Source organism: Halegenticoccus tardaugens (genome assembly GCF_004116405.1).
Classification (GTDB): Archaea; Halobacteriota; Halobacteria; order Halobacteriales; family Haloferacaceae; genus Halegenticoccus; species Halegenticoccus tardaugens.
Genome location: NZ_SDIC01000005.1, coordinates 1 through 115,343, shown reverse-complemented (window position 1 = coordinate 115,343; position 115,343 = coordinate 1). Strand labels below are relative to the sequence as shown.

Here is a 115,343-nt window from a genome sequence, read left to right as displayed (position 1 = left end):
GGTGCTCGCGGACCTTGCGGCGCTGTACGAGTCGATCGTCGACGCCGGCGTCTACCGCGCGCCGAACATCGAGACGGCGGAGGCGGCAAAGGTGACGGAGAACGTCCAGCGCGACATCAACATCGCGCTGATGAACGAACTGTCGATTATCTGCGACCGCCTCGACCTCGACACGAAGGAGATCATCGAGGCCGCGGGTACGAAGTGGAACTTCCACACGTACCACCCTGGTCTCGTCGGCGGCCACTGCATCCCCGTCGACCCGCTGTACCTCGCCCACGGGGCGGAGCGGGCGGGGTACCAGCCGAAGCTCATCCTCCAGAGCCGCGAGATCAATGAGTACATGCCCAAGCACGCCGCGGAGCTGACGCTGAAGGCGCTCAATCGACAGGGGAAAGTCCTCAGGAACTCCCGGCTGCTCGTGCTCGGGCTCGCCTACAAGCCGAACGTCGGCGACATCCGAACCTCCGAGGTGAAGGGTGTCGTCAACGCGCTCGCGGAGTACGACGTGGAGGTCGTCGGCCACGACCCCCACGCGGACGATGACGCGATGCGCGAGTATTTCGGTATCGAGGTGCAAGCGGAGCTGTCGCTGTCCGGCTTCGACGGCGTGGTACTGGCGACGCCGCACGACGAGTTCGCCGACCTCGACGTCGAGATGATGGCGGCGGCGCTGAACGACGATCCGGTGTTGGTCGACGTGCTGGGCGCGCTGAATGAAGACGAGGCCGTCTCGGCGGGCTTCGCCTACGAGCGACTGTGAGCGGACGACCTCGAAACGCCGTGAGCGGACGGCCCTCGAAGCCCTTCGAGCGTATGAAACTGGGACACCCAACATGGACTACGTAATCACGATTCAGCATCCGGCGCACGTCCACTTCTTCAAACACGCGATCGCCGAACTGGAGGACGATGGTCACGACGTGCACGTGTTCGCCCGCGACAAGGAGGTCGCGGTCGACCTCCTCCGCGCGTACGATATCGATCACGAAGTGCTCGTCGGCGGGCAGGGCGGTGGCATTGCCGGGATGGCCCGCTCGCAGCTCCTGTACGAGGCGCGCCTTCTTCGCCATGCTCGGCGGATCGGACCGGACGTGGTGGCCGCCATCGGCGGGACGGCGGTCGCCCACGTCGCGGCGCTGGTCGGTGCGCGCAGCGTCGTCTTCACCGACACAGAGCACGCCCCGGCGAATCGGATCACGTTCCCCTTCGCGGACGAGGTGTGGACGCCGGAGTGTTACGCCGACGACGTCGGTCCGAAGCAGGTTCGGTACCCCGGCTACCACGAGCTCGCGTACCTCCACCCGAACCGGTTCGAACCGGATCCGTCCGCCCTGACGGACCGCGGCATCGACCCCGACGAGCGGTTCGTCGTGCTCCGGCTAGTCTCGTGGGAAGCGTCCCATGACGTCGGGCAGGGCGGGTTCGACGACATCAGCGACGTGGTTGAGCGGCTGGAAGCGACGGGCGCGCGGGTGCTCATCACCTCCGAGGCTCCGCTCCCGGACGATCTGGAGGACCGGCGCGTCACGGTCGAACCGCATCGCATCCACGACGTGCTCGCCTTCGCCGACCTGTTCGTCGGCGAGGGGGCGACGATGGCCGTCGAGAGCGCCGTCCTCGGCACGCCGGCGCTGTACGTGAACTCCCTCCGGATGGGATACACCGACGAGATCGAGGCGAAGTACGGCCTGCTGTACAACTTCCAGGGGGCCTACCGCCACGGGAACGCACTAGAGCGCGCGCTCGCCATCCTCGACGGTGATTCGACTTCCGACGGCGACGCGGGCGACGACGGTAGCGACGGTGGCAACGATGACGACGGCGACGAGTGGGAGTCCCGACGCCGACTGCTGCTCGCCGACAAGGGGGACACGACGAAGGTCGTCCTCGCGGCGCTGCGCGGCGAGGGCTGGCCGCCGAAACTGAAGGAACCGGAACCGGTACCGACGTCGGACTCGAAGCCGGAGCACCCGTCGACCGCGGACCCGTCGGACGCCGCACCCGAACCGACGACGCCCGAGAGCGATGACTGAGTTCCGCGTCCTTCAGCTCGCGACATCGCCGCGCTCGTTTTTCACCCAGCAGGTCACGGCGCTCGAAGCCCGCGGCGTCGAGTGTACGACCGTGACCGTGCCGCGACCGACCGGAGAGGGTGAGAGCGGCCGCTCGCCTCGCGAGTACGCGCGCTTCTACGCCGACGTGCTGCACGAGGGGTTCGGATCGTACGACCTCGTCCACGCGAACTACGGGCTGGTTGGCCCGGTGGCGCTCGCCCAGCCGACGCGGCCGGTCGTGCTCACCCTCTGGGGGTCGGACGTGATGGGTCCGGCGTGGTTGCGGCGGGTGACCGTGGCCGCCGCCCGCCGAAGCGACGCGGTGATCGCCCCGTCGCGGCCGCTCGCGCGTGAACTTCCGGTGCCGCACCACTACATCCCCTTCGGCGTCGACACGGACCTGTTCCGCCCGATCGACCGCGCGGCGTCGCGCGAACGGGTCGGCTGGGACCCCGACGCACGGATCGTGCTGTTCCCGTACGAGACGGACCGCGCGGTGAAGAACTACGACCTCGCGGCGCGCGTCGTCGAGGGCGTCCGCGCTGGGAGCAATGCTGAGGTAGGGGGCAACCGTGGCAATGGTGAGAGTGACCGCGGCGACGGTGGTGACGGTAGTGACGGCGGCGGCGTCGACGTCGAACTCAAGGCCGTCTCCGGCGTCGCCTACGAGGAGATGCCCTACTACATGAACGCGAGCGACGCGCTGCTCGTCACCTCGACGCGCGAGAGCGGGCCGATGGTCGTCCGCGAGGCGGCCGCGTGCAACGTTCCGGTGGTTTCGACGTCGGTTGGGTTCGTCCCCGACGTGCTCGCCGGAGTGGAGAACTCGGTCGTCGCCGACTCGGAGGCCGACCTCGTCGCGGGGCTAGAGTCGGTGCTCGCGTCCGACGGGCGGTCGAACGGCCGCGCCGTCGTGACCGGCCTCGGCGTCGACGAGATGGCCGACCGGTTACTTGCGGTGTATCGCGGCGTGTGTTGAGTCCGAATTGACGGTACTGGTCGTTGAGGGGAAGACGCACCAATATGAGCGGCTGTTCGGCCTCGTCGAGTCGGATCTGCCGGTGGAGTTTGACTCGGTCGCCTCGTGGGGCGATCTGCTGCCGACACTGGAGCAAGAATCCGCCGCGGACGACCTCGTCACCGTTCGCTTGCCGCGCGAGGGCGAGGCCGGTTGGCGCGAGGAACTCGGCCGACTCTCGGCTCGGTTGGCGGGGCTTTCGCCGCACTCGTTGGTCGTCGTCCAGCCACGCGAAGGCGACCCAGAGTACGACCGGAACTTCCCCAGAACCGACTAACGAATCTGCTTTCCCTCAGTTTGATACGGTCGGCTTCGGCGGCCGAAGCGCGAACGCGGCGACACCCGCAGCGGTGGCGAGCACGCCTCCGGCGACGAACGTCGTCGTCCACCCAGAGGAGAGCACGACATACCCCGCGCCGATTCCGCCGATAATCCCGCCGCACATCTTCGCCGAGTACAGGAGCGCGTAGTTCGATGAGGAGTGCTCGAGCCCGAAGTAGTCGCTCAGAATGCTGGGAAACAACACGTAGAGGGGCGAAGAGAAGAACATGGCGAGGATCACCGACGCGACAAACAGCAGTTCGGTTCCCACGACGCCCACGTAGACCATGAGTATCCGAAATACTCCCGCCAGGAGGAACGACGCGGCCATGACGTGTTTTCTGTTGAACCGGTCCGAGACATCGCCGACGACGATCCACGAGACGCCGCTTGCGATAGGGAGTCTGGTCGCGGTGACGGTCGCGACGATCGTGGTGAAGCCGACGCTCTCCGCAAACCCGACGATCTGTGCGATGATGAGGAGATCCGCCCCGCTGACAGCGACGAACATCGCGTAGAGGAGCCAGAACTGCCACGTTCGGATCACCTCACGCCACGTAAATGAACGCCGGCCGACCGATTCCCAGGCTCCTCCGTCCGATCCCCGATCCCCTCGATTTCCTCGATCCAACTCTCGGGCCCCTCCGTCCGATTCTCGGGTCGCTCTGCCATCAGTCTGCTCGATCCAGCGACTCGGGGGGTCGCGGAGAACGACGGCACCGAGCACGAGAACGCCGAGGATGAGGATGCCGACGTTTCGAAGAACGGCCGGATATCCTTCGACGGTTGCGTTCGCCTGCACATACGGGATGAACACGGCGCTCCCCGCAGCGAAGGCCATCGTCCCGATGCCCGTAGTGAGTCCCGCGCGATCCGGGAACCACTTCAAGGCGGTGTTGACGGCGACGGTGTAGATGATCCCGACGCCAACCGCGCCCACGGAGTAGAGGACATACAGCTGCCAGAGATCCGTCGCGTACGCGAGACCGACGTAGCCGCCGCCCGCGAGAGCAGCGGCCAGAAACGTCACCCGCCGCGGTCCGTTTCGGTCGCGCCACCATCCGGCTGGAAACTGCGAGAGCGACTGGAAGACGACGTGCAGCGAGAACACTAGCCCGAGCGCCGCGAGCGAGACGTCGAACGCGGCGGCCAGCGGCTCCTGAATGGACGACCAGACGTACTGGTAGGGGCTGACGGCGGCCATCATCGCGGCTGCCGCCGCGATCTGCCACCAGCGGGAAAATCCGAGCGCGTCGCGCGCCCTTTGGGTATAGTTAATCTCCGAATCCTCGCCTGTCATCGATGCTCGAACCTTGCTCGCTCCGTCAAATAAACCGTCGGACACCGGTGGTTTCGGAATCGCTCGAACGCGGGTTCGATCGGATCTACTGATAAGCAAGGCGAGTGCCTCGGGGCTTGACCCCGAGGGTGAAGCCGACACAGAGTTTTTATAACCACTTGGTTCGACGCAGTTGATACAGTCAGAGAACCTCAAAGACGGGGTAAAGACCTTAATCCAATGCTGACTGAGCAAACTATGGAAATGTGGTGTCTCTCAAACCCCGCGTCAGAGACGTGGTGAGACGGACACTATCGGGTCGTGGTGGAGCGACCGACCCTCACGGACGCACCGAGCGTTCGGGTGTTGATTCCAGCCGACCCCATTCGGGGAAGGCCGAGGGGAATTGAATTCGCCTGCGGGTGCGGTGCATACCATAAACGGTGAAGCCTCGAGGCTTATCCCCGAGGTACTTCACTCCGTCGGTCCGTCCCCGCTCGATCCGGTTCGCCCTGATCGCGCCGTGACCCCGCAGGGCTACCTGTGGCGTCGATCGTCGCCGTGCGCCGATTCCGTCGGTGAGGGCGACGATCGAGTGCGTGGTCCGTGTCGTTCGTCTCATACGAACGTTCGAGATGACACACGTTTTTTGAACTATACGCGCGGACGTCTCATCCGGGTCAGCCAGGGCGTTCGAACGACGCGAAGCGACCAGCGATCCCCCATTCGAGCGAAGCGTACCTCTCGCACGATCTGCGTGTGTCGTATCTCACGAATAGACTGTAGGATCTGAATATTGCGTATCAAGCGTATCATGCGATTTGTTCGGTAGGTTCGTATAGAACGGATCATTCGGATGGCCCGTGTCGACTGAATGATCCGTCCACCGCTTCTATGCCTCTATCCTCGTGCGCTCTTCGCCTTTTCCGCACAATTCGTGCGTTCCGTGTAACACGTCCTATTCGTCTCATTCGCATCATACGATATCCGAACGATTCGAAACATCCTACACCTGGAAACGGGGAGACTTCTGTCCGCTCGGTTGCCTCGATCGAGACGATCGTCGTGTTCCGGCCGTCGACGTCTGTGCTTGCTCGTTTCGGACGCGGCGTACTGTCTGTCCGTGTCGTTGCTCACTATTGCGCGTATTCTCCGTATGATACAGACCGCAAGAGCATACCCCGTCCTCAGGCGGGGGTTGCGCGATAGGAATAGTGCGTCCGGTCTACTTGCTACAACAGGCCGGATTTCCCACCCTCTTCGGTAGTTTCAAGGTTCGCGCTACCCATAGTGTGGATACGGATGAAGACCACACGGCACGCGACTTACAACCTCAACTACCACATAGTGTGGTTACCGAAGTACTGCAACTCGGTACTGGTTAACGAGGTCGCTGACCGTGTGCGTCGAATTCTCCACGAAATCGCCGACGAGAGAGATTTAGAGATAATCGACCTCATCGTTCAATCCGACCACATCCACCTGTTCGTCAGTAGCCCGCCGAAACACTCCCCGTCACTTCTCGCCAACTGGTTCAAAGGTATCAGTTCGCGGAAATACAACCACCGATTTGCCGACCACGACGGCCAGAAAATCGGATGGGCACGCGGCTACTACGCAGGGACGACGGGTCACGTATCCAGCGAAACAGTCGAGAAATACATCCAACGGCAGAAGGCGGATGCATGACGGAAGTCACCGAAACGCTGGAACTCAAACTGGTAGAGCCGAACGCCCACAAGCATCGGAAGCTTTCTGAGACGAAAATGGCCCACCAGCAAGCCCTCGAAGCCGCCTTCGGCGCGGAATGTACCACTCAATCGGCGGCGAACGATGTGGTGGTCAATTACAACCTGAGCGGCTACGCGAAGAACGCCCTCAAGAAGTACGTTCCACAACTGTGTGGTGGAAGCTACGATTCGAAGGAGCTTCACGACGACCACCCAGTTCGGTTCACGAACGAGGGGGTTCGACTCGATCACAAGCCACAGAACGCCATCGGGTGGTACGTCAAAATCCCGCATCACGACGACTACCATCTGTGGCTTCCCGCCCAACCGAACCCAGAACAGCGGGCGTGGCTGGAAGCGTTACACGCGGGAGACGCGAAGATGGGCGAGTGTCGGTTGTTCGACCGTGGCGGTGAGTGGTACTTGCACGTCGTCGCTACGCGGGACGTGGAGGAACGAAGTACATCCAGTTCGGCGTCCGAAACGCCGATTGGGGTAGACATCGGGGAAGCCTCTTTGGTAACGGTGTGTCACCGTGACGAGTGCGGCTCCCCGACTACACCCAACCTCTGGAACGATGAAGGCAAACAGGTCCGGCAACTTCGTGAGACGTACTTCACGGCGACCCGACGCCTTCAGAAACGCGGAAGCGAACGTATCGCAGAGTCCTACGGGGATTCGCTGTGGCGGCAGATAGATGATATACTCCACACGGTCACGTCGGAGGTCGTCGCCTACGCCGCCCAATTCGAGAACCCCGTGTTGGTCCTCGAAGACCTCACCCACATCCGCGAGAACATAGACTACGGTTCGTTCATGAACCGACGGCTTCACGGATGGGGCTTTGCGAAGATGTACGCACAACTCCGCTACAAGGCCGCCGAGATGGGAATTCGCGTCGAAACGGTGAATCCCGCGTACACATCGAAGTCATGCCACTGTTGCGGGGAACGCGGAACTCGCCCCGCTCAAGCCACGTTCCGATGCACGAATCCAGAGTGTTGGGTCCGCGAGTACCAAGCGGATGTCAACGCCGCACTCAATATTGCAGACCGCTACCTCAACGGAGAGAGTCACCTCAGAGAACACACGGGTGACGATGACTCGGTTGGGGACGGGGGACCGTTTGACCGGCCCGCAAGGCTCCCAAGCCGATGCTGAGGTCCAGCAATTGACGCTTGGGTAGTATGCGTCTTGAAACCTTAGGGTCGAATCAGTCGGCCTGAAATCCCATGGTGGGATTCCACGTCGTTTACGGCGTGGAGGAGGTCAAGACGGATCGATGCTCGCGTTGAAATACCACCTCTATCTGTCGGGATGGACATGCTGCTTCACAACATCACGATTCACCTGGCAGAAAGGATAACCACTCTTCGTCCGCAGCGGTAGAACTGCGCTGACGAAGGAGATAGTAGCCGACGGGCCCAGCAATGCTACTCACTCCGGCCAGCATGCGAAACTCGGGACCGTCCTCGGAGGTCGTCTCATCACTTGAGAGAGACTTGCCGTGAAAGGCATCTCTTGTGAGGGCAGAAATTGCCTCAATCTCATTCTTAAGAGTAGCTGAAGTGTGGAACGGGAGTGGCCAGCGGAGGTGCTAACCTAGATAGTGTCCTTTCGATCATCGCAAACAGTTTATCCGGTGATGGCGGAAGAGTTTTAATCGAGTGTGTTACTGGATGGGCTATGACCAAGAATACCCCAGTGAAAGCGGCCAAAGTGTCGTTAGAAATAATTGAAGTACTCCGCAAACTCAACGGAGCAGGAGTCTCAGAAGTCGCTCAACGTCTGGGAAAACCGACGAGCACGATCCATGATCATCTCCGAACGCTCGAACAGGAGGAGTATCTCATCAAAAAAGACAGTAAGTACTACGTGAGTACCCGATTCCTCCAGCTCGGGAGCCACGCTCGATCTCGTAACAAGGTATTCGAGATAGCTCGCCCCGAAATCAACACGATCGCAGAGGAAACGGGGGAACACGCAAACATTATGATCGAAGAGCATGGCCTTGGGGTGTTTCTTTACCGTGCAAGAGGTCCTGACGCGGTCCGGCTCGATACGCACGCGGGGATGCGCGTCTCGCTCCAAACGACGGCGCTCGGAAAAGCGATTTTGGCAAACCGTCCGCGTGAAGAAGTCGACAAAATACTCGATCGTCGTGGATTGCCCCAGGTGACAGAAAATACGATTACGAACCGGAAGGAGCTTTACAACCAGCTCGACGAGATACGCGACCGTGGCTACGCGTATGATGACGAAGAACGCGTGAAAGGTATGCGCTGCGTTGCCGCTCCAATTACTAATGATGGAGGGCGAGCAATCGCGGCCATAAGCGTTTCTGGACCGAAGAGCCGTATGCCCGAAGAACGGTTTACAGAGAAACTTCCGCGAATGGTTCTACGAAGCACGAACGTTATTGAAGTTAATTTGACATATTCTTAGCTCTGCTTGCAGAAGTAAGCGTATAAGTAATACTCAAAGTAGATAGGGAACGACTCAACGATGGAATTTATCGATCAAACTCATCCAACTATGAATAATGTGCCAACCTACGGTGCACCGATTCGGACTACACAGGAACGCATACTGCGTACAGAAATAGTTGGTTTTCTTCGCGGTGATGGCTCTACGATACTGGCCACCTCCGATCCCTACTACGTCGAACAAGTCGACTTTAACTAATCGAGGCGCTAAGTCTCCTTCCTCAACGAGCGCCGGAGGCGCGAGTAGGGAGGGGATACAGCGTTCACAAGAGCGAAGCTCTTGCGTGCGAACGAGACGCGCAGCGTCTCGTCAACGTCACTAGAAGCCTACGGCTTCTGGTTGGCAGCCAGAACGCTTCCGCGTTCTGGCGACGCCCGCACAGTTCTCAAACGTGTCCGGTAGCAGGCCCACAGACCCACGTACCGATACACTTTTGTCTATCCATAGTCTATACACTCGTAATGGATCGGTTCGAAATCGACGGCCACGAAGTTCTCGATGGCACCGCAAAACCATCCGGAAATAGCGCCCATGTCATCGTCCCGCAACGGTGGCGAGGTGCCGATGTGAAAGTCGCCCGTGTTTCCGAACCCGATTCAGACGAGTAGTCCATGCAGTACAACTACAAGTACCGACTTACGCCGTCCGAAGCCGTCCGTGACGAGCTTCTGCGCCACATCGACGTGTGTCGGCAACTGTACAACCACTGCCTCTACGAACTCAACAAATCCGACGACGGTATCCCGGCCCGCTACGACCTTCAGGGCCAACTCCCCAACCTCAAGAAGTGGTGGAGCGACCTGAAAGGCGTTCACTCGAAAGTCCTTCAGATGGTTGTCAAGCGCGTCTACGACAACCTTTCGACGCTCAAAGCACAGAAAGACAACGGACGTACCGTCGGCATGTTGAAATGGAAACGTCCTCGGGATACCGTTCGCTCACCTACAACCAGACCGGCTTCAAGCTCAAGAATACGAGCGGTCGGACCCAGTTGTGGTTGAGCAAAATTGGTGACGTGCCGATCCGACTCCACCGCGAGATCCCCGACAATTCGACGGTCAAACAAGTCACGGTCAAACGAGAACCCACGGGCGAGTGGTTCGCAGTTCTCGGCATCGAAACCGAGAACGACGCGCCACCGAAGCCCGAGAATCCCGAGAAGTGCGTCGGTATCGACGTGGGAATTCTGTCGTACACCCACGATTCTGACGGCTTCTCGGTCGGCTCGCTCGATCTCTCCGAGGAACGAGAGCGGCTTGAACGCGAGCAACGGAAGCTCTCGCGGAAAGAACACGGGTCGGCGAACTACCGCAAGCAACAGTGCGTCGTTGCTCGGCGTCACGCCGACTTGAAACGAAAACGCCGCGACTTCCTTCACCGACTGTCCGCATACTACGCTCGGGAATACGACCTCGTCGCGGTCGAAGACCTTGACGCGAAGGAGCTGATGGAACTCCCATCTAACAGCCGGAACCGAGCGTCTGCGGCGTGGGGGACGTTCCTGCGGATGCTCGAATACAAGTGCGAACGCAAAGGCACGCACTTTGTAGCGGTTGATCCGCGAGGAACGACCAAGGAGTGTTCGCAGTGTGGTGTTTCGACCGACAAACCGCTCTGGGTCCGTGAACACTCGTGTCCGTTGTGCGGGTTCGAAGCGGACAGAGACGCGAACGCGGCGCTGAACATTCTTTCTCGCGGTATCACGGAAGTAGGAGTGGTTCACTCCGAATCAACGTCCTCAGAACCGCGGCGCGATTCTGCTGGGCTGCGAAAATCGCTACGCGATTTTCGAACGCCTGTGGAGACTGCGCTCGCTACGGGAACCCATTCGGTGTCTGCAAAGCGCGTCGTGGAAGCAGGAAGCCCCGGCCTCACGGAGCGAACGGCGTCAGCCGTGAGCGAGTAGGGCAGGGTAGTTCACCGGTATCTACTAAGTCTCGCTGCCAGTACTGATGACCTCGTCCACACGAATTATTGGCGTCCACATCAGCCTAGCGAACCGAGGTATTGAATTCCTCCTCGTCGTTCGTCTGTGCGCGCGGTTAGCTTGGTGACGCTCGGGTGAACGACATCAATCGAACCCGACGTGACCGCGGAAAGCGCGGTCAGTCAGCCACTCACGGTCCCGTACCGATAGCGAGTTAACCTGTTCGAGCCAGAACCGCGACTCGGCGTATTCGGCAACGTCACTGATGTTCGGATAATCGGAGCCCCAGATTACGCGTTCTCGACCGAACAGATCGAGAAACCACCGGACGTGGTCGTGCATATCCTCGTAAGGGAATCCCGTCTCAGACCGGTGGGGGATTTCCGAAACCTTGACCGCGACGGTGTCGTATTCGGCGAAGTCGGTAAGCCGCGCGAGGGTACCCGTGTCGGTCGGGGTATCTGGCCCGGCGTGACAGAAGTGATCGAAGAGATACGTCAGATCGGGGTAGGCCTCGACGAGTTCCAGTGCCTGGTCTAGCTGGCTGTGATCGCATAGGATTTGCACGACTGCGCCGGTATCGCTGGCGGCTTGCCAAAACTCGGTCGCACCGATCGCCTCCCGGAGCCACGTCACGCTCGGATCGAACGTTTTCCACATCTGGTCGTACGGACAGACTGCACCGAGACGGAAACCCAGTATGCCGTCGACAGCCATATACTTTCGAAGCTGCTGGGCGGCGTTTTCGTCGAACGGGTCCAGCATGATGATTCCGTACAGCCGGTCGTGTTCCTGGGCAGCTCGGACCGTGTAACGATTGTCTGTCCACTCGCAGATCGGATACCCGACGACGACGGCCTCGCCGACGCCGTTTCGATCCATATCGTTGAGCAGTCGGTCGGCGGTGTACACGGTGTGGACGTCAAAGCCGTCAACGAGGTCGAGAATCGGGCCGTTGATCCAAGGATGTTCCCGACTCGCGGCGCCCCATGCGTGCGTGTGAGGATCAAGCACCATACGCCTCGATCGGACGATATCATACTAAAACTTATCTTGAGGCCGTTAGATCTTCCCTTCAGGTATCCACTATCGATCGCGATCATCCACTATGATTCAATCGCCTTCCGCAGAGAGAAGTTGGGTACCCAGATGGTCGATCCCTCGTGGCCGCCCAATTCGATCGGAACTGCATCAGAGCGGGCATAGCCGCGAGCGACATCGCGCTACCACTCCGCCTCGCCGGTCACGACAATATGATACCCGGGTAGCTGGCGATATACTTTTGATTGTGTAGTCCCGCAATCACTCTTCGACGACAGGATTAGTTAACGTTCCGATGTTTTCTATTTCTACATCAACTTTGTCTCCATGCGCGAGCAATTCTGGCGGGTCGCGGAAAATACCGACACCACCGGGTGTCCCGGTCGAGATAACGTCGCCAGGTCGAAGCGTAGTTATCCCGCTGATATATTCGATCAATCTGTCGACACCGAAAATGAACTGATTCGTGTTCGACTCCTGTTTCGTCTCGCCGTTGACGCGGCAGGCGACATCTACATCGTGGGGGTTGAGGCGGTGGTCAGGAACAAGCGTCGGTCCCATCGGTGCGAACGTATCGTAACTCTTACCGCGGAAATATTGCCCGTCCGCGAACTGCGCGTCGCGTGCACTAACGTCGTTTATCGCGGTGTACCCTGCGACATAATCGCGAGCATCCGCTGCGTCGACGTTCTTCGCGGTCCGTCCGAGCACGACTCCTAGTTCGACCTCGTAGTCGAGTTCGTCGATTTCGGCGGGTAGCACGATCGGATCTCCGGGGTTCGTGACCGCCGTTCCGGATTTGCCGAACAACAGCGGACGTTCCGGCACCTCCTCGTCCTGTTCTTCCGCGTGATCGTGATAGTTCAGACCGACGCAGACGATTTTTCCCGGCCGAGGAACCGGCGCGAGAAGGCGAACCTCTTCAACTGACATCGTCGAAGCGGGTGCCGCCTCGGCCGCGTCCTCAACCACGGTAAGAAACCCTTTGTCAGCCAGTTGCCGATACGTGACATCCTCGCGCATACCGGCGAGGGGGATAATCCGGTCCTTTTCGTGCAGGCCCCATTGCGGAGTGCTGCCAGCGGTGTAACGTACGAACTGCATCATCCGACCATCTCAGTTCCGGCGACCTAACTGTTTTGATTTTCGAAGGGAGGAACGCGCTTGGACGGGCGGTCAGAGGGAAACCGGCGAAGGATTACTCGAACTCCGGCATCACTTCGTCGGCGAACAGTTCCATTCCACCCGTGTCTGGAAAGTCGACGAACCACCCTTGAAACTTGGTAACGCCAGCTTCGACGCGCCGTTCGATCGCCTCGGCACACTCTTCGGGGGTCCCCATAATGAAGTACTCGCGAGCGTCTTCCTCCGTGAGGATCGGCGCTTGGTCTACGTACTCCTCTTCGAACTGGATCGGCGTCATCAACTTGAGTAGGCGATCAAACTTCTCTCGATTGCGCGTACAGACGATGTGACCGTCCCACGAGTATTCGATCCCATTGGGGTCACGGCCGACTGTCTCGCAGTGACCCTCGATAACTCCAATTTTGTGTTCGAGCGTATCCACATCGCCGTTGAACACGTCCGTATTCCAGATATCAGCGTGCTTGGCGACGAGCTTGAGCGTAACCTCTTCGCCCTGTCCGCCGACGAGGATTGGCGGATGGGGATCCTGAACCGGCGGGGGTGAGCAGGTGGCGTTCTCAATTTGATAGTGCTCGCCGTCGAAACTCACACCATCGCTCCCACCGCCCCACATCCGTTTTATCAGCCGAATGCTCTCGTCGAGGCGCATCAGACGCTCGAAGCCGTCGCGGTACGTCCAACCATACGCATCGTACTCGGGCTCATGCCATCCGGCACCGAGGCCCAGTTCCAGCCGTCCTTCGGAAATCACGTCGAGTGTTGCCGCCATCTTGGCGACCAAAGCGGGGTTCCGGTAGTCGTTACACAGCACCAACGACCCGATGTTGATAGCGTCCGTGAATCCCGCTATCGCCGACAGCAGCGTCCAACACTCGTACTCAGCGTAATCTCGGCCTAACATCAGGTGATCAGGAACCCACGCGGCGTCGAATCCGAGGTCCTCCGCTTTCCGGATGCCGGTTTTCGTCGTCTCCCAGTCGAGCGTCTCGTATCGAGGGGTATCCCGATGAACAGGATCTGTTCCCTCTCGTGGCGCACCTGCGAACACCGGGACGTTGTATTCGAACGTGATATCCGTCATCGTGAGTTACTCGATGGCGTACGTATCAAGCGCGTTTCGATTGAGAGCCGAACTCAGTCCGACACCCTCGGGCAACTGAATGACGCCGTTCTCGGCGACGGGTGGATGCTCGTAAATCGCGTCCGAGTACGTCGATTCTTTGTCTTCTTGTTGCTCTTTGTACCATCTCGGGACGGGGAAATACTCGGCCATCGGGGAGTTGGTCGAAGCTGCGATGAAGTGCAAGTGCGGGTTCGTCCCCGAATGTGGGATTATCGGCACGCCGTGGGAGCTCGCTATCGAGTCGATCCGGAGAAGTTCGGTTAGCCCACCACACCGATGGACGTCGGGCTGGAGGATGTCGACGGCCTCGCGCTCGAGGAGTTCTTTGTGACCCCAGCGGGTGAACTCGTGCTCGCCGCCGGAGATCGGCATCGGGGCGGCCTCTCTGATCTCCGCGTACCCGTCGATGTCGTCTGGAATGACTGGCTCCTCAACCCACTCCATGTCGTATCGTTCGAGGCGTCGGGTCATCTTCTTCGCGTACCGCACCGTCCAGCCCATGTACGCGTCACCGGCGATCTTGATGTCGTCGCCGACCGCGTCGCGGACGGTCTCGACGACCTTCTCGTTCTCTTTCATCCCCTGCCGACCCGCTTCGGGTCCGTACTGGAAGCGGAGCTTCATGGCGTCGAAGCCTTCGTTGACGTACTCGAGAGCTTCCCGCTCAAGTTTGTCGAAGTCGACAGGGTGGAGGTTGCTCGCGTAGCAATCGATCTCGTTCTCTACGGGACCGCCGAGTAACTCGTACACCGGTTTGTCAGCTTCTTTCCCGGCGATATCCCACAGGGCGAGGTCGACGGCGCTTATCGCTTCGATCGCAGCACCTTTGCGCCCGAACGGGATCGTCGCTCTGTACATGATATCCCAGAGCTTCTCGCGCTCGCGGGGATCCTCGCCAACGATGAGCTTCGAGAGCGTCTCGTCGACGATGGTAGCAATCGCGCCGGTAGCCCAGTTGCCGTGTCCGATGCCGGTGATGTCGGCGTCCGTCTCGATTTCGATGACGACGTCGCCGACCGGCCCCATCCATTTCCGGCGAGCCTGCGGATTGTCGCCCTCGGCGTTGGTGTACTCGTCGTACTTGCTCATGACGGTGACGAGCGGGAACTCGACGAACTCGCCCCAGGATTCGGTGCTAACTTTCGTCGCTGAGATGTCGGTGATCTCCATGGCAATCTCTGGGCAAAGGCCCGTGTACTCTATCCAGAGACGAACGGGAACTTAAGCTTTTGTGAGTCATCCGACCGGACGCGCAATTGCACGGGTGTGGCCGACCGGAGCCGAACCAGCGCCGGACAAAGGGGCCACCGCAGAAGCGCCTCCGTGAGACGGGGCCGGCCACCCCCACTCAGTCATCTACGAAGGTGAACACAGGCTTGCAGGTCTCGGAGTCGAAAAACGCTCGGAAGGCGCGCTCGGGGTCTTCGATGTCGTAGGCCGTGTCGATAATCGCGTCGATGTCGATGGCGCCGCTTTCCATCAGACGCAGTGCCTGCTCGAAGTTGCGCCACTTCGATCCATAGGAGGTGTTCACGTCGATCTCGCCCCGGACGACCGGAGCGAGGAACACGTCGCTAGACTGGTTGGGGATGCCAATCATGACGACCTGTCCGCCCTTCCGGACATGCTCGACGCCCTTCTCGACGCCGCTACGGTGGCCGGTCGCGTCGAAGACGACGTCAAACCCGATATCAGAAGTTCGCTTTTCGGTGACCTCAGCCAGGTCCCGCTTCTGGACGTTCACCGTGTCGATTCCCTGTTCCTCGAGGAGCGGCAGCCTGTACGATGCGTCTCTCTTCAGACCGGAGACGACGACGTTCGCCCCGAGCGAGTCGGCGATCACGGCCGTCAGGACGCCGATAGGGCCCGGCCCCTCGACGAGAACGTTGTCGCCCGGCGTCGTCACCGACCGGTCGAAAACGGCGCGTGCGGCGATGCTAGCAGGCTCGGTGATGGCGGCCTCCCGCAACGAAACACCCCTTGGGACCACATGGAGGTGGCGCTGGTCGACGGCTATGTATTCGGTGTAGGCACCGTCCGTGTGCATCCCGGTGATCGAGAAGTTCTGACAGACGTTTTCTTGGCCGTTTTTACACTGGAAACACTCGCCACAGTCGTGGATCGGCTCTTCGATCACCTTCTGGTCGACAACGAACCGCTCGACGTTCGCGCCGACGCCCACGACCCGCCCCGAATACTCATGACCCATGATCCGCGGGATCGGGATCCACTCATACCCGCCGTCGTACTTGTACGCGTGTGCGTCGCTTCCACACAGCCCGGCCGAGTGAACCTCGACAAGCACCTCGTTCGGCTTGGGTCTTGGCTTTTTCCGCTCTTGCACTTCGACCTCCTCCGGTCCTGTCTGCACGATTGCCTTCATATAGACATCTCAGGCTATACCTGACTGGTGAGGGGTTGAATACAAATCTACATAAATCTTCGGTCGAGTCGCCGGCGTACAGCCCTCAGATAGGACGCACGTCTTCCTCATGGGTCCGTTTATCCGGTATCACCGGATCCGCCCTGAATCGATACTAATGGGTATTCTTGTATGACTTTCCGTACAAACCGACATTCGGTACTTATCACCGACAGCTATGACAGATGTAGCTCTGTTAGGGGCACGATCCGGCAATGTCGGATCCCACGAAGTCCTCTGACGGCCTTTCACTGTGTCCCCTCATCAGATCAGGAGTCAAACGTACACTGGGACTGATCTTTTCGATTTTTTAGTAATACTGGAACCGCCTCGGAAAAGGCGTAGTGCTGCTCCATCTACCGCTGAGTGTTCGTGGTAGCAGCTGATCACCGTGAAGGGGTATGGAAAACGGGGGAAAGCGGATGAAATACGCCGAGACAGTCGTCAGGGATCTTTCCGCGATCGGTTCGTCGTCTTTTCGGCAGGCACCGATATCGCTCTTAGGTGGTGTGCCGACGTTCGTGAAGTCGAGTTAGTGGAATCTTTGAGGGTTCTACCTACATCTCTCGATATCCCACGCCGTAGTGGGACGCCCGGAAATGCTTCGCATCCTCCGAGGGCGAGTGTGCGAAGCGACATAGAGGACCGCAAACTATAATACACGTTAGTTAATGTTTCCAGAACATGGTGATAGCACCTGGCATACTACCTGCAAGCTTACTGCAAAGCTTGGGAGCACGATCGCTGGTGGTTACCGAGTGGATTTCGATCGGCGTGTTCGTTCTCGGGTTGATCGCCTTCGGCGGGTACATGCGACAAAACACGGTTGACTCGGCGAGTACGTTTCTCGCCGATCGATCGCTTCCGCCATCGATACAGGCGTTTTCGACGGTGGCAACGAACCTTAACGCGAATGACTTCTTAGGACTCGCCGGCTTCGCGTACGCGTTCGGGATTATCGTCCTGTTGAGCCCGATTGCGAACACGATCGCAATAGTGCTCGCCACCCTTGCGATCATTCCATTCATCAGGCAAATACAGGCGTTCTCGTTAGGAGAATGGCTCAACGAACGCTTTGCAAAGCCCGTCGGGGAGACGTACGACTTCATCTGGACGTTCGTTTGGATGTTCATCAACATGGGACTGTATATCTACGCGGGATCGCTGGTTCTGAACACGCTACTCGGGTGGGACCTCTGGTTGTCGGTCGGCGTCGTGGTCGTTGTTGGGGCCGCCTACACCATCCTCGGCGGATTTGGCGCAGTTGCCGGATCCGACGCGATCCAGTTCGTGCTCATGTTCATTCCGCTCGTCTTACTACTCCCGATATCGCTAGACATGGTCGGCGGGGTTTCTGGCCTTCTACAGGGTCTCGAATCGCACCAAGCGTCCATGACGCCCTCAGAACATCCGTTAGCGGCCGAATTCCCGTTCGGCGGGCCGGTCGCTGTATTCCTCCTGTATTTAGGATTCCTCGCGTCGGCGATTTCCTACTGGGGCGCAGAGTCTCAGATTCTTCAACGTCCTCTCGCCGCGGAAAGCGAGGAGTCCGCACAGATCGGGTACCTGTATACGAGTATCTGGTACGCGATTCTGGTGCCCCTGTTTATTCTCCTCCCGGGTCTGGTTGCAGCCGTATTGTATCCGAACCTCGAGGTGGCAGATCACGCGATGCCGATGCTCATTCAGGACGTTATGCCCCCCGGTCTCTACGGCGTCGTGATCGTTGGGCTGTTCGCCGGCGTCCTTTCGAGCGTCGATTCGCAACTCAACAATTTCCAAACGCTGTTCACCGAGCGTATTTATCGGCGATACGTCGCACCCGGTCAGTCGTCCCAACACTACGTGAAAGTCGGCCGTCTCGCGGGAATCGTGTTTATCGTCGCTTCGATCACGATGGCGTACGTATTCTCCCAGCAAGACTCTATGTTCCTCGTCGCGCAGTCGATCCTCGCGACGATCATGCCGACGTTTGCAGCTATCGCAATCGTCGGCGGATTGTGGGACAGGGCGACGACGACGGGCGCACTCACTGGCATCGTCGTGGGCCTCGTCGTGAGCGTATACATGGGCTTCGAACTCGGCCACGAAGCGGTGTATTCCCGGTCGCTCTACTCGCTCATATTAGTCACGTTGCTTGTGGGCATTGTGAGCGTGATTACCTCCCCACGAGATGGAGAACAGCCGACGAACTTCGTAGATTCAGCGTTCGACCAGGCGACGACGACAGTGTCCGCTCGGGTCAAGCGGATCGCCCTCATCGCCTTGGGTTTTGGAGCAGCGATATTCGTGGCGGCTATAGCCATCTTCCAGGTGTGAACTATGCAAGACCAACGTAAAACACTGAAAAAAGATGTATCGACCGAAGATCGAGTGACGACGGAACGACCAGACGAGGGGTACGACCTTCCGATTGACCTCTTCGCCGGCGTAGTCATCGTCGCTATGGGGATTCTCGTCCTGGTGACCCCGTTGATCACAGCCATGCCGGCAGATGCACCGTGGAATCCAACCGCGATGAATATCATCAGTGGTAGCATCTACTTGCTTATCGGGATGGGCTTTCTCTATCGCGCGAGATAGCCATCGTAACGGACGCCCCGGTGGCTGGCATTCGATGTGACCGTTCCGTGAGGTCGTGACTCGCGGTTCACAACCAGCGTTTCTTCTCGACTATGAGCCGTACTGGTCGACATAGCCTTCCAGCAACTTGACCTCCTCCCGCGCCTGAAGACGCGGGAATCACCACTCGTATGCCGAGATGGTCGACCCGACGGCCACCACCCCGAGAACAAACGGAATACGAGTCCGGAGACCAAAGATTTACATCGTCTCCTTCGGACGTCCATTCATGTGTGCAGCCTTCGAAGAGGAGCGGCTCCGCCGACCGACAGACCTCCGCGTCGAGTACGAAGAGACTCCCGAGAACGTCGACCCCACGAAATCCCTTCGATTCTCGTGGCGGATGGAAACGGACGAACGGGGCGTCACCCAGACGGCCTACCGGCTCGTCGTCGGGCGCGATCGCGATACCGTTGCCGAGGGCCACGGGACCCTCTGGGATTCGGGTCGCGTCGAGTCCGACCGGGCAGATAACGTCGACTACGACGGGCCGGATCTGGGCGCAGACGAGACCTATTACTGGTCGGTGAAGGTTTGGATCGGCGGCGGCGAGACGAAGTGGGCCGAGCCGGCACGTTTCGCCACGGCGCTCCCTCCGGAGAGCTGGCGAGGCGACTGGATCACCCACCAGCCCGGCGATGGTGACACGAACGGCTGGCGGAGTCGATGGCGCGATCCCGATGAAAACGGTGAGGAATGGGTACAGGTCGACCTGGGGGACTCCTACGAGATCTCCGAGATCACTCTCTACGGTGCGGAACCCGTCGACGTCATTAGAACGCCGGACGACACCGCCGTCACGATCTCTTGGATGGACAATCCTATCGCTGGATTTGGTTTCCCCACCGCCTACCGTATCGACGTTACGGACGACCCGGACTTCGGCGACACGACGATCGTTACTGATGTAACATTCGATGGCGGGGATGGAGAGGAACCTGAAGGAGTTCCGACCGACGATGACATTCCCGTCCAGACGCACGACGACCTCGAGACGAGCGGCCGTTACGTACGGATCACTGCAACGGACCTCTTCGAAGTATCCCCCTCGACGGCGGACGTCTCGCACATCCGAAGCGAGGATCGCCGCGTCGAACGGACCAGCGCGTGGCAGTGTTTTGCGCTCGCTGCCCTCTCCGTTGAAAGTGCGGACGGCACCGAGCGCGCGTTCGGCGCGTCCGTCGACGCCTCGTCGTCGGTCGAGACCGATACGTGGGGTCGCGATCAGTTAGTAAACGGATGCACGGAGTCGCAACTCGGATCGACGTCGCCCCTCCTGCGGACCGAGTTCGATCTCGACGCGCCGGTGCGGTCGGCGCGAATGCACGTCGCCGCTGTGGGGTACGGCGAGCTGTACGTCAACGGTGACCGAATCGGGGACCAACGGCTTGACCCAGCTTGGACGGACTACGAACGGCGCATCCTCTACACGAGCCACGACCTGACGGACACCCTCAACGACGGTAGCAACACCGTGGGTCTCTGGCTCGGGCGCGGCTGGTTCGCAAAGAGTAGTTCCTACTGGATCGGCGACGGCTCACCGCGAGCGCGTGCGATGCTCACCGTGGAATTCGAGGACGGAACGACGAGGCGGGTGACGACTAACGCCGACTGGGAGGCCACCGACAGCCCGATACTCGAGAACGACATCTACGACGGTGAAACCTACGACTCCCGGACGGACGAGGACGGCTGGTGCTCTTCGAATTTCGATGCGTCGCACTGGGATTCCGCGACCGTCGTCGACGCGCCCGGCGGGACGCTCCGTCCCGAGCGCATCCAGCCGATGCGCGTCGTCGAAACCTTCGACGTGGAGGGAGTTCACGACCACCCGGACGGTAAGATCCTCGACTTCGGTCAGAACCTCACCGGCTGGGTGCGGATCGAGATAGACGACCCCGAATCGGGTGACGAGATCACCGTGCGCCACGCAGAGACGCTCACCGGGGACGGTGCCCTCTCGACCACCGACCTTCGGACCGCAGCCGCGACGGATACGTACGTCGCCCGTGGCGAGGGAACGGAGATCTACGAACCCCGGTTTACCTATCACGGCTTCCGCTACGCGCAAGTTTCGGGGTATCCCGGTGACTTTGACCCGGCCAAGGCGACGGCGAAGGCCGTCCACACCGCGATGGACCGCCGGGGCACCTTCGCGTGTTCAAACGAGGAGCTCAACCAGCTACAGCACAACGCCGTCTGGGGGCTCCGGAACAACACCCACTCGATCCCCGAGGACTGCCCCCAACGCGACGAACGATTCGGGTGGACCGGCGATGCGCACATTTCGACTCGGGCCCTCCTGTTCAATTACGACGCCGTCAGGTTCGACGAGAAGTGGGCCCGCGACCACGACGACGTCGCCTCGGAGATGGGCTACGTCCCCGACGTCATCCCGAACAAGGCTGCCGAAGACCCTGCCGACCCCACGTGGTCCATTACGCGAGTCGTCGTGCCGTGGTACCTTTACCGTCACGACGGCGACGAGAGGATTCTCCGCGAGCAGTACGAGGGCATGCGCGAGTACGTCGACTATTGGTACGAGAACACGGAAGACGGCATACTCGTCGATGACTACGGGAAGTTCGGTGATTGGCTGGCGTTCGAAAACGCCGACGGACGGCGGGGTCTGCCGCACCACTTCTTCAACACCGCGTTTCTTTACCAGGTTGTGGACATCTTCGCAAAGATTGCCGACGTCCTCGACAATAACGCCGACGCCGAGAGGTACCGCAACCGCGCTGAACAGTTGTTCGAGGCGTTCAACGAGTGCTACTTCAATCCGGAGGAGGGGACGTACGACCCACGAACGCAATCGTCGTATGCTGTCCCGCTATTTCTCGGACTAGTACCCGAAGAACACGTCGACCGCGTCGCCGAGAAGCTTGCAGCGAAGGTTCGGTCTGACGGCGGAAAGCTCACGACTGGCTTCCTCGGGACACGACCCCTCATCCACACGCTCGCCGATCACGGGTACGCCGACTTGGCGTACCAAGTTGTCAGCCAACCCGAACGGCCCGGCTGGGTGTACATGGTTCGGAACGGTGCGACGACGATGTGGGAACGCTGGAACTCCGACGAGAGCGTCGGCTCCGGCATGAACTCGTTGAATCATTCGCCGTTCACGCACGTCTCCGAGTTTTTCTACGAAGTACTCGCAGGGATCAAACTCGGCGATCGACCGGTTACCGATCATGTGACCGTCGCACCGTCGTTTGTCGATGGTCTCGATTGGGTGTCAGCTAGCCTCGAGACACAAGCCGGCACCCTGTCGGTCGACTGGGAGCGCAATGGCGATTCGTACGTTCTCGCGGTTACGATTCCGTGGAATGGCCGGGCAACGGTTCGGTTACCGCATGCGGCTGATGCCACGGTGGCCGAGTCACACGTCCGACTGGCCGATAGCACGCCCGATGGCATCTCGTCGGTTGAACGCAACGGCGAAGAACTCGTAGTCGACGTGAAGTCCGGCACCTACGAATTCTCGGTTGAATGACCTGAGATTGCCACTTTCGTCTTCGGGTCGTCGGCCCAGAGTCTCCCATACCCAGAGAATAGAACTCGTCAGAGGTAGTTACTTGATCAAGCGTCTATCACTGGCTGGCAGGTCGTGACGGACAATACGCGGAGGTGCGGCGTGTCACCGTGGAGGGTGATCATATCTTCTTGAAATTTCACACAGAGCGTGAGAATGGAACGCTTCGCATACGCGGCGGTCGCAGTGCTCGTTGAATCGAAAAACGAGGCGACCCCATCCTCGTTGAGTACGTCCAACCGACACGTCCAGTGAACTACCCCGCCCTACGCGCTTCGCGCGTTGAGGACGGGGCTTCCTGCTTCCAAGACGCGCTTTGCAGGAACCGCAACGGTTCCCGTAGGGAGCGCAGTCTCCACAGGCGTTGATTCGGAGCGTCCCGCTCCTAACAGCTTGATACCACGCCGAAGAATGTTCCATGCCGCGTTCCAATCTCGGTTAGCGGTGAACCCGCACGCCGGACAGGAGTGTTCGCGGACCCACAACGGCTTGTCCGTTTTCACGCCGCACGCGGCGCACTCTTTCGTGGTGTTCCGTGGATCGACCCGGACGAAATGCGTTCCTTCTCGCTTACACTTGTATTCGAGCATCCGCAGAAAAGTGCTCCACGCGGCAGATGCTCGGTTGCGTGAATTCGAGTTGAACTGCATCATCCCGGCAACGTTCAAATCCTCGACTGCCACAAGGTCGAACTCTTTGGCGTAGTAGTTCGAGAGCTTGTGCAAGAAGTCACGACGCTTGTTCTTGCGATCAGCGTGACACTCTGCCACCCGACGCCGTTGTGTCTCGTAGTTCTTGGAACCGTGCTCTTTCCGTGAGAGCTTCCGTTGTTCACGTTCCAAGCGGTCGCGTTCGTCGGCCAAGTCGAGTGACCCAACCGAGGTTCCGCTTGTATCGTGCGTGTACGAGAGAATCCCCACGTCGATGCCGACGCACCTCGTCGGGTTCTCTGGCTTCTCTGGTGGGTCGTCTGGTGTCTCGACGCCAAACGAAGCGAACCACTCGCCGGTCGGCTCTTTCTTGAGCGTAACCTGCTTGAGTTTCGCGTCGTCGGGAATCGCTCGGTGGAGTCGAATCGGGATATCTCCGAGTTTCGAGAGTGACAGTAGCGTCCGGCCACTCGTATTCTTGAGTTCGAAGCCGGATTGACTGTAGGTGAAACTGCGGAACTCCCGTGGTGGCTTCCACTTGAGTTGGCCGACTCGTTTCCCGTTCCGTTTGAGGATACCGAGTCGTTTGATGTTATCAGCGATCCGCATGACGGCTGTCTGAAGCACCGTCGAGTAGACGCCCGTGAGTCCGTCCCACCACTGTTTGAGGCTGGGAAGTTCGTCGCGGATTGATCGGACGCGCTGTTTAACGGTGCCCACGTCGTCGGGGATCTGGTTGAATCGGTAAAGCGCGTGGTTGTACAGTTGCCTACAAATATCGCGGTGGCGGTCCAACTCCTCGCGGTGGGTGTCAGACGGCTCAAGGCGATACTTATAGGCGTAGTACATACTATTCGCGCTCCTCGATGAGTTCGTCGAGTTTGTCGCGAAGGAAAGACGAGAGGTTCAGGTGGTTGTTCTGAACCCATTCGTGTTGATCTTCGCGGAGTGTGATCGTAGTCCGTTTCACCGTATATACAGTGCATACGACTGGTAATATATCTATCGGAAACGTGGGCCTGTGGGCCGAGTGACGAACAGTGTTTGAGAGCCGTGCGGCGCTGTATCCCCTCCCTACGACCTCGCTTCGCCGCTCGGTGAGGAAGGGGGCTTAGCGCCTCAATTCAGCTAACGCCGGCCGGAGCGTTCGACGGCCGGCCATGTGTCGCGCGGAAATCACGCAGTTCGGCTTGTTACAGGCTACGGTGGTACCTATCTCCCGTCGCGTCGACGCGAGGGCAAACCGAGATGGTGACAAAAGGATCACGACTGCGGCGACGTGGACGTACTACAACTACATCTCTGCGTTTTCTCCTGCAGTGTCCACAGTAAGAACCTCACGGAGAATCCAGCGCGGAGAAGAAGTACACTTGATGAGCTGCCGTCGCGACCGAAGAAAATGATCGGTAACCAACCATTCTGGCTGGCAGAAGGCCGCGAGGCCTTGCTTCAGCACACTGATCAACGAGTTCACGAGACTGTCGACGAGAAAGGCTTCGACATATTCGTCGAACTCCTCGATCGCGCACTGATGTTGAATCTGACCGCCTCACACAGCGATGGATCGTCGAAAATACTTGTTTTCATCTACGCCGGAATTGAGTGTATTACGGTGTGAACTTAGTCATAGCGGATGTTTATTCACTGACGCCGAACGGAACCAAGGCACCGGCGCTTCGGTCGCGACGCCCAGTTCGCACCTCATGAGAGACCGATCGCGACAGTAGTCACAAACATTCCCATCAAAACGGGACTCACGAAGTACACCATCTTCGCCACCCGAACGTGACTTATTGTAGACAGTCCCCCAGATCTATAATTAATATTTGTACTAGAATTCTACTGACATGACTGCATGCCGCTCGTTTCCCCTCCCCTATTGCATCACTGGTCTATCTCAGTGGCGACTGGTCCCTGACCTGACCGGCTACGGAACGCCATTGTTGAACCTCGGCATCTACTCGATAAACACGGTCCGATTTCTGTTCGACTCGGATCCGATCACGGTATACACGTCGATGCGCTCCTCTGGTGTACAATAGGGCCTCCAGATACGGCGTCTCATCCAGTAAAAAACGGCGTTCCCTCTCGTGCGTTAAGGTGTGGTTTCGTACTCGGTTCGAACATCTCCATTTTCCATTTCCCGAAATATTCATCAGAAATTTCACCAAGTACCGCACTTCGTTTCGTACAATTACTTCCGTATTCTGTCTTCGAATCTCGATGACAGTCAACCACTATCTCCGATCTTTATCCGGATCTTCCGTTCCAGAATATCGACGCAGGATCGTATCGAAACAGCGATTGCAGCGCGACCATCGGCCGTATCACTTACTGCCTGATTACAAGAATAGATTTGTCACAGAGGGTAGGACAGACGAACTACTCTTTATTCCACGTCGCAAGAAGGTCGTGCGAAGATATTGGATCATCGCGCACAGCCATAGAACGTCTAGCACGCCGTTGTTTGACGCACGGTGATTCACTATTTCCGACCGTCTAACACTTCGTTTAGTAGGTCAGCGCGTTCTTGGGTCCGGTGCCATTCGTCTTCAAGGACGTTAACCAGTCTTCGGGCCATCGATCTAAAGTCCGCGTCCGAGTTGCCTTCGAGTTCCTGAAAAAACTCTCGATTCGCGTGTTCGCACTTCATCTTCCAATCATCTCGGATGGAATTCGCGCCGCAGAGTGCCCCAGTGATGCTACCAGTGAGACTCGCGACAGCATCGCTATCGCGTCCATAGGTAACGCCGTTGACGATGGATTGATTCACGTCACCTTCGCAAACCTGCACGATGGCCATGGCAACTGGAAGGACTTCCAGCGCGCTCGCGCTGAATACCTTCCCGGAGTGGTATTTTTCTCGGTTCCAGTTAACGGGTGGCCACCGCCAGTCCAAGAAGTCATCGTACAGTGAATCGAAAAGTTCGTCGACCGAACCGCTCTCCTCCGCAAATCCTATCGCGAGATCGATCGCCCGTGCGACCACTCCGCTAGAGTGCTCGACCATCGTCTCCAAGACGGACTCGACTGTCGCGCTTGGAGAGGCGGCCTCTGCAATGCCTGCCGCCACAGTCGCCGTCGCGTGTCGATAGTGCCCGTCCTGTACGGTGGAAGCAATAACATACCCGTCTTGATAGGCCTGAGCCGGATTTCCGACGTTGACAATTCCAACGGGAGTGATGGCGGACGTAATTTTGTTGTCCGGGACAGCCCCGGCTCCAGTTTCCCACGGGTTCATTCCGGCACTCAGCTTTTGAAGCGCAATTTCTTCGCTGATCCACACGCGGTCGGGATTGAGACGATCACAGAGGATGTCTCCGAAGTCCGCCGGTGAAATCCGTCTACCCTTTTTGACGATAGCCAATCCGACGAGTTGCCGCAACGTTGTGTCGCTCGTAACCGCCCCGGGTTCCGTATTCGAATACGGCATGTAGTACTGTTTGAAATCTTCAACGGTCCCGTACTCGTCCTCAATCCGCTCGCGGGTCCAACCTTCGACGGGGGCCCCGAGCGCGTCCCCGATCGCACCACCGATGAGACAACCATACGCTTTGTCCGTGATGTCCATAGTTACGTGCAATGATCGAGACGGGTCGACATATGTTGCTAGGGTAAAAATCATATGAGAGATATAATTCGGTATTATAGAACAGCTAGTTACGTTGAACCAGATGCAAAACCTCACACCCTTCAGGGCGGGAAGGATGTCAAGATCGACGCTGTTCGCTCAATTTGTCGCTGACAATCCGAGCTGCCCGCTGAACCTGTTCAGGGAGTTCATCCGAGAAGCGCCTTGCCTTGGTGTGTTTGTACGGATTTTCGATCTTGTCGGTCGATGCCATGACGCCGATAGCACCGACGACGCGGTCAGTTAGTCGGTCCAGGATCGGCGCAGCGACGCTGCTCGTTCCGTCGACATACTCCTCGGCACTATATGCGAACCCGAGGTTGCGGACCGTCTCTAATCGGTCGTGGAGGATTTCTCTATCTGTTAGCGTTTGATTCGTGTGGCGCGACAGCCCATGCTGATTTATCAGGTTATCCACAGTTACGTCCGAACTCCACGAGAGGATCGCCTGTCCGAACGCAGTACAGTGGAGATCAGACTCCTCACCAACGTGCATCCCGCGATCGAAGTCATCCCTTCCCGTGCGATACAGACAGACCGTCATTCCCTCTTCTGGGACAGCCACCAGCGCGGTCAGATCCGTCTCGGCCGCCAACCCGTCAGCCGTTCTTTCGGCGACGCCGATAAGTTCGTGCTGGTCGACCGCACGCTGACCAAATAGTGCGAGTCGCAGGCCAAGGCGGAAGCCGTCGTCGTCGCGAGCCACGTACCTGTTCTTCTGAAGGGTCTGTAGATGATAGTGCGTCGTGCTGCGAGAGTACCCGATCTCCGCAGCGATCTCCGAGGCGGTCGGGCGACTTTGTGTGGCGATAATTTCGATAATATCGAATGCTGTCTGAACGGACTGAATCGTTTTTGGGCCACCGTCACGAGATGTCATGCTTTTCAACGGGATATCGACCGACATTAACGTTCCGTGTTCGATTATATAGAACAAAATGGGAACACGAGTGGATTAGGCGTTATGAAATCGATGAGAATCAGTACGGATTCATTCGACTGAGGCAAGATAGAACGCCCCAAACAATTAAGAACGTCGAGAGTATCCTCGTCTCTGTATGGCCAGAGAAATCAGCCCTGGAATCCACTGGATTCAAGAGCTCGGCCCGGACCGACGAGATCATTTCGAAATGCGTGACGATCCGCCATCGTGGTACAGGCGCGGCAACACCGTACATATCCCGCAGTGTGCTTATCTGCTTGTCGGAAGCGACGAAACGCTGCTCTTCGACACGCTATCTCCCGCCAGTACTGAGAAGCTCAAAGACGAAGTATCGGATATTCTCAATGACCGATCACTTGACTACGTAGTCGTCTCGCACCCGGACATCCCGCACGCAGGCAATGCGGTCGAGATCCTCCGGGAATATCCGAGGGCGGAGCTCGTCGGCCCGGGCTACGGTAACGACCACGAACTGTATCATCTCGACGACGCGTTGCAAGTCACCGAAGGCGACGCAATCGATCTGGGCGATCTCGTCGTAGAATTCCACGAAGCGACGTTTCTCGACGCGCCAGTGTTCGTGTGGATGACAGAGCGGACGACCGGTACATTGTTTACGGTCGACTGGATGGGGTTCCCGCATCTCTCTGAGGACGAACTGAACTTCGTCGACGAAGTTCACCACGACGTTGAGGCCGATCAGCTACTCGAGTTCCACGCTCGCGTGTTATTTTGGCATAAGTACGTCGACGTTGAGAAGGTTCAGCGTGAGATAGACAACCTCATCGAGAAGTACGATCCCTCAATGATCGCGCCGGCTCACGGGCTAGTGATCCGCAAGGACGCGGTTGAGTACATGGAGGAAATGAAGGATGTCGTCGCTCGAATACAGCAAACCGGACGGTTAGGAATTATCGGATGAACCGCGAAGGAGACTATAATGACTGTTAGCCTTACCGACTCCATTACGTGGCTCAATGAATCGATCGCCCATGGCGATCTCAATGAACACGTCTCAGTGTATCTTATCGAAACTGAAAGCGGGAATATCGTCGTCGACTCGGGATCGGTGCACCACCGCGAATCGATCTCCGAACAGCTTCAGGATGCGACTGACGACGAGGGCCTCGATGCGATTATACTCTCACATTCTGACTACCCGCACTCAGGAAACATCGGCGAATTCCGCGAGCGGTGGGGTGGAGTAGAACTCATCGCGTCGTCCGGGTCGCCCGAAATTCAGGGCCTTCAGGACGCGACGAAGTGCACGATCGGAGAGAGTATGGACGTGCTTGGTCGAACGTTCTCGTTCATCGATCCGCCGCTCGCAGACAGATCGCACACCACGTGGATTTATGACCACGTCTCCGGGGTACTCTTTACCGCTGACGGATTCGGGAACTACCACCGACCGAAGGAAGAAGACTACACGTCGGCCGACTTCGACGACGTCACACCCTTCGAGCAGATCTATCGGTATCACCGAGACAACCTAGTCTGGCTTCGGTATGTCGACCCAGAGAAACTCCATGAAGCATTAGACGCTGCGTTCGATCAGTTCGAGATATCGTACATCGCACCGATCCACGGAAACCCGATCGTCGGCTCCGATCGAGACACGTACCTCGATCGGTTAATCAGAGCGTCGGATCGGATTGCGAGCGAATACGTCGTCGCCTGATTCGTCAACGAAGTGTGCCCCCGTCGTTAGGCACACGTCTACCATCCACCATGACACACTGAGGGGATTAGACCGTCCCTCGCGGTACGCCGACGACATATCTGTGTGAGGGGCGGTCATTCTCTCCTTCGGTTAAACCCGAATTCGGACGAGGGTAGCCTTTTTTCATTTATCGAGATCATACATAAATTATAAATATGACCACGTCGATTTGGGCAGACGGAGTATGACAATAGAGAGCACTAGACGTTCAGTATTAAAAGGAAGTGCGATCGCCGGAATGTTGGCCTTGGCCGGCTGTACAAGCGGTTCGAACGGAGGTGGCTCCAGCGATAACGGCTGGACACCTGAACGCAACGTCACGATCGTCGTTCCATGGGGTGCTGGCGGCGGTACCGACCTCGCAGTTCGCCAAGTCGCCGAGCCGGCGGCGGCCATTCTCGAGGAGCGCGACGTCAACGTCCAGATCAACGTGGAGAACATCACCGGTGCGGGCGGTCTCAGCGGCGCCTCAAACGTCCTCAATCAGCCCGCCGACGGTCATATCATTTTCGCCGATACGAACGTCATCGCGCCGAACATCGCTCAGGAGAAAGCGACCTTCACGATCGACGACTGGGTCGGTGTCTGCCGGGTACAGTACGACACGAGTTTCATTTTTACGACCGGACGAGACGGCGGTGGATACGAGGACATCAACGCGTTCGTCGAGACCGCAAAACGAGAAACCATTCAGTTCGGCATCACTGGCGGGCTCGACAGCGCCGCCTTCCCGGTCGAATTCGGACAGGCAGCTGGTATTCTCGACAACATGGAGATCGTTTCGTACGACGACGCCGGTCAAATGGAGTCGGATGTCATTACGGGCGAGATCGACGTCGCGTACGGCGAACTCGTGGAAATTCGCGAACTCGAAAGCGAAGGCGAGGTAAAGCTCCTCTTCGCCGGTCTCGACAAACCGATCGAGGACTTCGAGGACGTCCCCACCGCCAAGGAGACCGGCTGGGACGCGCAATTTGGCGTCCAGCGAGCACTGGTCGCAAAAGCTGGTACCCCAGACGAAGCCGTCTCCTTCTGGACGAATGTAGTGCAAGAGGCGATGGCCACCGACTCCTACAAGAAATTCGAAAGCGAAAACTACCTCGACATCCGCGATGGGTTCCTCCCTGGAGACGAGCATATGGAGAACGTCAAAGAACAGGTAGGCCTGTTCAAAACCGCAATGGAGGAGTTCCGAGGGTGATGCCGGGCGAATGCGGAGCTTGCAAGTCTACTGTCGCGTCGTCACTGATCAGTGCCACCGCGACGCAACGCTCAACTGACACCGGCCGCCCAGGGAGGGAGAAGCGACTGCTGACCGATAACCCGATGCAACGACCGCCTCTCGGTACCACTAATCATTATGAGCATGTCGATTCAAGCCACACGCGTCGATAATCGCCGCGGTCGATCCAGTCGACGGTTACTGGATTCACGCGAAGGACTACTTCGTCCATGAGAACTAGCGATTACGCGCTATCCCTTGGAGGTGGGTAACGACGATGGTACTGGACCAACTTATCGAGGGCGGACTCACGATCTTCTCGGGGGCGAATCTCCTCGTATTCATCTTCGCAATCGCGCTCGGGATGCTCAGCGGAGCCATCCCAGGCATGAACGGGACGATGACCGTAGTATTGTTGATCCCGCTCACGTACAGCATGGATCCCGCGACGGGGATCATGATGCTGTCGGTCATTTACGTCGGTGCGGTCTACGCGGGGTCGATCAGTGCGATTATGTTTAAAGTCCCCGGTGCTCCGGAGGCGATCATGACGACCCTCGACGGGTACGAGATGAATCAACAGGGTCGAATGGGCGAGGCGATCAGTACCGCCGTCTTCAGCTCAGCGGTCGGCGGGATCGTCGGCACTATTATCCTCGTTCTGTTTTCCCCGACGCTGGCGGCGTGGTCAATGAATCTCTCCGATCCGGAGTACTTCAGCGTCGTCATCGTTGGACTCGCGCTCGTGTCTACAATCGGGCTCGGCAACGTCACCAAGGCTGTGATGATGATGGCGTTGGGGCTCGTCGTCGCGACGATCGGGCTCGATCCTTTCACGGGCCTCCCTCGGTTTACCTTCGGCAACCGTCTCCTGATGAACGGCATCGAACTGATCCCCCTCATCCTCGGCGTCTTTGCGATCTCCGAGGTGTTGAAACAGATCAAAAGCGGCGGTCAGATGGTTTCCGACGAGACGGTCGGCTCGGTCGAGACAGGGTCACTCCTGCCACCGCTTCACTTCTTCAAGCGGTTTCGGAAAATCCTCTCTTTCAACTCCGTCGCGGGAACGCTGATTGGGATCCTCCCCGGAGCGGGGGCGACCACCGGGGCATTGTTCGGCTACACCTTCGCTCAACGGATCGTCCCGAAGGATATCCGCGAGCGGTTCGGAACGGGCGTTCCCGAAGGCGTCGCCGGCCCCGAAACTGCGAACAACGCCGCTGCAAGTGGAGCGTTCGTACCGCTGTTCGCGCTCGGTATTCCAGGGAGTGCGACGACGGCCGTTATACTGGCGGCGTTCATTCTCCACGGTATTACCCCTGGACCGTCGTTTATCGATGCCAACGAAGCGCTGGTGTACACGGTGTTCGCGGCGCTCCTGTTGGCCAACGTGGCTGTGCTGCTCGCAAACAAGCCCATCGTGCGTGCCTTCACCAAAGTTCGACATGTTCCACAGGAACTTCTGCTCGCACTGATCGTGATGTTCTGCGTCGTCGGTGCCTTCGCCACGCGAAACATCACGTTCGACCTGTGGATTATGCTCGCGACGGGGATCGCCGGCTACTACCTCGAACAGTACGACTACCCGATCGCACCGTTGGTGATCGGACTCGTCCTCGGGCCGATCGCGGAGCCAAGCCTGCGGCGCGGTCTCATCAAGGCCGAGGGAGAACTCTTGACGTTTGTCCAGCGCCCGATTTCACTCGCGTTACTGGTTATCGCTCTGTTCCTGTTTACGATTCCGCTGCTTCAGGAGACATCGTTCGGACACAAGTATCTACGGATTGGGGGGACGAACCAGTAATGGCGTCCACTCAAGCCGACATCGACGACGACGTCGAAGAACGAAGTGACCGCAGCGACGCAATCATCACCGTTCTCGTAATCGTTGCTTCTGTCGGGCTTCTTTACTACTCCAGAACGCTGGCGGGGGTACGAAGTACCAACGCCGATCCGGGAGCGGCCTACTGGCCGCGTGCGGTCATAGCCGTGTTGCTCCTCGCGTCATTCCTGAATTTGGCACACATCTATCGGCGAAACGATGTCCTTCTCCGAACTGGCGTGTTTCGGGATACCATCTCGGACGTCGCCGCAGTGACGGATCTCTCTGACAGGGATACGCAATACGTCGGCACGATCGTTCTGACGACCTTATACATTGGGTTTATCGACCAGCTTGGCTTTCTCGTTATCACGCCGCTCTTTTTGGCCGCGTTCGTCTGGCTTCAGGGCTATCGGTCGACGACCAAGGTTGTTCTCTTCAGCGTGTTGACCTCATTCGTAATCTTCGTCCTCTTCCGCAACTTCATGAACATCGCCCTCCCGTATGGAGAAGGCATCTTCCGCGAACTGGGTATCCTCGTAGAGGGTCTTATCTAACCCTTTCCATTTCCTCCGACCAATACGGAGGGCTTTATTCTCAGAGGGATAGTTCGGCTCACGATTTCGACAGGGAGGCGCTTCCGGTTCCGGGATCTCCTTCCGGAGATGTTGATGATTATTCACCGACCGACGATAGTGAACGATCCCTTGGACTAAATCGTGTGTTCCATTGCAGTAGGTGTCTTCCCGTCGGTGTGCCGTTTAATTCGTCCGACGAAAGTGAACAAAACAATCCAAGAACGAAAATTGCTCGGTTTGGTTTCGACCATGCTTCCCGGTTGCTAAAGGTTGGCGGTCGAGAACGGCCTAAAGCCGCGGCAGTGATCGACCAGAGGCCGGTGGCGAGGACTATTTGCCGAGCCGGCCGTCTTCTCGGATGGTGACTCCGACATACGCATCGCTCAGGAGGTAATTTTCGATGACGTCTTCGCGGTTATCCGCGTCGGGAGTTACGAGCAGGCGATCAAGGTATAAAATGGCGCTTTCTATGGCCTCTCGGTCGAGACCGGGTAGTGACGCTGTGAGGATACCGCGGAAACGGTGTAAAGCGCGTGGATATATTCTCCGGTTTTCGATCCACCACATCGAACGACGTTTGTATTTCATGTCCGACGATAATGAACAACTGATTTGTGGGATGGCTGTAAACAGTGAGCAAACCATGGCCGCACAAACGGACGGACGGATCGGGGCGCTGGAAACCTCGTTACGCGTCCTCGAGGCGCTGAAGCACCTAGGCAGCGCCGGTGTTACGGAGTTGGCGAAGGAGTTGAACATCCCGAAGAGCACGGTGTACACCCACCTCAACACGCTCCGACAGAACGAATACGTGGTTCGGGAGGGGGACGCCTACCGCGTTGGGCTCAAGTTCCTTGATCTCGGCGAACACGCGCGTAACCGGATGCGCGTCTATGACGTAGCGAAATCGCAGGTCGATCATCTCGCGGAAGAGACCGGCGAGTTGGCTAACCTACTCGTCGAAGAACACGGCGAAGGTGTGTACGTCTATCGTGCGAGGGGCGCACAGGCCGTGCGGGTCGACACGCACGCCGGTATGCGCGTGAAGCTTCACTGTACGTCGCTCGGGAAAGCGATTCTCGCATTTCTCCCGAAAGAACAGGTAGACGCGATTGTCGATCGGTGGGGCCTTCCTGATCGAACCTCTCGGACGATCACGGACCGAGAGGCGCTTGACGAAGAACTCGCAGCCGTCCGCGAACGTGGATTCGCACAGGACGACGGCGAACGCCTCCCCGGACTTCGCTGCGTCGCCGCGCCGATCGTCGGCCAGAACGGACACGCCGTTGGCGCGATCAGCGTTTCGGGGCCGACGAGCCGCATGAAATGCGAGAAATTCACCGAGGAAATCCCGGAACTCGTCCAAAGCGCTGCGAACGTCACGGAGCTAAACATGACCTACTCGTAGCGTCGCCTTCGCTCGAACGGCGTTTTGACTCGCCCGCTTCTGGATCACCGACTCCGGTGAGCCGCCTCGAGTAACCCTCTCATGTAACCGATGGCGAAGAGTCGACCCTGGGTGTGGTACCCCGGGTTACTGTTGTCTTCGCCGGCCATCGTCGGCACGTGGTCCGGCCGCATCACTCCGTCGAAGTCGACGTTCACGTACGCTCGCATCGCAGCGAGCATGTCTGTCGGCCCGTCGTCGTGCCACGTTTCGACGAATCGATCGGCGTCGCCGTCGACGTCCCGGAAGTGGACGAAGTTGATGCGATCGCCGAAGTGTCGAATCGTCTCCGGAATATCGACGCCCATTGCCGCGAAGTTCCCTTGACAGAACGTGATTCCGTTGTGTTCGCTGTCGTAGATGTCGAGCACGCGATCGTATGCGTCGACGCTTCGGACGATCCGCGTCATCCCCCGCACTTCGGAGCGAGGGGGATCGTCCGGATGGAGAGCGAGTTTCACGCCCGCCTCCTCCGCGACCGGGACGACCTCCCGGAGGAAGTACGCGATCGCCTCCCAGAGATCATCCTCCGTCGCTTCCGCCGCCTCGACGGCCGGCCCACCACGCACCTTCTCGTTGTCGAAGCCAGTGACGAGCGACCCCCCGCGGGACTCGGTGTACGCCTCCGTCCGGGCCCATCGGACGCCAGCCATCCAATCGTAGGCCACGACGGGGATTCCGAGGTCGCCGCAGTCCCGCAAAAACCGCTTGAACACGTCGATGTCCTCGTCGCGGCCGGGGAGTCCGAGCCGGATTCGGTCCGAAACTGGGACGCTCCCTTCGAGCACCGACAGTTCGAGCCCCGCGTCTCGTAGCCAGTTCCGCATGCCGAGTAAGTCGTCGTAACTCCAGTGCGTGCGTCCGTCTCCGATTTCGAGCGGGTGGACGACGGCGTCGGTGACTCCCATCTGCGTCGCGAGCTCCCAGCGTTCGTCCGGCTCGGGCGGGAGGATGAGTGCTAGTTTGACCATCGGTATCACCTGTCGTTACAGAGCCGTCTCATTAATAAATTTCTCTTACGTCCACGTGCTTCAGAGATCCGCGTCTCGACCACGGTTGGGCCATCGCCGGGCGTGGCGACGAATAGTGAACCACCCAGTCGATAAAAATCGAAGTCGAGTCCGTTAGCCGACGAGGTTTACGGGCATGTACGTCGCGATCTCGGGAACGAGGACGATGAGAGCGATGATGAGGAAGATCGGCACGTAGTACGGCACGACGGCACGAATTACCTCTTCGAGTTTCGCGTCAGTGACCTTCTCGAGGACGAACAGGATGACGCCGAACGGCGGCGTCAACAGCCCGAGCATCAACGTGGTGATCATGACGATCCCGAAGTGAAGCGGATCGATGTTGGCGATCTGGAGAACGGGTAAGAGCACCGGGACGAGGATGCTGATGGCCGCGATAGTCTCCATGAACGTCCCGACGACGAGCAATAGTCCGACGAGCAGGAACAGGATGAGCGTCGGATCCTCGGTGATGCCGGTTATCCCCTCGGCCATGAGGATCGGCAGCTGTAGCCTGAGCGCGACGAAGCCGTACAGCGCCGCCGCGGCGATGATGAACGTCAGCGAGAACGTCTCCACCATGCCGTCGCGCATCTCCGCGACGATCCCCTCGAACGTCAACTCATCGTAGACGAATAGCCCGACGGCGAGGACGTAGATGACGGCAATCGCACCGGCTTCGGTGGCCGTAAAGACGCCGGAGAGGATGCCGCCAATGATGATGACCGGCGCGAGGAGGGCTGCGAAGGCCTCCTTGAACGCCGTCCACAGCGCGTCGAAGGCGAACTGGTTCGACGGACCGTACCCCTTCCGGCGGACGATGACGAAGACCGTCGCCATGAGCGCGAGACCGAGGAGCAGGCCGGGGACGATTCCGGCGAGGAACAGCTGCCCAATCGAGATGTCGGCGAGGACGGCGTAGATGATCGCCGGGACGCTCGGCGGAATAATCGGACCGATGATCGCGGACGATCCCGTCACCCCTAGCGAAACGTCCTTATCGTACCCGTGGTCGCGCATCGAGGCGTACTCGACGCGCCCGAGCCCCGCCGCGTCCGCGACGGCGAGTCCTGACATGCCGGAGAAGATCATGCTCGCGACGACGTTCACGTGCGCGATGCCGCCGCGGAACTGCCCGACCATCGCATTCGCGAGCGTGAAGATTCGCTCCGTCATCCCGATTCGATTCATCAATCGTCCGAGTAGGAGATAAAACGGGATCGCGAGCAGCGTGAAGCTGTTCAGACCGTACAACAACTGCTTGCTAATGACTCCATAGTTGATGCCACCACCACCGTAGGGCGAGAGCATCACGACGATGCTCGTCACGCCCATGGCAATTGCGATCGGGACCCCGAGCGCGTACAGCAGGAGGAGTACGCCGAGAAACAGCACGCTGATGATAACGAGTTCCATCAGCGATCACCCCCCTCCGAGCGTCCTGCGTTCACGCTCTCCGTGTCGAGCGATTCGCGGACGGCACCTGATTCGTCCCGGCTCGTTTCGCCGATTAGATTGACGACCGAATTCTTCATTTTCAGGAGTTCGTAGATCGCCATCAATGCGAGCCCGACACTGATCCCGAGATACAGTCGCCCCGACGTCACGAATGAAATTCCGCCGATCGAGGTGTTCCAGTCGCTCACGGCACTGAGCACCGAGCCCTGAAGGGCGACCGAGACGAAGATGAGTACGACGACCCCCACGAACAGCGTAAGAGCCGATCCGACTCTCGGATAGCGCTCTTGAACCTTGTCGAGGAGGTACCTGATCGCGATATGCTGATTGTTTCGTGTCGCGACAGCGGCACCGAGATACGTCGCGACGATGAGAATAAATCGGGCGGCGGGTTCTGTCCAGTACATCTTACCGAACGTCGGGACGTTGAACACCCGGATGAACACCTGCGCTGCTGCCAGTACGATCGTCAGTCCGAACAACGCCGTCGCGGTGTACAGTATCGCGGCGTCGAACCAGGTGTCGCGTTTCAGATCTAGCGATTGATCGATTTCCATTGGAGATCCCCTCGGACGTGACTGAGCGTTCGGGTGTGGTGTGCGGCCTGCGCGATCATCACGGATTTCGAACCTCGTCCCACGAGAGCGCCCACTTGTTTTCGAAGAGCCGTTCGATCTCCGGTGCACCCGCATCCCGAAACGCCTCTATGTCGACGTCTTCGACGATGGTCATCCCTTGGTTGGAGAGGTTGCTGATGAGTTTCTCTTCGCGATCCTGCGCCGTCTGTGTCGCCTTCTTTGTCACGTCTTGGGCGACCTCGTCGACGAGATCCTTGTGCGTCTGGTCGAGTCCCTGGTAGAAGTCCTCGTTCATGTAGAGGTTCCCCGTCTCGATAAGGTGGCTGGTCTTACTGTAGTGCGACTGTACTTCGGACAGTTTGAACGAATGGATCTGTTCCGCCGGTCCCTCCGAGGCGTCCGCCGTTCCCGTTTCTAGCGCGCTGTAGAGCTCGTCGAGCGCGACGGGCGTCGAATCGACGCCGATGTGCTCCCAGACCTGGACCCACGTGTTGAGTTCGGGCAGTCGGACGTTCAGCCCCTGCACGTCTTCCGGGGTTCGGATGGGCTCGTTAGCGGTGAAGTGCCGGAACCCGCGGTAGACTTGCTGTCCGAGCGCCCGCTGGTTCCCGTTTTGCTTCATCTTCTCGTACGCCGGCTGCATCTTCTCCGATTCGAGGAGCTTCGAAAGCTTATCGTACGAATCCATCACGAACGGGTTGGCAAAGGAGAAGTATTTGGGGGCATACTGGAAGAACGGGAACGTTCCGGCCGTATGTGCCTCGACGCCGCCGTCTTTCGCGAGTTCGCCGATTTCGTCTTCGGCCCCGTAGGAGCCCCCACCCTGGACGTTCACGGTGAACGCCCCGTCGGACTTCCCTTCGATCTGTTTTTTGAACATCTCGCCGACTTCGACGAGAATGTGTCCCGGTTCGAACGAACTCGCGATCGTCATGTTCACTTGTGAACCACCGTTGCCGCCACCATCGTCTCCTCCACCACCGTTGCCGTTGTCTGCGCTGAGACACCCTGCAATTCCTAAGGCGATCCCGGCCGCTCCAGTACGTTTCAGCACGGATCGACGGCTTGCTCGCTGCATACGGTGCTGAGTGCTATTCACTAGCATAAATAATTAACGATATAAATTAGTTATTATTTTAGTATGAATTTCAATATAATATGCTTGTCGGACACGGTATCCGCCATTCGTGCTTCCGCGATCGAACTCGCTCCCGACCGGCCACCGACTCCCCAACCGGCGGTTCGTACCCGATCACAGAAAAACGTTAACTGGTATCGATCCGAGGATCGGGTATGCCCGTTCAACCCGAAACTAAGTTCGAGGTGTCGTTACGGCGGCACGGCACCAGTTGGACCCGGACGACGAGCGATGCGTTCGCCGCGGCGGTGACAGAAGCTATCGAGACGCCAGCGGTCGCGACCGACCTCTCAGACTGGGAGCTCGACTTCGAGGACGCCCCGGTCACGGTCGACCCGACGCCGAGGGAGCTCCTGGAGGCAACGACCGGCGTCACGGGCGCTTCGCTCGGCGTCTCGTCCTACGGTTCGCTGCTCCTCCCGTCCGACGCGAAGGGGACCGAACCAGTGAGCCTCTACCCCGAGCGCCACGTCGCGGTCGTCCGCGAGAGCGACGTCGTCGCGGACGTCTCCGCGGCGTTCGATCGGCTCGGCGACGAGTTCGCCGAGGAGGAACCGACGAGCACGGTCTTCGCGACCGGGCCGAGTGCGACCGGCGATATGGGGGCGCTCGTGTACGGAGTGCACGGACCGAAGTCCGTCCACGTCATTATCCTAATAGACCGATGAGCGACGCGCGATCGAAGGCGGCGGAGATCCGCCACCTACTGGAGACGGAGCGGGACGCGATCCGAGAGAACACCGCCCACATGAACCGCGAGCGGTACGACGCCGTCGACCGGTTCGAGCGTTACGAGGAGACGCGCGACGCCGCCCGCGCGGTCAAGGAGGACGCAGTCGAGCGCTTACCGGAGCTGATCGAGCGAGTTCGTGAGAGCGTCGAGGCCAACGGGGGGGCCGTCTATCTGGCCGACGACGCCGCGGACGCGAACCAATACGTCAGGGAGGTGGTGCGGGGAGAGGACGCCGAGACGCTCGTCAAGAGCAAGTCGATGACGACAGAGGAACTCGACCTGAACGAACACCTCGAGGCGGCGGGCGTCGACGTTTACGAGACGGACCTCGGCGAGTTCGTCATTCAGGTCGCCGACGAGGCACCCTCGCACCTCGTCGGCCCGTCGCTGCACAAGTCGACGGCGGCCATCGCGTCGCTTTTCAACGCACACTTCGACCTCGACGAGCCGCTCGAAACCGCGGAGGAGCTGACGAACTTCGCGCGGGATTACCTTCTCGACCGTATCGTCGAGGCAGACGTGGGCGTGACGGGCGCGAACTTCGTCCTCGCCGAGAGCGGCACGATCGTCCTCGTGACGAACGAGGGCAACGCTCGAAAGAGCGCCGTCACGCCGGACACGCACGTCGCCGTCGCGGGCGTCGAGAAGCTCATCCCCTCCGTTGAGAAGCTCGAACCGTTCGCGGAGCTCATCTCTAAGGCGGCGACCGGCCAGGACTTCCCGCAGTACCTCACGATGCTTTCGCCGCCCGTCGACTCCCCGACGCTCGATTTCGACGCCGACGTCCCCCTCTCGGAGGCGACGGGATCGCACGACCGTGAGTTCCACCTCGTGCTCGTCGACAACGGCCGCCTCGCGATGCGCGAGGACGAACACCTCCGCGAGACGCTGTACTGCATCCGCTGCGGCGCGTGCGCGAACTCGTGCGCCAACTTCCAGCACGTCGGCGGGCACGCCTTCGGTGGCGAGACCTACACCGGCGGGATCGCGACGGGCTGGGAGGCTGGCATCGAGGGACTCGACACCGCCGCTGAGTTCAACGACTTCTGCACCGGCTGCACCCGCTGCGTGAACGCGTGTCCGGTGAAGATCGACATCCCGTGGATCAACACGGTCGTCCGCGACCGCGTCAACAGGGGAGAGGACGCCGAACTTGACTGGCTCGTCGAGGGCCTCACGCCGGACGCCGATTCGGGCGGCGTCAGCCTCGGCAAGCGCTTTTTCGGCAACTTCGAGACGGTCGCCAGGCTCGGCAGTGCGACCGCGCCGCTGTCGAATTGGGTCGCGAACACCGACGCCGCCCGGGCGCTCATGGAGCGCACGCTCGGTATCGACCGTCGACGCGATCTCCCGACGTTCGAACGAGAGACGCTGCGCAGGTGGTTCGACGCCCGCGGCGGCTCGCGCGTGCCGCCCGCCGGCGCCGACCGCGAGGCGGTACTCTACGCGGATCCGTACACGAACTACGTGCAGGTCGGCCGCGGTAAGGCGGCCGTCCGCGTCCTCGAAGCCCTCGGCGTCCGTGTCCGCGTCCCGGAAGTCGCAGAAAGCGGCCGCGCACCGTTCTCGCAGGGGATGGTGGCGACCGCCGACGAACACGCGAGCGCCGTCTACGGTTCGCTGGCCGAGCACGTCGACGCCGGCCGGGACGTCGTCGTCGTCGAGCCGAGCGACCTCGCGATGTTCCGCCGCGAGTACGAGAACCTCCTCCCTGAGCGATCCTACGAACGCCTCCGAGAGAGCAGCTACGAGGTGCTCGAATACGTCTACGGTCTCTTCGACGAAGGTGCCACCGCAGGGGCGCTGGCAGACGGGACCGGCCGACTGATCGCGTACCACAGCCACTGCCAGCAACGCACACTCGGACTCGACGCGTACACCGAAGCCGTGCTCGACGCACGCGGCTACGACGTGCTGTCGTCGACGGTGGAGTGCTGCGGAATGGCCGGCTCGTTCGGCTACAAGTCGGATTACTACGAGCTGAGCATGGACGTCGGCGGAGACCTCGAGTCCGAATTCGCCGCCCATCCCGACCGAGAGATCGTCGCCAGCGGCACCTCCTGCATCGAGCAACTGGACGCCCTGTTCGACGGGGGAACGCGCCACCCGGTCGAACTGCTCGATCCGGAGGGCGACTGAATCCCCGCCGGCCGATCCGTTTTCGTCGGCAACCCGGATTTATCACGGAGGAAGGCGAATTCGGCGAATACGATGGACGAATACAGCACGGTGCGGGTAGACGACGCCGAACGGAAGCCGTCAGCGAGTTCCGGCACGATGCACGTCGATCTCATTGAACGACTCGGCTGCACGGAGATGCGACCGAAGGTGTGGTACCTCTCTCCCGGCGACGAGATGAGTTACCACCGTCAGACCGAACAGGAGGAGCTCTATTACGTTCTCGACGGACTAGGTCGGATGCGGATCGAAGGCGAACTGATAGACGTGCCGGAGGGTACGGCCGTCCGCGTCCCGCCGGAGACGTCCCGACAGGTGCTCAACGACACTGAGGGCGAACACGCCTGGCTCGTCGTCGGCGCGCCTCCGACGGCCGACGACGGGCGGCCCCCGGCCGAGAAGTAGGCGACAAGGGCTTCGAAGCGTCCAAACGGGTTCCCGTCCCGACGCCGATGTCTCGTCGGCGAAACTGATCACATCGACGGTCCGACGCGCGTGATCGCAAACTCCGAGAGGCCGTGCTTCTCCGCCGCGGACGGCGCCCCGTCCGCCACCGCCAGCAGGCGAGACAGCGCGTCGTCGACGCTCGTCGCGTTCGCGTCGAGGTCGACGTCGTCGGGGAGAGCGGCGACTGTCTTTGCGTCGCCGGACACCTTCACCACGGGCGCGAGCGGATGACCGGCCGGAATGCCGTCGGCGGTGACGTGGAGAACGATCTGCGCGCCGGCGGTGACGAGTCCGGTCGCGGCTTCCGCGAACTGGGACGGGGCGTCGACGACGGCGAGCCCCGAATCGACGGAGGCTCGCTCGCCGTAGGCGAGCACTTCGTCGATCCGCCGCCCGCCCCACGCCGCCGTCGCGTCGGCGAACGGCAATCCGCGGGCTCGACCGGCGACTCGGGTCACCTTCGCCGGCGCGCCGCGGTGCCGGTCGAACAGCGCCTCCAGCTCCGGAATCGCGTCGGATGCCGTCCGCTCGCGGGCAGCGTCCGGACGGGCGACGAGGCGCTCGCTCCCGGCGACGACGGCGCGACCGCCGGCTTCGACGACGTTCTGAACAATTTTTCCCGCCAGCGGATCCGCCTGATCGACGGTCGAGTCGGCCAGGTCGCTGGAGACAACGCCGACCGTGAGATCCGAGAGCGTCGCCGGCTCCCTGCGGCCTCCCCGCCCGTCTGCCAGCTCCGCCGCGGCGGACGCGCCCGATTCGACGCAAGCGTCCGTCCCGCCGACGCCCTGAATGGCGAGTTCGCGGACCTCGACGCCCGAGGACTCCATCTCGGCCGCGACTCCGTCGCTCTGTAGCTCCTCGCAGCCGAGGCCGACGACCACGACGCCGGCCACGTTCGGATTCCGCGCGAGACCAAGAAAGGTTCGGCGGGTCTGCTCGTTGTCGGCACCGAGCTGCGCGCAGCCGTGATCGTGCGGCGCGCTCACGGCTCCATCGACCATCGCGGCGATGCGGTCGGCGACCACGTGCGAACAGATGACCGACGGAAGAACGAGCACGCGGTCGCGGACGCCGACCGTTCCCGTCCGTCGGAGCACCCCCGAGAACGAGTACGCCGTCGCCGAATCCCCGGCGCTCACGCGTCAGTACCCCCTTCGGCCGCAGCGAGATCTCCCCGCCCGCGCGTGCTCTCGCAGTTGTGCGTGTGAACCCACTCGCCGGGTTCGACCGCGGTCGTCGCACGGCCGATGACCTCGCCGTACTTGTGCACCTCGTCGCCGGGAGCGAGGGGGACGAGCGCGAACTTGTGGCCGAACGGGATCAGATCCGTCAGGCAGACGGTCGTCCCGTCGACGTCGAACTCGCGCTCTTCGTCGAGATCGTCGATGGCGGTGGCGACGTTATCCCGATCGCTCATCACAAGCGCCGCCTCGTCGAAGACGCGTCCCTTCATTCATCCGCCTCCGCCTTCGCGAGTTCGTTCGGCTGGATCTCGTTGACGGCGAACTCCTCTAACCGGCGGCGCTCCGCCTCGGCCCGTCGACCGTCGGCGACTGCGAGCAGCGCTTCGTAGACACACTCGCCGACCGTCGCGATGGATTCGCCTTCGAACACCGTGCTGGCGTTCACGTCCATGTTGTTCGCCATCCGCGCCCACGTCTTCGGGTTGCCGGTCACCTTGATGACCGGGGCGATGGGGTTACCGGTCGTGCTGCCACGGCCGGTCGTGAAGGCGACCACCTGCGCGCCACCGGCGACCTTGCCGACCACGCTCTCCACGTCGTATCCCGGCGTGTCCATCAGGACGAGTCCGCCGCCGATCGGAAGCCGCTCCGCGTAGTCGACGATGCCGCGGACCGGACGGGTGCCGCCCTTTGAGATGGCGCCGAGGCTCTTCTCCTCGATGGTCGTCAGGCCACCCTCCTGGTTTCCCGGCGTGGGCTGCGCCCCGCGAAGATCGACGCCCATGAGTTCGGCCATGCTCTCGCGCACCGAGACGCGGTCGAGGACCCGCTCGCGAACGTCGGTGTCCACGCACCGCTCGGCGAGGACGTGTTCGGCTCCGATGAACTCGGGCGTCTCGCTGAAACTCGCGGTGCCGCCGTCGTCGATGAGGCGGTCGCAGGCGTTTCCGACGGCCGGGTTCGCGGCGATGCCGCTCGTCGCGTCGCTGCCGCCGCACTCGACGCCGAAGACGAGTTCGCTCGCGTCCGCCTCTTCGCGGCGCGTACGCTTCGCTTCGTCGGTGAGTTTGGCGAGGAGTTCCTCGCCGCAGGCGAGCGCCGTGCGGGTGCCGCCGACATCACGTATCGACAGCGTTTCGACCGCCTTGCCGGTTTCAGCGATGTCGTCGGCGAGCGCTTCCGCGTCGACGTCCTCGGTACCGAGTTCGACGACGAGCACCGCGCCGACGTTCGGGTTGCGGCCGACGCCGGCGAGGACGCGCTCGGTCTGTTCGCGGGCCGGTCGGGGTTGGGACGTTCCCATCTGGTGCGGCGTCGCGCGCGCCTGGGACCCGACAGCCGACGCGATCGCGTCGGCGACGCCGCTCGCCGCCACTGACGTCGGGATCACCGCGACGTGGTTTCGGACGCCGACGCGACCGTCCGTGCGCCGGTATCCGCTGAACGTTGGAGCCATGGCTCGTACATCGGAACTCGGCGAATTAGCTCTTTCCCCGGCCGGGACGGCTTTTCGACCGTCCGCCGCCCACCGCGTCGCGGCCAACGGGGCACGGGCGGGCCAGTGCGGCTTTATTCGACCTGGAACCGCTCTATTTCTTCGAATTCGACGCCGTGTCCGGGCTCTTTTGACGGCGTGAACACGCCGTCTTCGAGCGCAAGCGGTGACGCGAGCACGCGATCGAGGACGGTCGAGTGGTGCTCGACGTACGGCACGTTCGGAACCGTACAGGCGAGGTGGACGTGAATCGGCTCGACGTAGTGCGGCGAGACGGGCAAGCCGGCGGTCGCGGCGGCCTCGGCGACGCGGAGCCACGGCGTAACGCCGCCGACACGGCAGACGTCGGGCTGGAGAACGTCGACCGCGTCGGCCGCGATCGCCTGTCGGAACTGCGTCTCGTTGTAAAAATTCTCCCCCGTTGCCACGGGCACGTCGATCGCCGCGCGGAGGTCAGAAAGCGCGGCGTAGTCGCCTTTCTCCAGCGGTTCTTCCAACCAAGCGACGTCGAGATCCGCGAGTCGGTTGGCGAGGCGGCGGGCCGTGGCAAGTCGAGCGAGCAGTTGGCGTCGACCATCAGATCCATCTCCGCACCCAGCGTCTCTCTGACGGCATGGACTCGCCGCTCGTCCTCGGCGGCGCCGCGCCCGACCTTCATTTTCATCCCCGCGAACCCCGCATCAGCGGCTGCGGCGGCGTTCTCGACGAGCGTCTCTTCGTCGTACTGGAGCCACCCACCGTTCGTCTCGTATGCCGGAACCGGCTCCCGATCGCCGCCCAGGAGGTCGTACAGCGGTGCACCCAGTCGCCGACCGAGCGCGTCCCAGAGGGCGATGTCGACGGCGGAGATCGCGAGCTCCGACACTCCCTCGCGCCCGACGAACGTCGTTCCCGCCCGCATCCGCTCGTGTGCGACCCGTGGCGCCGCCGATTCGCCCTCGACGAGTGGACGGAGCACCGACTCGACGAAGCTGCGAGTCGACTCGCCGCCCTCGCCGATCGTGTAGGTGAAGCCGAGTCCGCGATCGCCGTCGTCCGTCTCGGCCTCAACGACGACAAGTTCGAGCGCGCGGAAAGACTGGGTGGCGTCGTCGAGCGACTCCTCGTTCGGTATCTCGTACTGGCGAGTGCGAATGTTGGTCACCGCTGGCATGACGGCCGGAGTTTCCCGGCCAATCACTTCAGCGTACCGTTGTTTCGTCCTGTCACTCCTGATCACGATCGCTCACCCCGATCCGGACGAGCAGCGCGGACTGCTCCGTGATCCGCTTCCGCGTATCGCCGAGTGGTTCCGAGAGCGGTGCTTCAGGCGGCTCGGCGTCGTCGCGACCGACCATGGCGCCCGACGTTTACCAGGAGGTCACCTCGACGCCCCGGAGGGGCCGCTCAAGCGGGATCGAGACCTGTCCGCCCGTGTAGTCCGAGAGGTACAGGCCGACGATGATTTCGAGTGAGCGGGTCGCCTCCTCCCCAGTTGAGGGATTTTCGGCCTCCCCCTCGAGCATCGCTTCGATGCGCCGCGCGGCGTTCGGAAACGCCCGCCGATAGTCGTCGTCCCACGTCCACGCGCCCTCGATCCCCGGGAGCGTCGCCTCGGCGTGCTCGCCGTCTTCGAGCCGCCAGTAGCGCCACTCGCCGTCGTCGTTGTTCATGTAGAGCTTCCCTTCGGTCCCGACGAACAGGAGCGTCATCGAGGAGATCGAGCGGGGAACCGTGCAGTCGATCGTCGCGAAGGTGCCGTTCTCCATCACTACGAATCCGCCCCCGCCGGCGTCGTCGACGGCGCGACCGGCGCCGAGGGAGTCCACCGCCTCGTTCTCGCCGGTGATATGACCGGCGACCCGCTTCGCACGCGTGTCGAGCAGGTAGACGAGCGTGTCGAGGAGGTGCGTGGAGTTGCGGAGCAGTTCCATCCGGAACTGCGTGCTCACCGAACGGACGTCGCCAAGAACGCCCTCCTCCTGTATCAACTCCCGTAATTGACGCAGCTTATCGGTGAAACGGAACGAGTGGTTGACGACGAGTTCCGTGTTCGTCTCCTCACAGACCGACACCATCTCTTTCGCGTCAGAGACGCTCGACGCGATGGGTTTTTCGCACCAAACGACCGCCGGTTCGGACGACGAGCGCGCGGCGTCCACGACGTGGCGGTGGTGGAGGTACGAGGGGGTACACACCGAAATCACGTCAAGGTTCTCGACTTCGAGCATCGCCTCGTGGTCGACGTACCGCCTCTCCGGCGGAATCTCCCACGCCTCACCGAACCGATCAAGCTTGTTCGCGTCGACGTCGGCGACCGCAACGAGTTCGATCTCGTCGGTCGCGTCGTATCCGCCGGCGTGACTCGCCGTGACCTTCTTCCGTCCGATGTCCTCCTTGTCGTGCATCCCGAGGATGCCCATGCCTGCGATCCCGCCGGCACCGATGATACCAGCTTCGTACGTCATCGGATTATTCGTAGACGTGGAGGCTCCCCGTCCGATGTTCCTCGATGTACTCCCAGTCGTACTCGACGCCCAGCCCCGGCCCCTCCGGAACCGGGACCGTTCCGTTCGAGTCGATCGCGTCGAGCATGTCGGAGTATCCGTCCGCGTACACCGGCGGCTGGGTGTTCTGACACTTGGGATGAACCAGCGCGAGTTCGTAGTAGTTGGCGTTCCGTGCCGCGGCGATGCAGTGGCGCTGGGCGGGGCCGGGGGCGTGAAATTCCACGTCGAGACCGAATCCCTCGGCGACGCGAGCGATCTTCATCGCTCCCGTGATTCCGGCATCGTACTCCGGGTCCGCGCGCACGAAGTCAGTCGCGTCGGCCGCGATGAAGTCCGAGTGTGGTTCGAGTCCGCGAACGTGTTCCGATTGGAGGACGGGCGTGTCGAGGAAATCGCGGAGTTTGCGGTGAGCGTGCTGAGAGATGCCGCCGTCTCTGAAGGGATCCTCGAACCAGAAGAAGTCCTCCTCGTCGCACGCACGCCCGACTTTCAGCGCGTCGCCGAACGTCTCGAGTTCACACGCAGGGTCGAGCATCAGGTCCATCTCCGTACCCACCCGCTCGCCCACGGCGTGGACGGTCTCGATCTCGCGGTCGACGTCGCGCGCCCCGTCGCCGCCGCCCCAGCCGTGGATCTTGAATCCAGGGTAGCCCATTTCGAGGCATTCCTCGGCGAAGTCGGCGTACGACTCAGGTGAATCGAGGCCCCCACTCTCGTCACCGTGGTAGGTCGACGCGTATGCTGGAAGTCGGGTGCGGTAAGTGCCCAACAGTTCGTGTATGGGCGCGTCGTAGTACTTGCCGGCGAAGTCCCACAGGACGATGTCGATCGGTCCCATGCCCATCCGATCGTACTTGCGGAGCGCGCGCTTTATCTCGCTCCAGTGACGTTCGCGCGCTAAGGGATTTTTCCCGACGAGATAGTCCGCGAACGTGTTAATCTGGGCGGCCGCGGGCGAGTTGCCACCGACGTACTCGCCGGCGATCCCCTCGTCGGTGTGGACGCGGAGCGCGAACAACTTGCGTTCCGTCGTCTCCCCGGGCGAGTAGATCAGGTTGAACCCGTTTTCGTCGGTGCCGACATCCTCAAGCGGATAGCGGAACTCTGTGCTCTCGATGCGCGTTATTTTCGGCGCCATGAGGTCGGCAATACGACCCATGGTAATAAATTATGTCGCTATCCCGGAGACGGTGTATCGACTGTAGAATCGGTCAAACCGTCGGTCCTCGACGCGCTGCAGGCGTTCCACTCGTCCAATTCGCCATTCCGGGCGCGTCCTTCGAGAGGAACGACCGACCATTTTCGTCACTACCAGATACCTACGTAACGTTCGGGACAGAGTGAAACACACCAAATTTTTAGATTAGTTCGAATCTGTACGCGGTAAGAGTCCATGAAATCGTTCCATCGGAGGAATTCGTTCGAAGATACGTACATCACATCGTTCGGCGATAATAAACGCCGCGTTGGTTGCGCTGAAACTCTCTCTTTTAGTGGATTTGGAGACTCAGGGGTGTCGAACAGAAGACGAACCGAATCGAGCGACCTCGTCGCCTACTACGACCGACCGTCAGTCCACCTATCCCTGCGCGTCACACCACTATGGTTGTAACCGGTTCCCCCACCAGAGAGGGGGAGATCGATAACTGAGCACCAAATCGGGGACGCAGCGCGTCGTAGTCGTTCTGCGAACTCGATCGCCAGCGTCACCTCAGACAACGTACGACGCCACCGTTCACTATCGTCGCACAACCTTCCTGTGCGATCGACCAGTCATCACCAGGCGACGGTAACCGATCTCGACCGCGGGCGACGTCGCACGGGGCGGGGTGAACACGAACGTAAAAACATAAAAAAGAATTGTTCTTTCAACATCCAAAATGCGCACGTGAGGACCAGACCCCGGGGAGAGTCTCCTGCTAACGCCTTACGGTCGTCCATAGATCGTCATCGTTCAGAGGCAAGCAATCTTGTTTATCGCTGGTCTCGATGACAGTCGTGCTGGCAGAGCCATCGACAAGTCGAGAATCAAGCTTCGTTGCGGAGCTTGTAGCCGAATACCGACATCACTCAAAACGCGCTGTCCGCGAACCTACCGTCAACCGTGAGTACTTCCCCCGTCACGTATGAAGCAGCATCACTGGAGAGGTAGACGGCCGCGCCGACTATCTCCTCGCGGTCGGCGACCTGACCGAGTGGCGTCCGTTCGTCGATACGCTGGCGCTTCTCCTCTCCTTCCGCATAGATGTCTTCGTTCTGTGGCGTAATGACGAATCCAGGCGCGATAGCGTTCACCCGTATCTCGGGGGCGAGCTCCTTAGCGGAGACGCGGGTAAATGCCACAATGCCACCCTTTGCCGCGGAGTACGCCGGAAGGTTCGCCATTGAGAGTCGGGCCGAAAGCGACGAGATATTAACGATGCTTCCGCCATCGGCCATGGCGGGCGCAAAGGTTTGAGTTACCCGTCGGACGCCGTCGAGCACAACGGCAGTGACGAACTCCCAGTCGTCGTCTTCGATTCCTAAAATCGACTCGCGAGAGATGGCGCCCTGTGAGGCGACGACCACGTCGATATCGCCGAACTTGCGCCCGGCCGCTTCGCGGACTCGCTCAAGCGACGTCTCCTTTGTCACATCGCACGTGACTCGCGTCGTCTTCGCGCCGCGTTCTTCGAGGGCCGCTGTCGTCTCGTCGACTTTTTCCTCGCTTCGACTCGTCGCGATGACGTCAGCCCCCTCTTCCGCGAATCCGAGTGCGATGGCTTGTCCGATGCCGCTCGTCCGCGCAGAGATCGATCACCAATACTCGTACGCCTCGACGTACGACGACTTCGAACGGTCGCTGCGTATGATTCGCATAGGCGACGTCGACTGCGAAACGTTCCTCGACGACCGATTCTCGCTGCTGGAAACCGACGACGCCTTCAAGACGTTCCTTGAAGGCGGAACCGCCAAGCCCATCTTCGACGTCTCAGTATTGGGTGCATGACGTCCTCGCCACCCGCAAGGGCGACACTTCCCGAGTTCCTGTGTTACCCGCGTCAATTCGAGATTGGGAATCGAAGAGGAGCACTGTATTCCCGCCTGCAGGGCGAGGTTCGAGCGCCCTTCACCGCACAATATAAGGTGGAACATTCATCGGTGATGAGGGCGCTCCCATTCCTTGTCGAGGGTGCCGAGAAACGGAGGTGCGTACAGACGGAAGTTTCAGCACGCTATGCCGGAGCGTTTTTATGAATGCCGAGAGCTCTCACAGTCAATGATCGACTGGATCGACAACTACAACGCGCGAGACTGGCAGACGACAACCGAAGGAGAACTCAGATACGCTTTAATTGGACTCGGGTGGTGGACGGCAGACGTTGCGATCCCCGCGATTGAATCGTCCGAAAACGGCACGACAACGGTTCTCGTGAGCAGCTCTGTCGAAAAAGCCGAGCGACTTGCCGCGGATCATGATATCGAGCACGGAATCAGCTACGACGAATTCCACAATGGCGTCGCGAGCGATGCTTATGACGCTATCTACATTGGCACGCCGAATGCGTACCACCTCGACTACGCGGAAACTGCTGCAAAGTTCGGTAAGGCGGTACTGACTGAGAAACCGATGGAGGCAACCGTTGATCGCGCCGAGCGAATGGTCGAAGTCTGCGAGGACGCCGATGTACCGTTGATGGTCGCATACCGGATGCAAACTGATCCCGCAGTCCGCCGCGCACGCGAACTCATCCAGGAAGGATTCCTCGGTAAGCCCATGTCGGTGTACGGCAACAACAGTCAACCGCTTTTGGAGATGATCCCCGACCCCGATCAGTGGCGCCTCAACCCTGATCTTTCGGGGTACGGGACATCAGTGATGGATCTGGGCATCTATTCTATAAACACAACGCGCTTTTTGCTTCGACGCGAGCCGGTTGCTGTCTTTTCGAGAATGGAGTCGCGTCATGAGGCATTCGCCGACGTTCCCGATGAGCAGGCAGCTTCGATTCTTCGTTTTGAAAATGGCATTCAAATGGTCTCAACATCGAGCCAACATGCCCAGCAAGACACACAGTTGAAGCTCACGGGAACTGAGGGACAAATTGAACTTCGACCTGCGTTTCACGGCAAGTGTACGTTGTACCTCTCGCGCGGTGATGTCTCGGTTCGAGTCGCTCACGATACATTCGATTCTGAGCAAGAAATGCGGGAGGAGTTTGACTACTTCGCGGATCGTGTGCTCACAGATAGTGCTATTTATCCAGATGGGCGACATGGACTGCAGGACATGCGAATTATCGCTGCAATTCACGAGGCTGCTGAGAGCGGCGAAACCGCCAACTTGGAGTAATTCGAGCTATCGAAATTTTATCTAAATTGAGGCGCTAAGACCCCTTCCTCAACGGGCGTCCGGAGGGAGCGAGTAGGGAGGGGATACAGCGTCCCCAGAAATCGAAGACTTTTAGGGTGCGAACGAGACGCTGCGCGTCTCGTCAACGTCACCAGAAGCCTACGGCTTCTGGTTGGCAGCAAGAATGCGGAAGCGTTCTGGCGACGCCCGCACAGTTTTCATGCATGCTCGGTAGCAGGTCCGCAGGCCCACGCTATCGATAGGCTTAACTATATGGAAAACATATAGATCAGTAATGGATCGGTACGAAACCGACAATGCCGAAGAAGTCCTCGACCGAACCGTGAAACCATTCGGGAGCGGTGGTGCTCACATCACCGTCCCGAAGCGATGGATCGGTGCCGAGGTCAAAGTCGTCCGCATTTCCGACCCCGATCCAGCCGACGAATAGGCTCTGCGCTACAACTACCGATATAGGCTCCATCCGTCCAACGCCCTCCGTGAGACGTTGGATCGACACCGCGACCTGTACCGGCAAGTGATTAACCACTTCCTCCACCGACTCAACCGTGTTGACAGGACGACGAAGTACGGCGAGATCAACCAACTTCCATCGATCAAAGAGTGGTGGTCTGACCTTTTCGACTTGTACTCTCGGACCCTTCAGAACGTCGTCGAGCGGTTGTATTGCAACCTCTTACGGCTCAAAGACGTAATGGATAGCGGTCGGAAGGTCGGCTTGCTCAAGTGGAAAGCGCCGAACGAGTACCGATCGTTCACGTACCGACAGTCCGGCTTTGGACTCAAGAGCACGAATGGCCGGACCGTCCTACGCCTTTCAAAGATCGGAAAAATACCTGTTCGGCTCCACCGCGAACTACCCGCCGACGCCGCGATCAAACAGGTGACGGTGAAGAAAGAACCGACCGGCGAGTGGTTCGCCGTTCTCGGACTCGAAACCGAGAACGACGCACCGCCGAAACCCAAGAACCCCGAGAAGTGTATTGGAATCGACGTGGGTATCTTGAAGAACGCCCATGACAGCGACGGCATCGCCGTCGACGGTCCCGACCTTTCCGACGAACGCGAGCGGTTGGAACGCGAGCAACGGAAGCTCTCGCGGAAATAACACGGGTCGGCGAACTACCGCACCCAACAGCGGATCGTCGCCCAACGTCATGCCACCCTGAAGCGAAAGCGCCGCGATTTCCTGCACAAACCCTCGAACTACTACGCTCGGGAGTACGACTTTGTGGCGGTCGAAGACCTTGATGCCAAGGGCCTAATGGAACTCCCGTCGAACAGCCGAAACCGCGCCAGGGCGGCATGGGGGACGTTCCTTTCGATGCTTGAATACAAGTGCGACAGCGAAGGGACGCACTTCGACGCCGTCGATCCACGCGGAACGACTAAGGAGTGTGCGTCCTGTGGTGTTTCAACCGACAAGCCACTGTGGATGCGCGAACACTCGTGTCCCTCGTGCGGATTCGAGGCGGGCCGGGATCTCAACGCAGCGTACAACATCCTTGCTCGCGGACTTGATCAAGTAGGAGTGGTTCACTCCGAATCAACGTCCTCAGAATCGCGGTGCGATTCTGATGGGCTGCGAAAATCGTGTAGCGATTTTCGAACGCCTGTGGAGACTGCGCTCCCTCTGGAAACCAACTCGGTTCCTGCAAAGCGCGTCATCGAAACAGGTAGCCCCGTTCTCAGCGAGGCCGCAAGGCCGAGCAGGGCGGAGTAGTTCACTGACAGACACAATCGTTATCTCACAGCACGGAGTGAATAGCAATAGTATGCTCGGCAATATATATATAGTAGGTAAACTCCCGGTTTCTGTCCCAAAGGTCGGTGCGAACGGTTGTTCAATCGTTTCCGGATGTAGCGGAGTAGAGCTGGTTGAAGTCCTTGGGCTCACAGTTTGGATGGGAGTACTCTGTCTCCTTGTAATTGGGACGCTCAGTTCGATTCCGGCAGCGCAAACACTTGTCGCTAACGAACGAAGAAAGACAAGCGATGAACTGCGAGCGTTTGATACATTTATTGAGCGAGTGAAGTCGCTGTCACCGACGACGCCGTCTACATCGCCTGACGGTGTTCACCTCCGCGCTGAACAACCGCAAGATGGAGACGGCATCAACCGTGTTCAACAGGCATATCGAGAGACGATTATGGCAACCCAGCATTACTCTGATGAGTACGACGAATCCTTATCGACGAATCTTCGCAACGAGTTTTCGGATGAAATCGCCGTTGCCGTAACTGAAAGCGACGGTTTTACACCACAATTGAAACAGGCACTTATACAGAAAGGGATTAACTCACGTGAGGAACGTGAGGCCTTATTACAAGCGATAGACGCCGAAGCCGACACGTTGAAGACTGCCCGACAGTCACTCCGTCAGCACATTCGGCAATGCAAGACGATTCGATCACAGCAATTTGAGGCACGTCCATACAACGAACTTATTTCAGCATGGCAACGCCTTGACGCACTCGAAAGAGAGTGTATCGACTGCTTGAATAACCGACAGCAGTCAATTCACGACGGCTATCCAGTCGGCTATCGTCGACTGAGTAGCGAGATGTTTCACGCGTACCTCTATAAAGATCTTGACGTCACATATCCTGTTCTGGTGGACGGAACACGCGTCATTGAACACATACAAGATGCCAAGCGAGAAATAACGCGATTGATCACAAGAAGAGTGTGAATCAGGTGTCAGAAAACTTGCCGAAGAGATTGGTGAACACGCAAGCTTGATGATCGAGAAGCGCGGGAGAGGAGTATTTCTTTTCAAAAATGAGGGCCGCAAACTAATTTTCTGCTATCCGAACTGCATTATATCCGCCGTGAGATGCAAGTCTCATGGCCCGCATCGCCTTTCATTTAACAATTAAAGATGAACAACAAGATGCCTATCGTGAAGCACATCAACACGTCTCAGATGAACTGGAACGAGCATACCTTGACTCTGATGCCGGACTACAAACGTACAGCGTGTTTGAGAAAGAAGGTCACGTTTTCGGATTTATGGAAGTAGACAAGCCGAATGTGATACAAGATATAATGGAAAACAGTGATGCGCAGGCACAGTGGGACGAAGTTATGGAGCCTATTCTCACCGATGAGGACGTAATTTGGCTAGATGAAGTCTATAGAATGATCTAGAATCACCTAAGTCGAGTATGTGAATCAGATACGCCGGGGGAGCAAAGGTGAACAAGGCTCAAGTCAACCATTGAACCGCGTTTTGAAGCAGTCGACGATAGTGCTCATGTTCAAATGCTTCCTGAGTATGGCCAAGTGAAGCGTAACAGACGCTTCCCTCACCATACGAACGTATCCAAACAACAGGATACGCGTCCAAATCTGGGTGATCCATGCGAGCCAGGATATGGATAGACGATTCGTCGTAATCAACACAGTAGGGCTCGTCGAATACCTCAATATCGTCAACACCGTCGGTAATCGGATGATCGTCGACAATCAGTACACGGAACGGTGACTGCTCAGGGTGATCAAGAAAATGACCGCCAAGTAGATCGCGGAATTCAGGAATCGGCTCATCTCGTTTTTTAATACCACCATCCCCGTCGGACGTACTTGTGATATCCGCCGCGCAATGTATACCGAGATAGCCGCCACCGTGTTTGACGAACTCAAGAAGGCTCTCCTGTTGAGCTGGCTTAAGCGTACTGTCAGTGAGATAGTCTATGAGGAGGTCATACTCGGAAAGCTCAGAGAGCACGTCTCGATTGGTTGTTGTATCGAGTAAGATGCCATCGCCAAGTGCAGCTTCGATATACGGAGCCATCTCGTCAAACGTGTGGAAAGGAAACGTGTTCTCACCTATTAGAAGTACGGTTGATTGTGCCATATCTTCTTCACTATTGGTATAAGGCTAAATACGTTTCGTTCCTAACAGTCAAATCCCACTATAATATACAATCAAATAGTTATTAAATCATCTACTTCGATCTAGATCTGAATCTCGGTGGTGGGGGCTTCGCGTTCAGGCCTGATCAGACTGCATACTTGTACGATGATTCCTCTAATGGCCGAGGGCACCTTTCGTTCGTACTCCCAACAAATGACGTTAGCGGCCTACTCGGACAGAAACCTGCAACGTCCAATGTTTGTCAAAAAGGAACTGCACTGGATACAACAGGTAGGGTAACATTCTGTCCGACATGGCCGGATACAAGGTTCTTCACCGGTAGTGATAGTGGTTCTTGGCACCAATGCATGACAGACTTGGGGGCGTGACGGAATACGTCTGTTCGGATGTTTACCTAGCCTCCCGTTTGTAAGTCCAAACTGGGCTGAATCATTGGGTTTGCTCCGCCATTAGGATACCGAATGGTTGATCGTCCGGTAATATCGGTCAAACGTCGCAGAGAGAGCCGGTCAGATTTGTGATTTTCACCGATTATCCTACTTCCAACGACACGGACTTGAGGGCCGCCGATTGACATCCTCCGCCTTCAGGGAGATTATATCAATCAGATGCTAGGAGCTGATCACAGAGAATCGTCTGATTTAGTTCTCCGACCGTACAGTGTCAATCACGCCTCGGAGATACCCGACGGTGAACCCCCGAGCGCGGTGTCGCCAGTCGTCGTCGCCGACCATCTTCGGGACGTGATCAGGGATGACGACGCCGTCGAAGCCGATTTCGTAAAGCGTCCGGACGGTTTCGCTGGTATCGAAATTTCCTTGATCGACGAACGTCTCGTTGAATCGCGGGACAGTCCCTTCAACATCGCGGAAGTGAATGAAGATTATCTGGTCGCGCTCGCCGAACCGACGGAGCACTTCGTGTACATCTTCGCCCATCTGTGAGAAACAACCCAAGCAAAGCTTCAGTCCGTGGTTGTCGCTCGACACCAGGTCCATTGCGCGCTCGAAGTTCTCGACGTTTCGGAACAGGCGTGGAATCCCTCCGAGCGATTTGAGGACCGGCGGGTCGACCGGATGCAGCGCGAGGTTGACGCCCGCTTCCTCGGCGATGGGCAGGACACGTTCCAAAAACGTCCTGTAATGTTCCCAGAACTCGTCTTCGGTGTACGCCCGATCGAGACCGGGTGCCAGGTCGTCCGGACCGTCGAGTTCGTCGAGGTCGAAGGCGGTGCCAACGGCGCCGCCGCGGAGTTCGACCGGTGCGGTCCGCATCGGAACCACCCCGCGAGGGTTCCACTGATAGCCAAGAATGGGGATGTCCGCCTCACCGAGATTGCGCACGAGCGTCGTAATCTGGTCGAGCGCGTCGTCCGCCCCCTCGCGTCCGAACATGATATCCCCGTACAGCGAGTACGGGAGCGACTGAATGCCGGTAAGGGAGAGTCCTGCGTTTTCGACGCGCTCTCGGGCGGCGTCGAGATCGGCGACGGTGGGTATTGTGTCCCGGCCGATGGAGAGTGTGGCGGTACTGTCTCGATCGTTGAACTCGTCCGGCTCTTCGTCCGTGTCGGCGTGGTCGACGAAGATGTCAGTTGCACCTAGTTGTCTGATGTACTGGAGTCGCGGTTTCGAGAGCGCCCGCGTCCGAACGCCGACCCGAACGGTCGCGTCGGTGGTCGTCTCGACTGTCGCAGTGCTTCTAGTCATGAATAGCCATGTTCACTAGAGGACTAAATACTGTGGGGTTGGCGTCCTCTCGCACGTGGGGTTTCACAGTCTGTTTAGCCGGGGGCGTGAAGTGCCCGCCTTTTTCGTCTACAATGAGGAGTACTTAGTGTTGAGTTCGATGACGTTCGCGGTCTCCTGCACGAGTTCGGCGAATTCGCGTTCGAGACGCTCGTGAGTGAACCGACGTGACGGACCGGTGATACTCACGGCACCGAACACATCGTCTCCCTCCATAACCGGCGCCGCGACGCACCGTACTCCTTCGAGATTCTCCTCATCGTCGAGGGCATATCCCCGCTCACGCGTCCGTTCGAGCTCCTCGAATAGCTCGTCCCGGTCGGTTATCGTGTTCGGCGTCCGTGCGGGGAGTCCCCGTTCGCGAATGATTTCGTCGACACGCTCCTCGGGAAGGTGGGCGAGAATCGCCTTCCCGAGCGACGTAGAGTGGACTGGTGAGTGAGATCCGGGCCGCGACGCGGTGACGACCGCACGCTCACCGCTGGCCTTGTAAAGATATTTCACCCGCCCGTGTTCTTCGAGACCGAACTGAATCATCTCGACCATCTCCTCGGCGACCGAGTCCAGTTCGGCAGTGATGATGTCGTGGTTGGTTATCTGGTCGCGAACCTGCTCCGCGAAGCTCAGCAACCGAAGGCCGAACCGGTACTCATCGTTCTCTTTGATGACGATTTCGTTTTGCTCCAGAGTGGTGAGGTGGCTGTAGACCGTGCTCTTCGAGTGGCCGACGTGCGATGCGATCTCCGAGACACCTGCACCGTTGAGTGATTTGATGGCTTCCAGGATACGGTACGAAATATTCACCCCTCGTATCGTCCGCGGCTGTTGTGATGGTTTGTCGCTATCGGGGTTTGTGCTCATGCCCCGTACCACGTCGTCCCACTTACTTAATCCTGTTCCTCTAAGGGGAACAAGAACAGATCATGGAGCGGTCCGTTGGCGGAACAGTTTGAACCGTTTCGTCTGCCTCGCTGCAGTGGCTAGACGAACTCGGTTCGGGACCTCCCTCTGTGTGTAAACCGGTTATCGCGGTTGGTGCCTTGACTTGGCAGCGTGGCGCGAGCATACCAACATACAGAATGGAGATGCGCTTCAGTCCCAAACTGATTACCATACGTTCGCGTTTGGGGAACGACTGCGACGCCGTCAGCACCGCTCCCAGACCATGTGTTCCCATATCGAGAACGTAAGAGGAAACTGAACGTTATCCCTTATCGTCGTCCGCCTGACGAAGCGTTTACTATATGGCCGCACTACCGCACTGACGCATGAAGACCTACGACGTGAAGCGAACCGAGCGACCGGTTCCGCTCACCGGCGATATCGGCGGTACTCCCTGGGAAGACGCTGTCGTCGTCACGCTCAATGAGTTCAACTGGTACGAATCAGGTCCGAAACGAGAAGCCACGGCGAGAGTACTCTATGACTCTGAGGCGTTGTATCTCCTGTTTCACGTCGAGGACACGTCCATCTCTGCGACCACTACCGAATTGAACGGTCCGACGTTTGAAGATAGTTGCGTCGAGTTTTTTGCTACCCCTGTCAACTATCACCCGACCCACTACCTCAACTTCGAAGCCAACTGCTGCGGGACGTTCAAACTCGCGTGGCAGGAACGGGGATGGCAGGCCCGCGGACGTGACCGCGATCTTGTGACACCATCTCTCGCTGCTGATATGCAGGTAACGACATCCGAACCGGGGCCCACGCGCCGACCGACCACGGACGACGAATCGTGGTGGCTTGCCGCCAAGATTCCGTTCGCGATTCTGCATGCGCTTACGGGTCTTCCATTCACGCCCGATATGGGGTCCGTCTGGCGAGCGAACTTCCACCGTACGGGCGTCGAGACGCCATCACAGGAGGTCACCTGGAACCCAGTCGAAACGCACGAACCGAAGTTCCACAGCCCGGAGTATTTCGGACGACTTCGGTTCGGGTAGTCTTCCGCGACGCATCGTTGAGTGTACCGAAGCCGGATCGCGGTGCGCCGTCCATCGGACCTCGTCCTTCCGTCGTTACCGTTCGGCTTTGCCCCCACCGAAGGGCGCGCACGCCACCTCAATCGATTCGATATCGCTCGATTGCCGCTTCGTCGACATCGACGCCGAGTCCCGGACCGCGCGGAACGGAGATGGTACCGTCAGTCGGCTCAAGCGGGTCCGATAGGAGTTCCTCCCGCAGGGGATTTTCGCTTCGGTCGACTTCGAACAATTTGTGCTCAGGGAGGCTCCCCGCGTGCGGGTAGCTCGGAACGCTCGCGGCGAGGTGGAGCGCCGCTGCGAGGCCAACCCCACCGTTCCAGACGTGCGGTAGCACCGTAACGTTCTCTGTCGCCGCCAGTTTCGCGATAAACCGTCCTTCGGAGAAGCCGCCGCAGTGAGTCACGTTCGGCTGGACGATGTCTACGTGTCGACCGTCAATAAGTCGCTTGAATTCGAATCGGTTGAAGTGCGCCTCCCCCGCTGCGAGCGGGATGGTCGTGTACCGCTTGAGCTCGGCGTACCCCGAGAGATTCTCCGGCGGAACCGGCTCTTCTATCCAGGTGATGCCGTACGGCTCCAATGCCGCCGCTGCCTCGGCGGCTTGCTTCGGGCGATAGTTCCCGTTGAAATCAACCATGAGGTGTGCGTCGTCGCCGAGTATTTCCCGTGCGGTGGCGACGCGCTCCACGTCGTCCGCGACGTTCCGCCCGACCTTGATTTTCGCCGCAGTGAACCCCTCATCCGCCGCGGCTCGCATCGGTTCAGCCGGATCTTCGCCCCACTCGGTCACGTACATCGTCGAGGCGTAAGGAACCACCTCAGTAGGGTCGTCGTCGTCGCTAAGGAATGCTGACGCGCTGGACGTACCAAGGAGATCGGACACCGATCTCCCGGTCGCCTTCCCGAGGATGTCCCACAGCGCAATGTCGACGGCGCTCACAGCGCTGTGGACGAGCGGACCGCGTCCAAAGTGGTACTCGTCGACGTAGAGGTCGGCTGTGAGCGTCTCGACGTCGTATGGGTCCATACCTCGGACCCGCTCGGCAAGAACTTCGTCGACGACCGTTGCGACCGACCGGGGCGGCGCGAGTGCTTCCCCCCATCCGACCGTCCCGTCGGCCGTCTCGAGACGGACGAGCGTGGCCGACCGAAACTGCGTGAGTCCTCGTGAGCCACCGAACCCCCGCCCCTCGCCGAGTGAATGGGAGAGCGGAATCGCCGTTACCTGAATTGAGGCGCTAAGGTCCCTTCCTCAACGAGCGAGCGAAACGAGTAGGGAAGGGGAGACAGCGTTCACGAGAGCAAAGCTCTCGTGCGCGAACGAGACGCGAAGCGTCTCGTCAACGCCGCACAGTTCTCGAACACGTTCGACGCTCGGTCCACAGGCCCACCGCCACCTTTAAGTTGAAACAATGTGTAAACACAGGTGATGGACAGACACGAAATCGAAGGCCACGAAGTCATCGACGGGACGGCCAAAGCCACCGGCAACGGTGCTCACGTCCTCGTCCCGAAACGGTGGTGTGGAGCGGACGTGAAAGTCGTCCGCACGTCCGAATCTACCGACGAGTAGCACCTTCCGATGAACTACAACTACAGGTATCGGCTCCGACCGTCCGACGCCCTCGCAGAGCAGTTAGCATGGACTATCGATACCTGTAGACAGGTCTACAACCACTTCCTCCACCGACTCAACCGAAACGGCGACACCTCAGCGTACTCCGAGCAGAAGCTCTTGCCGGGACTCAAGAAGTGGTGGACCGACCTGAAACAAGTTCACTCGAAGGTTCTCCAAAAGGTCGTCCAACGGCTGTACGACAACCTCTCGACGCTTCGCGGACGGAAAGAGAACGGCTACCGTGTCGGGACGCTCAAGTGGAAGGCACCGGGCGAGTACCGCAGTTTCACCTACAGTCAATCCGGCTTCAAGCTCAAAAACACGAGCGGTCGGACAAAACTGTGGCTCTCGAAACTCGGAGAAATACCCATCACCTTCCACTGCGACCTCTCAGACGACGCCGAGATAAAGACCGTCACAGTCAAACGCGAACCTACCGGGAAGTGGTACGCCATCCTCGGCGTCGAGACACCTGACGACCCGCCCGAGAAACCAGAGAATCCCGAGGAGTACGTCGGTATCGACGTGGGGATTCTCAAATACGTCCACGACACCGATGGAATCGCCGTCGAATCCCTTGACCTGTCCGACGAACGCGAGCGGTTAGAACGCGCACAGCGCGACCTCTCTCGGAAGGAACACGGCTCTGCGAATTGGGAGAAACAGCAGAAGGTCGTGGCCGAGCGTCACGCCGAGTTGAAGAACAAGCGTCGTGACTTCCTCCACAAGTTGTCGAACTACTACGCTCGGGAGTACGACTTCGTGGCGGTCGAGGATTTGGACGCGAAAGGATTGGTCGAACTACCGGGCAACTCGCGGAACCGAGTGGGGGTGGCGTGGGGGACGTTCCTTCGGATGCTCGACTACAAGTGCGAACGCGAAGGCACGCACTTCGTCGCGGTTAACCCAAGAGAGACGACCAAAGAGTGCGCGGCGTGCGGTGTCTCAACCAAGAAGCCGTTGTGGGTCCGTGAACACTCCTGCCCCGCCTGCGCGTTTGAAGCGGATAGAGACGCGAACGCGGCGTGGAACATTCTTTCTCGCGGTATCAAGCAGATAGGAGTGGGACACTCCGAATCAACGTCCTTAGAATCGCGGTGCGATTCTGATGGGCTGCGAAAATCGCGTAGCGATTTTCGAACGCCTGTGGAGACTGCGCTCCCTGTGGATACGTCCGTATCTGCAAAGCGCGTCGTGGAAACAGGAAGCCCTCCCCTCAAGCGCGAGCCGTCAGGCGAGCGGGAGGGTGGGGTAGCTCACTGAACGAACTTCCATATTAATCCCTCCTCGACTCTATCACGATATATTCCCGTACCAGCGGGCCCCACCGTCCGCTGCACCCAGCGAATGCTAACTCTGACATCACGATTGCTCGGACTCATCAGACGTCGGCCGTTTCGATACGGTGGTACATCTCCTCGGCTCGCGCTCTGTCCTCCTGCGAGAGTTCGACCAGCGGTGGTCTGACCACACCACCAGTGAATCCGGCGAGTTCGAGGCCGTACTTGACCGCCGGGATGCTGATAGCTCCGTCGAAGGTATTATTTTGCCCGCGTTCGGTCCTAAACCGCTGATACTCGAGCGTTATATCGCGGATCTCCTTCGCGCGCTCGTAGTCGCCTGCTTCGAGCGCCTCCATGAGGGAGAGGCCGATTTCAGGGCGAAAGTTACTGACACCGGCTGTAAAGCCCTCCGCGCCTTCCATATAGAACTCGGGAGCGAGCGTCTCTGTGACCGCCACCCAGATCACATCGGTATCACCCGCGGAGATTGCCTCGCGGAACGTTACGATGTCGTCCAGTGCATACTTGATTCCGGCCACGTTGTCGATACGCGTCAGCGCCGCGAGGAATTCAACGGACGGGGAGAACCCACGAATGTAGGGGAGAACTCCCGTATCGGACACCTGCGCCAGTTCGCGGTAGTACCGCAAGAGCCCCTGCTCGTGTTTGTACGCGTGCATCGGCGGTATAACCATGATGCCATCGACGCCGACGCGCTCGAACGCCTCGACAAGTCGGGTAGCCGTCTTCAGGCTCCCTCCTGCACCCGCGAGAACGCATGCATCGTCCGCCAGCGCATCGACGCTCTCCTCGGTGACCATGATGCGCTCTTCGTGTGAGAGGGAGTGGTACTCGCTGATGTTCGCACAAGCGAGGAAGGTTCGGACGCCAGCGTCGTAGAGAGACTGCACGTTCGAACGGAGTGCGTCGTAGCGTATCTCCTTGTCTTCCTCACTAAACGGGGTGAGAATCCCCGTCGCGACATTGCGCAGACCGGTCTCTAACTGCGTTGGCCCTGGCTGCCGTTGCATGAAGTCATGACCTAAGGCAGTGCTAATAAATCCTCCGCACGCTTCAAGACTCTCGGCTCTTGTCTGCTCAGCTCTTGACGCCGCATATCGAGGCTACATCTTGGTCAGGGACCACAGCGTTCACAGAAATACAAAGCAGATGCCACGTGACACGACTCCAAGGTAGTTCACGGGGCGCCAACGGCATGATGTCGTCTGTATAGATAGACGGCGGAGATAACCGACGAGACGGCAACAAGGACGAAAAGTAGCGCCACCGGTGCGAGCGTTTCGTCACGCCCGACGGTTTGGATCACGAGGTACGCGAAGAACGTGACGCCAATACCGACACCGACGTACTGCCACCAACGCGGTGCCCAATCGACGTGCTCCCGGTTGACATATATGGCGTCCTTGAAAAGCGACGGGTACACAGCCACGCTGAGCAAGCTGGCCAAGGAGAGCACGACCCCCGTCAGGAGGTCCGACGGAGCGACTACCAGCCGCGCTGCGGCGAAACTGAGGTAGACTGTTACCACTACCCCGTTGACAACCTGTCCGGCGAGAACGTACCAGTACCTGCGTCCAGTGCGGGCACGCCCCGTGACGCTCGGATTTCGGGGTTGTTTTTCCATGGGCATGGTCTCACAGCACGGGCCTAAATTAGTTCCCTCTCGGGCGCCTCCATCCCTGTTTGGTTCTGTTGCCACCGTCCGCGCTTTTACGCTGACAGCGAAATCGGGCAGCCATGGAGTACCCCACCCTAGGGTCTACCGGGACCACAGTGTCCTGACTGTGTCTCGGTACCTGGCGTTTCACAAAGGGATCGAACGGCGTGGGTGAGACCGACCGTACGACGGCTCACGCTCTTCTCGATACGGTAGGAGCACGACATCAACTTTATTGACACCGCGAACGTTTGCGGGTCGCCCCTCGGCGAGAGCGAACGATACATCGGGAAGTGGCTCGTCGACCATGACCGAGAGCAGTTCGTTCTCACCCCGAAGGTGTATGGAGAGATGGACAGCAAAGGTCCCAATGGGCCAGGGTCTCTCTCGGAAACACATCTGAGCCCAAATCGAAGAAACCTCGACCGATTCAGGACTGACTACCTCAACCTCTACTATATCCACTGATGGGACGAGTACACGCCCATTCGTGAGACGCTTGCGACTTTCGACGATCTGGTTCACGAGGGGAAGGTCAACAACTCGGTGCAAGCATGATGGCCACGTATCGGCTAGCGACAGCGCTCTGGACCAGTGATGTCGGGGCCTCGAAAGATTCGAGCGTCAGCAGGAGCACTTTGGGATGCCTCACGAGCGGCGCTCCAGTATGGGCGGTCTCTGGGGTTTTTAGTGGCCGGAAAACGGTGTTGGGAGCGCTGTCGGGTCCGTCTCAGAGTTGGTCGGACATTTGAGACCACTGCTCGTGCAACTGCTTGCCAGCTTCCATCGGGTCGGTTTTGTCGTAGACGACGGCCTGACTGAGATCATAGAAGGAGTCCTCAACCTTACTCACGCTCCAAAAGCCGTAGGATTTGCCCGTCTTGAAAACGTCGTTGAATCCTGCCCAGTCGGGATTTTCGGTCTCTTCTGGTCCCTTCCACTCAATGTCTTTGTGCGCCGGCTGGTTGCCAGGGTCACTCTTGAGGAACATCTCGATACCTTCGGGACTGGTACCCGCTTTGATCGCCTCCCACGCTGCATCCTTGTTTTGGGAGTGCTTGTTCATGAAGATTGGCTTCACCTCCCTGAATGTCCCTTTTTCACCCCCCTCGATACGTGGGTTGTGTGTCACGGTGCTCGCACGGTAGTTCTCCATCGCCCCCGCGTTCGCATTATCTGACCCCTCTAATACGCCAGGGAGCCACGGACCGGTCGAGATGGCGAAATAGTCTCCATTCATGTACGAAATGTCGTGTTCGAGTGACCCGATACCACGCGCATTGGGGTTCGTGGCCGGCGGATCGGTCGCGTAGAACGGATCCCAGTAGTACTGTTTGAACACTTGACCCATGTCCTGTGGGCTAGCAACCAACTCCCACCCGTCATCCTTCGGTTCGAAGATGGTGTCGACTCGCTGGAAGAGGAACGAGAAGAACTCCTGGAGCGTCCGAGAGTTGCCCTTCTCAGTGGTCAGGGTAAAGCCGTACATGCCATCTTCACTTCTTGTAATCTCAGATGCCATCTCGATAAATTTAGACCAATCGTCCGGAATCCCACCGTACTCCTCTGCGATATCCTTCCGGTAAACGAAGCCGCGGCCGTTTCCGATGTACGGAAGCGCCCAGATCTCCCCTTCGTACTTCATCGTGTCGAGACCCGCGTATTTGTCCGCGTAATCGAGTTCGTTGACACGGTCTGTTAACGGTTCGATGAGGTCAGCCGTCACGTAGTCGCCTCGGTGGTTTGGCGTGGCCTCGACGACATCCGGAGTACCTGTCTTCGCACCCGTCAAGAACTTCTGTTTTATGCCGTCGTACCGCATGTCAGTGAAGGTAACTTCCACCCCGGCCTTCTCCTTGATGTGATTCTGCAGATCACTCACCTGTGAGTCCCACGCGTCGGTCCAGACCGTAATACCCTTGTTGCTGGAATCACCGTTGTTTCCGCCGGACTGGTTGTCTTTACCGGTACCGGTACAACCGGCAAGTCCACCAGCGGCGAGTGCGGTTGCGAACTGTATGTACTGGCGTCGACTGTAGCTATCTCTCTCCATGCTAACTCCAACCATACGTTATACATATATAAACATTATGTCGTTCAGATGTGATGATTTGAGAGGTCAACACTGCTCACGACTGTCGGTGCTCCTCGTGCTCATTCGAACGAAAGATGCGTCGGAACTCGCTATTCACCGTGCATTCCGCCGCTGGCGAGTCCCTCGACGATTTCGTTTTGCACTAGGGCGAACAACACGATGGAGGGAACCGCAGTGATGGTCGCCGCGGTGATGGTCGCACCCCAGTTGATGCTGTTTTGACTCTGGAACATGAAGAGACCGAACGGGAGGGTGCGTGTCGCGCCGCTCTGCGAGAGCACGGAAACGAAGAGGAAATCGTTCCAAGAGGTAACGAACGTGTAGAACGCCGCAACTGCAATCCCCGGGAGAGCGAGGGGAATGATGATATAGGCAAGCGTCTGGAGGTGCGAACAGCCGTCGATACGTGCGGATTCATCAAGTGCCCGTGGGATGTCGTCGAAAAAGCCCTTTAAGAGCCACAGCGCAAGCGGCAACGCTCGGATGGAATGTGCGAGAATTATCCCTATATACGTGTTGACGAGGGTGTACGAGTACATCATGAGGAAGAACGGGATGATGATGAGCGCCGGCGGGAGCATCTTCGTCGCCATGAAGCTCACGAGTATCGTCGCGCGACCGGGGTAGGAGAACCGACTTAACGAGTATGCGCCGAGGATACTGACGGACAGCGTCAGGGCGACGGTGCCGAGAGCGATGATCGTCGAATTGACGAACAGCTGGATGAACTGTGGGTTCGACAACACCTGTTCGTAATGCTGTAGGGTGAAGTACTCCGCCGGTGGAATGATAATAAGCCGGTTCGCCTGAATAATCTCTCCCGATTTGATAGTCGAGAGGGCAAGCCAGATGACCGGCACGAGGAACCAGACGAAGTACAGAAAGAGGAGTCCATACACCAAGAGTGCCCGTCGAGGGCTGGTGGTCTCGTCTACGTACTGCTCGACGTTTAGGTACTTACGGAACCGTCCAGGCGTATCCGGAGTGAGTTCCGGCGCTGTATCACTTGCCATGGGCACGCTCCGTTGCGCAGGACGCGCTGGTGGTCAGCGGATGGTACGTGGGCCGGATTTCGATTTGAAGGTACATGTGGTTCATGAGGTGTTCTCCAGTTTGATGTAGACCGCAGTGAAGATTGTGAGCAAGCCGAGCATCACCACACCGATGGCCGACGCATAGCCGAGCACGTATTGGCCGAACGCCTGTTCGTACACGTACGTCCCGAGAACCTCCGTCGCGTTCACCGGGCCACCACCCGTTGCGATATAGATCATCTGAAATGAGTTGAACGCCGCGATGACCTCGATGACGATCATCACCATCGAGATGTAAGAAATGTTCGGGAGCGTGATGTAGCGGAACTGTTCGAGACTTCCGGCCCCGTCTATCCGCGCAGCCTCGTAATATTCCTCTGGAATCGACTGCATGCTCGCGAGCAGCGCAATAGCGACGAACGGAGTGTCTTTCCAGACTCGGAGCATCATCACCAGCGGGAGCGCCAGGTTAATGTCGCCGAACCAAGACTTGTTCGGACCGCCAAACTGAACCAGGATGAGATTGACCAGTCCATAATCGACCTGAAGCATCCACGACCAGATGATGACGATGACAACCGGTGGAATCACCCACGGGACCATCGAGAGACTGCGAAGGAGACCGAGGCCAGGGAGGTTGTGCCGCAACAGTAACGCGAGTCCAAGTCCAAGGAGGTACATCGCTCCGACGGCTCCGACGGTGAATATCACTGTGTGGATGAACGCCGTCGAGAACACTGGATCTTCGAGCAACTGCCCGTAGTTCGCGAGGCCGACCCACGTTGATTCTTCTGGAGTGAGAAACGACCGCTGGTGGAAACTGATCCAGATCGCCTGGAGCGTCGGATAGACGATGATGAAGAGCATCAACGCGGTCGCCGGGGCGACGAGCCCATATCCGACCCACGTCTCACGAGTGTACCAATCGGCCTCGTCGAGGAACCGGTTTGCTTTCTCTTGCCATGCCGCTTGTGCGGAAGACATTACAGGCGCGTTCACGCATGTCATGCTTAAATCCTTCGCCGTGCACCGTGTGCGCCGGGCAACAGAGTAACCGATCAGTTTCGACCACTGGAGGGAAACCTATTAGTCAGACGTTGGCAGTACACATAATCAGAGATGGCGACCTTACAACTAGAGCATCTCACGAAGATATACAACGCCCACTCCAACCCGGTAGTCGGGGTCGAGGAATTGGACATCGAGCTTGACGAAGGAAACTTTCTCGTTCTCGTCGGCCCGTCCGGGTGTGGAAAGTCGACGACGCTCCGTAGCATCGCGGGGCTCGAATCACCGACGAGCGGAAACATCCGTATCGGTGACGAGGTGGTCAACAAACAAGAACCGAAGGACCGAGACATCGCCATGGTATTTCAGAACTATGCGCTCTACCCCCATATGACCGCGCGACAGAACATGTCGTTCGGACTGAAGATGACGACGGATCTGTCGGCGTCGGAGATCAGCGCCCGGGTCGAGCGTGTGGCGTCGATGATGGGTATCGAGGACCTTCTCGCCGATAAGCCGAGCGAACTCTCCGGCGGCCAACAACAGCGCGTCGCGCTTGGACGAGCTATCGTCCGCGAACCGCAGGTGTTCCTGCTCGATGAACCGCTCTCCAACCTCGATGCGAAGCTCCGCGCGCACATGCGAACGGAAATAAAGGAACTCCAGCAGGACCTCGGAATCACGACTGTGTACGTCACGCACGACCAGACGGAGGCAATGACGATGGGCGACCGCATCGCCATCCTCAACAAGGGCGAACTCCAGCAGCTGGGGACGCCGCTCGAGTGTTATCACAGTCCGGCAAACCAGTTCGTCGCTGGATTCATCGGCGAGCCCTCGATGAACTTCTTCGAGGCCCGCCGCGAGGGGGACCGCCTCGTCGGAAGCGGACTCGATTACCCCCTCTCGGAGGATCTTCTGACAGACGTCGGGGAAGCCCAAAGGATCGTTTTGGGAATCCGGCCGGAGAACGCCGACATCGTCGACGATCCCGGACCACATACCGTCTCTGGAACGGTCAACGTCGTCGAACCGCTCGGCTCTATTAACTACGTCTACGTCGATGTCGACGACGAAGAACGCATCGTCGAAGTGCCCGGAACCCGCTACGCGAGCGATGGGCAGCGAGTCGCCATCCGCGTCCCTGTGAAGCGAATTCACCTGTTCGACGGCGAGACTGGCGATGCGCTGCACAATCCCGACGTCGAAGAAGAGACTATCGATGGACTCGACTTCGCCCCCGATCAGAGGGAAGCCGCCGGCGACTAGTCTATCTCGACGCTCGTCACGCCTGTCTCCGCGTCGCCACCTCACTTTCGTCCCGCGCACATCGACCGGGTGAGTCCCCTCGGCGACGTATTCCGGCACCGATTTCCGGTTCACTAGCGGTCATGTGCGATTCTTTCGCATCCCTTGGCATGCAGACCGACGAAATCGGTAACAAGACTAGCGGTGCCGTCGCCTCAGAGCGGCTAACGACGGACGAGCACGTTAAAATCGGCTACATTGGCGGCGGGAGCCGAGGGTGGGCGTATACGCTCATCAACGACCTCGCACAATGTTCTGATATATCGGGCGAGGTCGCGCTCTATGACGTTGATTATGAAGGCGCGAAACGGAACGAGCGATTCGGTAACTGGGTTCAAGAGCGCAGTGATGCGGTTGGGGACTGGACCTACACCGCCGTTCAGGACCGAGAGACGGCACTTGTCGACGCCGATTTTGTCGTCCTCTCCACGCAGGACCCGCCAGACGAGACCTTTGCCCACGAACTCGACATCCCTGCAGAGTACGGCATCCATCAAACAGTCGGCGACACGGTCGGCCCTGGTGGAATCGTTCGTGCGATGCGAACAATTCCTGTCTACCGTGACATTGCGGCAGCCGTCCGTGAGCACTGCCCTGAGGCATGGGTGCTCAATTACACCAACCCCATGACGGTGTGTACCCAGTCGCTATACGAGGAGTTCCCGGATGTGAAGGCGATCGGCCTGTGTCACGAAGTCTTCCATGGGCAGGAGCATCTCGCTTCACTCGTCGTCCGCTACCGCAACGTTGAGCAGCCACCACGGCGCGACATCGAGATCAACGTCAAGGGAATCAACCACTTCACGTGGGTAGATTCGGCCACGTGGCGCGGCGAAGACCTCCTGCCACTTGTCGAACGCCACCTCCAGGAGACGATCGCCAAGCGGTCGTTCGACCCCGGCGATCTGGACGGCGAGTCGTGGTTCGTGGACAACCAGCTCGTCGCGTATGAACTCTACCGACGGTTCGGCCGCCCGACGGCGACGTCAGCGGCGACTTTTCCCGCAGCGGGTGACCGCCACCTTATGGAGTTCGCACCGTGGTTCCTCAATGTCGACGACCCTGCCCAGGTACAGCGCTGGGGCGTCCGCCTGACGCCAAGCGAGTATAGGCGGAACCGCCAGGAGGATGCGCTGGCGAAGTTCCGCCAACCGATGACCGGCGAAGAGCCGTTCGAGTTCTTCGAGTCAGGTGAGGAAGGCGTCGACATCATGCGAGCCCTGCTCGGACTCGGGAGCTTGAAGACGAACGTCAACCTCCCGAACCGAGGGCAGATACCCGATCTGCCCGATGGCGCTGTCGTGGAGACCAACGCGCTGGTCGAAACCAATGAAATCCGCCCCCTAGAAGCCGACACGCTCCCTCCACAGGTACGTTCTCTCATCCTGACCCACGTCTCCAACCAGAAGACACTGGTCGACGCGGCGTTCGCTGGCGACGTCGATCTCGCCTTCCGAGCATTCCTGAACGATCCACTCGTGACACTCCAGCCCGACCGGGCTCGTGCGCTATTTTCCGAGCTGGTCGCAGCTGTCGAACCCTACCTCACTGACCACTGGAACCTCGCCGATGCGATCGTGCTCGAATGACGTTTCCGAGAACCCAATGTTAATGTTACTCGAACCCACGCAGGTAGACGAGTAATGGCAACAGAAGAGCTAGCAACACCAGAGAGTGAACGACGTGCCGAGTTGACTACCGACGGTGCGGTCGACCCGGAGAACCTCAAAATCGGATATATCGGCGGCGGAAGTCGGTTGTGGGCACTGGAACTCATCAACGACCTCGCACAGACGCCCCGTCTTGGCGGCGAAGTCGTCCTGTACGACATCGATATCGATAGCGCGCGTCGCAACGAGCGCTTCGGCAACTGGATTCAAGAACACGACGGTGCTGTCGGAAACTGGACCTATACCGCCACCGATGATCGTGCGGCGGCTCTCAGTGGGGCTGACTTCGTCATCCTCTCGACACAGTTTCCGACGAAGGATACGTTCAGATACGACCTCGAAATCCCGAAGCGATACGGCATCTACCAAGCGGTCGCGGCCACTATCGGACCGGGCGGTATCATGCGCGCAATGCGAACGATCCCCCCATACCGCGACATCGCGGCGGCCGTCCGCGAGCACTGCCCTGAAGCGTGGGTACTCAACTACACGAACCCCATGACGTTTGTCACTCGGACGCTCTACGAGGAGTTCCCGGAGATAAAGGCGATAGGGTTCTGTCACGAAGTGTTTCACCTCCAGTCACTCCTCGCGTCGCTTGTTGCGGAGTATCACGGTATCGAGGACGTGAGACGCGACGACATCGACGTGAACGTGAAGGGTATTAACCACTTCACGTGGGTCGACGAGGCGCGGTGGAAGGGACAGGATCTCCTGCCACTCGTCGAACACCACATGGACCAACCGGACGTGCGCCGAACGTACACTCCAGGGGAGATGGACGGCGAGTCAGGGTTCGTCGACAATAATCAGGTGACGTACGAGCTGTATGACCAGTTCGGCGTCCTTCCCGCTGCCGGTGACCGTCACCTCGTCGAATACGCCACCTGGTTCCTCAACGGCGAAATGCCCGAGGATCTCCTGCGCTGGGGCGTGAAGCGAACAACCAGTGAGTACCGCATCAGCCGATGGGACGGGGCGCTCAGTCGTGATGAACTCGACCGCTACCTCGACGATGGTGCACTCGCCGACGATGATACGGTGGCGAGGGACATACTCCACGCCCTCGACAGTCTCAAGTTGACCTCGCCATGGAATGAAAACCCCGAGCGAGTCGACCAGTACATGGCCGGCGAGGCTGACTACGAGTTCGAGTCGTCTGGTGAAGTCATCGTAGACGTTCTGCAGGCGCTGAGCGGAGTGAAGACGTTCGAGACACACGTAAACCTTCCCAACAAGGGACAGATGCTCGACGTGCCCGAGGATGCAGTGGTAGAGACAAATGCGCTGCTCGGGGAAAACGACATAAAACCGCTCGTTTCCGGTCGCCTCCCCCGTCCGGTCCACGCGCAGATCATGACCCACGTCCACAATCAGGAGACCATCATTGAGGCGGCCTTCGACGGTTACGATGTTGACCGGGCCTTCCAGGGCTATCTGAACGATCCGCAGGTCAAGACGCTACAGGTCGACGTGGCCCGCGATCTGTTCGCCGAACTTATCGACGCAGAACGGCAGTTCTTCAGTGATTGGAACCTCGAAGAAGCCGACGTGCTTGCCGAGTCGGACCGGATTTCGTTGTAATAGATCGTCCGTCGCTTTGTATGTGGTTACTGCCGACGGCGTCGCCAACCTTTATTCGAAGTCCTCTCGAACACTCTCGCGATATATGAGGAATGTCCTTGTGACGGCGGTTTAGGGAGGCTCGGACGCTGGACGGTCGATCATTTTATCGAGGCGGGGTGGGACGTAACGTGCGTCGACGCCGACCATTCAGGATTCGGGGAAACGCCCCGCCCAGGCGTCACGTTCCGTGCGGGTGACCTCGCGAACGCCGGTGAGACGCGAGCCATTACCCAAGAGTCCGCACCGGATCACGTCATCCATCTGGCGGCAATCCCCAACCCCGAGGTGTACGCAGGGCCTCGCGTCCTCGAAAACGACTCATAAGCGCCTACAACGTCCTTACGAGCGCCGGTCGTGACGGAATTCCCATCGCGTGGGCGTCAAGTGAGAGCGCCTACGGCTTCCCCTTTACCGCCGACCCGCGGCTTCCTGACTACCTACCCATCGACGAAGACATCCGATGGAATCTGAGGACCCCTATGGCGTTTCGAAGGTGCTCGGGGAGGAACTCGCAGCGATGGTGGCTCGGAAGTACGACGTTTCCGTGACCTCGCTTCGAATCTCGAACATCCAGTATTCCGGGAAGTACTCTGTGGGAGCTGGGGCCGATGCCTTGAGCGGTGGGGTCGGCAACTCCTGGTCGTACGTCGACGGCCGAGATGTCGCTCAGGTGATCGAACGAACAGTCGACGCCAAGGTGATCGGACACGAACCGTTTATTGTTCGTGGCGGACGAAAATTACCTCAGCCGACCGACCTGCGACGCCGTTAAGGAGTGGTTCGGCCATCTCCCAGAACAGTGCGACCTGTCGGGTGAAGAATCCCCTTCTCAAACGAGAAGGCGAAGGTTGTGCTAGGGTGGGAACCGGACCATTCGTGGCGAACAGCGACCGACGAAAATGTTACCACGCCACGTCTAACAATATGTTGAGGCCATCAGTCAGGCGGGGAGTTCCACTCGTCGCCGTCGTCACGTGAGTTGTAGCCAATTTTCGTGTGAGCCTGTTCGATGTCAAACCAGCGTCGCCGGTTGTCGCTCACGCCGCTGAAGATACCGAACTCAACGCTCTCCTCGCAGAGACAGCAGTCGATTTGGTGGGCGAAGATGCGTCGGGACTGCCACATCGCCTTCATCCGGGCCGCGGTCTCATTTACTCGGCGCTGCCGCGTTCGAAATTCCCCCTATCGACGCCGCGCTCGGCGTCGCCGTACGGGTGATCGACCGGTCGGTCTGACCGGTTTTGGTACGTGAAGTCGTAGTGGACGTCGTTGTGAAAGTGATCGATGAGCGCGATTCCGCAGCGTCCGTACGCGCCAGTTACTAGAACGTTCATGCTCAGCTTGACCGAGGTAAGCGCATTAATTCATCAAATGCGTGTCCTCCGTTTTATCCGGTATCGACTACTGAGCGTACTCGAATTCTGTCCAGGGTCCTTCGATATACGGGTACTCGTCGACAACGTCGAGGTTTACCTCGACTCCCAGCCCGGGCGCGTCGGGAACGGACAGGTGACCGTTCTTGACGGCCGGTTCGCCCTCAATGATGTCGAATGCGAGGTCGAACGGATACATTCCGGGGTCGCCCAATGCGTCGACCAGCGGATCGTCCTCGAATACAGGGTACTCAACCAGTTTGACGTCCGGTCCGGCGGCCACGAGATGGGCGTTCGCCAGTAACCCTAGCCAGGTTCCGAAGTTATGGGGAACGAACTGGATGTCGCGGCCGCGGCAGAACTCGATAGCGCTGGTACAACCAGTGAAGCCACGGTGGTGGCGAACGTCACCCTGCAGGTAGGACACGGCTCCCGTCTTCGCGAGCGAGATGAGTCCCTCCGGCGACGGTTCGCTCTCGCCGCCTGCGAGCGGTGCTCCTATTTCTGCGAGTTGCTCGTAGCCCGAGTAGTCATCAGGGGCGACTGGTTCTTCGACCCAGTACACGCCCCTCCTCGCAGCGTACGACACGAGGTCCGTGACTATCTCGTCGCCGTACGGCTTGCGGAGTTTCCACCAGGTGTGCGCATCGAGCATGATCTCTGTCTTGTCGACGGCGTCGGTGACGAGATTGATCGTCTCCCGGTCAGCCTCGGGCCCGATTCCGGGACGGTATTTGTACCCCACGAAACCCGCCTCCTCGACGAATGTGGCTTGCTCGGCGTATCCCTCTGGGTCCATGTACATCCCCGCACTGGCGTACAATGGGAGATTCGTTGTGGGTTCGGGTGCATCCTCGAACCTGTCCACGAGAAGATCGTATATTGGGGCCGCCGCTCGTTTTCCCAGGACGTCGTAGAGCGCCACGTCTACCGCAGAGGCGGCCTGTGTCTGCATGCGACCGGGGAGGTCCGTTGAGCCAATGCGATCGTGTGCGTCCGTCACGTTCTCAATAGTCTCGCCTTCGAGGGCGTCCGCCACTTGATTCTCGATGACATCGGCGAACGTTCCTTGGGACTCGCCTTCGAAGTACTCGCGCATCGCAGAACTGCTCGCGCCGGCGGGTGCGACACCCCGCTCGCCATCCGCTGTTTCTACCGTAACAAGCACCACGTCACGTTTGAGCAGACGGCGGCGGCCGCCGTGAAACCGTCGTTCTTGCACGGGTTCGATAGGGGACGACAGAGCGTATCCGTGAACGTCTGTGATTCGCATACCCGGACTCCTGTCCCTGATAACATAAAATGTCCGGGTCAGCGTCCCGGTGAATACACCGATTTGGGCTTTTGCATCGATGAGCACCCCACTCCGCGTTCCCCTCTTCCGAACTGATATGCACGTCTTCGACCTGTTTATCCGATACGCCCCCACGCGTTCAGTAGTTCACGGTGATTCGAGGCGGAAGCCCGTTGCGTCCGCGTAGGGAAGAAGCTAACAGTCTCGTGGTGAACTACCGAAGATTGTCGGCCGCCAATTCAATCGGAAGCGTTGTTATCGCGTGCGGTGAGTGTTCATATAGACCGATAGAGATGCTACAAATGCGAAGCCCGTCCAATAAAAGTACACTCTCCGGAGCGGACGGCAGCGAGAGTGAAAACCGCTTTGTGGGACGGGCGTCATCTTGTTCGTGAAGTACCCGAAGCCCCGGCATGGACACACCGCATCCGGCGCTAAAGGACCTCAAACGGTTGCGCTCTCTCCGGCCGTTTTTCGGAGACTTATTTGTCACGTCCGGCCGAAAAACGCGCTCTCCGTGGGCTGGATCGCCCGTCAGGAAGTCCGTAAGCCTTAGACAATGAACGCGAACGGTCGCTCTCCGCCAGTTAGAGGTAGGGTCGAAGTCTCGTGGGCAATCAAATCGTTCACACGGTTGACTCACTGGCTGAGCGATCCTCGTTCTTTAGGACGAGGCACCTGACAAGCGGCCCTTCTGCCAGTGACTACGCGTCTAGCGATTAGAGACGCTACATCTATCTGAATAATAACCATAAAATATTATATATTCCAATCAGGGATATTGGCGCACGATTCCTAGCTGGTTACCGGGGTACTTAGATCTGCATGTGTTCCCGCATCGGGAACGATTGGCGGAGACGGTAGAGAGTTACAATACTAGTTCAGTAACGAACAGAATTGATCACTATGAATATGTTCGGATCGCTACTATTCTTCCCGCATGCGTTAGCTTCGCCAGTTCGCCCATCTCTTCTAATAACCCGCGACCAGTAAACAGGTAGCGGCATCCTGTTCCCCGATGGGGAACGCCTGATATCCCTGAACTGATTGGCCGTCTCTCGCATGCGTATGAGCCATCAGTGAACTATCACGTTTGATACCAAGACGAGTTATCGACTGACACACGGATGGACGACATCGCTGGCACAACAACCTGGATTGGCGTTGGAATGTGCCGTCAGAAGCGGCGAAGTGACGCTTATCCGTGAAACCGTGTGATTTCGAGAGTGTGAACTATCCTACCCTACCGCTCGCATGACGGCTCGCGCTTGAGGGGAGGGCTTCCTGCTTCCACGACGCGTTGTGCAGATACGGACGTATCCACGGGGAGCGCAGTCTCTATAGGCGTTCGAAAATTACTGCGTGATTTTCGCAGCCCATCAGAAACGCGAAGCGTTTCTGCGGACGTTGATTCGGAGTGAACCACTCCTACCTGCTTGATGCCCCGAGAAAGGATGTTCCATGCAGCGTTCGCGTCCCGATCCGCCGTGAAACCACAGGCGGGACAGGAGTGTTCGCGGACCCACAACGGCTTCTCGGTCGAGACGCCGCACGCCGCACGCCGCGCATTCCTTCGTCGTCCCTGCCGGTTCGACGGCGAGGAAGTGCGTCCCGTTCCGCTCACACTGGTATTCGAGGAGCGAGAGGTATGTTCGCCACGCGGCGGATGCGGTGTTTCGACTGTTCGACGGGGATTCGAGCATTCCCTTCACGTTCAAGTCCTCAACCGCTACGAGGTCATACCCTCGCGAGTAGTAGTTTGAGAGCTTGTGCAGGAGGTCGCGGCGCTTTCGCTTCAGGTCGGCGTGGCAGTTCGCTACCCGCCGACGGCGACGCTCGTAGTTGTTCGACCCGTGTTGTTTCCGCGAGAACTTCCGTTGCTCGCGTTCAAGCCGCTCGCGTTCGTCCGAGAGGTCGAGCGACCCGACGGTTGCACCGTCCGGACTGCAACCTGCTCGGGGGAACCGACTCCTCGATGAACAGCGGATCGAACTTCTCGAGTGCCGCGATGAGGGGCATCGCCATCGACTTCGAAACCCGTCCGTGGAAGTCGAGAGCAACGCCGACGTCCGGATCAATCTCCTCGCGAACCGCTCTCACGACATCACACGCCCGGTCGACAGCCCCGGACGTGTCGATATGTTCTACCCCGCCCATCGGTACCAATTCCACTGCAGTATACCCTTTATCGCTAGCGGTACGCGCCTCTCGCGCCGCGGCGGCTGCAGCATCGGAGACGTCCTTTTCGTGGTGGGTAGACACGTGTTCGTAGACCCGAATCCGATCTCTTACCCGACCGCCGAGCAGTTCGAACACTGGCTCGTCACACCGCTTTCCTTTGACGTCCCAGAGCGCCTGATCGATCCCTGCGATTGCACTCATGTGGATGGGTCCACCACGATAGAAGCTACTTCGATACATCGACTGCCAGAGGTCCTCGATTCGCGCCGGGTCCTCGCCGCGCACGTAGTGGTGCATCATCTGATCGACGGCGCTTCGTGTCGCCGGTGAACTGTCGTTCACGAAGTGCCATTTTGTGTATGTTTCGCCCCAGCCGACCAGCCCATCGTTCGTCACGACCTGGAGAAACTGCCACCGCGGAGGTACCTCGAACAATTCATATTCGGTGATTTTCATACGTGGATTTACTCTGTGACACGAGTTCATGGAACGTTCGAGCGCGCTGGTTTGACCGCTCGGAACGACGTCAGAGTGGGTGGCTAAGTTGACCACCGGAATCATAAAAATTCCACAATTGAAGTTGGTTCGCCCGATAGAGATGTCTACGAGCTATTATTATTGTAATTCCAAATCTCATTTAGACAAATTGCCACATAGAATTTTGTACTAATCATTTCGACTAGATCACCACGGTATCCGTCGTCACGTAAAGGAAATCTCTTGTCCTCGATCAAGTCTTGTGAGGAGCGAACGCATCGAGGAGAAGCGAGAGTAATTTGAAGAGAACTGACGCGAATAGCGCGATCAGGATGATGATTCCGAAGGTCAGGCCCAGTTGTGCCCGCTGAGTCGACTGGATAATTAGATATCCGAGTCCGCTCCCACCACCGAGGAACTCGGCGATGATTGCACCGACGATCGTAAGCTGGAATGTGATTTTCACTCCATTGATAATATCCGGGAGGGCGGTCCAGAATTTGATGTACCGGAGGTGCTGGAACCGTCCAGCACCGACGATCGTCCGGAATTTCTCATACTCAGGATCGATCCGACTTAGACTCGAAACAGTGTTAATAAACGTAGGGAAGAACGCAACCCACGCCGCAAACGTGACGACGCCCTCGAGACCGAGTCCAAACCAAAGCAGAAACACCGGCGCGAGGATCGGGTGTGGAATGCCATACGTATAGATCAACGCAGGCATCGAAAGGTACCGGACGACGAATGACTCAGCTATGATGATGCCGAGCGTCGTACCGAGTACGACCGCAAGTGCGAACCCAACAAGTACCTCTACGAACGTCACCTGGATCGCCGCGAGGACGATACCGGACGATTCTACCGTCTGCCGAACGGTGTATTCAATGCTCGGAAAGTAAATATCTCCGCGGTCATTGAAGAGTTGGGAATAGATTTCCCAAAGACAGAGCAGTAAGACGACCACGAAAGCCGTCCCGACATTCTCGCCTGCCCACTGCTCAAGTCGTCGTGGTACGCTAACCCGGTCGTGCTGACCGGCCGATGGTAGTGAGTGTTCTTCTTCCATTGTTAGGCCTCCGTCGTAAAGAAGCTCGAATCTTCCCAGAAGATAAGTTTGTCCTGTATTTGGTAAAGGACGAAGATGGCCGCTGTCGAAATGAAGCCTAAGACACCGACCACTGCAAATGCCAGACCCATGTTCGCGTTCCGAAGCGCGAGCGTCGAGAGGTATCCGAGGCCTTCCGTCGTCGCGACGAATTCACCAACAACCGCCCCGATCATCGCAAGGATGATAGCCATCTTCATACCGTCGAACATCTGGGGAAGCGCGTTCGGAATGCGGATGTAGCGATACTCCTGCCAGGTCGAAGCCTGATAGAGGTGGCATAGATCGTGATGTTCGCCAGAGATCTGTCCGAGGCTCTCCATGGCGTTCAAGAACATCGGGAAGAACGCGACCCAAGCGGCGATCATGTAATTCGTAGCGACTCCCGAACCGAGGTAAAAGATGAGCAACGGAGCAAGAGTCACTCGCGGAACCGAGTTCACGCTCACGACGAGTGGCATCAGTGCGTTCTCTACGCGTTTACTGAGCGAAAGGAGGATAGCACTGAGTGTGGCCGTCACGACGGCGAGCCCAAATCCGATGAAGCCCGCTGTGACCGTCGGCCACGTGTTGTCGACGATCAATTCTTGGTTGTCGATGAACGCGGAGTAGACGCTCTCTGGCGGGGGAAACATCGTCTCTGAAACGAGACCGGACGCTTCCGTCATCAGATGCCAAGTCGTCAGTACCATGACTAACCCGCCCAACGTTAGCAACCACCGCGTTCGTCTGGTATCATCGAACTCCATTAGATCACCTGAAGTATGAATAGACGGACGTGACGAGGTCGTTATACTCACTCAGTTGCTTCGTCTCCTCGTCTCTGGGTCGCGGAAGATCAACGTTAATTACGTCTTGTATTCTGCCAGGGCGTGGACTCAGTACCACGATCTTATCCGAGAGAAAGACAGCCTCGCGCAGGTCGTGTGTGACGAAGAGAATTGTCTTGTTCGTCTGCATCCAAATGTTGAGAAGTTCTTCGTTCATCTGGTCCTTCGTGAGGGCGTCGAGCGAGCCGAACGGTTCGTCCATCAGTAAGATCTCCGGATCATAGATGAGGCTCTGACAGATAGACACGCGCTGTTGCATACCGCCCGACAGTTCCTTCGGGTAGGAGCCACCGAATCCCTCAAGGCCGACCAGCGAGAGTAATTCGTCCACACGGTCTTGGTACTCTTGCATATCCCCGTCCAGATCTCCGTTCTTCTTCATAATCCGCACTGGCAGGAGAATGTTCTTTCTCACTGTCCGCCAATCGAACAGGACTGGCCGTTGAAATATGAATCCAATATCGCCGGTGGAGTCGGCGATATCGAAGTCCCGCCCGTGCAATCTGACCGCTCCGCTGGTCGGTTCGTGTAACCCAGCTCCAATGTTTAACAAGGTCGACTTACCACACCCCGAGGGACCGACGAGGGAGACGAACTCCCCGTCAGCGACGGACAGGTCGATGTCCTCCAGCGCGTGAACCGTGGTCTCACCGGACCCGAAGTGCTTGGTGACACCGTCGAACGTTATTGCGGGGTGTGAGTCCATTGTGTGTGAATTCTCGTTAGATGATACGGAGTTCATACTATTCATGGTTTACTCGAAGAATGATGATTCCTCTTTCGTGTAGTCAACCACTTGCTTCCACTCGTCATCGTTGAGCGTCGACAATTCGGCATTCTCGATGGGGCCCATCTCTATGATATCACTTGCGTTGGGAAGGTCGTTAGGGTTGTCAACCATTATCGTCAGATTGTCGAGCGACGATTGTATCTGGTCCTCGGAGAACCATCCAAGTCCTTCCTTTCGGGTCTCTTCGGTAGCACTGATGGCGACGTTCCAGCGCATTTGTGAGGAAAGAGTTTCTCGGTCCTGGATCTGAAGTTCTTCGTTGACCTCGTCGATCATGATGTCGATCGTCTTTTCTGGATTTAAGAGACACCACTTCATGGCGGCCGAGTAGCCTTCGAGTACCCCTGTGAGGTAGTCCATGTTCCCGTCGTCTTCGTCGAGCCACTTGCCGTTGACCATCAACGGATACCCGATCACAGTCAAGTAATTGTTGATCGGCGTCACGCCGAGTTCCACGTTGTCGCCAACTTGGTCCCGATACGTACCAAGGAGGTCGAGTGCCCCGTAGATGGCGTCCAAGTTCCCCTTTGCCAGCTGTCCCGGTGCGGCGTCCTCTTCGACGTAATCCGCGTTCACGTTGTCCGGATTGACGCCAACCGCCTCGGGGAATATTGGCCACGTCTCCTCAGCGAACGGAGAGGCGAGGCCAATGTTCTTGCCTTCCAAATCCTCCTCGCTCTTTATTCTGTCAGTCCGATAGATAAAACCCAGTAACGCACGTGGTTTTGGAACGGAAAAGAACCGCATGTCCTGCCCCTCCGCCAGTCCTGTGACGCAGGAGCCGAACTCAGCCTGCCCAATCTCTTCCTCTCCTGTTCCGATCCGTCGTGCGGTATCCGGAGATCCTTCTCCGGGTTGGACATTCGGGGTGTCGATGCCTGCGTCCTCCCAGTGACCTTCCAAGTTGGCGATGTAGGCTATCGACCACGTCGGTTCCTGGGCCCACGGCTGACGCCAGACGACGTCGGCATCGCCGTTGCTTTTGCCGTTCCCATTACCGCCGCCGTTCCCGTTGGCACCTAAACACCCTGCGACTGCCGCGGTGAACCCACCAGCACTCGCCTGAAGAAACCTTCTTCGGTTGATACCTTCCGGGAGTAACCTGTCGAGTTTGGTAACAATCTCCTCAGTATCGTCTTGCCTGGCCATACGACCTGTGTTACCACCATACAATATAAAGGTTCCTCTACGACAAAGATGATAAATGCGGCAACCATTCGTATCCGCTGCTCTCGCGGTGCTCGTCCGCCACGTCGCTTACCAAACCCCAGTGATGGCGTCCGTATGCCTGTCGGAACGGTGACGTTCTCGTTCGTGAGCACGTACCGGGGATGTCGAAGACAACCGTGGCATAGCGGGACCGAGCGTTTCCGGACACCCACCGGCGTCACCCCGGCAAACTCGGTCGTCATCGCAGGTGGAACGCCGAGATCGTAATGGTGGTCTACCCCCATGGTGTATTGCCTCATGGTCTACGACGTGTACTGCGGACTTCCCGCATTGATTTCGTTCGCTCTCAGTGTGACTCCCTCTGATGACCTTCGACCTTTTGGAGGTGACTCGCAATGGACAGAACCACCACCCCATAAAAAATTCGAAATATACGAACGCGAGTCGGATCCGATTCATGTGAATAGCTAACGACGCCCCCCGAGTTATTACAGATTTAGGTTTGTAATTTTGAAGGATAGCTTATCAAGTTTCTATATGCCGAATACGCCTGCTGTTTTTGCTATTTGCTTCTCAGGACCACATACGTGGTGCCATCGTCCTGGCCCCCCGCCGAATCCGGCAGCACCCAGCCTTGGGGACGGATCGAGCTTACGCGAGGGCGAGTTCCAGCTCGTACTCATCAACGATTTCGATCACGGCGTCTGCGATGCTGGCTTCCGTGTCCGGACCGCTGAACGAGTGCTCTGGGCCGGTAACGCTAAAAGCTCCGACCACGTTGCCGGTTTTCTCCGTCGCCGCGACGCCGATACCGTGGAGCTCTTTGAAGTTCTCCGCGTGGTTGACGGCGTATCCTTGTTTACGGACGGCCTCCAGTTCAGCGTACAGCGCCTCTTTATCGGTGATGGTGTTTTCTGTCTCCTTCGGGAGTCCCCACTTATCGATGATCTGTTCGACCCTCGTCCGAGGCATCTTCGCGAGTATCGCTTTTCCGACGGCAGTGTTGTGGAGCGACAACCGATTTCCTGGCCGCTCATGCATCCACCCCGTCTTTTTTCCCGATGCCGTTTGGATGAACACGGCTTTGCCGCTCATTTCGGCGGCAAAAACAGAACGAAGACCAACGACATCGAAGAGCCGTTCTGTGAACTCACGCGCCAATACGTATCCTTTCTCCCGGGTCCACACCTGATAGCCGAGGCGTAAAAGTTCGGGCCCGAGATCGTAGAAATCCGCTTTCTGGGTCACAAACTGTTCGGCCTTGAGCGTTGAAAGATGACCGTGCACGGTGCTCTTCGGCATCTCCATGTTATCGGCGATCTCGGAGACCCGGGCGCCGTTGACTTCCTCGAGAAATTTCAGGATCTCTATCGACGTGGCGGTCGTTTGGAGCTTTTTCGATTTGCCTTGGCGAGCCATGCCTAACCCACCGCAGCTTCCAATATAAAGTTCGTGATGTTAGAACGGTCGTCGCCGAACGTGAATGTGAGACGTTCAGTCTGCAACCTCGACCCAGCCGCCGCGGTCGCCGGACTCGTACGCGGCGTCGAGGACTCGGAGGAGTTGGACGGCATCCTCGACTGTCGCAGGAACGTCGCCGGTCTCGTACCCCGTGAAGTACGCCTCAAAGTAGTCCTGGACGAAGTCACCCCAAGCCGGAAATCGGTCGTAGGTGAACTCGAACTCGGTGGTCCGCTTTGGGGCGGCGGTCCAGTCCGGGTGCTCCGTCGTGAGTTCGAGCGGTACTGTCGGCTCATGCTGGAGGGAATCGTGGTGAAGCGGCGTCAGGGCCTGAGCACGAGATCCGTAGAGGCCGAGGTGCGTGTCCTTGCCGCGGTCGCTCAGGTAGTACCCGGTGTGATAGGTTCCGAGTGTTCCATCCCGCGTCTCGAACTGGAGCACCGCCCCCAGATCCACGTCGACGTCTGCACCATGGTGGAACTCAGCGTTCACTCGGGAGATTGGGTCGTCGAGCACCCATGGGATCGCGTCGACCCAATGTGGGCCGATCCACTGGAGCGCACCCCCGCGACTCGTTTCTCGATCATATATGTAGTGGTCCGTGTTTCGGTACGAGAGTTGACTGGCGTTGAACCGCCCTTCGACGGTCCACACGTCTCCAAAGAAGCCATCGCGGACTCGGTCACGCAGCTCCAGTGCGATCGGATTCTTCCGGTAGTACATCGTCGGTGAGACGGTGATCCCAGCATCGTTCGCCCGCCTAGCGATTGCCTCCAAGTCGGCCGCCGTTCGTGCGATAGGCTTCTCACTGATCACGTGGACGCCGTTCTCAACGGCGCTCTCGATTATCGATTGTGTCTCGTCGCTTCGATACGTGATCCAGACAACATCGACGCTCTCGTCACCGACCAGACGATGCGGATTCTCATAAACCGCCGCGCCCCTCACGAGGTCGGACACGTCTTGGCCCTCGGTCGTGACCTCGTCGGGCCGGTCGTCCATCGCGGTGAGGTTCTTGACGTCGACTTCGCGCCCTGGCTCACAAACCGCAGTGACGGTGGCGTCGAGTTGACTTGCAACGGCGAAATACGGATCTCGATGGTGATGGTCGATACCAACATAACCGATGTTTACGGTCATACATCCGATTCACATAACTTCATATAATATAGTGTGTGTTGCGGAGAAAAACGCAGGGAATTGCCGAGGGCCCTCGTCTCGCCGTCAAGATTTCCTTTGAGATCGTGGTCCTTCACAGTTGGTACTAATCGCTCTAGTCCGGTGGTATATCACGTTCGATCCACGGTTCTTCCGTTCCTACAGGGTTGCTGACCGCGAATCGGCACGCTCAGAATTGTCACCACCAGCCGATACTCGTGTCCTGAGGCGTCAGCGGACAGGCCAGAGACGCCGATAGCCGAGCGGCAGCGTCGACAAGATTCTCGATCATCACCCGAGACAGCAAATGCCTCCTCCCCCTGCACCACTCCAAGCGACCGAAATATTATTATACTTCAAGTCAGAGTCTACGTCGAAGTGGTAGCCAGATGCAAGAGATAGGTATCATCATGAACGGCGTAACGGGTCGGATGGGAACGAACCAGCACCTCATCCGCTCCATATTGGCATTGCGCGATGACGGCGGGGTTGAACTACCCAACGGGGAGCGAGTACTACCGAATCCGGTACTCGTCGGCCGAAACGAACGAAAGCTCCGAGCGCTAAGCGAGGAATACGGTGTCGAACGCTGGACCGTCGACCCCGATTTGGAGACATGTCTCGACGGAGACGAGGAGATCTACTTCGACTCGCAGGTAACACCACGTCGGCCCGATGCCCTTCTGAAAGCGATCGATGCCGAAAAGCACGTTTACTGTGAGAAACCTCTGGCTGGTGACCTCGACACCGCACTCGAAGTCACCCGCAAGGCGAAGCGAAGCGGCGTCAAGTATGGTATCGTTCAGGACAAACTGTGGCTTCCTGGGATCGTACTGCTTGACCGGCTGATCGAACAAGAGTTCTTCGGTGATATCCTCTCGGTTCGAATCGAGTTCGGGTATTGGGTATTCACCGGAGACGTCCAGTCGCCACAGCGTCCATCGTGGAACTACCGCGCAGAGGATGGCGGCGGTATCGTTGACGACATGTTCTCTCACTGGAGCTACGTTCTCGAGAATCTCTTCGGTCGCGTCGAGTCGGTGCGATGTACGGAAAAGACACACATTCCCGAACGCGTCGACGAGAATGGTGACGTGTACGAGGCGACGGCTGACGATGCGGCCTACGCGATCATGGAACTCGAGGGCGATATCGTCGCACAACTCAACTCATCGTGGGCGGTGCGCGTCAACCGGGACGATCTCCTCGAGATCACGGTTGACGGGACGGAGGGTAGTGCTGTCGCCGGATTACGTGACTGCAAAACCCAGCACCACTCCAACACTCCGAAGGCGGTGTGGAACCCCGACACGCCAAAAGACCATGATTTCACCGATGACTGGGAGCCCGTCCCAGAGAACCAGGAGTTCGAGAACGCGTTCAAAGTACAATGGGAAAAGTTCATCCGGTACGTCGTCGCGGATGAACCGTTCCCCTGGGACTTCGCCGCCGGGGCGAGAGGCGTTCAGCTCACCGAAGCGAGCTATCAGTCCTCAAACGAACAACGACGTATCCGCCTCGACGAACTTGAGGTCTGAACACCCTAATCCGAATTCGTCGATGCCCGACAGAACTCGACGGTACACCGTGTTAGAGTGAGGCGTTGATACTCGTCGATCCTGGTTCCGTCGCGGCTCGACTCATCCACCCATCTCGTGTGGAGATGGAGCTGCGAACTCGCCGGATTCGAATTGGATCGGTTTCGGCTCTTCGATGACACGGAGATCGTCGCGCTGGCGTGCTTCCTCAATCAGCGCCGTCGAGGCGTAGAACCGCTGGAGATGCATGGTATCTGCGGCACGGAGGACTCGTACAGTTTCGGGCTTTACGATCCCGATTGTTGATAGCGCCGCGACGAGGCCAGCACGATCAGTCTCGACGACCGGCGGGAGACGGACACCTCTGGTTGTACTCGCCGTCAGGGCGTTGATGAGCGTGGTCGGCATGTCTATCCCCTCGAGGAGGTTCGCATGGACGAAGTCGGCCGATCCCATCCCCATTGCGTTGCCATGGGTCGTCTCGGTCAACCCTCGGGTGTAGATTCGTTTGATGTCAGGGAGGTCCGGCTCCGGTTCCTGGATCGCAAATGGCCGCCGTCCGATGACGTTCGTGTCCATTCCTTGGCCGCTGATGTCTTTTCCTTGGTTGTCGAGAATCAATACATCGATTTCCTCGAATGGGAGCGTTGGCATGACGTCGTACGCGGTTTCGAGGAGTTCCGCTTCACGATCGAGGAAGCCTGCTGGTGGGACGCCCTCTATCAGCGCCGTATCGTCTCGTTGATCCTCAAGGATAGCGATTCCGCCGACGACGGGCAGCTCCGCGAGCAACTGTGCGGTGATTTCCGGAATCATGTTCCGAAGCGACCAGTCGACCGCCCAGTCGTGTGCGATCTTCGCCCCTCGTTGTTTTCCCATTCCGATGACAAGCATCTTCGAGAGCCCACTTTCGACGGTCCCGTCGAAGTCCGTGTGTGGTTTGATCCGATTTATCGGCACGATGGCGTCAGCCGCAACCGCGTTCGTGTCGGCGACGACCGGTACGTCACGATTGGTGGTCCGTCCGATCTCCGTGACGTCCATGCTCGATCGGATTTCGCAGCCAACCGCCGACGCCGACACGCCGAGGTCGGCTAGCATCTCCCGTTGCCCATCAGCGGTGGCCCCGCCGTGACTGCCCATCGCAGGGAAGATAAACGGTTCGTACCCATGATCCTGGGCGGCCGCAACAACGCCGCCAACGATGGTCCCGAGATTCGCAATGCCACGACTCCCGACTCCAAGCGCGATTTCGCCCCCGTCCGGGACGTTCTCCAACTGAAGCGATTCGAAGGCTGTCGCAGCGCGCTCGGCGAGATCCTCCTCTAGAATCGGGTCAGTCTCCCATACCTGTTCGATAACTCCGAGCTCGGGGAGTAACGTCTCACCACAGGCCTCACGAATTGCCGCTTCCGGGACCGCGAGTGAACTCCTCGATAGCGTATCCATGCACCAACGCTCGTATGTGTCACCCATAAAGCTGACCCATGTCCGGCTACCAGCGACTCCGCCGACGACAACTGTGCGTATCACTTACCAAGGGGTCTCTCGCGAGTTCGACATCCTCTATCGACGGTGATAGATGTGTTTGACAGTCTATACCCACGTCGATACTATCACCTCAATGTTTAAGACCCGAGGCCAACATACCTTCTCATTGATGAAGTTCGTTCGATACAACCACGGTGCTGGACCAGCCTGGGGCATCAAAACCGACACAGCAATTCATGCGCTCGCCGACCTTCCGGGAGGAGAGCCGTCCTATCAGGATCTCACGAATCGCCGGTACCTCGACTGGTTGCAGGACGCCGTCCGGAACGACACACTCTCGCAGGTCGACGCGGACGAGGTGAGCTTGCTCGCACCGGTCCCCCGCCCACCGAAGATTGTCTGCGCTGGCCTAAACTATCATGACCACGCCGAAGAGCAGGACGAGGAGGTTCCTGACGTTCCCCTCCTGTTCGCCAAAGCCCCTACGACAGTCACGAATCCGAATAGTCCGATCGTCCACCCCCGCGACGAACAGGTCGACTACGAGGTCGAACTGGCCGTCGTGATTGGACGTACGGCCACAGACCTGAACGAAGCCGAGGTATCCGACTACGTCGCCGGGTACACGATCCTCAACGATGTGAGCGGCCGGAGTGCGCAGTTCTCAGACGGCCAGTTCTTCCGGGGGAAGAGCTACGATACCTTCTCGCCGATGGGTCCGACGCTTGTCACAGGGATGAACTTCGACCCCAACGCCGTTGATGTCTCGTTGCGCGTTGACGGGAAGACGAAGCAATCATCTAACACCGAGGAATTCATCTTCGACGTCCCGGAACTGGTGTCTTACATCAGCGCGAACATGACGCTCCAGCCAGGTGATGTAGTCTCGACCGGCACACCGGGAGGGGTCGGTATCTTCCGCGACCCCGTCGACCTTCTCGAACCCGGCCAGATCTGTGAGGCTGAAATCGAAGGAATCGGTACACTCACGAATCCAGTGGTTGCGGAATAGCCTAGTGGCGATCGACCACAGACCCGGGTACCGATTTTCACGACTCGCCGTGAAAATCGAACGAGTGTAACTTCGGGACTCCTAGTGGACCAGGTAGGCCTTGGTCGAATCGGCACTGCCTGGTCAAAAAGGTTTGAGGAACAAGCAGCTCGTTGAGTATCTTTTCCACAGATGCTCGCAGACCCGCCCAGCGAGTGCTATGACGTGGATCTAGAAAACGTGGGTGTGAAAGCGGACGGCTCTCAGACTCCCGTCAGGGCGCTCGTCGTCCGCCCCCACGCGACCGGTTGTTCACTCAGAGAGGCACAAGATATTCTGCGGCTATTTTGCGAAGAGCGCTCTCATCAGGCAATCTTTCGACGTGGTACATCGCGTATCTGCTAGCGTTTCTGACCTGTCTTCGGCGAAGCCGAAGCGGATCGCGGTTGACGAGACCGCTATCAAGATCAACGGCGAGTAGTCTTGATTGTACGATACAATATACCTCGACACGAAGTTGATTCTCGACGTTCAGTTATTTGAATGGCAGGCACTTATCCAGCGGTTGCGTTTCAGCATGGACTCCGTGAGAAACACGATCTCTCCGATGGTGTGTTTCTCGTCGATCAATTCGGTTATCGGACTGCAATCTCTCGGTTAGGACTGAACTGTCGGGTGGACTACACCGATCAAACTTGATCGAAAAATGGTTTCTCACCCTTAAAATGCGCATCGGTCGCTTCCACAACTTGTGGGTCGGAAATCGGTTGGGCGCACGCGAATGAGTTGCACAATTCACACATTACTACAATTGCCAAAAACCGCATCAATCACTCGACGGCAGAACGTCAGCTGATAGGAATCGAGCGGAAGACCATGACTTCAGTTGTGGGAGGATGTCAAGACCTGCTCACTTCCCAAACGCCCTGAGCTAGACAGTACCATCCTGATATATTATAAATTTCATATATATTAGAGTGATTCGGTGTCGAACGGGCTCGATCGCCCGTTCATAATTGGATCCAGAAAAGCCGATCATTGGCCGACAGACGGAATCCAACCTGATCACATCGCGCTCGATGAACCAGTGATCTAACTCGATAATCAGCGCTACTGGCTGTACGCTGCCGTCGTCCCATAACCAACGAATTTCTCCACGTAAAGCTCTATACGACGCGAACAAAAGCACTTACCTCGATGTTTCTCACTGAATTGCAGGAGGAACACGACGTTGATGACGCGTGGTTTTCGTCGATTTAGCCCGTGGCTCAACGCTGCCCTCCATGATCGCGAGCTCAGATTTCGATACGAATGACACGGAAATCGGAACGCTGTTGAACGTCTCTTTCAAAAGATAAAACGGCATACTTCTCAGTTTAGAAACTGCTTCAGAAACGCCGAGTCAGCAACCGCCGAAACATAGTTACAAAGTTACGTAGACTACTAGAACCAGCTACTCTGAACAATGCCGCACGAACTATTCTATGAGATACGCCGGAGGTTCGGGCTCGAAGCCAATCTACTCCCTTCCGAGCTCAATCGTCGAATCTTATTGGGGTTAGAGCTCAATCTCGGCGGCATTCACCGTCATCTCCGGAAGCCGGCCATCACGTACCTGACGAACGTTGTCCGCTGCGCCGATGCTCATTCGGCGGAGGGATTCGACCGTCGTGCCGGCGATGTGGGGGGTTGCGACGACGTCGTCCCGTTCAATCAGCGGGTGATTGGGGGCAAGCGGTTCGTCGACGAAGACGTCCATTCCGGCTCCTGCGATCTCGCCGGCTTCGAGCGCGGCCAGGAGCGACTCTTCGTCAACGATCCCGCCGCGGGCGGTGTTGACGACGACGCCGTCGTCGGGAAGCCGCCGGAGTTGCTCTGCCCCAATAGCCCCACGAGTCTCGTCGGTGAGGGGCGCATGGACGCTCACGTAGCGGGCACGGTCAAACAACTCGCGCTTCGTTTCGACACCGGTAACGTGGAGCGGGAGATCCGCGTCCCGTACGTACGGATCGTACGCGACGCACGGGAGGCCGATACCGTGGGCCAGCTCAGCGAGGTTCCGCCCGGTGTGGCCGAAGCCAAAGAGGCCGAGGATGCCTCCCTTGATCGTTCGCGGACGGTAGTCGCCACGGTCCCAAGAGCCGTCGGCGAGTGCGGCGTTCGTCGGTGGGGTCGTCTTGCGAACGGCAAGCAAGAGCGCGAGGGCGTGTTCCGCAACCTTTTGAGTGTTGACCCCGGGGAGATTACACACTGCCACGTTCCCTTCACTCGCCACCTCGACGGGGACGTTGTCCAGCCCGACACCGTGTTTGGAGATAACTCGGAGGTGCTCGGCACGTTCGATCATCTCCGGCGGTAGCGCCTTCGTTCTAACGACGATCGCGTGGTAGTGATCTATTTCCCGAGCGAGCGTCTCGTCGTCGTATGCGTCCCACCGCGTGACGTCGGCAATCTCTTCGAGACGCTTGAGGCCGGCCTCGTCGATCGGTTCCGTCACGAGGACGCGCCAGCGACCCGTCGTCATCGGACCCTTCCGCGGCTACGGTCACTCGTTCGTTGGTACTCCTCGGTTCGGCGTTGTATCGGTTCGTCGATCATCCTTGGTGTCGTTCCGTGGGTCCTCTGTCGTCCGCTCCTATCGTACATCATTAGTGTCGGTCGATCACTCGGTTTATATCCGTCTTGTCGAGTTCGACGTCATCGGTCACGCTCCGTCCAGAAGTCGAACGATCGGCCGGGTGCGAACACGTCGAGGCCGACCGCGCGTTCGTCGCCGGTGTTCTCGACGCGGTGAGGTTCCCACGAGTCGAGGTGGACGGAGTCGTATTTTCGGAGAGTCGTTGACTCGCCGTCTTCGTTGTAAAGCGTCAGTTCGCCCTTCAGACACAGACAGACCTGTTCATTCTCGTGGTCGTGCATCGGCGAACTGTGCCCCGGCGGCTTTTCGAACCACTCGAAGGTGAACCGGTCACTGCCGGCGAGCGAGGCACGCATCCATCCTTCGTCGGGTTCGTACTTCTCTGCATCGTCGAACGGGACGTGATCCATACCCTCCACTTATCGGCATCCGAAAAAGTGATTCCGAATGCGGCGATGTTCGGTGTGTGTTCACTGTCCGGAGAATCTACAGAAATCAACGCAGAGTGCCCCGGGGCTTGACCCCGAGGTCTGTTCACAAGTTCGAACTGCTGGCTCCACCGTCGATGACTATTGACTGCCCGTTGACGTAGCCCGACTTCGGCGACGAGAGGAACGCCACCGTGTTCCCGAGCTCTATCGGGTCGCCAATTCGCCCGAGCGGATTCGACGAACCGCGCTCGGCCAGTCCTTGCTCATAGCTCTCATAATCGCCGCGTTCGACGCCCTGCTCGATGAGCTCACGGATTCGAGAAGTCTCGTGTGAGCCCGGGAGGACAGCGTTCACCCGCACCTCCGGTGCCAGCTCCTTCGAGAGCGTTTTCTCCAGACCGTAACACTCATCCGGACCGAGTTCGACAGAACGAGTGCGTCTATCGCCTCTTTCACACTTCGAGAGGTGATGTTGACGATGGTCCCACCATCGCCCTTGCGGAGGGAGTCGGCGGCCGCGCGAGCGAGTCGGACGACGCTCATCACGAGCAAATCGTACGCCTGATACCAGTCTTCGTCCGTCGTGTCGAGGAACTCCCCGCTCGGCGGTCCACCCGCTGACGTGACGAGGTGGTCAAGCTGGCCAAACTCCTCAAGCGTTCTCTCGACGAGGCGGTCGACGTCGTCTTTGTCAGTGAGGTCACCTACGACTGGGACGACGCGGGAATCGCCCGTGGCGGCGTCTCTCAGGCCGGAGGCGGCGGCTTCGAGTTCCTCTTCGTCGCGGCCGTTGACGACCACATGCGCTCCCTCGCGAACGAGCGCTCGCGCAGAGGCGTTGCCGAGCCCGCGGCTCGATGCCGTTATCAGTGCGACATCTCCATCGATTTCGAGGTCCATGATCCTTCCTTTCACCCAGGGGTAAAAACTGTTGGTGCGGCAGAAATCTTCGGTCCGCGTCGCGTGCCCCGTCTGTCACCTTCGAGACGCACGACGGGGGAATTAATGCGGCTCCTGAAATTCATGATCTCCAATGAGCTATGTCCAAATCCGGGTTCCCGACGAAGGCGAACGAATCGAACTTGCCGACTCGCTCGTCCAACCGGGTGCCGTGGCGACGTGGGGTGACCTGTCGAGTAGTCTTCTCCAACAGTCAGGTATATTCCGGTTCGGTCTGTGGGCTCCACATGGACCTCGGACTCGAAGGTACGCGCGCGTACGTGACAGCAGCGAGCGGTGGACTCGGACGAGCGGTGGCGCACGAACTCGTCGCCGAGGGAGCACGCGTCGTCGTCGCCTCGCGTGATACGGATCGACTCCGCGAAGCGGCTGCGTCGATTCGATCGGCAACGGGATGTGACGAGGAGATGATCGAGTGGGTCGTCTGTGACCTTACCGACGAGGCAGCCGTTCGCGAGCGGACGGACGAGGCTATCGACATCCTCGGTGGACTCGACATCCTCGTGACGAATCACGGTGGTCCGGCGACGACACGCTTTCCCGACCTCTCGGTCTCGGAGTTCGACGACGCCTACCGGAGTATTCTCTGTAGCACCGTCCTTGCTTGTCGAAGCGCTCTTCCCTCCCTTCGGGAGGGCGGTGGTGCGATAACGAATCTGGTCGCGGCATCCGCGCTCGAACCGTCCGCGGGCGGTGTACTCGGAAACGTCTTTCGTCCCGGTATCTACGGACTCTCGAAGGTGCTGGCCGAAGAGTACGGATGCGACGGGGTGCGGGTGAACTGCGTCTCACCTCGGGGAGTGATGTCTGATCGGATTCAGTTCAAGCTATCAGAGATGGCCGCCCGCGAGGGAATCACGGAGCTTCACTTGCGTCTCCCGTCTTCAACTCTCGTTTCACCCCGATCATGGATCGACGGTAGCACCGCGAACAGCAAGGCGGCGACGGCGGTCATTGCAGCGTACACGTAGAACACCTCATGGAACAACCCATGATCGATGAACGCCCCAGTGACGACGGCACCCGTCGCTCCGACGGTGAAGAAGACGGTTCGAACCAACCCGTAGGCGGCCCCTTGGCCGTCGCCGCGGAGCGCTACCGCGATGTAGCCGTTTCCGACGGGGCCGATTCCGAGGCGCGTCCCGAGCAACGCGGACAGCACCGTCAAGGAAACGGGACCGTCAACGAATGGAATCGCCAGCACCGTGAGCACGCCGAACGCGGAGACTGCGGCGAGGAGCCGGCGGTCACCGAATCGATCAGCCGCGGCACCAGCGGTCCATTGAGAGGCGGCGGCACTGACGAAGAACACCCCGAACACGAGTGAGGTGGTCTGAGGTGTGAGTCCCATCTGTCCGCTGAGATACGTGGGGAAAAATGAGGTGAGTCCCTGATAGACGAACGTCATCAGCGTGAACGCCGCCGTCGCGCGGATGACCGCGGGGCTACCGAGCTGTCGATAGAGCCTACTCGCACCGACTATGAAGCGGGCGTGTATTGGGTTCTCCGCCGGCGGTTCCTCGTTGCCTTCGATCGACTTCGTCTCAGCGATGTGCTCGGACGACGCCGAGGTTGGCACGACGATCCACGTCCCGACGAAGATGGCGGCGAAGACGGGGAGTGCGACGCTGAGTCCCATCCGCCACCCGAACGTTGCGGCGACCGTGCTAGCGGCAGCTGGAAGGACGGCCGACCCGACGTTTCCCGCGGCGAACGTAATGCCGAGGGCGCTTCCGCGTCGCTCGCCGTAGGTATCGGAGAGTATCGTCACCCGCGGCGGTGCGTACAGTCCTGCACCGACACCGAAGAGAAGTCCACCGAGTACGAACGTCTCGAACGTCGGAGCGACGCTCGTAAAGCCCGTTCCGACGAGGGCGGTACCGACGCCGAGGAGGAGGACAGTTCGGTCGCTCGTCCGGTCAGCGAGAAGTCCAGCGGGATACTGCGTCAGCGCGTACGCGGTCCAGAGGCCGGTGAGCAGAACCCCGGCCGTCGTTCCGTCGATGCCGAAGTCGACCGTTATCCACGGGAGAAGGACGGGAAGAACGAACCGAGCGCCGGAGACGATGACCCACCCGGCGGCGATGATGACGACCAACGGCTCCGTGAGGACGTGAGTGGCGGTCGAACCGCGCTCGTCATCGAGTTCTGTCTCCTCTCGGTCGCGAGTCATTACCGCGGGCCGGCCCCGTCTGACTCAGCGCCGTCCATTCGGAGCGACTGCTATGAATCGGTCGTCGATCGATCGACCGTTGAGGACGGGTCGAGCATTGGCGACCAGCGTGTCGATGATGTTTGTTCGCGCGCGAACGGAGGACGCCGCGAGGTGAGGGGTGACGACGACGTTCTCATAGTCGTGGAGTGGGCTGTCGACCGGGAGCGGCTCCGTCTCGAATACGTCGAGACCCGCACCGCCGAGTTTTCCGCTGTCAAGCGCAACAACGAGTGCATCGGTGTCCACAACGGGACCGCGAGCCGTGTTTACGAGGACGGCGTCGGTGCTCATTCGGTCGAACGCCTCCGCGTCGAACATTCCCCGCGTCTCTTCTGTAAGTTCTGCGGTGACGATGACGGAGTCCGACGCTTCGAGCAGTTCCTCGAAGCCGACGAGCGTCGCGCCCGTGATGTCGGTTTTGATGTCCTCGACGTACGGGTCGTGAGCGAGCAGTTCGACGTTGAAGCCGTCAAGGAGACCTGCGAGTCGACTTCCGACGCGTCCGAAGCCGACGATGCCGACTGTTGTATCCGTCACCGGACAACTCGTCGGCATCGTGTCGCGCCAGCCCCCCGCACGGAGTTCGCCGCACCCCATGACGACGTTTCGACTAACGGCGAGAAGGAGCGCCAGCGCGTGTTCGGCGACCGACAGTGCATTGAATCCCGGCGTGTAGATGACACCGACGCCCAGCTCTTCGGCCGTCGCGAGGTCGATGCTGTCGATACCGGTTCCGACCTTCGCGACGAGTTCGAGCGACCCCGCCTCTCGAAGCACCCGCTCAGTGACGGGAACGCGGGAGGTAGTGAACAGAACTGATCGGCCGTCGAGCGCCTCGATAACGGCGTCTTCGTTCGGTTCGACGCCGAACGAGAGATCGAAGCAGTCCGATGCCTGCATGCGAAATCGGTCAGCGGGTTGAATATCCTGGTCGATGAGTGCTCTTGGACGCGCCGTCATTGGTCGTCCGTTGTCACAGTGACCACAGGCAGATCGGAGTTGAGGAGGACTGCCTGAGTAACGCTGCCGAACAGTGCCTTCCCAACGGGGGTGCGTCGCTTTCCTCCGACGGCGATGTATCGCGTGCTCCGGTTGGTCGCGTACTTCAACACGGCGTCTGCAGGGTCGCCGACGACGCCAACGGCCGTCGACTCAACGCCCGCCTCGTCGACGGCCTCCTCGGCGATTTCTCGCGCCAGCGCTCGGACATCGTCGATATCGATGGTCTGCCCGGTCTTCTCAACGCTTTTCATTTCGAGATCCCGGAACGTCGATTGACTCATCGCGTGAACGACGTGTAGGTCGTCGCCGAAGGCGTCGGCGAGTGCGCTTGCTTCGTCGAGTATCATCTCTCGGGGTCCGGTTCGATCGACTGCTGCGACGATCAGCATGTATTCGTTCAGGGACTACTAGATGATAAGGTTATATATCCCTCGAACGTCGTCAGACGACCATCGGCCAGTAGAACAGCCATGATCCGGCAATAACGAACGAGGCGTAGAACATCGTCACGAAACCGAACGCGACAACATCCCTGTTGGACAACGGACCACGGTCAAACGACAGCAGCACGGAAGTGGTGTTGAACGGAAGGAACGTCGTTGATCCAACAATGATAAGAACCGAGAGCGCGAGAAAGAGCTGATCCACGCCGAGTACCTCTCCGAATCGGAGGATGATGGGGAGAACGACGATGATGGCGGCAGATGCGGTTGAGAAGAAGACGCGCATGATGACGGCGATGGAGAGTAAGACGACGATTGTCTGCCAGTGGGCGAGCGAGGCGAAAGGGATGAGGCTGGTTATCGTCTCGACGAGGTAGGTGAGCGTACCGGTCGACTCCATCGCCTCGAGGATGGAGAACATCGTCCCGATGACGAACAGGATGCCCCAACTGACGTCGGCCATGTCGGCGGCGGTGATTATCCGGATGCCCGGAAGTGACAACACACAGACGGCCAGCGCCGCAGGAACGATGGTCGGGAGACCAACGAACGAACCGACGACCCATAGCGCCACAGCTCCGAGCATGACGGTGGCGACGATCCGCTGATCATCGCTGAAGGAGTCTTCGGAACCCACGTCAAACGCGTTCTCGGGAGTCGGGCCGTTACCGTCGGACCGCGTGGCGGCCGCGTCGAGTTCGGGGAGTGCATCGTAGAACCGCTCGGCGGTCAACGCGGAGAGGACGTAGAGGACGACGATAGGTGGGATCATGTAGACGGCCCACTCGACCCACGTGATTGGTCGCACCTCCGACTGGACTAACTCAGAGGTGATGATAGCCATCCCGCCACCGGTCATGAGTGCCATCGATGCGAGGGGGTTGACGTGGCCGAGGATGAGAAACGACGACCGCTCGAAATCGCTGTCGTGGGGGACGCCGTACGCGTCCGAGAGTTGCCTGACGACGGGGATGAATGTCACCGCGCGCGCGACGGCCGAAGGCATGACGAACGAGAGTGCGAGGAGGTTCATCGAAAGCGAGCGAAGGGGGCGTGGCGCGTTCTCACCATTCGAGAGAAGCTGCGAAGCGAACCACACGTCGAGGTCGACCTTCGCAATGGTCTGGCCTAGTAGGAGCAACAAGAGCAAGAAGAACACGAGCGTGGAGGCGAAGCCGATGGTCGCCTCTTGGAACGTCTCGACCGCTCCGAGCGTAAACAGGAGCGTGACGCTGATGCTGCTGGAGACGACGTACGGAAGCGCCTTCGTCAGCCAGAGAAGAAGCGAGAAGCCGAACACTGCGAGGACCGTCTGCATCGCTGGGGTGAATCCCGGCGGCGGCGGCGAGATGACGCACCACAGCACTACCGCGACGGCAGCGATGATGCCGCCGAGTTCGATGCCACTGGCATCGACGAGGCCGGGCAACTGGGCCGAACGGTCGTCACCAGCGGACGGATTATCTGCCATTGTACCCACCTACATTAATCATTGATAAAAAAGTTGTTAAGAACGTTAAGAGAGGAACCGTTTGAGTTGCGGTTTCGCCACCGGCCCGAAGATTATCACGACGATGAGGATGACGATGAGCAGCGACAGCGGTTCCGTGACGAAAACGGAGTACGATCCGCCAGACAACTGGAGCGAGCGGATGAGGTTCTCCTCTGCGATGGGACCGAGGACGACGCCAAGGACGAACGCGATGACGGAGTAGTTGTATCGCACCATCATGTAGCCGAGGATGCCGAGGACGACTACCGTGGCGACGTCGATCCAGTTCGTCCGGAGCGTGTAGCCGCCGATCATCGACAGGACGACGATGGTCGGGACGATGTAGTGGGTGTCTATTTGCGTGAGGCGACCGAGTCGAGTGACGAGGAACACTCCGATGAGGATGATGAACACGTTCCCGGCGAGAAGCGCCAGCATGAACGTGTACGTCGTCGCGAGCTCCGTCTCGAACAGCTGCGGACCGGGGCGTAGACCGTGCATGAGGAGTCCACCGAGGAGGACCGCGGTCGAACCACTGCCCGGAATTCCGAAGGAGATGGTCGGGATGAGCGACCCCCCGATGGTCCCGTTGTTCGACGCCTCCGCGGCGATGACTCCGACCGGTTCCCCGTTGCCGAATCGTTCGGGATTTTTCGAACTCCGCATCGCCTCGCCGTACGAGAGGAAGTTCGATACCGTCGCGCCCGACCCGGGAACTGCGCCGATGAACATCCCGATGAAGCTCGACTTGACGAGCGCGACCGGATGTTTAAATGTCTCCTTGACGCCGCTGGCGACATCGCCTGTGAGTTTGATTCCTTGCTCGGCGATGCCGCCTCGCTGTGCGGAGAGTTTGATCATCTCCGCGATGGCGAACATCCCGATGAGTGCGGCGATGAAGTCGATACCGTCGTAGAGGCTGAGCGAGCCGAACGTGTATCGAAGCTCGGGCGAATTCGGCGCGATGCCGATGGACGTGAGGAGCATGCCGAACGCACCCGCAACGATGGCTTTCACGACAGATCCCTCGGCGACGACGCCTATCATCGCGAGACCGAGGATCGCCATAAGGAAGTACTCCGGCGTGCCGAACATGAGCACCACCTCGATGAGGATGGGTGAGATGAGAATCAGTGTCAGCACTGTCATGAATCCACCCATCGCGGACGACGTTGCGGAGATAGACAACGCGTCGACCGCCCGTCCCTGTTTCGACATAGGGTAGCCGTCGAACGTCGTCGCGGCCGCCGCGCCGGTACCCGGGACGTTCACCAGGATGGCGGCAATGCTCCCGCCGTACATCGCACCGCTGTACATGCTTACGAGGAGCACGATGGCATTGACCGCGCCAAGCGGGAGCGTTAACGGCAAGACGATAGCCATCCCGAGCGACGAGCCCACGCCAGGAAGCGCCCCGGCGATCATCCCGAGGATGAGTCCGATGATAATCCACATCGGAGTCGGCCACGTGAAGAGCGTTTGTCCGGCCTCTGTGACTGCGGTTATTGGATCCATGGTATGCCCTCCATGAGTACAAATGCGCCGGAGTCCATCGGGACGTTGAGGACGATCATGAAGCTGTAGGCGATTCCAAATCCGATGACTGTGAGCATGCCCGTGTACAGCCATGGGAGACGGAACCAGATACCGTATGCGGCTACGAATAGCGGTGTCGCCCAGAGGAGGCCGATTGTGTACCCCACGAGAGCGTATCCGATGACCGAAACCGACGTGAACATCGAGTCATGGATCGGTCTGCCGGCCGTGGAGACGGAAGCTTCGTCCGTCGTCTCTCCTGTCACCTGCTCCTCTTCGCGCTCTTCTTGATGCTCCGTGAACTCGTCACTGGCCTCAAACATCCCACCAGAGGAGACGAGCGCGTCGCGGAGCCACCCAGGCAAGTAGTTTCTGCATAGCAGAAGCACCGATCCCACGAAAACGACACTCGCAGTGAGGCGAGGAAAGCGCGTGGCGCTTTCAATTTCGAAGTTAGTCGATTCCCAGAGCATAAACCCCGACGAAACCACCAGAATGGCTGTCAGGACTGTCTCTTGATCGACCATCTCTTCGGTAAGTTGGCGGTACAACTCTTCGAACGTCATCTATCTGATTGGTGAGTTGTATTCATTGTGCGTTAGTGTGCCACACAAAGTATGGAGTCATAAATCCTTCGAGCTGACTGTCTAAAGGTCCGTTAGCTAGCGTCTTGGCGAACCGAGTCGAGGTTGACGTTCTTTGGCACTTGTTTAAATGCCTCCGCGACCGCCTTTTCGGCCGCCTCCGGCGGACCGTACTCAATGACGTTGCCGGAATTTTCGGACCAGTTCTGAACGCGGTCGGTCTCTAGTGCGGTTTCGAGTGCTCCAGTAAGCGTCTGCACGACGTTGTTGGGCGTCTCTGGAGGAACGTACATACAGCGTCGGAGCTGCCCGAGGTAGTCGATGTTCGGGAAGCCCTGTTCGGTAACCGGCTCAAGGTCAGGGAAAACGCTCGTACCCTCGCTCGACAAACAGGTGACGACGTCGATGCGGTCGTCTTCGGCTGCCGCCGCCGCGGCTGTGTCCGTGGAGATGGAGACGGGAACCTCACCTGAGACGACAGCCTGCACAGCAGGACCAGAGCCGTCGTAGCCGACATAGTTCTCCCATGCGAGGCCATAGTCGGAGTTATTCTTCATTGAGAGCGCGAGGACGTGGTCGACCCCGCCCCGTTCTTTCCCGGCGAACGTCGTGAGTTCCCCCGACTGATACCGGCTAATGGTGTCGTCCATGCTATCTATCTCGTGTTCGGGATTTGCGACGACAACGAACGGCGTCCGTGCGTACGCGCCGACGCCAACAAGGTCTCGCAAATCGAAGTCCGTAGGATTGACCATCGCCGAAACGGGCGTAGACGGCGGGTTGAAGCCGCCGAATGTCGAGCCGTCGGGTTTCGAAGTGAACAGCTGGCCGGTGCCACGCAGCGAGGCGGCTCCTGAAATGTTCTCGATAGCGATGTTCACACCGAGTTCGTTCCCCATCTCAGGGATGATCTGGCGAGCATACGTGTCGGTTCCACCGCCCTCAGAGAATGGGACAATGTAGGTGAGATCATCAGAAGGGTAGTCGTTGCCACCCGAACCGCCGCCACCGCCGCCACCACCACCTTCTGTACAGCCAGCGAGGCCAGTAATCCCGACTACTGACGCTGCACTAGAGTATTTTAGAAACGTTCGTCGACCTAGGCGTTCTTGTGTGGCTTTCTCTGCCATTGCATACTATAGCTATTGTTGACTATTCATAACTGTTTTGATGCCATTTCGAACATAAATAATTACTAAACATCTGATAGAAACGGGTCGTCAGTTCAGAAGAATGTGAATTCGCCGTCTTCGAGGACAACCTCACCGTCGAGTTCTAGCGTTGGCTCAGCCATCATCGCATCGAAATGCACGGGTGCGCGCGTCGTTCCGCCAAGATTACTGCTCGTCCCAATACCGAAGTGGACGTTCCCGTAGCGCCCGTGGTCGTTCGAGAACCAGCCATTGAACTCCGGACACTCGGGGTTCATTCCAACCGCGAGCTGAGCGATGTTGTAGACGGCGGGATCGTCGTGTTCTGCCCACACGCTGGCGATACGGTCCGCCTCTCGGCCACCGTTCACGGACGTAACGGCACCGTCTTCGATTTCCATAGTGACGGGCGTTTCGAGGACGCCAATGTCGAGGTTCGGAATCGCGCCGTCGAAGACGACGGTCCCTTCGGTGGTACCTTCGACGGGCGCGATGTTCGATTCGATGTGGACGAGCGCCGTGAACTCGCCCTGTTCATCGGCTATTCCAGGATGTGCGTTGCCTGACCGCCCCTCCAAGCCGACGGTGACGTCCGTCCCCTGCGGCGATGTGATGCGGGCCTCGCTCGCCTCCGAGAACTTCTCGGCCATTGCCTCGCAGTGAGGACGCATCCCCTCGTAATCGGCGTAGAGGCCGCCCCTGACGAGTTGTTCGTCGGTGAACTTCACCATGCTGATGACGCGCGCACCGTTCTCTTTTGCCTTCGCGACCGAACTGGAGTGGGTGATCGATCGGTGGACAGGCGTGATGATGACGTCCGCTTCCATCATGGCGGCAGCAATCGCCTCCTCGGGTTCATTCCCATCGTACTCGCGAGGGTCCATCAACGTCATCGTCACGTTCGCGTCGCGCTCTTTCGCCGCGGCGGCGACGCGTTCGGCGACGCCCGAGACCTGCCAGTCCGAGACGACGAGGACATCCTCGCCGGGCTCGACCGCTGCACACGTTTCTACCACGATACTCGCTCCTTTCATCTCCTGTACGGAGTTCATCGATACGTGTGTGTTTCATCATGAACATATATACGTTGTTTCTCCGGTCAGATTTTCGGGGACGGATCGATCGAAGCCCGATTTCACGATACGGAACGCTAGAGACGGCCGAACCGCGGCGAAACAGATATGAACTAGCATTGCACGGATACATCTGTACGATGAATATCATCGACGACCACGAGGTTCTCGTGGTAGGTTGTGGCATCGCAGGACTCTCCGCTGCAAACCGAGCAGCGGAACTCGGGCACGATGTCGGCGTTCTCGAGAAAGCTCCAAAAGAGCACCGCGGCGGACACACCCGGTTCAGCGAGTCGTTCCGTGTCCCGTCGACGGAGGCAGATATTGAACAATATGGCTATGAGTTCGCCATCGGTGACTACACACCAGACGACTTCTACAAGGACATCATGAAGCAAACCGACGGGCGCGCTGACACTGAACTCGCGCGAACGCTCGTCGACAACGCCGGGCCGACCGTGGAGTGGCTCACGAAGCGCGGCGTCAACTGGGATATGGAACCGCTCAATGTCGGTTACACCGTCGCGAGGACATTCTTTGACGGTGAGGAACTCGTTGCGGACTTAGTCGAAGCCGCCGAGGAGGATGGCGCGACGTTCTACTATCGGACGGAAGCAACCGAACTGCTCGTCGACGAGCGAGGCACCGCCTCCGGCATCCGCGCGCGAACAGACGACGGCCTCGTCGAGTATCAAGCCGACGTGATCATCGTCGGCGCGGGCGGATACGAGTCCAGTGAGGAGAAGCGTACTCGATACTACGGTTCGGACTACGACGCGATGAAGGTCCGCGGAAGTCGGTACAACACGGGCGGGGCCATCGACATGCTCATTGACGCGGGTGCGAACGCCGTCGGTCAGTGGGGTGGCGCTCACATGGCGCTCATCGACAGCGCCTCTCCCGACGTAGAGGGCGGCGCGAACCGCGTCGACGGCTACCAGTACGGTGTTCTCCTCAACAACGACGGCGAACGCTTCTTCGACGAAGGCGAGGACGCTCGCGCTCACACGTACGCGAAACTCGGCCGAATCATCTTCGAGGAACCAGGGCACACGGCGTATATCGTTATCGACGAACCGTTGAAGCAGCACATACGCGCGACCGGCCCGTCCGATCCCGTGGTCGGCGACTCAGTCGAAGCTGTCCTCGAAGAACTCGGCTGTGAGAACCCCGATCAGGGCGCAGCGACCGTCGAGGAGTTCAATGCGGCGTGTGATCCCGACGAGTACGACCCCGACAGCCTCGACGGCAACCGGACCGAGGGGCTCAACATTAACAAATCGAACTGGGCATTACCCATCGACGAACCGCCGTTCTACGGCTACAGCGTCACTGGCGGTATTACATTCGGCTTCGGTGGCGTCGCGACGGACACAAAAGCGCGGGCCCTCGACACTGTCGAACGTCCCATCTCGGGCCTCTACGTCGCCGGCAACACCACCGGCGGACTGTTCTTCAACAACTACCCCGGTGGTACCGGTCTCACGAATGCTGCGGTATACGGCAAAATCGCGGCCGAGAACGCCGTCGAGTTGCTCGAAGGAAACACACCCGAGAGCACCGCTGAACCGTTGGGTGAAAAGTGATGGACCAACAGTCACTCCGGTGCGCCATCGTCCGCGGCGGTACGAGCAAGGGCGTATTCATCCCCCGGTCGGAACTTCCCGATGAGAACAGAGACGAAGCCATCCTCTCGTTGTTCGGAAGCCCCGATGACCGCCAGATAGACGGACTCGGCGGTGCGACGTCGACGACGTCGAAGCTCATGATTGTCGGATCCGACGCTGAGTCGGTACCCGACGACCTGGACGTCGACATCTCGTACACGTTTGGGCAGGTCGCGGTCGACGACCCCGTCATTGACTACGGCGGCAACTGCGGCAACCTCACGTGTGCAATCGGCGCGTTTGCCGTCGACGAAGAGATGATCAAAGTGCCAACGGGTGCAGACTCGGTCGATCTTCTGCTCTACAACACTAACACGGACTCGGTCATCGAACAGCGCGTTCCATTAGCGGGCAACCGCTCGGCGACGCGTGGGGAGTTCAAGGTCCATGGGGTTCCGGGAACTGGAGCGCGCGTGGACACGACGTTCTTTGATCCTGCGGGCGCGGTCACGAACGAACTGTTCCCCCTTGGCGGTCCGACCGTCGAGTTGAACATCGACAACGAAACCGTCGAGATGACAGTCCTTGACGTCACGACTCCCATCGCATTCGTCCGCGCGGCGGACATCGGGCTCACTGCGACTGAGGGGCGTGAGGAGATAGACAGCGACCCCGGCCTTCTCGAACGGCTCGAACGTATTCGCGGGCAAGTCTGTGCCGAACTCGGACTCGTCGACGATCCTGAGCGGGCATCTGTCGAGTCACCAGGGTACCCAAAACTCGTCTTTGTTGCGCCGCCGACAGACTACACGACGCCCGAAGGCGGCAACGTGCGTGCAGCGGAGGTTAACCTCGTCGCGCGGTACATGAGCATGCAGAAGCTTCACCCGGTGTACGCGGTCACCGGTGTTTCGTGTACGTCTGCAGCCGCACAACTCTCGGGGACGATTCCGAACGAAGTGGCCGAACTCAACGACAACACAGTGACGCTCGGACACCCGAAGGGAACGATGTCGGCGGCGGTCGTGACCGACGGTGAGCATATCGACGGAGTAACCGTCTACCGCACGCAGCGTCGATTAATGGACGGGACCGGATACTATACCCGATAGCCGCGACGTAGTTCCATGGTTCTGCGCCTCACGCTGTCGCGCTTTGCGGACGTTTCGATAACTCGATCGAGCGTGTAGATCAGTCCGCTTTGGGGCCACGGGAGCAGTGGATGACTACCAGCCCGCGCGGAACCTGCCGTGGCAAAAGCACACGAAAATTATATACCGACACGGCCGATGGTCGAGGTAGGCCAATGACGCAGGACTTGGTAGACATCGAGATGGCGAGTGCGTCCCACGCAATCGTCGAGCAGTGTATGAGCGTCGAAGCTGACGAGGAAGTGCTCGTCATTACCGACCCGAAGACATTCGGCGTCGGTCGCAGTATCGCTACCGCGGCGAGCGGTCTCGGAGCGAACGTGGTCACGTCCGTGATGCCACTGTTGGAGAGTCACGGGAACGAACCGCCCGACGTGATTGCCGAGGGAATGGCCACCGCGGACGTCGCGTTCACCTGCACGACACACGCAATAACGCACACGCGAGCACGGCTTCGCGCGGCGCGCGAGGGGACTCGTACCGGCGTCCTCCGGGGGGTGACCGAAGAGATGATGATCGAAGGTGCGATGACGGTGGACTTCGAGACACTCCGGCGGCGGACCGAGTCACTCGCCGCTCTCATCACTGACGCCGAACACGCACGCGTCACCGGCAACAACGGGACTGACGTGGAATTCAGTATCAGGGGGTGCAAATCGTTCTCGCTCGACGGTTACTTCCACCAGGAGTACGGCTTCGCGACACTGCCCCCGGGCGAAGCGCCCACCCATCCGAAGGAGGGGACCGCGAACGGATCCATCGTCGTTGACGTCTCGATGGACAACTTGGGCCAGCTCGAAGATCCAATTGAACTCACGCTTGAAGATGGCTTCGTGACAGAGACGGCAGGCAGCGCACAGTCTGAAGAACTCAGTGAGATATTCGAGGCACACGGAGAGAACGCCCGTAACCTTGCTGAGTTCGCTATCGGGACGAATCCCAAGGCGAAACTCATCGGCAACCTCGCCGAGGACAAAAAACGCGAGGGAACCGTTCACTTTGCTGTCGGTGACAATGAGTCACTCGGCGGAACGACGAAGAGCGACATTCATCTCGACGGCGTCATTCGGCGACCCACGGTCGAACTCGATGACACCACCGTCGTGGAGGACGGTGTCTTACGACGCGAACTACTCGACTGAACGACTTCGATTACGTTTTGCTTCGACACCGTAGCGAGTGTGGTATCCTACGGTTCGTGGCGGTCACACGCTCGGCTCTCGCAGAGATATCCCCGTCAGTGCGAACAGCAGCGACTACCAAATTCTGCATGGTGAGATTTCGGTGTGCAGCCATAACACGTGATAAAAGTTGGTAAAGAGCCACTGATTCCGAATTGAAAAAATCATATGTCTAATTATTACATCCATTACGGAGGGGGAAATATAATTATCCTATGGTAACCCTATTCGGTAGGTGAACAATCCGCCGTTCCATCCATCGCGATTTTTTTATCGCAAATCATGTATGGAGAGCTTGTAGGACGGGTCGAGGAGCTCTCTACGGCTCGATCCTACAATGCGGAAATTTATATCGGAGGAATCCAGTTACCGATTATGGAAGATCCTCGACGAAAATCGACGGTCTCGACGGTCGAAACGAATTTCGAAATCGTACACGCCCTCCAGCACCTCGGGTGTGCGCAAATAAAAGAGCTCGCAGAGACGGTTGACGTCGCACCAAGCACGGTACACCGCCATCTTCTCACACTCAGAGAGCACGGGTACGTTACGAAAAACGGCGAGAAGTACCAACTCGGAATGCGGTTTCTGACGCTTGGCGGACACGTTCAGACGGCTCACCCGACGTTCGATCTCGCTAGACGGAAAGTCGATCAGGTCGCCAACGAGACGGGAGAGCGAGTCCAATTCATCGTCGAAGAGCAGGGGTTCCGCATTTACCTCTACACTCAAACCGGAGAGAATGCCGTTCAAACGGATGCAAGCATCGGCAAGCGTGGCTATCTTCATACAAGTGCAGCCGGAAAAGTCATTCTCGCCAATTTCCCCCAAGAACGGGTGGAGGCTATCGTCGACGAACTCGGACTTCCCGCGACCACGCCGAATACGATAACCGATCGCGAGGAGTTATTCGCGGAACTGGAGTCGATTCGGGAACGCGGATACGCGTACAATTACGAAGAGACAACGCCCGGTCTTCGCGCGGTCGGAAGCGTCGTCTGCGGACCGAACGACGAGGTGGTTGGAGCACTCAGTATCTCGGGGCCGGCCCACCGATTCACAGGCGAAACGTTCGAACAAGAGCTTCCGAATCTCGTCCTCGGCTCTACGAACGAAATCGAACTCAAACTCAAGTTTAGGTAGCGAAAACTACCGCTCTAGCTACCTTGAACCGAGCCACGACTCGTGGTCACAGGTCCGCTGTCTTCACACCGTGCTCATTAATACCGATAGTCGCTGCCATCGTAACATCTGGCCGTTACATATCTATGTTTGTAACGTCAAAATATTCAACTACAAATCCGACCGGTCCAGAGCGTTTCACAACCTCGGAGGATGGGACTGATGCGCGCCTTATTTGCGATATATTTCTATAAAAAATATTTAGTATCGAGCGTGTATGCGTAAGTGCTTCAATCAGCGAGGGCGTTTGGTGAGACCCAGACAGTCATATCAAGACTAACCCCGACGGCTCCACCATGTCGGATTGGTGACCACACTTCAGAATTAGGGACTGGTTCGCTGGCTAGCCGAAAGTGATCAGTCGCTCCTCGCTCAACTGCCCACGACCTCTCCTGATCCCCGTGTCTGATGGCAGGTGCGTGAACAAAGAGCGGCTTTCCACCTTTGTGCCCAATGAGAGTGTTACCATCCGTGAGGACGAACGTTTGACCAGATGGGCCGTTAGTGTCGTCGTGCGTACCACCAGTCAGTTCAGCAACTCGCTCCACGACGGAGCTGATGCTTTCCCAGAGTGCTTCTGGACCGACTTGCCCCGCTTTTGTATCAAGGACACCTGCGTCTGCCATAGCAGTCAGGAGCCGGAAAAATAACACCTCGCTATCAGTAGTGCCCATTATGTGGGAACGCAGAGACGGCGCTATTTCCTCCCATAACGTCGATCGCAAGTCACCAAAATCAGTGATATTGCCGCTGTGCGCGAAAATTCATCGACTGTATTGGAACGGATGAGTATTAGCGACGGTGTGGTCACCAGATGTCGCACGACGGACATGGGCAACAACACAGCTCGATTCGAGCTGATTTGAGAGAGCTGAACATACAGGACTATCAGCAGCCATCTCTGGACTCTTGACGATCTGGGGAACGCCCTGAACGTAGTGTGCGACACCCCATACATGGGGCTAACCTTGCTCAGCCGTTGAAGAGATCGGTCGGCATCCAGCAACGACTCCTGAACTGGGCAGCTAACGGTGCTCCGCAACGCGAACATTCGACACATCGGTGTTATTGGTCTTCTTGAGGGCTGTGAACCGGTCCTTCATTACTTTGTTCGGCGACTAAGACGCCCACTTGTTCATGGACGCGCTCAACTGCCGTGACCACGAATCCAGCGTCAGTGAGTGCGTTCACGAGCATCCCGACGGTTTCCACATTAACTTCGTGGCCGAATAGCGATTCTTCAGGGTCGGACGAGCCGAAGAACATCGTGTCACCGAGGACGAACCGGCGCGGACCGAGACCGGCGATGACCTCGATAGCCTCACGTTTTTCCTTGTCGGGGAGATGATGCAGGGCGAAGTTCGAGACGACGATGTCCACGTCACCGTCGTATTGTAGGTCGCGGAACTCGCCAGACCCAAACTCCACATTCTCGATACCGCTGTCGTCGGCCTTCGACCGTGCCTGCTCTATCATTCCGTCACTGATGTCCCGGCCGACGACGTAGTTGGCATCTTCAGCAAGTGCGAGCGCAACCAGACCCGTCCCTGTTCCAAGGTCAAGGACTACGTCGTCGGGATCAGGGCCGGTGTGATCAATGACGAGTGAGGCACACGCATTGTATACTGGCTTCTCTTCATCATCGTGCTTATCGTCGTAGTGGTGAGCTATCTGCGAAAATTGGTTAGCGAGATCATCGAGCTTCTCGTGCATAATCACCACCCCTACTCGAACGCTTCTCTTGCGAGTTCCAAGTTCACAGTCCCACCGACCATTGACCCGTCGGCAACGGCACACGGAATCGAAAGAGCCGACTCACTCGAAGCGTCACCTGCGACGAAGAGCCCGTCGACCGATGTGAAGCCAATCCCGTAATGCGACTGCGTAGTTTCAACGAGTCCGGACTCGTTTACCTGAAGTCCCAACTGGTCAACGAGGTCGCTGTGCTGTTGTGTCGGGGGCGCGTAAAAGAGAGCGTGACGGGATACGTCGCGGCCATCAGCGAGTGAGATGCTTTCGAGGCCGTCGTCTGTGCCGTTGAGTGCAGCGATTGGCTCCTCCTCGATTTCGATCCCCCGTTCGACGAACTCCGACCGTGTTTCTTCATCGAAGACGTCCTGCCCATCGGTGAACACGACGAGGTCTATACTCAAATTGTATATGAGCTTCGTGTGTTCAATTTGCTCTGGAGCCGTAACGAGGACTCCGAGTGGTTCATCGCGAACCTCGTAGCCGTGACAGTAGGGGCAGTGATACACACCGTTGCCCCACAGTTCCTCGAACCCATCAGTATCTGGGAGCATGTCACTGACACCAGTCGCTAGTACGATTTTCCGACTCGTGACAGTTTGATCGGTATCGAGTGTACTCGTGAATCTATTTTCGCTCCTGTTGACATTCGTCACCCGTGACTCTCGGAACTCGCAACCGTATTTCTCTACTTCCTCACGCCCGAGGCGGCGGAGTTCTTGTGGGGGAATGCCGTCTCGCGTTAGATACCCATGGGCTTCAGCTGCTGGCTCATTCCGGGGCTCTTTGTTATCGCAGATCAATATGCTTCGGAGTGAGCGACCCAACTGAAGTGCGGCACTCAACCCCGCGGGACCGCCGCCGATGATGAGGACATCGAAATCCGGTCCGTTACTGCCACCTATTAATTGCATATAGAATGCAAGTAGGACTTAGGACATAAGGTTGTCGCTCCCGAATTGATAATTGAGGATCTGATTCTATCCGCACATAGAGACCCCATTCAGCCGGTATAATCGGCGTTTCAGATAGTTCGATACAAATGCGGTTGGTTGTTCACCCTTGTCCTAGCACTACAATATTGCGATAGAAGTGCAATCTTTTTCTGGCTCCAGTACCAAATCCTGATAACAATGCCAGAAGCCGTATTGAAACAGATCCGAGCGGAACAGGACTGTGATAACTTGCTTGAGTGTATGCTGGGACTGAACGAGTTGGACAGAGGGGTGTTTAGGTTGCTAATTGAGAGCGATGGCCCGCTCACTGTAGACCATATAGCAAAATTCATCAATCGAGAACGGACGACCGCATACCGATCGGTCAAGCGACTACAAGAAACAGGAGTTGTGAAGGAAGATCAAGAGAGTTGTCAGCACGGCGGTTATCACCACGTATATAGAGTCAACGACGCTGACGCGATTGCGGACGGACTCCAACGAATGCTCAATGACTGGTACGCCAATACAGGCCAGCTAATACAAGAGTTCCGAGACACATATGGGGAGAGTCGACCACCGGAAATAGAATCGTAGCGTATCCGTTCAAGACGTTCGTAGATTATTGCTCTTGTCGACGTGCGTTGAATACCGTATCATGTATAGCGACCTCGTTTCCCTCAGGGTCTGTAGCGGAGCGTTCAAGTTTTCCTTCGATGATGTCCCAGTCCTCAGAATCGAGCGCTTCAGCCACGTCAGATGCGGTAAAGTACATCTCCTAATTCGAGTTCCGCGGAATTGTGGTCTGGATGTCTGATTGATGGTGGCTGACGATTAAGAGCGTCCCTCCAGGTGCGACGGCGTCAGCAAGGCGACGAAACATCGACTGATGTGAATCAACAGAGAACGGAGTAAACTGAAAAGAGACGAGATCGTAATTAGGGCGGAGAACACGCAAAAACGGCCATCCTCCGAGGTTGTAATGTTTTAGACGTTTGACTTCCGTATATCGTTATCTGGTTTAAATATAGCTAAACGGGAGGTAGACAGCCTGTAGATAGTGATTCCAGGAGAAAGAACGGTTTAAACATTACTATACATTTATAATCCACAATAAATTTATTTATCACGTACTGTATCACAACCTAATCATATGGGACCCACTGATTCCACGACTACTCCCGGGTCACGCCCTCAAAACGGTCATCAACGGCTTTCTCGAATTAGTGAACTACCCCGCCCTGCTCGGCCTTATGGCCTCGCTGAGGACGGGGCTTCCTGTTTCCACGACGCGCTGTGCAGACACCGACTCGGTTCCCGTAGGGAGCGCAGTCTCCGCAGGCAGTGAATCGGGGTGAACCACCCCCACGTCGGTGAGTCCGCGTGAAAGGATGTTGTACGCCGCGTTGAGGTCGCGGTCTGCCTCGAATCCGCACGACGGACACGAGTGTTCCCGAACCCAGAGCGGTTTGTCGGTCGAAACGCCGCAGTTCGAACACTCCTTCGTCGTCCCGCGCGTGGATCGACGGCGATGAAGTGCGTGCCTTCTCGGTTGCACTTGTACTCCAACATTCTCAGGAACGTGCCCCATGCCGCTCCGGCGCGGTTGCGGCTGTTCGACGGGAGTTCCATCAACCCCTTCGCGTCGAGATCTTCGACCGCCACGAGGTCGTACTCGCGGGCGTAGTAGTTCGAGAGTTTGTGTAGGAAGTCGCGGCGTTTCCGTCTCAGATCGGTGTGACGGCAGGCAACGACTTGCTGTTGGATGCGGTAGTTCGCCGATCCGTGTTCTTTCCGCGAGAGGTCGCGCTGTGCGCGTTCCAACCGTTCTCGTTCGTCGGTTAGGTCAGGACCATCGACGGCGGTTCCGTCACTGTCGTGAGCGTACTTCAGGATACCTACGGCGATCCCGACACACTTCTCGGGGGTCTCGGGCTTCGGCGGCGCGTCATTCTTGGTTTCGATGCCGAGGACGGCGAACCACTCGCCCGTCGGTTCCTGCTTCACGACGACCTCCTTGATCGTTGCGTCGGCGGGAACCTCACGGTGGGAGACTATCGGAACGTCGCCGATTTTGGAAAGAGAGAGTACAGGCCGACCGCTCGTGTTGTTGAGCTTGAAGCCTGGTTTGACTGTACGTAATCGAGCGATATTCCTGTAGGGCCTTCCACCGTAGTTCGCCGACGCGGTAGCCGTTGTCCTTCCGCCCCTTCAGCGTCGAGAGGCTGTCGTACAATCGCTGTACGACCTTCTGTAGGACCTTCGAGTGAACGTCCTTCAGGTCGGTCCACTCGCGTTTGAGATTCGGAAGGATCGACTGTTCGGAGTAGGCGGAGGTACCGTCTACCCGGTTGAGTCGGTGAAGAAAGTGGTTGTAGACCTGCCGGCAGGTATCGACGGTCCACGCTAACCGCTCGTGGAGTTCGTTGGTGGGTTTGAGTCGATACCGGTAGTTGTAGCGCATGGGCTACTCGTCGGATGGATCGGTGACGCGAACGACCTTGACGGTGGCTCCTCGCCACCGCTTCGGGACGAGGACGTGAGCACCGTTGCCAGTGGGTTTGACCTCGGATTCATGGACTTCGTGTCCTTCGATCTCGTACCGATCCATTACCGGTGTTTACACTACGTAGAAACATAAACTACCGATGGCGTGGGCCTGCGGGTCGGCAGTATCGCATTGATGGAAGACGATGACGGCATCATCAGAACGCTTCGTGTTCTGATTGACTAACGAGACGCTTTGCGTCTCGTGAACGCTGTCTCCCCTCCCTACGACCGAGCGAAGCGAGGTCGTTGAGCAAGGGGCCTTAGCGCCTGCGGTTAGGTAAACAAATCGGGAACTACGCCGACGCGCTCAATCGCGACCTCACCCAGTGGCGACAGTACCTCCATGAGTGTGGCATCGAGACCGTCGACAACGTAGACAAGCGAAGCATGGCGAGCTATGCGCAGTATCTCTCTCGGCGCGTCGATGCAAGGGTGAACGAGGATCACGACGGAGACCTCCACTGCGACAGCGTGGACGTACTACGACTATATCTCTGCGTTTCTCACCAACCGCGTCCGCTGGGAGTACCTCACGGAGAACCCAGTGCGGAAAGGAATTGCCCTTGAGGAACTGCCGCCACGACCGAAAAAATAGAGTGGCGACCAACAGTTCTGGTCAGCCGAAGATCGCAAGCCTTGCTTCGATACGCTAATCAATGAGCTTACGAGGCGGTCGACGAGAAGGGCTTCGATGCACTCGTCGAACTCCGCGATTGCGTCCTCGTCTGCGTGCTCGCGTATTCTGGTGTTCGCGGAGGCGAGATTCTCAAGAGTCAGCTAGCGAGTAGTCCTGGAGAGGTCGTCGTGGCACCAGGAGCCTCCTGTCGGACGCAATTCGAAGACATGGTCAACGGATACTCACCCGCTAGATCTACTATCAGAAGACGAACAGGAGCCTCCGACGCCAATCGAGGCGCTGGCGGCCGCCCTCGCTGAGTGAGTACATACTAGGTCTATTTCGGTGCTCATACTGTATTCCGATCTAATCTCCAAATGTTACTGCTGTAATGAGAGCTTTTTTAGGCGTTTATTCGATCACGTAACTCAACGCGTCAGTCGCCTTATTCCCAGCCCCTGTATTGATGATGAGGATCTCGTCGTCTTCGTTCAGCTCGCCCTCCTCTGCCATCTGTATCGCGGCGGCCAGGGCGGCACCCGGCTCGACACACATCTCGATACCGGCGTGTTGTGCGCTGGTCAAGGCTCCCTTGAGTGCCTTGCTGTCGGAGACTGCCACGCCAGTGCCGCCGGTCTCATAAACGGCCTCAAGCATCCAGGGTGAGGCACCTGGATTAGGAACCTCAATCCCACGACCAATGGACTCGGGGCACTCCCAAGGGTCATGTTCCTCACGGTGGTTCTCAATAGCCTCGACAACGGGAGCACAGCCGCTCGACTGAACGACGTTTAAGCTGGGTGGAGTCCCGTTCTCAAGCCAGCCCAGTTGAACTAGTTCCTGATAGGCCTTCCAGATGCCGATCAGACCCACGCCGCCGCCGGTGGGGTAGAAAATCTCGTCGGGGCCGTCCCAGTTGAACTGCTCAAAGATCTCTAGTCCCATCGTCTTTTTTCCTTCGTGTCTGAAAGGCGTCTGGAATGTCGCGATAGTGTACCACCCGTGTTCGTCTCGCAACTCGCTAAATTTCCCACCGGCCTTACCAAGTTTTCCATTGACGAGGTGGAGGTCTGCACCGTGGGCTTCGACCATCGTTTTCTGAATATCGTTTGATTGGTAGTTGAGGACAACATGACAGTCAATTCCGGCGCGTGCTGCGTAGGCTGACGCTGCTTGGCCAGCATTCCCGGCCGAGGGAATCACGACCTCGTTGATGCCTTGCTGGGACGCCCCAGAGAGAGAGGCCGAGGCCCCGCGGTCCTTGAATGTGTTCGTCGGATTCTGGCCCTCGTCCTTGATCGCCACGCGAGCGACGCCCATCTCCTCTGCGAGTTTGGGACAATCAACTATCGGGGTTGTTCCTTCGCCCATCGAAACGATGTCATCGGTATCGAGAATAGGGAGGAATTCGCGATACTTCCACATCGACCCCTTTCGAGATTCGATCTCTTCACGGGAGACGTCGAGGTTGTCGTAGTCGTATTTCGGGTCAAGGATACCCTCGCACTTGGGACAAGGGAACTCGGTATGCTCCAGGTCGTAGGTGTGGCCACAGTCGTAACATTCGAAGTGACTCACCAAGCTGTCAGTTCTTGACACGGTAACGAGGCTGTATCTGTTGTACCGAGTAAAAAGGCTCAGGTTCGGGGTGATTCTCGGGCCGTGTTCACTTATGACGGCGCCGATATCTTCGTGACGAACCCGAAGGGGTGGCCCAGCGACTCGTCAAGCACCTCTCGAAGGGCGACTGGGTCCAAGCGACGAGCATCGAATAGCCACGATTCCCGTCGCCAAACTTCGAGGACGCGGCGTGACATTCACCAACGCCGTGACGCTGCACGATTCAGTTGTAAGCGAGCACGTGTTTGCACTGGCGTTCGCGCTCTCTTGGAATCTCTACGTTGTAGCGATCCGTGATTGTTCCGAATCCACAGACACAGAACAGCACAGCCTAGAAGAGGAGTACGATCGCCGCGCTGGCGGCGTGAGCCGTGACCGTATCCGGTGAAACAAATACGGGCGGAATGATATGACGGGGCGGTACCAATCTACTCGCAGTTTGGCTATTTCTTAGGCCGTCGTCTACCTACCGGGTTGGGCAGACGTCGATCGACGGCGAACATTCCACTTACGCGTCCTAGCGACGTAGGCTTCCGCTCTCCTAGGGTGGTAGGTAACCACTACTCATGCGTAGCGGTTCAAGCTTAAACTGTCTCCGTTCGAACCGGGTACAAAGTCGAGCGGGGCAGGATAAACTGAT

The 115,343-nt window shown here is 58.6% G+C and carries 94 protein-coding genes and 15 pseudogenes (1 of these 109 running past the window's edge); 51 read left to right on the top strand and 58 right to left on the bottom strand.

Annotated features, from left to right (window positions below; translation table 11 throughout):
• The 4 genes from C3L37_RS14645 to C3L37_RS14630 all read left to right on the top strand — a co-directional run.
• Positions 1–763, top strand: the 3' portion of a protein-coding gene (locus C3L37_RS14645; RefSeq protein ID WP_129115364.1) for a nucleotide sugar dehydrogenase. 563 nt of this gene lie to the left of the window's left edge; only the last 763 of its 1,326 coding nucleotides appear in the window; its start codon lies off the left edge, out of view; the stop codon is at positions 761–763.
• 73 nt (positions 764–836) lie between these two features.
• Positions 837–2,036: a DUF354 domain-containing protein gene (locus C3L37_RS14640; protein ID WP_129115363.1), complete on the top strand. Its 1,200-nt coding sequence runs from the start codon at positions 837–839 to the stop codon at positions 2,034–2,036.
• Entirely contained in the window at positions 2,029–3,036 is a 1,008-nt protein-coding gene (locus tag C3L37_RS14635) for a glycosyltransferase (protein ID WP_129115362.1), read from the top strand. The genes C3L37_RS14640 and C3L37_RS14635 overlap by 8 nt, the downstream gene beginning before the upstream one ends.
• A gap of 7 nt (positions 3,037–3,043) precedes the next feature.
• Positions 3,044–3,352 (top strand): hypothetical protein, encoded by a 309-nt coding sequence (locus C3L37_RS14630; RefSeq protein WP_129115361.1) that lies wholly within the window; start codon positions 3,044–3,046, stop codon positions 3,350–3,352.
• Between the two features lie 15 nt (positions 3,353–3,367).
• Here the strand turns inward: C3L37_RS14630 and C3L37_RS14625 are convergent, their stop codons facing one another.
• Positions 3,368–4,696 carry an OFA family MFS transporter gene (locus C3L37_RS14625; RefSeq protein WP_129115360.1) on the bottom strand — a complete coding sequence of 443 codons (1,329 nt, stop codon included), beginning with the start codon at positions 4,694–4,696 and terminating at the stop codon, positions 3,368–3,370.
• Positions 4,697–5,977: 1,281 nt separating this feature from the next.
• Between C3L37_RS14625 and tnpA the strand changes: the two genes are divergently transcribed.
• The 5 genes and pseudogenes from tnpA to C3L37_RS14600 all read left to right on the top strand — a co-directional run bounded on the left by tnpA (position 5,978) and on the right by C3L37_RS14600 (position 10,798).
• The gene (gene tnpA / locus C3L37_RS14620) at positions 5,978–6,364 is read left to right on the top strand and encodes an IS200/IS605 family transposase (protein WP_129115359.1); all 387 of its coding nucleotides are present in this window, start codon (positions 5,978–5,980) and stop codon (positions 6,362–6,364) included.
• A pseudogene (locus tag C3L37_RS14615) lies at positions 6,361–7,591 on the top strand (RNA-guided endonuclease InsQ/TnpB family protein). The gene tnpA and the pseudogene C3L37_RS14615 overlap by 4 nt, the downstream one beginning before the upstream one ends.
• Before the next feature lie 500 nt (positions 7,592–8,091).
• Entirely contained in the window at positions 8,092–8,850 is a 759-nt protein-coding gene (locus tag C3L37_RS14610) for an IclR family transcriptional regulator (RefSeq protein ID WP_129115358.1), read from the top strand.
• A gap of 503 nt (positions 8,851–9,353) precedes the next feature.
• A complete protein-coding gene (locus C3L37_RS14605; protein ID WP_129115357.1) occupies positions 9,354–9,500 on the top strand; it encodes a DUF2080 family transposase-associated protein in 147 nt (48 codons plus the stop codon).
• Between the two features lie 3 nt (positions 9,501–9,503).
• A pseudogene (locus C3L37_RS14600) lies at positions 9,504–10,798 on the top strand (RNA-guided endonuclease InsQ/TnpB family protein).
• Positions 10,799–10,963: 165 nt separating this feature from the next.
• Here the strand turns inward: C3L37_RS14600 and C3L37_RS14595 are convergent.
• From C3L37_RS14595 to C3L37_RS14575, 5 genes are all read right to left on the bottom strand, one after another.
• The gene (locus C3L37_RS14595) at positions 10,964–11,833 is read right to left on the bottom strand and encodes an amidohydrolase family protein (protein WP_129115584.1); all 870 of its coding nucleotides are present in this window, start codon (positions 11,831–11,833) and stop codon (positions 10,964–10,966) included.
• Positions 11,834–12,121: 288 nt separating this feature from the next.
• Positions 12,122–12,964, bottom strand: a complete 843-nt coding sequence (locus C3L37_RS14590) for a fumarylacetoacetate hydrolase family protein (RefSeq protein ID WP_129115356.1) — start codon at positions 12,962–12,964, stop codon at positions 12,122–12,124.
• A 94-nt stretch (positions 12,965–13,058) separates the two neighbouring features.
• Complete coding sequence (locus C3L37_RS14585; RefSeq protein WP_129115355.1) at positions 13,059–14,087, bottom strand: LLM class flavin-dependent oxidoreductase; 1,029 nt, start codon at positions 14,085–14,087, stop codon at positions 13,059–13,061.
• A 6-nt stretch (positions 14,088–14,093) separates the two neighbouring features.
• A complete protein-coding gene (locus C3L37_RS14580) occupies positions 14,094–15,299 on the bottom strand; it encodes an enolase C-terminal domain-like protein (RefSeq protein WP_129115354.1) in 1,206 nt (401 codons plus the stop codon).
• 178 nt (positions 15,300–15,477) lie between these two features.
• Complete coding sequence (locus C3L37_RS14575) at positions 15,478–16,512, bottom strand: zinc-dependent alcohol dehydrogenase (RefSeq protein WP_129115353.1); 1,035 nt, start codon at positions 16,510–16,512, stop codon at positions 15,478–15,480.
• Positions 16,513–17,235: 723 nt separating this feature from the next.
• Here C3L37_RS14575 and C3L37_RS14570 point away from each other — a divergent pair.
• The 3 genes from C3L37_RS14570 to C3L37_RS14560 all read left to right on the top strand — a co-directional run bounded on the left by C3L37_RS14570 (position 17,236) and on the right by C3L37_RS14560 (position 22,669).
• The gene (locus tag C3L37_RS14570; RefSeq protein ID WP_129115352.1) at positions 17,236–18,870 is read left to right on the top strand and encodes a sodium:solute symporter family transporter; all 1,635 of its coding nucleotides are present in this window, start codon (positions 17,236–17,238) and stop codon (positions 18,868–18,870) included.
• 3 nt (positions 18,871–18,873) lie between these two features.
• Positions 18,874–19,134 carry a hypothetical protein gene (locus tag C3L37_RS14565; RefSeq protein WP_129115351.1) on the top strand — a complete coding sequence of 87 codons (261 nt, stop codon included), beginning with the start codon at positions 18,874–18,876 and terminating at the stop codon, positions 19,132–19,134.
• 268 nt (positions 19,135–19,402) lie between these two features.
• Positions 19,403–22,669, top strand: a complete 3,267-nt coding sequence (locus tag C3L37_RS14560; RefSeq protein WP_129115350.1) for a family 78 glycoside hydrolase catalytic domain — start codon at positions 19,403–19,405, stop codon at positions 22,667–22,669.
• 305 nt (positions 22,670–22,974) lie between these two features.
• Here the strand turns inward: C3L37_RS14560 and C3L37_RS14555 are convergent, their stop codons facing one another.
• A complete protein-coding gene (locus tag C3L37_RS14555) occupies positions 22,975–24,207 on the bottom strand; it encodes an RNA-guided endonuclease InsQ/TnpB family protein (protein ID WP_129115349.1) in 1,233 nt (410 codons plus the stop codon).
• A 550-nt stretch (positions 24,208–24,757) separates the two neighbouring features.
• On the opposite strand from C3L37_RS14555, the gene C3L37_RS14550 reads away from it, so the two are divergent.
• Complete coding sequence (locus C3L37_RS14550) at positions 24,758–24,976, top strand: hypothetical protein (protein ID WP_129115348.1); 219 nt, start codon at positions 24,758–24,760, stop codon at positions 24,974–24,976.
• Between the two features lie 229 nt (positions 24,977–25,205).
• Positions 25,206–25,400, top strand: a complete 195-nt coding sequence (locus tag C3L37_RS25795) for a Gfo/Idh/MocA family protein (RefSeq protein WP_394345796.1) — start codon at positions 25,206–25,208, stop codon at positions 25,398–25,400.
• Between the two features lie 443 nt (positions 25,401–25,843).
• On the opposite strand, the gene C3L37_RS14540 is transcribed toward C3L37_RS25795, so the two are convergent.
• Together C3L37_RS14540 and C3L37_RS14535 are read right to left on the bottom strand one after the other, a co-directional pair.
• A complete protein-coding gene (locus C3L37_RS14540) occupies positions 25,844–26,929 on the bottom strand; it encodes an ADP-ribosylglycohydrolase family protein (protein WP_228546248.1) in 1,086 nt (361 codons plus the stop codon).
• Positions 26,930–27,068: 139 nt separating this feature from the next.
• Complete coding sequence (locus C3L37_RS14535) at positions 27,069–27,869, bottom strand: IclR family transcriptional regulator (protein ID WP_228546247.1); 801 nt, start codon at positions 27,867–27,869, stop codon at positions 27,069–27,071.
• Positions 27,870–28,047: 178 nt separating this feature from the next.
• Here C3L37_RS14535 and C3L37_RS14530 point away from each other — a divergent pair, with 178 nt between their 5' ends.
• From C3L37_RS14530 to C3L37_RS14500, 7 genes and pseudogenes are all read left to right on the top strand, one after another.
• Positions 28,048–28,854 (top strand): MBL fold metallo-hydrolase, encoded by an 807-nt coding sequence (locus C3L37_RS14530; RefSeq protein ID WP_129115345.1) that lies wholly within the window; start codon positions 28,048–28,050, stop codon positions 28,852–28,854.
• 18 nt (positions 28,855–28,872) lie between these two features.
• Positions 28,873–29,613: an MBL fold metallo-hydrolase gene (locus C3L37_RS14525; RefSeq protein WP_129115344.1), complete on the top strand. Its 741-nt coding sequence runs from the start codon at positions 28,873–28,875 to the stop codon at positions 29,611–29,613.
• A gap of 289 nt (positions 29,614–29,902) precedes the next feature.
• Positions 29,903–30,856 carry a tripartite tricarboxylate transporter substrate-binding protein gene (locus C3L37_RS14520; RefSeq protein WP_228546246.1) on the top strand — a complete coding sequence of 318 codons (954 nt, stop codon included), beginning with the start codon at positions 29,903–29,905 and terminating at the stop codon, positions 30,854–30,856.
• 298 nt (positions 30,857–31,154) lie between these two features.
• Positions 31,155–32,681, top strand: coding sequence for a tripartite tricarboxylate transporter permease (locus tag C3L37_RS14515; RefSeq protein ID WP_129115342.1), 1,527 nt, complete (start codon positions 31,155–31,157; stop codon positions 32,679–32,681).
• Positions 32,681–33,256, top strand: coding sequence for a tripartite tricarboxylate transporter TctB family protein (locus tag C3L37_RS14510; protein WP_129115341.1), 576 nt, complete (start codon positions 32,681–32,683; stop codon positions 33,254–33,256). Before C3L37_RS14515 ends, C3L37_RS14510 begins: the two co-directional genes overlap by 1 nt.
• Before the next feature lie 351 nt (positions 33,257–33,607).
• Positions 33,608–33,733: pseudogene (locus tag C3L37_RS25790) on the top strand (hypothetical protein); the annotation flags it as partial.
• 187 nt (positions 33,734–33,920) lie between these two features.
• Positions 33,921–34,685, top strand: a complete 765-nt coding sequence (locus C3L37_RS14500) for an IclR family transcriptional regulator (RefSeq protein ID WP_129115583.1) — start codon at positions 33,921–33,923, stop codon at positions 34,683–34,685.
• A 44-nt stretch (positions 34,686–34,729) separates the two neighbouring features.
• On the opposite strand, the gene C3L37_RS14495 is transcribed toward C3L37_RS14500, so the two are convergent.
• The 4 genes from C3L37_RS14495 to dctP form a co-directional block, all read right to left on the bottom strand.
• The gene (locus C3L37_RS14495) at positions 34,730–35,695 is read right to left on the bottom strand and encodes a mannonate dehydratase (RefSeq protein WP_129115340.1); all 966 of its coding nucleotides are present in this window, start codon (positions 35,693–35,695) and stop codon (positions 34,730–34,732) included.
• A 153-nt stretch (positions 35,696–35,848) separates the two neighbouring features.
• On the bottom strand, positions 35,849–37,153 hold the full coding sequence (locus tag C3L37_RS14490; protein ID WP_129115339.1) for a TRAP transporter large permease: 1,305 nt from the start codon (positions 37,151–37,153) through the stop codon (positions 35,849–35,851).
• Positions 37,150–37,749, bottom strand: coding sequence for a TRAP transporter small permease (locus C3L37_RS14485; protein ID WP_164974758.1), 600 nt, complete (start codon positions 37,747–37,749; stop codon positions 37,150–37,152). The genes C3L37_RS14490 and C3L37_RS14485 overlap by 4 nt, the downstream gene beginning before the upstream one ends.
• 58 nt (positions 37,750–37,807) lie before the next feature.
• Positions 37,808–38,848 carry a TRAP transporter substrate-binding protein DctP gene (gene dctP / locus C3L37_RS14480; RefSeq protein WP_129115337.1) on the bottom strand — a complete coding sequence of 347 codons (1,041 nt, stop codon included), beginning with the start codon at positions 38,846–38,848 and terminating at the stop codon, positions 37,808–37,810.
• 215 nt (positions 38,849–39,063) lie between these two features.
• Here dctP and C3L37_RS14475 point away from each other — a divergent pair, with 215 nt between their 5' ends.
• The 3 genes from C3L37_RS14475 to C3L37_RS14465 all read left to right on the top strand — a co-directional run bounded on the left by C3L37_RS14475 (position 39,064) and on the right by C3L37_RS14465 (position 42,224).
• Positions 39,064–39,576, top strand: a complete 513-nt coding sequence (locus C3L37_RS14475) for an LUD domain-containing protein (protein WP_129115336.1) — start codon at positions 39,064–39,066, stop codon at positions 39,574–39,576.
• Positions 39,573–41,780 (top strand): LUD domain-containing protein, encoded by a 2,208-nt coding sequence (locus C3L37_RS14470; protein WP_129115335.1) that lies wholly within the window; start codon positions 39,573–39,575, stop codon positions 41,778–41,780. Before C3L37_RS14475 ends, C3L37_RS14470 begins: the two co-directional genes overlap by 4 nt.
• A gap of 72 nt (positions 41,781–41,852) precedes the next feature.
• Positions 41,853–42,224 carry a cupin domain-containing protein gene (locus C3L37_RS14465; protein ID WP_129115334.1) on the top strand — a complete coding sequence of 124 codons (372 nt, stop codon included), beginning with the start codon at positions 41,853–41,855 and terminating at the stop codon, positions 42,222–42,224.
• A gap of 68 nt (positions 42,225–42,292) precedes the next feature.
• Here C3L37_RS14465 and C3L37_RS14460 read toward each other — a convergent pair whose 3' ends face one another.
• The 8 genes and pseudogenes from C3L37_RS14460 to C3L37_RS14430 all read right to left on the bottom strand — a co-directional run.
• Positions 42,293–43,408 carry a UxaA family hydrolase gene (locus C3L37_RS14460; protein WP_129115333.1) on the bottom strand — a complete coding sequence of 372 codons (1,116 nt, stop codon included), beginning with the start codon at positions 43,406–43,408 and terminating at the stop codon, positions 42,293–42,295.
• Positions 43,405–43,722, bottom strand: a complete 318-nt coding sequence (locus tag C3L37_RS14455; protein ID WP_129115332.1) for a UxaA family hydrolase — start codon at positions 43,720–43,722, stop codon at positions 43,405–43,407. The genes C3L37_RS14460 and C3L37_RS14455 overlap by 4 nt, the downstream gene beginning before the upstream one ends.
• Entirely contained in the window at positions 43,719–44,909 is a 1,191-nt protein-coding gene (locus tag C3L37_RS14450) for a UxaA family hydrolase (RefSeq protein WP_129115331.1), read from the bottom strand. Before C3L37_RS14450 ends, C3L37_RS14455 begins: the two co-directional genes overlap by 4 nt.
• A gap of 113 nt (positions 44,910–45,022) precedes the next feature.
• Positions 45,023–46,101, bottom strand: a pseudogene (locus C3L37_RS25785) (mandelate racemase/muconate lactonizing enzyme family protein).
• A gap of 52 nt (positions 46,102–46,153) precedes the next feature.
• Entirely contained in the window at positions 46,154–46,285 is a 132-nt protein-coding gene (locus C3L37_RS25340; protein WP_267195322.1) for a hypothetical protein, read from the bottom strand.
• Positions 46,286–46,297: 12 nt separating this feature from the next.
• On the bottom strand, positions 46,298–47,395 hold the full coding sequence (locus C3L37_RS14440) for a Gfo/Idh/MocA family protein (RefSeq protein WP_129115330.1): 1,098 nt from the start codon (positions 47,393–47,395) through the stop codon (positions 46,298–46,300).
• 4 nt (positions 47,396–47,399) lie between these two features.
• On the bottom strand, positions 47,400–48,575 hold the full coding sequence (locus C3L37_RS14435; RefSeq protein WP_129115329.1) for a mandelate racemase family protein: 1,176 nt from the start codon (positions 48,573–48,575) through the stop codon (positions 47,400–47,402).
• 932 nt (positions 48,576–49,507) lie between these two features.
• A pseudogene (locus tag C3L37_RS14430) lies at positions 49,508–50,218 on the bottom strand (SDR family NAD(P)-dependent oxidoreductase); the annotation flags it as partial.
• On the opposite strand from C3L37_RS14430, the pseudogene C3L37_RS14425 reads away from it, so the two are divergent.
• From C3L37_RS14425 to C3L37_RS14400, 6 genes and pseudogenes are all read left to right on the top strand, one after another.
• Positions 50,211–50,426: pseudogene (locus C3L37_RS14425) on the top strand (alcohol dehydrogenase); the annotation flags it as partial. The pseudogenes C3L37_RS14430 and C3L37_RS14425 overlap by 8 nt on opposite strands.
• Before the next feature lie 270 nt (positions 50,427–50,696).
• The gene (gfo6, locus tag C3L37_RS14420; protein WP_129115327.1) at positions 50,697–51,770 is read left to right on the top strand and encodes a D-xylose 1-dehydrogenase Gfo6; all 1,074 of its coding nucleotides are present in this window, start codon (positions 50,697–50,699) and stop codon (positions 51,768–51,770) included.
• A 295-nt stretch (positions 51,771–52,065) separates the two neighbouring features.
• Positions 52,066–52,221: a DUF2080 family transposase-associated protein gene (locus C3L37_RS14415; RefSeq protein ID WP_129115326.1), complete on the top strand. Its 156-nt coding sequence runs from the start codon at positions 52,066–52,068 to the stop codon at positions 52,219–52,221.
• A 3-nt stretch (positions 52,222–52,224) separates the two neighbouring features.
• Positions 52,225–53,514, top strand: a pseudogene (locus C3L37_RS14410) (RNA-guided endonuclease InsQ/TnpB family protein).
• 52 nt (positions 53,515–53,566) lie between these two features.
• The gene (locus tag C3L37_RS14405) at positions 53,567–54,484 is read left to right on the top strand and encodes a DUF7260 family protein (protein ID WP_129115325.1); all 918 of its coding nucleotides are present in this window, start codon (positions 53,567–53,569) and stop codon (positions 54,482–54,484) included.
• 155 nt (positions 54,485–54,639) lie between these two features.
• A complete protein-coding gene (locus C3L37_RS14400) occupies positions 54,640–54,942 on the top strand; it encodes an L-rhamnose mutarotase (protein ID WP_129115324.1) in 303 nt (100 codons plus the stop codon).
• Positions 54,943–55,000: 58 nt separating this feature from the next.
• Here the strand turns inward: C3L37_RS14400 and C3L37_RS14395 are convergent, their stop codons facing one another.
• The 3 genes from C3L37_RS14395 to C3L37_RS14385 form a co-directional block, all read right to left on the bottom strand.
• Complete coding sequence (locus C3L37_RS14395) at positions 55,001–55,651, bottom strand: ThuA domain-containing protein (protein WP_129115323.1); 651 nt, start codon at positions 55,649–55,651, stop codon at positions 55,001–55,003.
• A 662-nt stretch (positions 55,652–56,313) separates the two neighbouring features.
• On the bottom strand, positions 56,314–57,381 hold the full coding sequence (locus tag C3L37_RS14390) for a mannonate dehydratase (protein WP_129115322.1): 1,068 nt from the start codon (positions 57,379–57,381) through the stop codon (positions 56,314–56,316).
• Between the two features lie 108 nt (positions 57,382–57,489).
• The gene (locus C3L37_RS14385; RefSeq protein ID WP_129115321.1) at positions 57,490–58,281 is read right to left on the bottom strand and encodes an IclR family transcriptional regulator; all 792 of its coding nucleotides are present in this window, start codon (positions 58,279–58,281) and stop codon (positions 57,490–57,492) included.
• A 407-nt stretch (positions 58,282–58,688) separates the two neighbouring features.
• On the opposite strand from C3L37_RS14385, the gene C3L37_RS14380 reads away from it, so the two are divergent.
• Positions 58,689–59,363: a carbohydrate-binding family 9-like protein gene (locus C3L37_RS14380; RefSeq protein WP_129115320.1), complete on the top strand. Its 675-nt coding sequence runs from the start codon at positions 58,689–58,691 to the stop codon at positions 59,361–59,363.
• 118 nt (positions 59,364–59,481) lie between these two features.
• On the opposite strand, the gene C3L37_RS14375 is transcribed toward C3L37_RS14380, so the two are convergent.
• Positions 59,482–60,636 (bottom strand): mandelate racemase/muconate lactonizing enzyme family protein, encoded by a 1,155-nt coding sequence (locus tag C3L37_RS14375; protein WP_129115319.1) that lies wholly within the window; start codon positions 60,634–60,636, stop codon positions 59,482–59,484.
• Between the two features lie 198 nt (positions 60,637–60,834).
• On the opposite strand from C3L37_RS14375, the gene C3L37_RS14370 reads away from it, so the two are divergent.
• Both C3L37_RS14370 and C3L37_RS14365 read left to right on the top strand, forming a co-directional pair.
• A complete protein-coding gene (locus C3L37_RS14370) occupies positions 60,835–60,978 on the top strand; it encodes a DUF2080 family transposase-associated protein (protein WP_129115318.1) in 144 nt (47 codons plus the stop codon).
• A 9-nt stretch (positions 60,979–60,987) separates the two neighbouring features.
• Positions 60,988–62,286: an RNA-guided endonuclease InsQ/TnpB family protein gene (locus C3L37_RS14365; protein ID WP_129115317.1), complete on the top strand. Its 1,299-nt coding sequence runs from the start codon at positions 60,988–60,990 to the stop codon at positions 62,284–62,286.
• Positions 62,287–62,404: 118 nt separating this feature from the next.
• On the opposite strand, the gene C3L37_RS14360 is transcribed toward C3L37_RS14365, so the two are convergent.
• Positions 62,405–63,337, bottom strand: a complete 933-nt coding sequence (locus C3L37_RS14360; protein ID WP_129115316.1) for a dihydrodipicolinate synthase family protein — start codon at positions 63,335–63,337, stop codon at positions 62,405–62,407.
• Between the two features lie 167 nt (positions 63,338–63,504).
• The gene (locus C3L37_RS14355) at positions 63,505–63,951 is read right to left on the bottom strand and encodes a hypothetical protein (RefSeq protein ID WP_129115315.1); all 447 of its coding nucleotides are present in this window, start codon (positions 63,949–63,951) and stop codon (positions 63,505–63,507) included.
• Positions 63,952–64,209: 258 nt separating this feature from the next.
• Between C3L37_RS14355 and C3L37_RS25780 the strand changes: the two genes are divergently transcribed.
• The gene (locus C3L37_RS25780; protein WP_394345799.1) at positions 64,210–64,452 is read left to right on the top strand and encodes an aldo/keto reductase; all 243 of its coding nucleotides are present in this window, start codon (positions 64,210–64,212) and stop codon (positions 64,450–64,452) included.
• Between the two features lie 262 nt (positions 64,453–64,714).
• Here C3L37_RS25780 and C3L37_RS14345 read toward each other — a convergent pair whose 3' ends face one another.
• From C3L37_RS14345 to C3L37_RS14335, 3 genes are all read right to left on the bottom strand, one after another.
• Positions 64,715–66,037: a sugar ABC transporter substrate-binding protein gene (locus tag C3L37_RS14345; RefSeq protein WP_164974757.1), complete on the bottom strand. Its 1,323-nt coding sequence runs from the start codon at positions 66,035–66,037 to the stop codon at positions 64,715–64,717.
• Positions 66,038–66,168: 131 nt separating this feature from the next.
• Positions 66,169–67,092 (bottom strand): carbohydrate ABC transporter permease, encoded by a 924-nt coding sequence (locus tag C3L37_RS14340; protein WP_129115313.1) that lies wholly within the window; start codon positions 67,090–67,092, stop codon positions 66,169–66,171.
• Between the two features lie 81 nt (positions 67,093–67,173).
• Positions 67,174–68,112, bottom strand: a complete 939-nt coding sequence (locus C3L37_RS14335) for a carbohydrate ABC transporter permease (protein ID WP_228546245.1) — start codon at positions 68,110–68,112, stop codon at positions 67,174–67,176.
• Positions 68,113–68,232: 120 nt separating this feature from the next.
• Here C3L37_RS14335 and C3L37_RS14330 point away from each other — a divergent pair, with 120 nt between their 5' ends.
• The 5 genes from C3L37_RS14330 to C3L37_RS24905 all read left to right on the top strand — a co-directional run bounded on the left by C3L37_RS14330 (position 68,233) and on the right by C3L37_RS24905 (position 73,497).
• Positions 68,233–69,390: an ABC transporter ATP-binding protein gene (locus C3L37_RS14330; protein WP_129115311.1), complete on the top strand. Its 1,158-nt coding sequence runs from the start codon at positions 68,233–68,235 to the stop codon at positions 69,388–69,390.
• Between the two features lie 149 nt (positions 69,391–69,539).
• On the top strand, positions 69,540–71,018 hold the full coding sequence (locus C3L37_RS14325) for a family 4 glycosyl hydrolase (protein ID WP_129115310.1): 1,479 nt from the start codon (positions 69,540–69,542) through the stop codon (positions 71,016–71,018).
• Between the two features lie 54 nt (positions 71,019–71,072).
• Complete coding sequence (locus C3L37_RS14320) at positions 71,073–72,683, top strand: family 4 glycosyl hydrolase (protein ID WP_129115309.1); 1,611 nt, start codon at positions 71,073–71,075, stop codon at positions 72,681–72,683.
• 3 nt (positions 72,684–72,686) lie between these two features.
• Positions 72,687–73,049, top strand: coding sequence for an NAD-dependent epimerase/dehydratase family protein (locus tag C3L37_RS25575; RefSeq protein WP_323740468.1), 363 nt, complete (start codon positions 72,687–72,689; stop codon positions 73,047–73,049).
• A gap of 136 nt (positions 73,050–73,185) precedes the next feature.
• Positions 73,186–73,497 (top strand): hypothetical protein, encoded by a 312-nt coding sequence (locus C3L37_RS24905; RefSeq protein WP_228546244.1) that lies wholly within the window; start codon positions 73,186–73,188, stop codon positions 73,495–73,497.
• A 164-nt stretch (positions 73,498–73,661) separates the two neighbouring features.
• Here the strand turns inward: C3L37_RS24905 and C3L37_RS25570 are convergent.
• The 10 genes and pseudogenes from C3L37_RS25570 to C3L37_RS14265 all read right to left on the bottom strand — a co-directional run.
• Positions 73,662–73,945, bottom strand: a pseudogene (locus tag C3L37_RS25570) (NAD-dependent epimerase/dehydratase family protein); the annotation flags it as partial.
• Positions 73,946–74,126: 181 nt separating this feature from the next.
• A complete protein-coding gene (locus C3L37_RS14305; protein WP_129115308.1) occupies positions 74,127–75,371 on the bottom strand; it encodes a mandelate racemase/muconate lactonizing enzyme family protein in 1,245 nt (414 codons plus the stop codon).
• A gap of 1,264 nt (positions 75,372–76,635) precedes the next feature.
• Positions 76,636–77,332: pseudogene (locus tag C3L37_RS14300) on the bottom strand (RNA-guided endonuclease InsQ/TnpB family protein); the annotation flags it as partial.
• Positions 77,280–78,029: an enolase C-terminal domain-like protein gene (locus C3L37_RS14295; protein ID WP_129115307.1), complete on the bottom strand. Its 750-nt coding sequence runs from the start codon at positions 78,027–78,029 to the stop codon at positions 77,280–77,282. The pseudogene C3L37_RS14300 and the gene C3L37_RS14295, both read right to left, overlap by 53 nt.
• A 274-nt stretch (positions 78,030–78,303) precedes the next feature.
• Positions 78,304–79,119, bottom strand: coding sequence for an ABC transporter permease (locus tag C3L37_RS14290; RefSeq protein ID WP_129115306.1), 816 nt, complete (start codon positions 79,117–79,119; stop codon positions 78,304–78,306).
• 2 nt (positions 79,120–79,121) lie between these two features.
• Complete coding sequence (locus tag C3L37_RS14285) at positions 79,122–79,826, bottom strand: ABC transporter permease (RefSeq protein ID WP_164974756.1); 705 nt, start codon at positions 79,824–79,826, stop codon at positions 79,122–79,124.
• An 85-nt stretch (positions 79,827–79,911) separates the two neighbouring features.
• Complete coding sequence (locus C3L37_RS14280) at positions 79,912–80,694, bottom strand: ABC transporter ATP-binding protein (protein ID WP_228546241.1); 783 nt, start codon at positions 80,692–80,694, stop codon at positions 79,912–79,914.
• Positions 80,695–80,742: 48 nt separating this feature from the next.
• Positions 80,743–81,927 carry an ABC transporter substrate-binding protein gene (locus tag C3L37_RS14275; RefSeq protein ID WP_129115303.1) on the bottom strand — a complete coding sequence of 395 codons (1,185 nt, stop codon included), beginning with the start codon at positions 81,925–81,927 and terminating at the stop codon, positions 80,743–80,745.
• Positions 81,928–82,599: 672 nt separating this feature from the next.
• Positions 82,600–83,367 (bottom strand): IclR family transcriptional regulator, encoded by a 768-nt coding sequence (locus tag C3L37_RS14270; RefSeq protein ID WP_129115302.1) that lies wholly within the window; start codon positions 83,365–83,367, stop codon positions 82,600–82,602.
• A gap of 75 nt (positions 83,368–83,442) precedes the next feature.
• The gene (locus C3L37_RS14265; RefSeq protein WP_129115301.1) at positions 83,443–84,549 is read right to left on the bottom strand and encodes a Gfo/Idh/MocA family protein; all 1,107 of its coding nucleotides are present in this window, start codon (positions 84,547–84,549) and stop codon (positions 83,443–83,445) included.
• Positions 84,550–84,956: 407 nt separating this feature from the next.
• On the opposite strand from C3L37_RS14265, the gene C3L37_RS14260 reads away from it, so the two are divergent.
• Entirely contained in the window at positions 84,957–86,105 is a 1,149-nt protein-coding gene (locus tag C3L37_RS14260) for a Gfo/Idh/MocA family protein (RefSeq protein ID WP_129115300.1), read from the top strand.
• Between the two features lie 102 nt (positions 86,106–86,207).
• Here C3L37_RS14260 and C3L37_RS14255 read toward each other — a convergent pair whose 3' ends face one another.
• Positions 86,208–87,554 (bottom strand): DUF362 domain-containing protein, encoded by a 1,347-nt coding sequence (locus tag C3L37_RS14255; protein ID WP_129115582.1) that lies wholly within the window; start codon positions 87,552–87,554, stop codon positions 86,208–86,210.
• Positions 87,555–87,765: 211 nt separating this feature from the next.
• Between C3L37_RS14255 and C3L37_RS14250 the strand changes: the two genes are divergently transcribed.
• The 3 genes and pseudogenes from C3L37_RS14250 to C3L37_RS25775 form a co-directional block, all read left to right on the top strand.
• Positions 87,766–88,608, top strand: a complete 843-nt coding sequence (locus C3L37_RS14250) for a fumarylacetoacetate hydrolase family protein (RefSeq protein ID WP_129115299.1) — start codon at positions 87,766–87,768, stop codon at positions 88,606–88,608.
• Positions 88,609–88,779: 171 nt separating this feature from the next.
• Positions 88,780–89,522 (top strand): annotated as a pseudogene (locus C3L37_RS14245) (IS6 family transposase).
• 46 nt (positions 89,523–89,568) lie between these two features.
• Positions 89,569–90,010, top strand: a pseudogene (locus C3L37_RS25775) (IS6 family transposase); the annotation flags it as partial.
• 135 nt (positions 90,011–90,145) lie between these two features.
• Here C3L37_RS25775 and C3L37_RS14235 read toward each other — a convergent pair.
• From C3L37_RS14235 to C3L37_RS14225, 3 genes and pseudogenes are all read right to left on the bottom strand, one after another.
• Positions 90,146–91,111, bottom strand: coding sequence for an NAD(P)-dependent oxidoreductase (locus C3L37_RS14235; protein ID WP_129115298.1), 966 nt, complete (start codon positions 91,109–91,111; stop codon positions 90,146–90,148).
• 173 nt (positions 91,112–91,284) lie between these two features.
• A complete protein-coding gene (locus C3L37_RS14230) occupies positions 91,285–91,635 on the bottom strand; it encodes a cupin domain-containing protein (RefSeq protein WP_129115297.1) in 351 nt (116 codons plus the stop codon).
• 124 nt (positions 91,636–91,759) lie between these two features.
• Positions 91,760–92,556 (bottom strand): annotated as a pseudogene (locus C3L37_RS14225) (SDR family oxidoreductase).
• 287 nt (positions 92,557–92,843) lie between these two features.
• On the opposite strand from C3L37_RS14225, the gene C3L37_RS14220 reads away from it, so the two are divergent.
• Positions 92,844–93,587 carry an SDR family NAD(P)-dependent oxidoreductase gene (locus C3L37_RS14220; protein WP_129115296.1) on the top strand — a complete coding sequence of 248 codons (744 nt, stop codon included), beginning with the start codon at positions 92,844–92,846 and terminating at the stop codon, positions 93,585–93,587.
• On the opposite strand, the gene C3L37_RS14215 is transcribed toward C3L37_RS14220, so the two are convergent.
• The 8 genes from C3L37_RS14215 to C3L37_RS14180 all read right to left on the bottom strand — a co-directional run bounded on the left by C3L37_RS14215 (position 93,482) and on the right by C3L37_RS14180 (position 102,091).
• Complete coding sequence (locus tag C3L37_RS14215) at positions 93,482–94,789, bottom strand: MFS transporter (protein WP_129115295.1); 1,308 nt, start codon at positions 94,787–94,789, stop codon at positions 93,482–93,484. The genes C3L37_RS14220 and C3L37_RS14215 overlap by 106 nt on opposite strands.
• Before the next feature lie 24 nt (positions 94,790–94,813).
• The gene (locus C3L37_RS14210) at positions 94,814–95,791 is read right to left on the bottom strand and encodes an NAD(P)-dependent oxidoreductase (protein WP_129115294.1); all 978 of its coding nucleotides are present in this window, start codon (positions 95,789–95,791) and stop codon (positions 94,814–94,816) included.
• Complete coding sequence (locus C3L37_RS14205; RefSeq protein ID WP_129115293.1) at positions 95,788–96,222, bottom strand: universal stress protein; 435 nt, start codon at positions 96,220–96,222, stop codon at positions 95,788–95,790. The genes C3L37_RS14210 and C3L37_RS14205 overlap by 4 nt, the downstream gene beginning before the upstream one ends.
• A 52-nt stretch (positions 96,223–96,274) precedes the next feature.
• A complete protein-coding gene (locus tag C3L37_RS14200; RefSeq protein ID WP_129115292.1) occupies positions 96,275–97,747 on the bottom strand; it encodes an SLC13 family permease in 1,473 nt (490 codons plus the stop codon).
• 45 nt (positions 97,748–97,792) lie between these two features.
• Entirely contained in the window at positions 97,793–99,283 is a 1,491-nt protein-coding gene (locus C3L37_RS14195; RefSeq protein ID WP_129115291.1) for a tripartite tricarboxylate transporter permease, read from the bottom strand.
• Positions 99,271–99,870, bottom strand: a complete 600-nt coding sequence (locus C3L37_RS14190) for a tripartite tricarboxylate transporter TctB family protein (protein WP_129115290.1) — start codon at positions 99,868–99,870, stop codon at positions 99,271–99,273. The genes C3L37_RS14195 and C3L37_RS14190 overlap by 13 nt, the downstream gene beginning before the upstream one ends.
• Before the next feature lie 92 nt (positions 99,871–99,962).
• On the bottom strand, positions 99,963–101,018 hold the full coding sequence (locus C3L37_RS14185; protein WP_129115289.1) for a Bug family tripartite tricarboxylate transporter substrate binding protein: 1,056 nt from the start codon (positions 101,016–101,018) through the stop codon (positions 99,963–99,965).
• A 95-nt stretch (positions 101,019–101,113) separates the two neighbouring features.
• Positions 101,114–102,091, bottom strand: a complete 978-nt coding sequence (locus C3L37_RS14180; protein WP_129115288.1) for an aminopeptidase — start codon at positions 102,089–102,091, stop codon at positions 101,114–101,116.
• Between the two features lie 161 nt (positions 102,092–102,252).
• On the opposite strand from C3L37_RS14180, the gene tcuA reads away from it, so the two are divergent.
• From tcuA to C3L37_RS14160, 4 genes are all read left to right on the top strand, one after another.
• Positions 102,253–103,698: an FAD-dependent tricarballylate dehydrogenase TcuA gene (gene tcuA, locus C3L37_RS14175; RefSeq protein WP_129115287.1), complete on the top strand. Its 1,446-nt coding sequence runs from the start codon at positions 102,253–102,255 to the stop codon at positions 103,696–103,698.
• On the top strand, positions 103,698–104,831 hold the full coding sequence (locus tag C3L37_RS14170) for a PrpF domain-containing protein (protein WP_129115286.1): 1,134 nt from the start codon (positions 103,698–103,700) through the stop codon (positions 104,829–104,831). Before tcuA ends, C3L37_RS14170 begins: the two co-directional genes overlap by 1 nt.
• A 110-nt stretch (positions 104,832–104,941) precedes the next feature.
• Complete coding sequence (locus C3L37_RS14165) at positions 104,942–106,012, top strand: aminopeptidase (RefSeq protein ID WP_129115285.1); 1,071 nt, start codon at positions 104,942–104,944, stop codon at positions 106,010–106,012.
• A 414-nt stretch (positions 106,013–106,426) separates the two neighbouring features.
• Entirely contained in the window at positions 106,427–107,194 is a 768-nt protein-coding gene (locus C3L37_RS14160; protein WP_129115284.1) for an IclR family transcriptional regulator, read from the top strand.
• Between the two features lie 803 nt (positions 107,195–107,997).
• On the opposite strand, the pseudogene C3L37_RS24885 reads toward C3L37_RS14160, so the two are convergent.
• The 3 genes and pseudogenes from C3L37_RS24885 to C3L37_RS14145 all read right to left on the bottom strand — a co-directional run.
• A pseudogene (locus tag C3L37_RS24885) lies at positions 107,998–108,174 on the bottom strand (class II glutamine amidotransferase); the annotation flags it as partial.
• A 124-nt stretch (positions 108,175–108,298) separates the two neighbouring features.
• Positions 108,299–108,946, bottom strand: coding sequence for a class I SAM-dependent methyltransferase (locus C3L37_RS14150; RefSeq protein WP_129115283.1), 648 nt, complete (start codon positions 108,944–108,946; stop codon positions 108,299–108,301).
• Positions 108,947–108,957: 11 nt separating this feature from the next.
• Positions 108,958–109,896 (bottom strand): NAD(P)/FAD-dependent oxidoreductase, encoded by a 939-nt coding sequence (locus tag C3L37_RS14145; RefSeq protein WP_129115282.1) that lies wholly within the window; start codon positions 109,894–109,896, stop codon positions 108,958–108,960.
• A gap of 219 nt (positions 109,897–110,115) precedes the next feature.
• Between C3L37_RS14145 and C3L37_RS14140 the strand changes: the two genes are divergently transcribed.
• Positions 110,116–110,514, top strand: coding sequence for a helix-turn-helix domain-containing protein (locus C3L37_RS14140; protein WP_129115281.1), 399 nt, complete (start codon positions 110,116–110,118; stop codon positions 110,512–110,514).
• Positions 110,515–111,148: 634 nt separating this feature from the next.
• Here C3L37_RS14140 and C3L37_RS14135 read toward each other — a convergent pair.
• Both C3L37_RS14135 and C3L37_RS14130 read right to left on the bottom strand, forming a co-directional pair.
• Positions 111,149–112,381: pseudogene (locus tag C3L37_RS14135) on the bottom strand (RNA-guided endonuclease InsQ/TnpB family protein).
• Between the two features lie 3 nt (positions 112,382–112,384).
• On the bottom strand, positions 112,385–112,528 hold the full coding sequence (locus tag C3L37_RS14130) for a DUF2080 family transposase-associated protein (RefSeq protein ID WP_129115280.1): 144 nt from the start codon (positions 112,526–112,528) through the stop codon (positions 112,385–112,387).
• A 695-nt stretch (positions 112,529–113,223) separates the two neighbouring features.
• Here C3L37_RS14130 and C3L37_RS25770 point away from each other — a divergent pair.
• A pseudogene (locus C3L37_RS25770) lies at positions 113,224–113,407 on the top strand (hypothetical protein); the annotation flags it as partial.
• An 87-nt stretch (positions 113,408–113,494) separates the two neighbouring features.
• Here C3L37_RS25770 and C3L37_RS14125 read toward each other — a convergent pair.
• Positions 113,495–114,661: a threonine synthase gene (locus C3L37_RS14125; RefSeq protein WP_228546239.1), complete on the bottom strand. Its 1,167-nt coding sequence runs from the start codon at positions 114,659–114,661 to the stop codon at positions 113,495–113,497.
• A 232-nt stretch (positions 114,662–114,893) separates the two neighbouring features.
• Between C3L37_RS14125 and C3L37_RS14120 the strand changes: the two genes are divergently transcribed.
• On the top strand, positions 114,894–115,091 hold the full coding sequence (locus C3L37_RS14120; protein ID WP_129115279.1) for a hypothetical protein: 198 nt from the start codon (positions 114,894–114,896) through the stop codon (positions 115,089–115,091).
• Positions 115,092–115,343: the final 252 nt, after the last annotated feature.

Excerpts from the sequence above, each read along its gene's own strand:
- C3L37_RS14640 (WP_129115363.1), top strand. The coding sequence starts at position 837 with ATGGACTACGTAATCACGATTCAGCATCCGGCGCACGTCCACTTCTTC.
- C3L37_RS14635 (WP_129115362.1), top strand. The coding sequence starts at position 2,029 with ATGACTGAGTTCCGCGTCCTTCAGCTCGCGACATCGCCGCGCTCGTTT.
- C3L37_RS14625 (WP_129115360.1), bottom strand. The coding sequence starts at position 4,696 with ATGACAGGCGAGGATTCGGAGATTAACTATACCCAAAGGGCGCGCGAC.
- tnpA (WP_129115359.1), top strand. The coding sequence starts at position 5,978 with ATGAAGACCACACGGCACGCGACTTACAACCTCAACTACCACATAGTG.
- C3L37_RS14610 (WP_129115358.1), top strand. The coding sequence starts at position 8,092 with ATGACCAAGAATACCCCAGTGAAAGCGGCCAAAGTGTCGTTAGAAATA.
- C3L37_RS14605 (WP_129115357.1), top strand. The coding sequence starts at position 9,354 with ATGGATCGGTTCGAAATCGACGGCCACGAAGTTCTCGATGGCACCGCA.
- C3L37_RS14590 (WP_129115356.1), bottom strand. The coding sequence starts at position 12,964 with ATGCAGTTCGTACGTTACACCGCTGGCAGCACTCCGCAATGGGGCCTG.
- C3L37_RS14585 (WP_129115355.1), bottom strand. The coding sequence starts at position 14,087 with ATGACGGATATCACGTTCGAATACAACGTCCCGGTGTTCGCAGGTGCG.
- C3L37_RS14580 (WP_129115354.1), bottom strand. The coding sequence starts at position 15,299 with ATGGAGATCACCGACATCTCAGCGACGAAAGTTAGCACCGAATCCTGG.
- C3L37_RS14575 (WP_129115353.1), bottom strand. The coding sequence starts at position 16,512 with ATGAAGGCAATCGTGCAGACAGGACCGGAGGAGGTCGAAGTGCAAGAG.
- C3L37_RS14570 (WP_129115352.1), top strand. The coding sequence starts at position 17,236 with ATGGTGATAGCACCTGGCATACTACCTGCAAGCTTACTGCAAAGCTTG.
- C3L37_RS14565 (WP_129115351.1), top strand. The coding sequence starts at position 18,874 with ATGCAAGACCAACGTAAAACACTGAAAAAAGATGTATCGACCGAAGAT.
- C3L37_RS14560 (WP_129115350.1), top strand. The coding sequence starts at position 19,403 with ATGTGTGCAGCCTTCGAAGAGGAGCGGCTCCGCCGACCGACAGACCTC.
- C3L37_RS14555 (WP_129115349.1), bottom strand. The coding sequence starts at position 24,207 with ATGTACTACGCCTATAAGTATCGCCTTGAGCCGTCTGACACCCACCGC.
- C3L37_RS14550 (WP_129115348.1), top strand. The coding sequence starts at position 24,758 with ATGATCGGTAACCAACCATTCTGGCTGGCAGAAGGCCGCGAGGCCTTG.
- C3L37_RS25795 (WP_394345796.1), top strand. The coding sequence starts at position 25,206 with ATGACTGCATGCCGCTCGTTTCCCCTCCCCTATTGCATCACTGGTCTA.
- C3L37_RS14540 (WP_228546248.1), bottom strand. The coding sequence starts at position 26,929 with ATGGACATCACGGACAAAGCGTATGGTTGTCTCATCGGTGGTGCGATC.
- C3L37_RS14535 (WP_228546247.1), bottom strand. The coding sequence starts at position 27,869 with ATGACATCTCGTGACGGTGGCCCAAAAACGATTCAGTCCGTTCAGACA.
- C3L37_RS14530 (WP_129115345.1), top strand. The coding sequence starts at position 28,048 with ATGGCCAGAGAAATCAGCCCTGGAATCCACTGGATTCAAGAGCTCGGC.
- C3L37_RS14525 (WP_129115344.1), top strand. The coding sequence starts at position 28,873 with ATGACTGTTAGCCTTACCGACTCCATTACGTGGCTCAATGAATCGATC.
- C3L37_RS14515 (WP_129115342.1), top strand. The coding sequence starts at position 31,155 with ATGGTACTGGACCAACTTATCGAGGGCGGACTCACGATCTTCTCGGGG.
- C3L37_RS14510 (WP_129115341.1), top strand. The coding sequence starts at position 32,681 with ATGGCGTCCACTCAAGCCGACATCGACGACGACGTCGAAGAACGAAGT.
- C3L37_RS14500 (WP_129115583.1), top strand. The coding sequence starts at position 33,921 with ATGGCCGCACAAACGGACGGACGGATCGGGGCGCTGGAAACCTCGTTA.
- C3L37_RS14495 (WP_129115340.1), bottom strand. The coding sequence starts at position 35,695 with ATGGTCAAACTAGCACTCATCCTCCCGCCCGAGCCGGACGAACGCTGG.
- C3L37_RS14485 (WP_164974758.1), bottom strand. The coding sequence starts at position 37,749 with ATGGAAATCGATCAATCGCTAGATCTGAAACGCGACACCTGGTTCGAC.
- dctP (WP_129115337.1), bottom strand. The coding sequence starts at position 38,848 with ATGCAGCGAGCAAGCCGTCGATCCGTGCTGAAACGTACTGGAGCGGCC.
- C3L37_RS14475 (WP_129115336.1), top strand. The coding sequence starts at position 39,064 with ATGCCCGTTCAACCCGAAACTAAGTTCGAGGTGTCGTTACGGCGGCAC.
- C3L37_RS14470 (WP_129115335.1), top strand. The coding sequence starts at position 39,573 with ATGAGCGACGCGCGATCGAAGGCGGCGGAGATCCGCCACCTACTGGAG.
- C3L37_RS14465 (WP_129115334.1), top strand. The coding sequence starts at position 41,853 with ATGGACGAATACAGCACGGTGCGGGTAGACGACGCCGAACGGAAGCCG.
- C3L37_RS14455 (WP_129115332.1), bottom strand. The coding sequence starts at position 43,722 with ATGAAGGGACGCGTCTTCGACGAGGCGGCGCTTGTGATGAGCGATCGG.
- C3L37_RS14450 (WP_129115331.1), bottom strand. The coding sequence starts at position 44,909 with ATGGCTCCAACGTTCAGCGGATACCGGCGCACGGACGGTCGCGTCGGC.
- C3L37_RS25340 (WP_267195322.1), bottom strand. The coding sequence starts at position 46,285 with ATGGTCGGTCGCGACGACGCCGAGCCGCCTGAAGCACCGCTCTCGGAA.
- C3L37_RS14440 (WP_129115330.1), bottom strand. The coding sequence starts at position 47,395 with ATGACGTACGAAGCTGGTATCATCGGTGCCGGCGGGATCGCAGGCATG.
- C3L37_RS14435 (WP_129115329.1), bottom strand. The coding sequence starts at position 48,575 with ATGGCGCCGAAAATAACGCGCATCGAGAGCACAGAGTTCCGCTATCCG.
- gfo6 (WP_129115327.1), top strand. The coding sequence starts at position 50,697 with ATGATCGACTGGATCGACAACTACAACGCGCGAGACTGGCAGACGACA.
- C3L37_RS14415 (WP_129115326.1), top strand. The coding sequence starts at position 52,066 with ATGGATCGGTACGAAACCGACAATGCCGAAGAAGTCCTCGACCGAACC.
- C3L37_RS14405 (WP_129115325.1), top strand. The coding sequence starts at position 53,567 with ATGCTCGGCAATATATATATAGTAGGTAAACTCCCGGTTTCTGTCCCA.
- C3L37_RS14400 (WP_129115324.1), top strand. The coding sequence starts at position 54,640 with ATGGCCCGCATCGCCTTTCATTTAACAATTAAAGATGAACAACAAGAT.
- C3L37_RS14395 (WP_129115323.1), bottom strand. The coding sequence starts at position 55,651 with ATGGCACAATCAACCGTACTTCTAATAGGTGAGAACACGTTTCCTTTC.
- C3L37_RS14390 (WP_129115322.1), bottom strand. The coding sequence starts at position 57,381 with ATGACTAGAAGCACTGCGACAGTCGAGACGACCACCGACGCGACCGTT.
- C3L37_RS14385 (WP_129115321.1), bottom strand. The coding sequence starts at position 58,281 with ATGAGCACAAACCCCGATAGCGACAAACCATCACAACAGCCGCGGACG.
- C3L37_RS14380 (WP_129115320.1), top strand. The coding sequence starts at position 58,689 with ATGAAGACCTACGACGTGAAGCGAACCGAGCGACCGGTTCCGCTCACC.
- C3L37_RS14370 (WP_129115318.1), top strand. The coding sequence starts at position 60,835 with ATGGACAGACACGAAATCGAAGGCCACGAAGTCATCGACGGGACGGCC.
- C3L37_RS14365 (WP_129115317.1), top strand. The coding sequence starts at position 60,988 with ATGAACTACAACTACAGGTATCGGCTCCGACCGTCCGACGCCCTCGCA.
- C3L37_RS14360 (WP_129115316.1), bottom strand. The coding sequence starts at position 63,337 with ATGCAACGGCAGCCAGGGCCAACGCAGTTAGAGACCGGTCTGCGCAAT.
- C3L37_RS14355 (WP_129115315.1), bottom strand. The coding sequence starts at position 63,951 with ATGGAAAAACAACCCCGAAATCCGAGCGTCACGGGGCGTGCCCGCACT.
- C3L37_RS14345 (WP_164974757.1), bottom strand. The coding sequence starts at position 66,037 with ATGGAGAGAGATAGCTACAGTCGACGCCAGTACATACAGTTCGCAACC.
- C3L37_RS14340 (WP_129115313.1), bottom strand. The coding sequence starts at position 67,092 with ATGGCAAGTGATACAGCGCCGGAACTCACTCCGGATACGCCTGGACGG.
- C3L37_RS14330 (WP_129115311.1), top strand. The coding sequence starts at position 68,233 with ATGGCGACCTTACAACTAGAGCATCTCACGAAGATATACAACGCCCAC.
- C3L37_RS14325 (WP_129115310.1), top strand. The coding sequence starts at position 69,540 with ATGCAGACCGACGAAATCGGTAACAAGACTAGCGGTGCCGTCGCCTCA.
- C3L37_RS14320 (WP_129115309.1), top strand. The coding sequence starts at position 71,073 with ATGGCAACAGAAGAGCTAGCAACACCAGAGAGTGAACGACGTGCCGAG.
- C3L37_RS24905 (WP_228546244.1), top strand. The coding sequence starts at position 73,186 with ATGGAATCTGAGGACCCCTATGGCGTTTCGAAGGTGCTCGGGGAGGAA.
- C3L37_RS14305 (WP_129115308.1), bottom strand. The coding sequence starts at position 75,371 with ATGCGAATCACAGACGTTCACGGATACGCTCTGTCGTCCCCTATCGAA.
- C3L37_RS14295 (WP_129115307.1), bottom strand. The coding sequence starts at position 78,029 with ATGAAAATCACCGAATATGAATTGTTCGAGGTACCTCCGCGGTGGCAG.
- C3L37_RS14290 (WP_129115306.1), bottom strand. The coding sequence starts at position 79,119 with ATGGAAGAAGAACACTCACTACCATCGGCCGGTCAGCACGACCGGGTT.
- C3L37_RS14285 (WP_164974756.1), bottom strand. The coding sequence starts at position 79,826 with ATGACGGAAGCGTCCGGTCTCGTTTCAGAGACGATGTTTCCCCCGCCA.
- C3L37_RS14280 (WP_228546241.1), bottom strand. The coding sequence starts at position 80,694 with ATGGACTCACACCCCGCAATAACGTTCGACGGTGTCACCAAGCACTTC.
- C3L37_RS14275 (WP_129115303.1), bottom strand. The coding sequence starts at position 81,927 with ATGGCCAGGCAAGACGATACTGAGGAGATTGTTACCAAACTCGACAGG.
- C3L37_RS14270 (WP_129115302.1), bottom strand. The coding sequence starts at position 83,367 with ATGGCTCGCCAAGGCAAATCGAAAAAGCTCCAAACGACCGCCACGTCG.
- C3L37_RS14265 (WP_129115301.1), bottom strand. The coding sequence starts at position 84,549 with ATGACCGTAAACATCGGTTATGTTGGTATCGACCATCACCATCGAGAT.
- C3L37_RS14260 (WP_129115300.1), top strand. The coding sequence starts at position 84,957 with ATGCAAGAGATAGGTATCATCATGAACGGCGTAACGGGTCGGATGGGA.
- C3L37_RS14255 (WP_129115582.1), bottom strand. The coding sequence starts at position 87,554 with ATGGATACGCTATCGAGGAGTTCACTCGCGGTCCCGGAAGCGGCAATT.
- C3L37_RS14250 (WP_129115299.1), top strand. The coding sequence starts at position 87,766 with ATGAAGTTCGTTCGATACAACCACGGTGCTGGACCAGCCTGGGGCATC.
- C3L37_RS14235 (WP_129115298.1), bottom strand. The coding sequence starts at position 91,111 with ATGACGACGGGTCGCTGGCGCGTCCTCGTGACGGAACCGATCGACGAG.
- C3L37_RS14230 (WP_129115297.1), bottom strand. The coding sequence starts at position 91,635 with ATGGATCACGTCCCGTTCGACGATGCAGAGAAGTACGAACCCGACGAA.
- C3L37_RS14220 (WP_129115296.1), top strand. The coding sequence starts at position 92,844 with ATGGACCTCGGACTCGAAGGTACGCGCGCGTACGTGACAGCAGCGAGC.
- C3L37_RS14215 (WP_129115295.1), bottom strand. The coding sequence starts at position 94,789 with ATGACTCGCGACCGAGAGGAGACAGAACTCGATGACGAGCGCGGTTCG.
- C3L37_RS14210 (WP_129115294.1), bottom strand. The coding sequence starts at position 95,791 with ATGACGGCGCGTCCAAGAGCACTCATCGACCAGGATATTCAACCCGCT.
- C3L37_RS14205 (WP_129115293.1), bottom strand. The coding sequence starts at position 96,222 with ATGCTGATCGTCGCAGCAGTCGATCGAACCGGACCCCGAGAGATGATA.
- C3L37_RS14200 (WP_129115292.1), bottom strand. The coding sequence starts at position 97,747 with ATGGCAGATAATCCGTCCGCTGGTGACGACCGTTCGGCCCAGTTGCCC.
- C3L37_RS14195 (WP_129115291.1), bottom strand. The coding sequence starts at position 99,283 with ATGGATCCAATAACCGCAGTCACAGAGGCCGGACAAACGCTCTTCACG.
- C3L37_RS14190 (WP_129115290.1), bottom strand. The coding sequence starts at position 99,870 with ATGACGTTCGAAGAGTTGTACCGCCAACTTACCGAAGAGATGGTCGAT.
- C3L37_RS14185 (WP_129115289.1), bottom strand. The coding sequence starts at position 101,018 with ATGGCAGAGAAAGCCACACAAGAACGCCTAGGTCGACGAACGTTTCTA.
- C3L37_RS14180 (WP_129115288.1), bottom strand. The coding sequence starts at position 102,091 with ATGAACTCCGTACAGGAGATGAAAGGAGCGAGTATCGTGGTAGAAACG.
- tcuA (WP_129115287.1), top strand. The coding sequence starts at position 102,253 with ATGAATATCATCGACGACCACGAGGTTCTCGTGGTAGGTTGTGGCATC.
- C3L37_RS14170 (WP_129115286.1), top strand. The coding sequence starts at position 103,698 with ATGGACCAACAGTCACTCCGGTGCGCCATCGTCCGCGGCGGTACGAGC.
- C3L37_RS14165 (WP_129115285.1), top strand. The coding sequence starts at position 104,942 with ATGACTACCAGCCCGCGCGGAACCTGCCGTGGCAAAAGCACACGAAAA.
- C3L37_RS14160 (WP_129115284.1), top strand. The coding sequence starts at position 106,427 with ATGGAAGATCCTCGACGAAAATCGACGGTCTCGACGGTCGAAACGAAT.
- C3L37_RS14150 (WP_129115283.1), bottom strand. The coding sequence starts at position 108,946 with ATGCACGAGAAGCTCGATGATCTCGCTAACCAATTTTCGCAGATAGCT.
- C3L37_RS14145 (WP_129115282.1), bottom strand. The coding sequence starts at position 109,896 with ATGCAATTAATAGGTGGCAGTAACGGACCGGATTTCGATGTCCTCATC.
- C3L37_RS14140 (WP_129115281.1), top strand. The coding sequence starts at position 110,116 with ATGCCAGAAGCCGTATTGAAACAGATCCGAGCGGAACAGGACTGTGAT.
- C3L37_RS14130 (WP_129115280.1), bottom strand. The coding sequence starts at position 112,528 with ATGGATCGGTACGAGATCGAAGGACACGAAGTCCATGAATCCGAGGTC.